This window comes from Candidatus Aeolococcus gillhamiae, assembly GCF_016464765.1.
GTDB lineage: Bacteria > Chloroflexota > Dormibacteria > Aeolococcales > Aeolococcaceae > Aeolococcus > Aeolococcus gillhamiae.
In genome coordinates this window covers 1-83,061 of sequence record NZ_JAEKNS010000037.1, presented here as the reverse complement: position 1 = coordinate 83,061, position 83,061 = coordinate 1, and the positions used below count along the sequence as shown (strand labels likewise).

The 83,061-nt window shown below is 64.0% G+C and carries 86 protein-coding genes, 2 tRNA genes, 3 pseudogenes and 1 riboswitch; of the genes and pseudogenes, 27 read left to right on the top strand and 64 right to left on the bottom strand.

Translation table 11 applies throughout. The features are described 5' to 3' along the window. The first annotated feature begins 270 nt into the window (after positions 1-270). Complete coding sequence (locus tag JF886_RS02970; protein WP_337309442.1) at positions 271-537, top strand: hypothetical protein; 267 nt, start codon at positions 271-273, stop codon at positions 535-537. 138 nt (positions 538-675) lie between these two features. Here JF886_RS02970 and JF886_RS02965 read toward each other — a convergent pair whose 3' ends face one another. From JF886_RS02965 to JF886_RS02875, 19 genes are all read right to left on the bottom strand, one after another. Beyond that, the gene (locus JF886_RS02965) at positions 676-1,833 is read right to left on the bottom strand and encodes an acyl-CoA dehydrogenase family protein (RefSeq protein WP_337309440.1); all 1,158 of its coding nucleotides are present in this window, start codon (positions 1,831-1,833) and stop codon (positions 676-678) included. Between the two features lie 6 nt (positions 1,834-1,839). After that, positions 1,840-2,382: a MaoC family dehydratase gene (locus tag JF886_RS02960; protein ID WP_337309438.1), complete on the bottom strand. Its 543-nt coding sequence runs from the start codon at positions 2,380-2,382 to the stop codon at positions 1,840-1,842. Beyond that, on the bottom strand, positions 2,372-3,073 hold the full coding sequence (locus JF886_RS02955; protein ID WP_337309436.1) for a GntR family transcriptional regulator: 702 nt from the start codon (positions 3,071-3,073) through the stop codon (positions 2,372-2,374). Before JF886_RS02955 ends, JF886_RS02960 begins: the two co-directional genes overlap by 11 nt. After that, complete coding sequence (locus tag JF886_RS02950; protein WP_337309434.1) at positions 3,066-3,950, bottom strand: NAD(P)-dependent oxidoreductase; 885 nt, start codon at positions 3,948-3,950, stop codon at positions 3,066-3,068. The genes JF886_RS02955 and JF886_RS02950 overlap by 8 nt, the downstream gene beginning before the upstream one ends. A gap of 12 nt (positions 3,951-3,962) precedes the next feature. Further along, on the bottom strand, positions 3,963-5,447 hold the full coding sequence (locus tag JF886_RS02945; RefSeq protein ID WP_337309431.1) for an aldehyde dehydrogenase: 1,485 nt from the start codon (positions 5,445-5,447) through the stop codon (positions 3,963-3,965). An 11-nt stretch (positions 5,448-5,458) separates the two neighbouring features. After that, positions 5,459-7,399 carry an oxidoreductase gene (locus JF886_RS02940; protein ID WP_337309429.1) on the bottom strand — a complete coding sequence of 647 codons (1,941 nt, stop codon included), beginning with the start codon at positions 7,397-7,399 and terminating at the stop codon, positions 5,459-5,461. After that, positions 7,396-8,655: an aspartate aminotransferase family protein gene (locus JF886_RS02935; protein WP_337309427.1), complete on the bottom strand. Its 1,260-nt coding sequence runs from the start codon at positions 8,653-8,655 to the stop codon at positions 7,396-7,398. The genes JF886_RS02940 and JF886_RS02935 overlap by 4 nt, the downstream gene beginning before the upstream one ends. Positions 8,656-8,662: 7 nt before the next feature. Beyond that, complete coding sequence (locus JF886_RS02930) at positions 8,663-8,971, bottom strand: carboxymuconolactone decarboxylase family protein (protein ID WP_337309425.1); 309 nt, start codon at positions 8,969-8,971, stop codon at positions 8,663-8,665. 39 nt (positions 8,972-9,010) lie between these two features. After that, entirely contained in the window at positions 9,011-9,988 is a 978-nt protein-coding gene (locus JF886_RS02925) for an asparaginase (protein WP_337309422.1), read from the bottom strand. Beyond that, positions 9,985-10,626 carry a cysteine hydrolase family protein gene (locus tag JF886_RS02920; RefSeq protein WP_337309420.1) on the bottom strand — a complete coding sequence of 214 codons (642 nt, stop codon included), beginning with the start codon at positions 10,624-10,626 and terminating at the stop codon, positions 9,985-9,987. The genes JF886_RS02925 and JF886_RS02920 overlap by 4 nt, the downstream gene beginning before the upstream one ends. Positions 10,627-10,686: 60 nt before the next feature. Further along, positions 10,687-12,150, bottom strand: coding sequence for a dihydroorotase (locus JF886_RS02915; RefSeq protein WP_337309418.1), 1,464 nt, complete (start codon positions 12,148-12,150; stop codon positions 10,687-10,689). After that, positions 12,147-13,652: an APC family permease gene (locus JF886_RS02910; protein WP_337309416.1), complete on the bottom strand. Its 1,506-nt coding sequence runs from the start codon at positions 13,650-13,652 to the stop codon at positions 12,147-12,149. Before JF886_RS02910 ends, JF886_RS02915 begins: the two co-directional genes overlap by 4 nt. Positions 13,653-13,710: 58 nt before the next feature. Further along, positions 13,711-14,916 (bottom strand): CaiB/BaiF CoA transferase family protein, encoded by a 1,206-nt coding sequence (locus JF886_RS02905; protein ID WP_337309413.1) that lies wholly within the window; start codon positions 14,914-14,916, stop codon positions 13,711-13,713. Between the two features lie 4 nt (positions 14,917-14,920). Further along, positions 14,921-15,496, bottom strand: coding sequence for an amino acid synthesis family protein (locus JF886_RS02900; RefSeq protein ID WP_337309411.1), 576 nt, complete (start codon positions 15,494-15,496; stop codon positions 14,921-14,923). 26 nt (positions 15,497-15,522) lie between these two features. Beyond that, positions 15,523-16,665 (bottom strand): thiolase family protein, encoded by a 1,143-nt coding sequence (locus JF886_RS02895; RefSeq protein ID WP_337309409.1) that lies wholly within the window; start codon positions 16,663-16,665, stop codon positions 15,523-15,525. Beyond that, the gene (locus JF886_RS02890; protein ID WP_337309407.1) at positions 16,658-17,116 is read right to left on the bottom strand and encodes a Zn-ribbon domain-containing OB-fold protein; all 459 of its coding nucleotides are present in this window, start codon (positions 17,114-17,116) and stop codon (positions 16,658-16,660) included. Before JF886_RS02890 ends, JF886_RS02895 begins: the two co-directional genes overlap by 8 nt. After that, positions 17,113-18,513: an MmgE/PrpD family protein gene (locus JF886_RS02885; protein WP_337309405.1), complete on the bottom strand. Its 1,401-nt coding sequence runs from the start codon at positions 18,511-18,513 to the stop codon at positions 17,113-17,115. Before JF886_RS02885 ends, JF886_RS02890 begins: the two co-directional genes overlap by 4 nt. After that, positions 18,510-19,427, bottom strand: a complete 918-nt coding sequence (locus tag JF886_RS02880; protein WP_337309403.1) for an aminotransferase class IV — start codon at positions 19,425-19,427, stop codon at positions 18,510-18,512. Before JF886_RS02880 ends, JF886_RS02885 begins: the two co-directional genes overlap by 4 nt. 647 nt (positions 19,428-20,074) lie before the next feature. Next, on the bottom strand, positions 20,075-20,299 hold the full coding sequence (locus JF886_RS02875) for a calcium:cation antiporter family protein (RefSeq protein WP_337309401.1): 225 nt from the start codon (positions 20,297-20,299) through the stop codon (positions 20,075-20,077). A gap of 37 nt (positions 20,300-20,336) precedes the next feature. On the opposite strand from JF886_RS02875, the gene JF886_RS02870 reads away from it, so the two are divergent. Then, entirely contained in the window at positions 20,337-20,492 is a 156-nt protein-coding gene (locus JF886_RS02870; RefSeq protein ID WP_337309399.1) for a hypothetical protein, read from the top strand. Between the two features lie 15 nt (positions 20,493-20,507). Here JF886_RS02870 and JF886_RS02865 read toward each other — a convergent pair whose 3' ends face one another. Then, positions 20,508-20,780 (bottom strand): hypothetical protein, encoded by a 273-nt coding sequence (locus JF886_RS02865; RefSeq protein ID WP_337309397.1) that lies wholly within the window; start codon positions 20,778-20,780, stop codon positions 20,508-20,510. Positions 20,781-21,285: 505 nt separating this feature from the next. Between JF886_RS02865 and JF886_RS02860 the strand changes: the two genes are divergently transcribed. Further along, a tRNA-Gly gene (locus JF886_RS02860) sits at positions 21,286-21,390 on the top strand. Positions 21,391-21,870: 480 nt separating this feature from the next. Here JF886_RS02860 and JF886_RS02855 read toward each other — a convergent pair. The 15 genes from JF886_RS02855 to JF886_RS02790 all read right to left on the bottom strand — a co-directional run bounded on the left by JF886_RS02855 (position 21,871) and on the right by JF886_RS02790 (position 35,753). Further along, positions 21,871-22,209: a hypothetical protein gene (locus tag JF886_RS02855; RefSeq protein ID WP_337309395.1), complete on the bottom strand. Its 339-nt coding sequence runs from the start codon at positions 22,207-22,209 to the stop codon at positions 21,871-21,873. Positions 22,210-22,676: 467 nt separating this feature from the next. Then, positions 22,677-23,072 (bottom strand): putative toxin-antitoxin system toxin component, PIN family, encoded by a 396-nt coding sequence (locus JF886_RS02850; RefSeq protein ID WP_337309393.1) that lies wholly within the window; start codon positions 23,070-23,072, stop codon positions 22,677-22,679. 6 nt (positions 23,073-23,078) lie between these two features. Continuing rightward, positions 23,079-23,336, bottom strand: coding sequence for a CopG family ribbon-helix-helix protein (locus JF886_RS02845; protein WP_337309391.1), 258 nt, complete (start codon positions 23,334-23,336; stop codon positions 23,079-23,081). A gap of 505 nt (positions 23,337-23,841) precedes the next feature. Continuing rightward, positions 23,842-25,029 (bottom strand): pyridoxal phosphate-dependent aminotransferase, encoded by a 1,188-nt coding sequence (locus JF886_RS02840; protein ID WP_337309390.1) that lies wholly within the window; start codon positions 25,027-25,029, stop codon positions 23,842-23,844. 175 nt (positions 25,030-25,204) lie between these two features. Then, a complete protein-coding gene (locus JF886_RS02835; protein WP_502711383.1) occupies positions 25,205-25,852 on the bottom strand; it encodes an ABC transporter ATP-binding protein in 648 nt (215 codons plus the stop codon). Between the two features lie 82 nt (positions 25,853-25,934). After that, positions 25,935-26,723, bottom strand: a complete 789-nt coding sequence (locus tag JF886_RS02830) for an ABC transporter ATP-binding protein (protein ID WP_337309388.1) — start codon at positions 26,721-26,723, stop codon at positions 25,935-25,937. After that, the gene (locus JF886_RS02825) at positions 26,720-27,862 is read right to left on the bottom strand and encodes a branched-chain amino acid ABC transporter permease (protein WP_337309386.1); all 1,143 of its coding nucleotides are present in this window, start codon (positions 27,860-27,862) and stop codon (positions 26,720-26,722) included. The genes JF886_RS02830 and JF886_RS02825 overlap by 4 nt, the downstream gene beginning before the upstream one ends. Before the next feature lie 98 nt (positions 27,863-27,960). Then, a complete protein-coding gene (locus tag JF886_RS02820) occupies positions 27,961-28,884 on the bottom strand; it encodes a branched-chain amino acid ABC transporter permease (RefSeq protein ID WP_337309384.1) in 924 nt (307 codons plus the stop codon). Positions 28,885-28,929: 45 nt separating this feature from the next. After that, positions 28,930-30,144, bottom strand: a complete 1,215-nt coding sequence (locus JF886_RS02815; RefSeq protein WP_337309382.1) for a branched-chain amino acid ABC transporter substrate-binding protein — start codon at positions 30,142-30,144, stop codon at positions 28,930-28,932. A 47-nt stretch (positions 30,145-30,191) separates the two neighbouring features. Beyond that, positions 30,192-30,599, bottom strand: a complete 408-nt coding sequence (locus tag JF886_RS02810) for a cobalamin B12-binding domain-containing protein (protein WP_337309380.1) — start codon at positions 30,597-30,599, stop codon at positions 30,192-30,194. Positions 30,600-30,609: 10 nt separating this feature from the next. After that, complete coding sequence (locus tag JF886_RS02805) at positions 30,610-32,316, bottom strand: acyl-CoA mutase large subunit family protein (RefSeq protein ID WP_337309378.1); 1,707 nt, start codon at positions 32,314-32,316, stop codon at positions 30,610-30,612. After that, positions 32,304-33,194, bottom strand: coding sequence for an ArgK/MeaB family GTPase (locus JF886_RS02800; protein ID WP_337309447.1), 891 nt, complete (start codon positions 33,192-33,194; stop codon positions 32,304-32,306). The genes JF886_RS02805 and JF886_RS02800 overlap by 13 nt, the downstream gene beginning before the upstream one ends. 1 nt (position 33,195) lies before the next feature. Further along, complete coding sequence (locus JF886_RS02795; protein WP_337309376.1) at positions 33,196-34,698, bottom strand: class I adenylate-forming enzyme family protein; 1,503 nt, start codon at positions 34,696-34,698, stop codon at positions 33,196-33,198. Then, entirely contained in the window at positions 34,699-34,983 is a 285-nt protein-coding gene (locus JF886_RS16745; protein WP_350340566.1) for a hotdog domain-containing protein, read from the bottom strand. It abuts the gene before it with no gap. A 134-nt stretch (positions 34,984-35,117) separates the two neighbouring features. After that, positions 35,118-35,753, bottom strand: coding sequence for a TetR/AcrR family transcriptional regulator (locus tag JF886_RS02790; RefSeq protein WP_337309374.1), 636 nt, complete (start codon positions 35,751-35,753; stop codon positions 35,118-35,120). Positions 35,754-36,037: 284 nt separating this feature from the next. Here JF886_RS02790 and JF886_RS02785 point away from each other — a divergent pair, with 284 nt between their 5' ends. Further along, on the top strand, positions 36,038-36,955 hold the full coding sequence (locus tag JF886_RS02785; protein ID WP_337309372.1) for a DMT family transporter: 918 nt from the start codon (positions 36,038-36,040) through the stop codon (positions 36,953-36,955). 7 nt (positions 36,956-36,962) lie between these two features. On the opposite strand, the gene JF886_RS02780 is transcribed toward JF886_RS02785, so the two are convergent. After that, positions 36,963-37,109 (bottom strand): hypothetical protein, encoded by a 147-nt coding sequence (locus JF886_RS02780; protein WP_337309370.1) that lies wholly within the window; start codon positions 37,107-37,109, stop codon positions 36,963-36,965. Between the two features lie 122 nt (positions 37,110-37,231). On the opposite strand from JF886_RS02780, the gene JF886_RS16740 reads away from it, so the two are divergent. From JF886_RS16740 to JF886_RS02770, 3 genes and pseudogenes are all read left to right on the top strand, one after another. Next, on the top strand, positions 37,232-37,852 hold the full coding sequence (locus JF886_RS16740; RefSeq protein ID WP_350340565.1) for a helix-turn-helix domain-containing protein: 621 nt from the start codon (positions 37,232-37,234) through the stop codon (positions 37,850-37,852). A 125-nt stretch (positions 37,853-37,977) separates the two neighbouring features. Continuing rightward, positions 37,978-38,104: riboswitch (cobalamin riboswitch) on the top strand. A gap of 256 nt (positions 38,105-38,360) precedes the next feature. After that, on the top strand, positions 38,361-38,546 hold the full coding sequence (locus tag JF886_RS02775) for a hypothetical protein (protein ID WP_337309368.1): 186 nt from the start codon (positions 38,361-38,363) through the stop codon (positions 38,544-38,546). Continuing rightward, positions 38,503-38,709, top strand: a pseudogene (locus JF886_RS02770) (hypothetical protein); the annotation flags it as partial. The gene JF886_RS02775 and the pseudogene JF886_RS02770, both read left to right, overlap by 44 nt. 72 nt (positions 38,710-38,781) lie before the next feature. Here JF886_RS02770 and JF886_RS02765 read toward each other — a convergent pair. Then, positions 38,782-39,726, bottom strand: a complete 945-nt coding sequence (locus JF886_RS02765; RefSeq protein WP_337309366.1) for a cobalamin-binding protein — start codon at positions 39,724-39,726, stop codon at positions 38,782-38,784. Between the two features lie 130 nt (positions 39,727-39,856). Here JF886_RS02765 and JF886_RS02760 point away from each other — a divergent pair, with 130 nt between their 5' ends. After that, complete coding sequence (locus JF886_RS02760) at positions 39,857-40,483, top strand: alpha/beta fold hydrolase (RefSeq protein ID WP_337309364.1); 627 nt, start codon at positions 39,857-39,859, stop codon at positions 40,481-40,483. A gap of 123 nt (positions 40,484-40,606) precedes the next feature. On the opposite strand, the gene JF886_RS02755 is transcribed toward JF886_RS02760, so the two are convergent. Continuing rightward, positions 40,607-40,843: a hypothetical protein gene (locus tag JF886_RS02755; protein ID WP_337309363.1), complete on the bottom strand. Its 237-nt coding sequence runs from the start codon at positions 40,841-40,843 to the stop codon at positions 40,607-40,609. 202 nt (positions 40,844-41,045) lie between these two features. Here JF886_RS02755 and JF886_RS02750 point away from each other — a divergent pair, with 202 nt between their 5' ends. Then, positions 41,046-41,552, top strand: a complete 507-nt coding sequence (locus JF886_RS02750; protein ID WP_337309361.1) for a hypothetical protein — start codon at positions 41,046-41,048, stop codon at positions 41,550-41,552. Between the two features lie 123 nt (positions 41,553-41,675). Here the strand turns inward: JF886_RS02750 and JF886_RS02745 are convergent, their stop codons facing one another. Beyond that, positions 41,676-42,110, bottom strand: a complete 435-nt coding sequence (locus JF886_RS02745; protein ID WP_337309359.1) for a hypothetical protein — start codon at positions 42,108-42,110, stop codon at positions 41,676-41,678. Between the two features lie 1,540 nt (positions 42,111-43,650). Next, positions 43,651-45,174, bottom strand: a complete 1,524-nt coding sequence (locus JF886_RS02740) for a GntR family transcriptional regulator (RefSeq protein WP_350340564.1) — start codon at positions 45,172-45,174, stop codon at positions 43,651-43,653. A gap of 356 nt (positions 45,175-45,530) precedes the next feature. On the opposite strand from JF886_RS02740, the gene JF886_RS02735 reads away from it, so the two are divergent. From JF886_RS02735 to JF886_RS02690, 10 genes are all read left to right on the top strand, one after another. Next, positions 45,531-46,832, top strand: a complete 1,302-nt coding sequence (locus JF886_RS02735; RefSeq protein WP_337309357.1) for a (Fe-S)-binding protein — start codon at positions 45,531-45,533, stop codon at positions 46,830-46,832. 2 nt (positions 46,833-46,834) lie between these two features. Next, positions 46,835-48,364, top strand: coding sequence for an FAD-binding oxidoreductase (locus tag JF886_RS02730; protein ID WP_337309356.1), 1,530 nt, complete (start codon positions 46,835-46,837; stop codon positions 48,362-48,364). Between the two features lie 133 nt (positions 48,365-48,497). Further along, complete coding sequence (locus tag JF886_RS02725; protein ID WP_337309353.1) at positions 48,498-48,659, top strand: hypothetical protein; 162 nt, start codon at positions 48,498-48,500, stop codon at positions 48,657-48,659. A 102-nt stretch (positions 48,660-48,761) separates the two neighbouring features. Then, positions 48,762-50,429, top strand: coding sequence for an ABC transporter substrate-binding protein (locus JF886_RS02720; protein ID WP_337309351.1), 1,668 nt, complete (start codon positions 48,762-48,764; stop codon positions 50,427-50,429). Between the two features lie 61 nt (positions 50,430-50,490). After that, entirely contained in the window at positions 50,491-51,441 is a 951-nt protein-coding gene (locus tag JF886_RS02715; protein WP_337309444.1) for an ABC transporter permease, read from the top strand. Next, positions 51,438-52,289, top strand: a complete 852-nt coding sequence (locus JF886_RS02710; RefSeq protein WP_337309349.1) for an ABC transporter permease — start codon at positions 51,438-51,440, stop codon at positions 52,287-52,289. The genes JF886_RS02715 and JF886_RS02710 overlap by 4 nt, the downstream gene beginning before the upstream one ends. A gap of 2 nt (positions 52,290-52,291) precedes the next feature. Further along, positions 52,292-53,356, top strand: a complete 1,065-nt coding sequence (locus tag JF886_RS02705; protein WP_337309347.1) for an ABC transporter ATP-binding protein — start codon at positions 52,292-52,294, stop codon at positions 53,354-53,356. A 16-nt stretch (positions 53,357-53,372) separates the two neighbouring features. Continuing rightward, positions 53,373-54,338, top strand: coding sequence for an ABC transporter ATP-binding protein (locus JF886_RS02700; RefSeq protein WP_337309344.1), 966 nt, complete (start codon positions 53,373-53,375; stop codon positions 54,336-54,338). Further along, positions 54,335-55,225 (top strand): proline iminopeptidase-family hydrolase, encoded by an 891-nt coding sequence (locus JF886_RS02695; protein WP_337309343.1) that lies wholly within the window; start codon positions 54,335-54,337, stop codon positions 55,223-55,225. Before JF886_RS02700 ends, JF886_RS02695 begins: the two co-directional genes overlap by 4 nt. A gap of 261 nt (positions 55,226-55,486) precedes the next feature. Continuing rightward, positions 55,487-56,350 (top strand): proline iminopeptidase-family hydrolase, encoded by an 864-nt coding sequence (locus JF886_RS02690; RefSeq protein WP_337309341.1) that lies wholly within the window; start codon positions 55,487-55,489, stop codon positions 56,348-56,350. Positions 56,351-56,427: 77 nt separating this feature from the next. On the opposite strand, the gene JF886_RS02685 is transcribed toward JF886_RS02690, so the two are convergent. The 4 genes from JF886_RS02685 to JF886_RS02670 all read right to left on the bottom strand — a co-directional run bounded on the left by JF886_RS02685 (position 56,428) and on the right by JF886_RS02670 (position 60,777). After that, positions 56,428-57,882, bottom strand: coding sequence for an APC family permease (locus JF886_RS02685; protein WP_337309339.1), 1,455 nt, complete (start codon positions 57,880-57,882; stop codon positions 56,428-56,430). Continuing rightward, positions 57,882-58,688, bottom strand: a complete 807-nt coding sequence (locus tag JF886_RS02680) for an alpha/beta fold hydrolase (RefSeq protein ID WP_337309337.1) — start codon at positions 58,686-58,688, stop codon at positions 57,882-57,884. The genes JF886_RS02685 and JF886_RS02680 overlap by 1 nt, the downstream gene beginning before the upstream one ends. A 2-nt stretch (positions 58,689-58,690) precedes the next feature. Next, on the bottom strand, positions 58,691-59,404 hold the full coding sequence (locus JF886_RS02675) for a FadR/GntR family transcriptional regulator (protein WP_337309334.1): 714 nt from the start codon (positions 59,402-59,404) through the stop codon (positions 58,691-58,693). 77 nt (positions 59,405-59,481) lie between these two features. Then, positions 59,482-60,777: a M20/M25/M40 family metallo-hydrolase gene (locus tag JF886_RS02670; protein WP_337309332.1), complete on the bottom strand. Its 1,296-nt coding sequence runs from the start codon at positions 60,775-60,777 to the stop codon at positions 59,482-59,484. Between the two features lie 951 nt (positions 60,778-61,728). On the opposite strand from JF886_RS02670, the pseudogene JF886_RS02660 reads away from it, so the two are divergent. Together JF886_RS02660 and JF886_RS02655 are read left to right on the top strand one after the other, a co-directional pair. Continuing rightward, positions 61,729-62,019, top strand: a pseudogene (locus tag JF886_RS02660) (helix-turn-helix domain-containing protein); the annotation flags it as partial. Between the two features lie 88 nt (positions 62,020-62,107). After that, positions 62,108-63,025 carry an EamA family transporter gene (locus JF886_RS02655; RefSeq protein WP_337309330.1) on the top strand — a complete coding sequence of 306 codons (918 nt, stop codon included), beginning with the start codon at positions 62,108-62,110 and terminating at the stop codon, positions 63,023-63,025. Positions 63,026-63,162: 137 nt separating this feature from the next. On the opposite strand, the gene JF886_RS02650 is transcribed toward JF886_RS02655, so the two are convergent. The 3 genes from JF886_RS02650 to JF886_RS02640 all read right to left on the bottom strand — a co-directional run bounded on the left by JF886_RS02650 (position 63,163) and on the right by JF886_RS02640 (position 66,825). Next, positions 63,163-64,002 carry a hypothetical protein gene (locus JF886_RS02650; RefSeq protein WP_337309328.1) on the bottom strand — a complete coding sequence of 280 codons (840 nt, stop codon included), beginning with the start codon at positions 64,000-64,002 and terminating at the stop codon, positions 63,163-63,165. 811 nt (positions 64,003-64,813) lie between these two features. Beyond that, positions 64,814-65,818 carry a GGDEF domain-containing protein gene (locus JF886_RS02645; RefSeq protein WP_337309326.1) on the bottom strand — a complete coding sequence of 335 codons (1,005 nt, stop codon included), beginning with the start codon at positions 65,816-65,818 and terminating at the stop codon, positions 64,814-64,816. A gap of 776 nt (positions 65,819-66,594) precedes the next feature. Beyond that, a complete protein-coding gene (locus tag JF886_RS02640) occupies positions 66,595-66,825 on the bottom strand; it encodes a hypothetical protein (protein ID WP_337309324.1) in 231 nt (76 codons plus the stop codon). A 57-nt stretch (positions 66,826-66,882) separates the two neighbouring features. Between JF886_RS02640 and JF886_RS02635 the strand changes: the two genes are divergently transcribed. Continuing rightward, entirely contained in the window at positions 66,883-67,206 is a 324-nt protein-coding gene (locus JF886_RS02635) for a hypothetical protein (RefSeq protein WP_337309322.1), read from the top strand. Positions 67,207-67,432: 226 nt separating this feature from the next. Then, on the top strand, positions 67,433-67,825 hold the full coding sequence (locus tag JF886_RS02630; protein ID WP_337309320.1) for a LapA family protein: 393 nt from the start codon (positions 67,433-67,435) through the stop codon (positions 67,823-67,825). A gap of 681 nt (positions 67,826-68,506) precedes the next feature. Here JF886_RS02630 and JF886_RS02625 read toward each other — a convergent pair. The 3 genes from JF886_RS02625 to JF886_RS02615 form a co-directional block, all read right to left on the bottom strand. Next, a complete protein-coding gene (locus JF886_RS02625) occupies positions 68,507-68,713 on the bottom strand; it encodes a hypothetical protein (RefSeq protein ID WP_337309318.1) in 207 nt (68 codons plus the stop codon). 181 nt (positions 68,714-68,894) lie between these two features. Then, positions 68,895-69,491: a class I SAM-dependent methyltransferase gene (locus tag JF886_RS02620; RefSeq protein ID WP_337309316.1), complete on the bottom strand. Its 597-nt coding sequence runs from the start codon at positions 69,489-69,491 to the stop codon at positions 68,895-68,897. Between the two features lie 19 nt (positions 69,492-69,510). Continuing rightward, a complete protein-coding gene (locus JF886_RS02615) occupies positions 69,511-69,798 on the bottom strand; it encodes a hypothetical protein (RefSeq protein WP_337309314.1) in 288 nt (95 codons plus the stop codon). A 65-nt stretch (positions 69,799-69,863) separates the two neighbouring features. On the opposite strand from JF886_RS02615, the gene JF886_RS02610 reads away from it, so the two are divergent. After that, the gene (locus JF886_RS02610) at positions 69,864-70,508 is read left to right on the top strand and encodes a TetR/AcrR family transcriptional regulator (protein WP_337309312.1); all 645 of its coding nucleotides are present in this window, start codon (positions 69,864-69,866) and stop codon (positions 70,506-70,508) included. Between the two features lie 923 nt (positions 70,509-71,431). Here JF886_RS02610 and JF886_RS02605 read toward each other — a convergent pair. Together JF886_RS02605 and JF886_RS02600 are read right to left on the bottom strand one after the other, a co-directional pair. Then, complete coding sequence (locus JF886_RS02605) at positions 71,432-71,848, bottom strand: VOC family protein (RefSeq protein WP_337309310.1); 417 nt, start codon at positions 71,846-71,848, stop codon at positions 71,432-71,434. A gap of 84 nt (positions 71,849-71,932) precedes the next feature. Continuing rightward, the gene (locus JF886_RS02600) at positions 71,933-72,178 is read right to left on the bottom strand and encodes a hypothetical protein (RefSeq protein WP_337309308.1); all 246 of its coding nucleotides are present in this window, start codon (positions 72,176-72,178) and stop codon (positions 71,933-71,935) included. A 375-nt stretch (positions 72,179-72,553) separates the two neighbouring features. Here JF886_RS02600 and JF886_RS02595 point away from each other — a divergent pair, with 375 nt between their 5' ends. Continuing rightward, on the top strand, positions 72,554-74,707 hold the full coding sequence (locus JF886_RS02595; RefSeq protein ID WP_337309307.1) for a sensor histidine kinase: 2,154 nt from the start codon (positions 72,554-72,556) through the stop codon (positions 74,705-74,707). Between the two features lie 144 nt (positions 74,708-74,851). Further along, positions 74,852-74,966: transfer RNA gene (locus tag JF886_RS02590), tRNA-Gly, on the top strand. Positions 74,967-75,075: 109 nt separating this feature from the next. Here the strand turns inward: JF886_RS02590 and JF886_RS02585 are convergent. From JF886_RS02585 to JF886_RS02545, 9 genes and pseudogenes are all read right to left on the bottom strand, one after another. Further along, positions 75,076-75,207, bottom strand: a complete 132-nt coding sequence (locus JF886_RS02585) for a hypothetical protein (protein WP_337309306.1) — start codon at positions 75,205-75,207, stop codon at positions 75,076-75,078. 93 nt (positions 75,208-75,300) lie between these two features. Further along, positions 75,301-75,660, bottom strand: coding sequence for a GNAT family N-acetyltransferase (locus JF886_RS16735; protein WP_350340563.1), 360 nt, complete (start codon positions 75,658-75,660; stop codon positions 75,301-75,303). A gap of 127 nt (positions 75,661-75,787) precedes the next feature. Next, positions 75,788-76,060: a type II toxin-antitoxin system TacA family antitoxin gene (locus JF886_RS02575; RefSeq protein WP_337309303.1), complete on the bottom strand. Its 273-nt coding sequence runs from the start codon at positions 76,058-76,060 to the stop codon at positions 75,788-75,790. A 33-nt stretch (positions 76,061-76,093) separates the two neighbouring features. After that, entirely contained in the window at positions 76,094-76,327 is a 234-nt protein-coding gene (locus JF886_RS02570; RefSeq protein ID WP_337309301.1) for a hypothetical protein, read from the bottom strand. Between the two features lie 838 nt (positions 76,328-77,165). After that, positions 77,166-78,161, bottom strand: coding sequence for an alpha/beta fold hydrolase (locus tag JF886_RS02565; RefSeq protein ID WP_337309299.1), 996 nt, complete (start codon positions 78,159-78,161; stop codon positions 77,166-77,168). A 267-nt stretch (positions 78,162-78,428) separates the two neighbouring features. Further along, the gene (locus JF886_RS02560) at positions 78,429-78,719 is read right to left on the bottom strand and encodes a metal-sensitive transcriptional regulator (RefSeq protein WP_337309297.1); all 291 of its coding nucleotides are present in this window, start codon (positions 78,717-78,719) and stop codon (positions 78,429-78,431) included. 43 nt (positions 78,720-78,762) lie between these two features. Further along, a complete protein-coding gene (locus JF886_RS02555; RefSeq protein ID WP_337309295.1) occupies positions 78,763-79,536 on the bottom strand; it encodes a YHS domain-containing protein in 774 nt (257 codons plus the stop codon). An 88-nt stretch (positions 79,537-79,624) separates the two neighbouring features. Beyond that, positions 79,625-80,209 (bottom strand): annotated as a pseudogene (locus JF886_RS16730) (permease); the annotation flags it as partial. A gap of 256 nt (positions 80,210-80,465) precedes the next feature. Next, a complete protein-coding gene (locus JF886_RS02545) occupies positions 80,466-80,705 on the bottom strand; it encodes an SHOCT domain-containing protein (protein WP_337309291.1) in 240 nt (79 codons plus the stop codon). Positions 80,706-81,043: 338 nt separating this feature from the next. On the opposite strand from JF886_RS02545, the gene JF886_RS02540 reads away from it, so the two are divergent. Further along, the gene (locus JF886_RS02540; RefSeq protein WP_337309289.1) at positions 81,044-81,646 is read left to right on the top strand and encodes a hypothetical protein; all 603 of its coding nucleotides are present in this window, start codon (positions 81,044-81,046) and stop codon (positions 81,644-81,646) included. A 30-nt stretch (positions 81,647-81,676) separates the two neighbouring features. Here JF886_RS02540 and JF886_RS02535 read toward each other — a convergent pair whose 3' ends face one another. The 3 genes from JF886_RS02535 to JF886_RS02525 form a co-directional block, all read right to left on the bottom strand. Continuing rightward, the gene (locus JF886_RS02535; protein ID WP_337309287.1) at positions 81,677-81,997 is read right to left on the bottom strand and encodes a hypothetical protein; all 321 of its coding nucleotides are present in this window, start codon (positions 81,995-81,997) and stop codon (positions 81,677-81,679) included. An 8-nt stretch (positions 81,998-82,005) separates the two neighbouring features. Next, positions 82,006-82,812: an ABC transporter permease subunit gene (locus tag JF886_RS02530; protein ID WP_337309286.1), complete on the bottom strand. Its 807-nt coding sequence runs from the start codon at positions 82,810-82,812 to the stop codon at positions 82,006-82,008. Then, the coding region (locus JF886_RS02525) for a DUF8746 domain-containing protein (RefSeq protein WP_502711382.1) at positions 82,809-83,061 on the bottom strand (253 nt) is incomplete at its 5' end. The genes JF886_RS02530 and JF886_RS02525, both read right to left, overlap by 4 nt.

Sequence of the window (83,061 nt, the reverse complement as noted above, 5' to 3'; positions counted from 1 at the left end):
TGTCATCCTGTCCTGGGCCATCGTGGGTCTCCTGGTTTGGGTAGAAGCTTCCAAGAGAACTCCGCGGTGGCCTTCTTTGTCTACCTCGTCGGCAGGCTCAGTCGGCGCACCCGGATTTACACCACGTTACGGGACGCAACTTGGTACAGAGCGGTCGGGAGCCCCGTACCCTGTCGAGGGGCTCGATAGCGCGGAGTATCTGTCCATGACCATCGCGCCCGGGGATGTGTACGCGTTCAACGGACTCACGTGCATGCGGTTGAGCCAAACGTGGGGCAACGCATGACGATTGCCTGCCTACTGGGCTTTCGTGATTGTGACATGGTCATGATCTTGATGGTTGTCCGCCGCCGGTCGAACGGCGATCGTTTGAGGCAGGGCACCGAGGTCGCGCTGGGCACCGCCTTCGGCGAGGCGATCTTTTTGGTGTGCTTTACCGTCGGCCTTGGAGCACCGATAGCGCCCCTCCGATTCTCACTGCCGCGCGAGATTCCCTGCCATATGGCCTCGATGCCGTTGTGGTCGGTGTCAGCCTGATAGGGACGGTCACACACCCCGGCTCGCCGCTGGATGGCTTATACAGAGTCACCTTTTGCGACCGCGGGAAGCCTCTGAGTGCCGAATCATTTCTCAGCCAGACACGATCATCGCATCTACGAGCGTGATGAATCGCGGCTAATACGATCGCGGCATCCCAAGCACGTGGTGTCCCAGGAACGCAAGGACGAGATTATTCGAGATAGGTGCTACTGAATACAGCCTGGTCTCGCGAAACTTGCGCTCTATGTGAAAGTCGCGTGTGAAACCCCAGCCCCCGTGCGTATCAAGACACGCATTGGCTGCTTGCCAGGACGCTTCGGACGCCAATAGCTTGGCCATGTTGGCCTGGGCGCCGCACGGTGATCCAGCATCAAACAATCCTGCAGCAAAACGCCGCATCAGTTCCGCAGCCTCGACTGCCGCGTAAGCGCGGGCGATTGGGAACTGGACACCCTGATTGACGCCTATCGGGCGGCCGAACACGGCCCGGTCACTTGCATACCTAGACGCGCGCTCGGTGAACCAGCGGCCGTCCCCAATGCACTCAGCGGCGATGAGAATGCGTTCAGCGTTCATTGTCTCTAATACGTACTTGAAACCGCGCCCCTCGACGCCAATGAGCGCGTCCGCCGGCAACTCCATGCCATCAAAGAACACTTCAGTGGTCGCGTGGTTCATCATTGTCTCGAGCGGCCGGATCGTCAGGGCTTCTCCCGCCGCTCTCATATCCACGATGAACAACGAGAGGCCGTCGCCGGGCTTCCCTGAGTCACCGACAGGAGAGGTCCTCGCCAAGAGCAACATCAGATCAGAGAACAGGGCGCGCGAGGTGAAGACTTTCTGGCCACGCACGACAAAGCCTGTGTTGGTGCGTACCGCAGTCGTTTGAATGCGGGTGGTATCCGATCCCACGGTCGGCTCAGTGATTCCAAAGGCCTGCAGACGCAGGTCGCCGGCGGCGATAGCCGGGAGATATCGCTGCTTCTGTTCGTCGCTCCCATTTCTCAGGATAGCGGCCATCGTGTACATCTGAGCGTGACAAGCGGCGGCGTTGCCACCGCTGTGGTTGATCTCTTGAAGGACTGCGCATGCCGCATCGAGAGATAACCCTGCGCCACCGTACTGTGTGGGGACCAAGACCGACAGCCAGCCGTGCTGGGTCAGGGCTGTGACGAAGTCCTCGGGATAGCTATTCGGCTCTAGCCCCTTCCAGTAATCGTCGGGGAACCGGGCGCATAACTCTCGAACCGCCTCCCGGATAGCTGCGTGTTCATCGACTGTGGTGAGCTGCAACAATGCTCATAAACTCCATGGCGTGTCAGTTCCCGGGAACGACGCACGAGCCTCTGGCACGGTGCGCTTGTAGATCATGAACGTTCTTTCAAACTCGATCACGACCTCACGGCGTTGATTGATACCGCGCGAGCGGATCCGCACGATGCCGACGTCGGGGTTGGTCCGCGATTCGCGCTTGCTCAAGACTTCGCTCTCCGCCCAGAGGGTATCTCCGACGAACACGGGACCGGGGAGTGTGACCCTGTCCCACCCAAGATTCGCCGTGGCGTTCTCACTCGTGTCTGGCACGGAGAGCCCGGTAACTAACGCCAACGTCAGCGTGCTATTGACGAGGCACTGTCCGGACCATGTGCGCGCCGCATGTTCTTGGTTGAAATGCATCTGGTTGGTGTTCATGGTCAGACAGGTGAACCACACGTTATCCGCGTCGATCACGGTGCGCCCAAGGCGGCTCTTGAACACCCCACCGATGGTCAGGTCTTCATAGAACCGACCACGCCATTCGGACGGCGCCGGGCCGCTACCCGGCTGGTCATCAAGTGCCACGCTGTGCTCTCCGGGACACCTTCTTGCGCTGCTCGGTGCCAGGTGTCTCTGTCTGCGCTAACCTGAACGCACTCAAGGCAGTCGCTCCGCTCTCAATGTGCCGGCGCATCGCGTGGCCAGCACCCTCGGTGTCATTCCTCCCGATGGCCTTGAGGATGGCGCGGTGCTCGCGCGCCGAGCTTTCTGCCCGCCCGGGGACCGCCCACATCGAGTCCCACGGAAAGAGGGGCCACAGTGAGTCGATCAATCGGGTCAGCCGCGGCAGCTGGCTGGCACGGTAAATCCCGGTGTGGAAGTCGAAGTTCAGCTTTCGCAGGGCCTTCAGGCTGCCTGAGACGCGGAGATCGTCAGTCCGCTCTTGGATGGCCGTGAGCACGGCTAGCTTCTTCTCGCCGATGTAGGGCACCGCGTGCTCCACTGCCAGCCCCTCCAGCACAGCTCGTACCAGGTACAGCTCGGCGGTTTCCTCCACGTCCACCTCGGCCACCCTGACACCCCGGTGTGGATCCCGTACCAGAAGACCCTGTGCCTCAAGCCGAAGAAGAGCTTCCCGGATGGGGGTTGCACTCACACCAAAACGGACGGCTAGGTCGTTCTGGCGCAAGCGCTCGCCCGGTGCCACTTCGCCGGAAGCAATGACGCGCAGCAGCAACTGCTCGGCCAGATCCAGCTTCGTGATGAACTCAGGCACGGGGTCCTCCAATGAGATCGGCCACGATGGCGATGTCCAACTCCCCACATCCACTGTCGACCGCGCGCTGGTAGGTGTCACGTGCCGCAAGCAGCGTAGGTGTCTGCACGCCCAGATGCCTAGCCAGCTCCTCGGCCAACGCAATATCCTTCAGCATCAGTTCCACCCTGAAGCCTGGCTCAAAACTGCGGGCGGCAGGTCCGTCCGGTAGGACATCGGGGTCCGGAACCCTGGTTCGAAGTGCCCGGGAGTCACCCGAACACATGGTGAGCACCTCGTGGGCAGTCTCTCTGTCCATCCCGCTCGCTCTGACAAGCGACCAAGCTTCGCCCACCGCCACGACGTTGACTGCAAGCAGGAGGTTGTTCGCCAATTTGAGGGTCTGACCACAGCCGGCCGCGCCGACGAAGAACACGCGGTTCCCGAGAACCTCTAGCACAGGACGCACGCGGTCGAAGAGCAGGCGCTCGCCTGCTGCGATGATCGTCAGAGTGGCCGCCTGCGCGCCAGCGGTGCCACCACTGACTGGCGCCTCCAGATACTCCCCGCCGCGGACGGTTACCTCATTCGCAATGGTTTCGGCAATCGTCGGACTGGTCGTTCCCATGTCGACAAGGGCGAAACCACCGTCCGAGCCGGTCAAGAGTCCGTGCGCACCCGTCAGCGTCTTTCCCAGTGCCGCTCCCGAGGGCAGCATCGTGATGATGACATCAGCCCAGTTGAGCAGATCGCGAGGAGAGCCAACCGCCCGAGCGCCGATGGCCTGCTTTGCGTGTAGGTGATCAACGTCGTAGCCGCGTAGGTCATGTCCGGCGTCGATGAGATGCTGGCACATCGGTGCACCCATCCTGCCCAGTCCAATGAATCCTATCCGCATTCCGAGGCGCCTTCAATCAGAGAACGGGTCGGCAGTTTCGACGGCGTGATCGGTGAGCACGGTCTTGACCTGCGTGTACTCACGCAGCGCCTCCCATCCGTTCTCCCGGCCGTACCCGGACTGCTTGTAGCCGCCAAACGGCGCCTGCCAATGGATCGTCCGGTAGTTATTGACCCAGACAGTTCCCGTCTGCAGTGCGGCCGCGACCCGATGAGCCTGCCGAATATCGTTGGTCCACGTGCCGCCGGCCAGGCCGTATGGGGTTCCATTGGCAGTGGCGATTGCCTCGTCCTCGTCCTGAAATGGCAAGCAGGCCACCACGGGGCCAAAGATCTCTTCCTGACAAACGCGCATCTCATTCTTGGCGGCTGCGAGAACGGTGGGACGATAGAAGTAGCCGCCGGCCAGGTACTCATCCTCTGGGGATTGACCGCCTGCAACCACCTGTGCTCCCTCGGCAAGCCCCAATGCCACATACCCGGCGACCTTATCGAGCTGCCGCTGTGAGGTGAGCGACCCGATGTGTGTCCGTTGGCTGGTGGGATCGCCGACACGCAGGCTGTCCGCCTTCGCGGCCAGCCGTTCAACGAATTGGTCGTAGATCTTCGCTTCAATCAGAAGGCGCGAGCCTGCGACGCACGTCTGCCCGGCAGAGATGAAGACGCCGGCGGCCGCCCCAATCAAAGCCTGTTCGAGATTGGAATTGGCGAACACGATGTGCGGTGACTTGCCCCCGCCCTCACATGAGACATGCTTCATCGTGGTCGCCGCGGCCTTGGCGATTTCGACCGCTGTGCGGCTGTCACCGGTGAAGGCGACCTTACTGACCCCGGGGTGCGCGACAAGAGCCTTGCCCGTCTCGTCTCCACCGCAGAGTACGTTCACGACGCCGGGCGGAATGCCGGCCTCGACCACGAGTTCCGCAAGGCGCACGGCGGTTGCCGGGGTGTCCGGCGCTGGTTTGATGACTACAGTGTTTCCGGCGGCCAGCGCCGGTGCAAGCTTCCACGCAGAGAGGAGGAGCGGCGAGTTGAAGGGAACGATCGCCGCCACAACCCCGAGCGGCTCCAGATGCGTTTGCGCAGTGAGAGTCCCGCTGATAGGTATGGTGGTTCCAGCGAGCTTGTCGGCGGCCCCCGCGAAGTACCAGTACCAGTTGGGCAGTATCGCCATCTCTCCGCGGGTCTGACGGATGGCCTTGCCGTTGTCCCTGGTTTCGAGCTGCGCCAGCTCCTCCGCGTGGTCGCGCAGCAGATCGCCCAGCCGGTGTATCAATAACCCCCGCTGGGTTGGGGTGAGGTCGGGCCATGCGCCACGATCGAAGGCAACCCGGGCTGCCCCCACTGCCGAATCGACATCTTCCAGACCGGCTTCGGCAACCTCGGCCCAGGCCTGCCCCGTTGCAGGGTTTAGCGAGACGAATGTGGTCTTCCGTGCAGAAGGGACCTTGTGTCCGTTGATGAAGAGTTGTACTTGCTCCAGTTGGGTGGTAATCATCGTCCTCTCTTCTAGATGGTGCTGCCGACCGCGAATCCTTGCTGCACTGCGTGGAATATGAGACCTGTGCGGTTGGCCTCGCCAATCACGCGGACGTCGTATCCCGCATCAATCAACGTGTCTGCCAGTAGGCGTTGAGGAGCAAATCCGCGGGCGAGAACCACAAGATCAGCGACAAGGCCCTCTTCCCTAGATGTCCCGTTTGAACCGTCCGCCCTTAGTACACTCACCTTCCCAGGGCCAATCGACTGCACGATCGCATGGTCCACGATGGTGACATCCGCCCGGCCCATCTCCCGGAGCAGTGCGAGCTTCATGGTGTAGTTCAAGTCTGACGCGACCTGATCGCGTCCCCTCCGTGTCACCAGGGCCACGCGGTTATCATTCTGCGCCAGGTGCAGAGCTGTTTCGCATCCGACGAAGCCAGCCCCGACCACCGCGATGTCCAATCCGCGCGGCGGAGGGCTCTCCAACAGCTCGGTGGCCTGCACGACGGAGTTCGTATCCACACCGCCGACCTGTGGAAGAAGAGGATCGGCGCCGATCGCGTAGACAATCACATCGGGATCCCGTTCTCGTATGGCCTCGAGGCTCGCCTCGATGTTCAGCACAACCTTGACGCCCGCCTTCTCTAGCTGGCGTTCGTACCATACCGGGAGTCGATTGAGCTCACGTTTGAACGGCGGATTTGCCTCAGGGACCGACGCTCCGCCGAGCCTGTGGCGCTCAAGGAGCGTGACGCGATGGCCTCGAAGTGCGGCCGTCCGCGCGGCCTCGCAGCCAGCTGGCCCTCCTCCCAAAACCAGCACTGACAGCGGTTCGCGGGTCGGCATCAAGGGCTTCCCGTCGTGTCCCACATGGGGATTGACTGCGCAGCGCAACTCTCTGTTCTCGTCGACGAGGGCAACGCACTCGTTACACCGGATACAGGGGCGAATGTCGTCAACCGCCCCGCGCTTGGCCTTGGTCGGCCAGTCGGGATCTGCGATGAGCCCGCGGCCGATAGCGACTAGGTCCGCGTCGCCACGTTCGATGATGGCATCGGCGTCGCCGGGATCGAGAATCGCTCCCATCGCAATCACCGGGATGCTGACGGCGTCACGGATGGCCCGGGCGGCGCTCACGTTTTGGTGCCGTTCGTAGTACAGAGGGGCAATCATGTGGTCCGAGGATTCGGCAATCCCGCGGGACACTCCCAGGTAGTCGACGCCCACGGTCGCGAGCATCTGTGCAAACGCGAGACTGTCTTCGACAGTAAAGCCGCCGGCAACGAGGTCCGAGCTATTGAACTTGGCACCGATGATGAAGGCGCTTCCCACCACTGCACGTGCGCGCTCGATGATTTCGCGAATGATCCGGGCTCGGTTCTCCAATGAACCACCGTACTGGTCGGTCCTGAGATTGACCTGCGGAGATAGGAAACTCGACAATAGGTACCCATGACCGCAATGGAGCTCCACCCCGTCAAAGCCCGCTGATTCCGCTCGGCGCGCGGCCGCGACGAAACTCTCGACGATGGCTCCAATCTCCACCAAGGAGAGAGCACGAGCCGTGCTTGCGTGCTCCCCGGCGCTGGGCGCCACCATTTGTCTGAATCCAATGGTCTCTGGGAGAGTCTGTGGGCCAGCATGAGCCAGCTGAATGATGAGCACCGTGCCATGCGCGTGGACAGACTCCACGAGGCGGGCCAGTGCCGAAACCAGCCGGTCATCCTGGCAGCCGAGCTGGTTCGCCGAGATCTTCGAGGCCTGCTCGTCGATGTAGGCATTTCCCGTGATCATCAGGCCGACACCGCCGGCAGCGCGCGCGGTGTAGTAGTCGATCTGCTGTTCAGTGGGGTAGCCGTCCGGGAAGGCGAGGTTGTCATTCATCGCGCACATCACGATCCGGTTCGGAATCCGGTGGGTGCGGATTATCAGTGGCTCGAACAGGTAAGAGTACCGATGGTTCAATCGGACTGACTCCGAATTGCAACCGCGAACGCCTGGATGGTCCGATCGAGGTCGTCGTCGGTATGCGCCAGAGAAAGGTAACCCTTGTCGCCCGACAGGAAGAATCCTTGTTGAAAAACTGCCGCAGCGATCTTCTTCAACCGTACGGAGTCCGCGCGCTGCATCCCCCAGTAGTCACGAACGGTCTCATCGGTGATGAGCACCTGAAACATCGGCCCTATGCCGAGGACGCGCACGGCGATATCGTGCCTCGCGAAGGCGTCCTGAAGGCCGCCACGGAGGCGCTCCCCGGCTGCGAAGAGTCGCTTGTACGCGGCGTCGTCGAGGAGTTCCATGGTGGCGAGACCCGCGACCGCCGCGATGGGGTTCCCATTCAGCGTGCCCGAGAAGTACACATAGTCGCCCTTCCCTCTCCGACCAGGATCGGCAAGTTCCATCAGTGTGGATTGGCCGGCGACAGCTGCCAGAGGATATCCGCCACCGATGATCTTGCCGTAGGTGGCGAGGTCCGGCTTCACGCCGTAGTAGCCTTGAGCTCCCGCCTCCCCGAGACGGAACCCAGTGACGATCTCATCGAATATGAGCACGATGCCATACCTCGTCGCCAGGTCACGGAGGCCCTGAAGGAAGCCCGGTACAGGCTCGATGACGCGCTGGACTGGCTCAACGATGATGGCCGACAGTCGATTGCGGTTCTCCTCGACGACTGCGCGGACCTGCCCCAGATCATTGAAGGGCACCACGAGCACATCCTCGACGAGCGCGTGCGGAATGCCACCCGAACTGGGCTGGGAGGATGGATATGTCGCGGCGACGCTGGGGAATAAACTCATCTGAGCGTAGTCGTTGGCACCATGAAAGCCGCCTTCAAACTTGAGGACGGCGTCGCGGCCGGTGGCTGCGCGAGCTATGCGCAGTGCATACGCAGTCGCCTCGGATCCCGAGGTACAGAATTGCACCATCTCCGCACAGGGCACCGAATCGACGATCCGCTGCGCCAAGCGGAGGATGGGCTCGGTCACCGCGTAGAACGTCGAGCCGAGCGCCGCCTGGCGTTGCACGGCGTCGACGACTGCGGGGTGGGCGTGTCCGGCGATCAGCGGCCCCGAACCCAGAAGGTAGTCCACGTACTCGTCGCCGGCGACGTCCCAAATTCGCGAGCCCTTTCCGCGCGCAATGACCTTCCGCACGCCTCCAGGCAGACTCAGTGACGTGACGCCGCCCCCGGGCAGCAGTTGCTCGGCGTTTGCCAGCATTGGAGTGTCATTCACTACGCTGCGGGCCACCCGTTGGCGTCTGCACAAGTTCCTCGACGATGAGAACGCTCTCGCGGTACGACGGCACGCCGCCGATGAGCTGAGAGAGCGCACAGGTTTCGAACAACTCCTGTGCCGTCGCACCCTGCTCGAGCGCGCGCTCGGCGTGGATGCGAAGGCCGGGCAGGAACCGCGCGACCGCGCACATCGCGACCATCATCAATTCCTTCTGCTTGAGGGGAATGACACCCTGCTCCAGCACGTGAAGGCGCCATGGTTCGACCTTGGCCAACAGTTCCGGATCGAACCGATTCATTATTTCCCAGTGGGGTAGTCGGGCCATGAGAACACACTCCTAAAAGTACTGTCCAACGTCGGCGGGGTCGGCGGCCCCCAACGCCAGCATGAGCTTGATCCGAGTCTTGGGGCCGGTAAGTGAGTCCGAGAAGTGGACGCCGTGATCGCGTAACCACTTGCCCTCACCGATTTCGGCGTACAGGTCCAACGGACGGCCGCGGAGCGCGCGGGAACACACCGCCACTTCGACCCCTGCCCGTCGAGCTCGGTCGATCCCGTCGGCCATGAAGGGGGTGACCTCTCCGCCACCGAAGGCTTCGATGACCATGCCGCGTGCCCCAGCCGTCACCGCAGCATCAATCATCAGGGAATCAGTGCCCATCACTGTTTTCACATAGGCGACGGCCGGCTCGATGCGGTCAGTTGTGATGTGCTCCCGGCAGCGCGGCGCACGATACAATCGGATGTGGTCTTCACCCCATCCGCGCGAGATGCGTCCCAGGGGACCCAGATTCGGCGACTGGAACGCATCCAAGGCCTCCGCGTGCGTTTTGGTCACGTCACGAGCGGCGTGTATCTCCTCGTTCAAGACCACCAGAACACCGAGGCCAGCGGCCTCCGGGTCGGCAGCAACCCGGACCGACGTCAGGATGTTGCGCGGACCATCGCTGATGAGCTCAGACGATGTGCGCATTGCGCCCGTGAACACAATGGGCTTGTGTGTATCCAAAACCAGGTCGAACAGATACGCTGACTCCTCGAGCGTGTCGGTGCCGTGCGTGACCACGACACCACACACCTCGGGATCCGCGAGTCGCTTACCCACCGTCCGACACCACTCGAACACGAGAGTGGGTGTTAGGAAAGTGCTCGAGACATTCGCGAGCTCGACGACCTCGACCTCGGCAGCAACTTGAACCCCCGGCACGGCCGCTACAAGGTCATCACCGCTAACTACGGGCACAAACCCGTCGACGTCAGCGTCGTACCGAGACGCGATGGTGCCGCCAGTGGTGAAGACAACGACACGCGTCATTGTCGCATCGAGCCATCCCCGCCGAGGGACGGCCACGTCGCCACGATCTCGGCTGAGGGAAACATGTCGAAGCGATTGCGCATCAGTGTCAAGGATGCTTCGTGCTGTTCACGGGTGTCGGACTCGATGCAGTCCGGCACAACAACGACGTAGTAGTCGAGGAACATGCCATCGCGGGCGGTGGACTCCACACAACCCTCGGTGGTGCAACCGCAGATCACGATGGTGTCGATACCGTTGGAGCGCAGGAGCAGATCGAGCGGTGTGCCGACAAAGGCGCTTGAACGATACTTCTTAAGTACCGGCTCTCCAGGCTCCGGGGTGAGGGCGGCGACGAACTGGTGTCCCCAGCTCTCGTCCTCGGTGTATCTGAGACTCGGCGCATCGGGATCGTGAGCGAGGCGGACGCGGAACCGCACCTGAGCCGGGCTGTCGCTCAAATGGTTTGCGAGGGTCGTATTCTGGATGAAGATACGAAGGACACCAGCCTGTCGGGCGGCTTTCAGGAGACACTGGACACCGGGAATCATCGCAGCGTACATGGAGACGTCGTACCCGCTTGTCGCGAAGGTACCCCCCGCGGAGCAGAAGTCGTTCTGCATGTCAATCAACAGCAGGGCGGTGTGGTCGTGCTCCACTAGCTCAGCGAGAGTATCGTAAATCTGACGCCCATCGACTGTTCGCACTGGGTTGCTCTCCTAGGCCAGGGCGCCTTCTAGCGCCTTGATGACTCCACTGGCGACGTACGTTCCGTGGCCTTCGGGCGCGACGACCTCGCCATGATCCGCGACGACCAGGCCGCGTACCACGGTGGTCACTGGTCGGCCTCGTACGCGCATCCCCTCATAGATCGAGAAGTCGGTTGTGTAATTGAACGCCTCAGCGGCGATGGTCCAGTCCTCGGTCGGGTCGATGATGACCACATCGGCATCCGAGCCAACTTGGAGGGTGCCCTTGCGCGGGTACATACCGTAATAGCGCGCCGGGTTTTCGGCGATTACCCGGGCGAGCTGCTGCCAGCTGAGGCGATTCTTGTTGACACCCTCGCTGACCAGCAGTGTGAGCGAGGCCGCCATGTCCGAGAAGCCGGGAATGGCATCCCAGAAGTCCTTCCCTAGCTTCTCCTGCCGAGTGTAGGTACCGCAGTCATCTGAGCCGACAACCTCATGGGTGCCGTCGACCAGTGCCTCCCAGAGCCGGTTCTGATGCTCCGTGCCTCGGATCGGGGGATTCACCTTTGCCCAGCGCTCGAGTTGAGCCTGGTCAGTGAGCACCAGGTAGTGCGTGCACGTCTCGCCAACAATGTCGACGCCAAGTTTCTTGAGATACGCGATCGTGTCGGTTCCATCGCGGGACGAGGTGTGAACGATGTAGGCGCGACAGCCCGTGTCCTTAGCGATCATGCCGACGTCAAATATTTGCATCGCCTCGGCGATGGCTGGGCGCGACTCGGCCCACGCGGCGAGCCCCGCCGGCCGGCCCTCTGCGCGTAGCCGCCGTTTCAACATCGCGCAGATGTAGGGCTCCTCGCAATGAACCATTCCGATGGGCGCTAACTCTGGCGTTCGCGCGGCCGCCAGCCGTTCGAAGCCCTCGTAGATGAAGCCCCAGTCCAGGCGTTCGATGCCAAAGTCCGCTGCCTCCTCGTCATCGTACGAAGGGTAGAATTTGAAGCTCGACACGCCTTCTTTGACCAGACGCGGAATCTCATCGAGATGGGCGCGGGACTGCGGAAGCGCCGTGAATCGGAAATCGATGACAGACCTGGCCTCTCCGATGGCCTTCATCTTATCCAGTAGGGTCAACTCTCTACCATCATATGTGCCCGTTTGCGTGGTGGTTACGTAGGACGGGCCGGTGGCGTTTTCATGGTTGGTCACGAAGCACGTTATCCCACCGGTCGCAGCCGCGCGTGGCTCGGTCCGGAAGTCCGCGGTGAGCTTCGCCTCGTCAGCAGTGCCGCCTACGCCGAGGTGAACGTGAGGGTCGATCGCTCCGGGAAATATCACGCATCCCTTGGCGTCGACCGTGGTCTCGGCTGCCGGGAGAATGCTGTCGGCGCCCATCGCGACGATCACGCCGTTCTCAGCGGAGAGTCCGCCGCGGAAAGCGCCGGCCGCTGACACCACAATCCCGTTCTTGATCGTGAGGTCGACGCTCATGATGCGTGTCCGGCCAATCCGTCAAGGGCAGAGGTGGCGCTCAGGTCAGCGTCAGCCGCGAGACCCTCAACTCGAGGTGGTCTCGCGCGGTTCCTAACAATGAACGCATAGACCAAGCCCACTGCTGCCCATCCAAACGCGAAGACCACGATGCCCCGACCGATCGTAACCCAGCCGGCGTTCCACAGAGCCTGCACGAAACTGACCCACAATACCCATATCGACAATACGATGCCGGCCAGCGGAACCAGCGCGTTCCACACGATATTGAAGTCTGGTTTGCGAAAGTAGAGCAAAAAGTTGCCGATGTTCACGAAGGTGTATGTGACGAGAGCGAAGAATGCGGTTGCCGTACCCGCCCAGAAATATGCGTTGAGAGCGCCGATCCATTGGCCTACGGCGAGGTCATACACGAGTCCGACCACTATGAGCGCAATCATCGCCGTCCATGGGGTCTGGAATCTCGGGTGGAGTCGGCCCGCGGCGGCAAACAACGCACGGTCTCGTCCCATGGCGAACATCACCCGACTGGTGCCGATCAGAACAGCGAGAAGCGCACCGGTGCCGGCTGTCAGGCCGGTGATCGATATGAGCACCCCACCACCACCCCAGTACTGTTGGGCAATAGGGGTGACTGGCGTGATTCCAGAGGTGACCAGATTGGCAATCTGATCGACTGGAACCGCAAAGGTGAACGAATACACCGTATAGATCATGAACAGGGTGAAGATACCGACCGCGGCCAATGTCGCCAGCGGAATTGACCGCCGCGCCAACTTTGTCTCCTCGGCGGCCGTGGCCACAACGTCGAAGCCAGTGAAGCTGTAGAAGGCAATCGGCAGCACGACCCAGAAGGACGATGTAATGGCATTACCGGTGGGATTGAACGGCTGCAGTGAAAGGCTGCCCGTGTGTTTGACCAGGATGGTGGTTGCAAGTGCGACGATAACCAAGATCTCAAAGCCCACGATCAGTGTCGCGGCTCGGGTTGACGATCTGATTCCCGGGAATGCGAACAGGGAGGCAACTCCGAAAACAATGACTACCCCGAGGGAATAGGTCCATGGATTGGTAGGATCGACGTGGATGCCAATGTCATTGAGGAAGGCGTTGAAGAAGAGACCGAACAGCGCCGGCACGGCTACGAGGACCAGACCGTAGAAGGTCAACAGTATCCAACCCAACCAATTGCCAATGTGGCGGTTTGTCAACCGCCCAATCCACGCATACGCACTTCCTGCCGAGGTGAGTTTGCGCGCCACAAACGCGTAGGAAAGCGCGGTAGGCAGTATCACCAGAGCAGCGATCCAGAACACCGCTACCGTTTGAATGCCCACGGTTCCGGCGACGGGACCCCAGTTCCCGTAGAAGGCATATGCAGGGGACATGAAAACGATGCCAAGCGTCGCGGCCGCGACGAGTCCGATGGCGTTGTGTTTCAGTTGCCGGTCTGGTGTACTGGAGTCAGGGACCGTTCCCGGTGCTCCTCGCACGGTAGCCATGTAACCAACCTCCATAGCCGTTGTGTATCCAACTTCACCTCTGCCCGTTCTTCGCCTATCAGATCACGCCATCGCGTCTCCACAGCTGTATCTCTTCGCTCCTAGCGCCCGCAAGCTCTCGGAGTACGAGCTCGGTGTCAGCCCCAAGTTGTGGCGGTGCATCGTGCGGAGGCAGCTCGAAGTCGGAGAACAACAAGGGCGTTCTCGGCATCCTCTTTGCGCCGCTGACACCATCGTCAATGTCGAGGAACATCTGACGCTGCGCCAACTGAGGACAGGCGTAGACCTCATCGACTTTCTGCACTTCGCCAGCTGGGAGGCCGTGCTTAGTCAGCTCGGCGACCACCTCAGCTCGAGTGCGCTGCGAACTCCAGAGCTCAGCCTCAGGGCGAATGACTGAGCGGAAGTTCTCTGAGCGCTGCCGCACGGTCGCCAGCTCTGGTCGGGCGAGTAGATCTCCTCGACCGATCGCCGTGCAAAAGCGAACCCACATATCGTCGGTTGGAATGATGACAGCAGCGTGGCCGTCGAGGGTCTTCAGCGCGCCCACGGGTGCGAAGCGGTCGACCCCAGGTGTGGGAACCTCGCCTGTGTACTCATACAGCATGAGCGATCTCTCCATCAACGAGGCCACGGTGTCGTACATCGCCTGGTCGATGAAGGTGCCCCTACCGGTCTTTTCGCGAGCAAAGAGAGCGAGCGAAACTCCAAGCGCGCCGAACACAGCCGTGTAGATATCGGCGAAGCCGGTGACGGACAGTGTCGGTTCATCATCACCGCTGCCTATCACGGACATAATGCCGCTCATGGCTTGCACCGCAGCGTCGAATGCGGGCCGATCCGCGTACGGACCCCGATAGCCGTCCAAGCGACCAAACCCGGTGATGGCGCAGTAGATTAGTCGCGGGTTGATCTCGACGAGCCTGTCGTATCCTAGACCTGCGCGGTCCAACGCGCCCGGTCGGAGATTCTCGACCACAACGTCGGACGACTCGACGAGCTTGAGAAAGAGCCGACGCCCTTCACTGTGCTGCAGATTGAGGGTGATGGCACGCTTGTTGCGGTTGTACGACAGGAAGCCGCCGCTCATGGAGCGGCCGTCCTGCTCGATGAGCGGGTCGTACCAGCGGCGGGGATCGCCTGTGTCAGGGCGCTCCACCTTGATCACCTCAGCACCCTGGTCCGCAAGAAGCATGGCGCAGTACGGACCCGCGATGTACTGGCCGATCTCCAGTACGCGAACGCCGTCAAGTGTTCTGGTCATCAACCTACCCGGCGGTCTGAGGGTCAGCGCCGAACGGACTCAACCGCGCATGCGGTCGTCCCGAGATTGACATGACCGCGACAATGACCATTTCGTCGGCCCGCGGCGCATCCGGGATTCGCACCTCAAATGTTTGGTGGTGCGAACGCGTCGTGACATCATGGATGTGCTTGAGGGCGATATCTAGCGTTGATCCCGCTGCACCCCGCTTCTCCGCGGCGGGGAGGAGCGAAGTGGCATGCCCGGCCGCCTCGCGTATGGGGTCACCGAAGGTGAGTGTGTGAATGATCGCCGATCCATGCTCGATCTCACCGTCTAAGCCGACGAGCGCACCCTTGCCAAAGGCCTCGGCAGGACCACCGAGCAGTGACGCGACGGTCGATCCGAGCAGACGACCAAGGGGATCGCTGAATTGGTCGATCAGGGTCGTGAGGTCGCGTTGCCAGTCCTGACCAGCGAGGGGATTGTGAATGACCGCTAGCGCGGCGGCAATGCGAGTCGGAGGATCCACCTGCTTCCCCCCCTCACGATAGATATCCTCGACGATCGTGACGACCTTGCGCAGCGGCAGCTTGCTCATGTGTCTCCCTCCGTAAGTGGGTGGCGCTACACGCTCACAATGGCGACTGTGCATGAGCCACCATCGGTGCCATACACGGTGCCCCCACGACAATGTGCGAGTCCCACTCGAGCGCCCTCTACCTGACGTATCCCGGCGTCTCCCCGGAGTTGCCAAACAAGCTCAGCCACCTGAGCGACGCCGGTAGCACCCATCGGGTGTCCCTTAGACAACAGTCCACCGCTGGGGTTGACGGGAAGCACACCGCCGATGTTCCAATGGCCTCGATCTATGAGGGGGCCGTACTCACCGGGTTTGCAGAGGCCGAGCCCCTCGACTCGCATGACCTCAGCCATGCTGAAGCAGTCGTGGACCTCCGCAACGTCGATGTCCTCGGGGCCTACTCCAGATGCTTCGTAGGCCAGCTTCCCTGCTTCGGCAGTGATGGATTCAAACGTCAAGTCAGCCAGTTCAGTCTGGTACTGGCCGCTGTTGAGCGCCACAGTCCGCAGCGTTACGGGCCGTCCACCATACTGCCGCGCCCGCTCGGCGCTGGCAACGATTACCGCTGCGGCACCATCACCGATGGGGCAGCAGTCGAGAAGGTTCACAGCCGGCTCGACAATGGCGGTCGAGGCCAGAACCTCATCCAGGGTGACCTCCCGACGGTATTGGGAGTTGGCGTTGTGCACCGAGTTCCTGTGGTTTTTGACGGATACCTTGGCGACCTGTGCGCGCGTCGTGCCGAACTTCTCGCTGTGCAGTTTGAACCGCATCGCATACTGAGCTGCCATCACCAGCCCAAGCGCGCCCTCTAGGTCCTCGTCATCGGGAAGAATCCCTCCGGACACTCTGCCGTACAGCTTCTCGACGCCAACGACAAGTACGACGTCATAGAGGCCAGCTCCCACAGCAATGGCGGCCTCCCGCAGCGCGGTAGATCCGCTGGAGCAATAGTTCTCAACATTTGTGACTGGAATGCCTGCGATGCCGAGGCGCGCCATGATCCGCTGGCCGGCAACCGGCCCGGCAAAGACATGGCCACACCATGCTGCTTGAACATCTTTGAGCGGAACACCAGCGTCGCGTATTGCGGTAAGGGCTGCCTCCGTGCCGAGATCGTCAACCTGACGAGTCAGCAGCTTTCCAAACTTCGTCATGCCGGCGCCGATGATCTGTACGTCAGTCACCCTGAATGGAGCCTCCACGGGTTGGTCGAAACTTGTAGGTAGTAAGCGGTGGAATTGATGCGCCGTTGAGCTCGGCAAGGATGAGTTCGACCCGCATTCCAAGCTCCAAGCTCGAGGAGTCGTCGGTCAGGATCTGGGTGAAGACACGCACGCCCTCGTCGAGATCCACGTAACCGATGACGTACGGCGTTGGGAACGCTTCGGGCGCACGTTGGACGACGGCGAACGTATACAGGCGCCCAAACGGACCGAGGAGGATCTCACTCTGGTCGTCGATGTCGCCACAGCGAGCACACGTAACCCGCCTGGGAAAAGCGAGTGCCCCGCATGAGGCGCAACGCGACCCGATCAACCTCGGCGTGCCGCGTGTCTCTTCAGCGGTCGTGAACAGACCCTCCCGAAAGGGAGCACTCGCGGCTGGTGCGGAAACGTCAGCTGCGTCTGTGCTCATCTGGCTCCAGCCAGTGCGACACGATCAGGGTGACTGCGGAAGAGCTCCGTGAGCTGTGCGATGTCGTCGAGCGCGGCCAAGCCGGCGACACGCTCCAGAATCTGGTCCATCGCGACTGAACCCATGGCCGCCGCGGCGAGACGTCTGAATTTGTCCTCCAGCGCGCGTCTCAGAATTGGTTTGCCCGGATCCCCACGGCAGTCCATGACTCGCAACCTGTGGTGCTCCCCATTGTCCATCGAGATCGTGACATCCGCCGGCCACTTCGCCGGATAGAAGGCATCGAGCGCAGCATCGGGGTGGACGTGGACCAGAGGCATGAGTCGACGCACCGCTGGGTCCCACACCGCTTGGTCGCTGAACTCTTCGACAAACGCGCCGCCCCGCTGGAGGGCAACGGCCACCGCATACGGGAGGCTGAACTGCGCATCAACGCTGTTCTGCGGCGACAGCTTTTGCTCGCGTGGCTCGGCGACGATGGGGATGCCCGCGTTCACGAGACCGACATCCACTCGGGTGACGCGCTCCGCGGCGATGGTATGATGCTCGATGAGCTCGAGTACCGCGTCGACCGGGGTTTGCGAATACCGGCAGCAGGCGAAGGGCTTGATGCTGACATCGAGAATGGCGAACGGGTCGGCCAGTCCGTCAGTGAGCATTGCAGGGTCTGGTGTGTCGGCGTGCGCCTGCAAGAACCCGTGCTTGCCCTCGAGGATCGTGGTCGGCCCGGTGAACCCTCGTGCGGACATGAGCGCGGCCAGAGTCCCCGACTGCGCAGCACCGCCCACCTGCAGTCGCTTCGTCCAGGCACCGTTGGCCATGTACTCGAGGTTGCCCGCCGAGAAACTGCCAGCGATCCCCAACGCGTGGGCGAGGCGGTCGCCATCGAGTTGGAGTAGACGGCCCGCCGTGATCGCGGCTCCGAACACGCCACAGGTTGCGGTGGGATGGAAACCCTTCGAGTACTGCTGGACGGCCCCGGCTGCACGGCCAATGCGGATCATCGCGTCGTAGCCTGCGACGATCGCCGCCACCACATCAGAACCGGAGGCCGAGGTCGCTTCGCCGAGAGCTAGCGCTGTCGGGATCACGACAGTCCCGGGATGCAACGAGGAGGCGTTGTCCACATCGTCGAGCTCGAGTCCGTGAGCGATCGTGGCGTTGGCGAGAACCGCCAAGCATGCGGGAACACGCCCACCTCCAACGACGGTGCTCTCCGGCTTCCCACCCATGTCCGCTACCAACTCCGAAGTCAGTGTGCTCGACTCCAAGAACTGGCCGCCGATGGCCACCCCGAGCGTGTCGATCGCCAACTCGATCGCACGGTTGACAACGGGAGCTGGTAAGTCTGCGAACTCCAGCCGCGAATAGCGCTCAGCAAGCGCGACAGTGGTCATCGCGAGGCGACCGAAGCGAGATCGCTGTCGTGTGTCTCGTAGCGGACCTGATATCCCTCCTCCGCGATGGCGGTGCGCAGACGCACAAGTAGCTGACGCGTGATGGGGCCCGCAGTGCCGGATCCTATCGTCCGACCATCGATGGAGGTGATCGCCGCGACCTCCACCAGGGTGGCTGTGATGAACACCTCGTCGGCGGCGTACATGTCGTGCAGACTGATCTGGTCTTCCCGAGCATCGCCAGCGTATAACTCAAGGATCGTATTGCGGGTGATGCCCTCGAGTACGCGGTGGCGCGGAGGAGTGCGGAGGACTCCCTGGGCCACGATGAAGAGGTTCTCGCCAGCGCACTCCGCCACGAGACCGTCCGTGCCCATCATGATTGCCACGTCGGCGCCCGCGTCCCACTGTGCCAGCTTCGCTAGGATTTGGTTCGCGTAACTCGTCGATTTAACCTGCGGGTCGACGCACTCGGGGGGTGTCCGGCGGACGCCCACCACTGTCGCTCGCAAGCCCTTGTCGAGGCGCTCTTCATCAGTCAGTCGTGACCGGACCTGGGGAACGATGACCAGGTTTCCTTCCCGGATTCCTCGAGTGGCTCCCAATCCCATTGGACCTGTCCCGCGCGTCACGATGGGCCGGACGTAGCCGTCGTGCAGGTGGTTCACGGCGACGACCCTGACGATCTGCGCGCGCACCTCGACGGGGGAGAGCGGCGGCACGATCCGCATATGGGCTGCGGATCGAAAGAGACGATCGACGTGCTCATCGAGCTTGAAGATTCGCCCGGCGTCAATGGAGATCCCTTCAAAGACTCCGTCGCCGTACAGGAAACCATGGTCGAGAACGGAGATGGTGGCTGTGTTCAGGGGTACGAGGTCGCCCTGCACGTAAACAAGAGGGTCGACCACCATGTTCCCTCCGCGATCTGGCTCGGGCTGTCACAGAATATAGAATGTACAGAGCGGCGTCAAGCTGCGGCGGCGCTGCGTCGTGAAACCGGCCACTCGTCGAACTCTGGCGCCGTGGGGACAGCCTCCCGCTCGCACGCGACCACCAGCCAGCGCAATGCGTTGCTCCCTACTCAGCTCCATCACCCGCCTCGGCCGGTCAAGCCCAACGAACGCTCCGTCTACGAGGGTGGAGCGGTAATTTGCGTTGGGCGCATTTCCTGGGGCAACTCGCCCCAAATTGGTAGTGTCGCACTGATGGATCCGGGAGACGACGCACTCAGACACGAGCTTTTACAACCTCATAGAGGGCGACCGTCGCGCGAGCGGATATTCGCGCAGCTCGAGGCAGGGGTAACGGAGTTGCGGTCGAAGATGGGCGGCCTCCCCTCTCCCGATGAGGCGGACGGCATCTGGGGAGACATCTGGCGCCAGGAGGCGCATAACTCCACCGCCCTCGAAGGAAACACACTGGCTCTCAGGGAAGTCGACGTTCTCTTGGAACTCGGGTGAGCTGGGGCATCAGGCTCGTGGTTGTTGGGCGATCATCCGCAAGCGACTTCGGCACGGGGGACGGTGACGTCGCTCATGAAGCCACGCGGCTCGTGGCATCAGGACGACGACGCGGCGACGATCGGATTCGTCAGCCGCCCCAGGCCCTCGATCTCGACACTACACGTCCGTGGCAGCGAGGCACGGAGCGGAGCGATCAACGCGCCGAGGCCGAGCGCGAAGCAGACGAGGAAGATCGCCCCGCCGAATGCTGTTCCGAGCGCAATTTCGGCATCGCCGCGACTGCCCGCGGCGAGACCGACCGCAATATTCTTCGGCCTCAAGTCCGGAGAGAAGAGCGCTGGCCACGAAGGGGGCGACATGGAGCAGACGGGCGGCTCCGACCAAGCCGTCGAGCAGGCGCTCGGTGGCCACCACGACAAGAACGACGCCGCCCAGGAAGGCAAGGACCGACAGCGGTGCAGACATGGCCGCGATGGTACGGGGCGCTTCGACCTCAGGCCGGCGCGTGTGTGAGGCCCGATGCCGCAGTCAGGGCAGGCGACCTGCGGCCAGTGCCGCCGCGAGGGTGAGCGGGACCAGGACGATCCCGACCGCGGAGTAGCGGCGGCCCCAGGGCTGAGCGCCGACCGATCGAGCTGCCTGCCACCACAGGAGCGCCGGCAATGGGCCGGTGACCGCGAGGTTGGGCCCGATGTTGAGACCCAGTAGGAGGCTGCGGGCGTGCGCTGGCATCCGCGAGCCGAGCAGCACCGCGGCTCGCAGCGCCGAGTAGCGGGGAAGTGACGCTCGACACTTCCTCAATCATCGCATCCGTGACGGGTGCACTCGAGAACTCACGGAAGACGCGTCGTCGCTCCCGCGGAGACCTGCCAGAGAGCCGCCGGAGTATTCCCGTCCGTGCTCTGCAGGAGGTCGCCTTCGCGGCGGCCAACGCCGGTCGCGCTGCGACGCGGATCTGCCCAGTTACCGCCAACCATGGCTGCTACGGTGGCCATTTGGGCCCCAAATGCGGTGGCCTTGCCCGACACTGGGCAGCCCAGGGCGTCACGACTCCTCCCCGATCCGTATTCAGGACGGCCCTTTACAACCCCTCGCGGCACCCCGTGTCACCACGATCGCCGCTCTCGAAAAGCGGTGCGGTTGATTGCCACCGTGCGTTCGTCTCCGCGACGCACCAACAACCCAGCCACCCCCGTGCCGCGCCTACCGCCCTCCCCCACCGTTTTCCCCGTTTTGTGGCCAGCGTGGAACGCCGTGTGGTCAGCGTGGCTTCCCGTGTGGTCAGCGTGGACCCCCGTGGAAATTGGCGGTAAGTATTCGTTTAGAGGCCATTTTTGACCTCTCCCGAATACAGAATTAGAACCGTACCTTGCCAAGGTAAGGGTCGCCGGTTCGAGCCCGGTCTCCCGCTGTCGCGTTTCGCGTGGTCGCCGTGGAGCCGCGTGTGGCTCCGGCGTGCCCCCCGTTGATCGCCGTGGGTTTTCGGGAGAGTAATGACTCGCGAATACGGATTGCGACACGTACTTGGGCAGGTAGGTGTTTACTGTCGAGGTCCTCGGGACCGTCGACGGGCACCGGCAGCGTGGCCGTCAAGGCGCCGACGCTCCGGCGCCGCCGGCCCGGAGAGTAGTGACTCAGGAATTTGTAAGTCACTACTCTCGGCAAAGTGGTCTTACCGGAGCAGGTCCTTCCCGAGTCGGGCAGTGCGCTACGAAAAGAGGTGTCCGTTGAAGCGGGTCAGGCCCAGGCGTGAATTCTGTGACCGTCCGACCCGCCCTTCAATTCGGGGGTACTGCACCCTCGCGTACTTGCTCGGGCGCGGACGGTCCAGTTCCACGCACAGGCCATCGCCCGCCGTAGGCGGCGGACTCCACTATGCCAGCGAACCGCCTCAAGAAGTGCCCACGAGCCAGACAAAAGTCGCGAGGTTCGCCAGACCCGTAATGGCGGGCCCATACGTCTTCATCGCATTGCGGGTTCTGTAGCCCACGCCGGCGTCCGCCACCTGCACGAGAGTCATCGTGAGGGCTACAGCCTCCAACCACGGACTAGAACGGTGGACGAGTGCGACGACGCTCACCAACGCCAGCGCAGAACTTCGGGCCCAGGCATATAAAGCGTTTGTTTTGGCCTCGTCGTTGGATGCAACGACCGCTGCGATGGAGAAGCCCAGACTTACGAGCGCGCTCGCCACGGTGACCAGAGCACACGACCAGTAGGCGAGGGACATCACCGGTCGAAGAGTAACAACGACCCCAGCGTGCGTGCCCGCGCGCCGCGGATGGCGTTCAGATGTTGCGGCACCAGGGAGGCCGTGGCGCCGAGGGACACAGGGACAAGCGTGAACACGAGGATAAGTGACCTGCGTCTCGTGCAGATCACCACGACTGAACTGAGCGACGCGATGGTTGAATACGGGGCGAGGTCCGTTGCTGCGGAGGCGATTCGCAGCCCGGTACGCGGATCAGGCGATTGAAGGTGGGGAGTGAGAGCTTTCGCGGTCAGCCCGGTTGATCAGCCGCCGCAGCCGGGTGGGTGGCCTTACATACGCCTTTTTAGGTTTCCCAACCTCGGCAAGTGAACCGCCGCGGGTAAGTTGGAGACTCCGGGGTGGCGCTGCCGTCTGCCATCAACCCGGCGGCGGACGCTGGATTCCCCCACACGGCTGCAGTGCGGGAGCACAGTTGGTGCGCCAGTTCATTCGCCCGGGGGCACGTCGTCGAACTTGGCGACGGTCATGATCGCCACTCCTTCAAAGGTGCCGAGAGCAAGCAGGTCGGCGTCGCCAGTGACGATCACATCGGCTCGCCCGACCACGGCAATGGCGAGCACCTGGTTGTCATCGGGATCTCGGCACACGTCTGGTACCTCGGGCGGGGACACGGTGTCGGCAAGTGCCTCGAGCTCACCGCGCACGGCGGCGGCACGCGCCGCATCCCACGCGAAGGTCTCGCCCAGCACCGATTCAAGCTCACTGAGGATCGCCGGCCCGATCACGAGCCGATGGCGGCCGCGGAGAACTGACTCAAAGACGCGTCGGGGCCGGCCCCCGAAGTGGAGCGTCGACACCAGGACGTTGGTGTCGAGGACCACTCGCACTCAGTGGACAGCCCGACCACGAGCGCGTCGGCGCTTCTTGACCGCCTCCATCACCGACCCTTCGGTGAGTGACGTCGCGCCCACGTGGGCCTCGCCGTATGCAAATGCTTGATCCCAGCGGCGCCGGCGCTCCGCGTACTGTCGGAATGCCTGCCGGAGGAGCTCGCTGCGGGTCATCCCTTCCGCGTCGGCAAGACGATCCACCTCGGAGGCCAGGTCGGGGGGCAGGGAGATCGTCACCGTTCCAGTGGTTCGCATAGATCAAGGATAACACCAAGTCTTACTGACCAACCTGCCCACCATTACCGCCAGTCAGGTCGCTGCGGTCTCGGCACCCACGTCGCCGGCTGGGCCATCTCCGGCAAGGGCACCGAAGTACCGGTAGAACCGGCGAAGATGATCGGCACCGTGGACCCCGGTGGAAGTTGGGGGTAAGTAGTCGTCGTGAGGCCCTTTTCAGCGCCTCCCGAATACAGAATGGAGCCACTACCTTGCCAAGGTGAGTCGCCGGTTCGATCCCGGTCTCCCGCTGTCCACTCCCTTCTGGGAGCCCATCTCGAAGACGAATGGAGCCCGTGGGGTTCCGGTGGGGTCGGCGTGGATCTCCGTGGATTTACGGGAAAGTAGGGTCATCCCGCCAACGCGGCCGTCATGCCCCACGGCGGGTCCCCAGCCCGAACGCCCGTTGCGCGCCGCCGACCCGCGCCCAGCGTCGCCGGGCTGCTCCCTGCCCGCCGAGCAGTCCGTCGAGCTAGGGAACTTGTTACTTCTTTACCAGGCTACCAACAAATGCCACGATGCGCTTGCATGCCTCACTGATACGATCGGGTGGTTCGTCAGTAAAGATAATGCGGACGTGGTCATAACCAAAATCGTCGCTGCCCCAAGCGACCATTGGGCTGACAGCCACCCCGGTGGCATCGAGCAGTCGGCGTGCGAACTCGGGAGACCGAATGCCCACCGCGCCGATGTTGACGAGTAGGAAGTAGCCGCCCTCTGCCGGCACGACCCGAAGCGCCGGCGATTGCCTCAACGCATCGACCACGAGGTCACGGTTGGTAGCGTACGCTGATACCAATTCGTCCTGCCAGCGCTGTTCACCGGTCAACGCGGCCACCGCCCCCGCCTGGGCGAAGCCGTTCGGCATGATCGCACTGAAGATGTGTACGTCCTCCATAGGCCGAACCAGTTCTTTAGGCCCCGCAACCCATCCGATGCGCCATCCCATCATGTTGTAGTTCTTGCTTACGGACCCAATGGTGACGGTCCGCTCCGCCATACCGGGAAGCGTTGCGGGATTGACTATCTTCCTGCCATCAAACCGGATCTTGTCAAGGGACGCGTTGAAAATGATGACCGCGTCGTTCGTACGCGCGACATCGGCAAGCAGTTCGGTTTCTCGCGGCGTAAAAATGGTGCCCGATGGCATACAGGGGGATGCATAAAAGATCGCGTCAGCGCCCTGGCCAGCAACGCGCACAGCGTCGTCGTCGGGGAGATGCCAGTCCGAAGCTTCGTCAAGATCCACAAACCGTTGAGTCGCACCCGCCAACCGAACGCGCTGGGCCATCCCAGAGTAGGTTGGATTGGTCAACAAGACTTGGTCGCCAGGATCGGTTACCGTGAGGAGCGCGTTCAGCATGGCCTCGCCAGCGCCTGAAGTGATAACGACCTCCGAGTCGGGGTCGTAGGCCAACCCGTACGCCTTGTGAAGGTCTTCGGCCACTGCCTCGCGCAGCTCGAGTAATCCCCGAAGCGGAAGATAGCTGTTATGTCTGTCGTCGCCAACGGCAGTCCGCGTCGCTTCGAGGATGTGCGTTGCCGGGGGGATGTAAGCATCCGCGTTTTCTAAGCGGAACGCGCCGGGACGCTGATCCGCGAGTTCAGCCATATCCGCCATGGTCATGCGCACCATGTCTCGCACCCGCTTCGATATGCGGTTCTCGGTCATGAGCGATCCTCCATCGTGCGTAGATCCGCTAGACAAACCGCAGTCGCCGCTCACGTAATCCCGACCGCGACGTATCAGCGACGTGGCCAACGTTGAACGATAGCATCACGAACCGCCGACCTGGCCACCCCCCAAGGAGCGCGGGCTTGCCCGTTGCGGTCCGAGCGCTAGGCACTCATGTGCCCAGGTAGGCGCGCTGCATCTGCGGATTCTGCAGGAGCGAGTCGGCGGTGCCTTCCAATACCAACTGTCCGCTCTGCAGCACGTATCCGCGGTTGGCGATCGCCAGCGCCATGGTCGCGTTCTGCTCGACAAGGAAGATGGTGATGCCGGTCGCGTTTAGGCGCTGGATCGTTTCAAACTGCTGCTCCACCAACACGGGAGCGAGCCCCATCGACGGCTCGTCCATACATAGAAAGCGCGGACGAGACATCAGCGCCCGGCCCATAGCCAGCATCTGCTGCTCGCCTCCTGACATGGTGCCCCCACGCTGTGCGGAGCGCTCCTTAAGCCGCGGGAACATCTCGAAAACACCATCAAGGTCCGCTTGGACGTCGGCCCTATCCCTGCGGAGGAAGGCGCCCATCATCAGGTTCTCGAGAACGGTCAGTCGAGGGAAGATCCGTCGAGCCTCGGGCACGATGGCGATGCCGCTTGCCACACGTCGGGAGGTGTTCCAGTCGGTGATGTCTCTGCCGTCGTACCGGACGGACCCTTTGCTCGGTCGAACGGAGCCGATAATCGTCTTCATCGTGGTCGACTTTCCAGATGCATTACCGCCGAGCAGGCAGACAATCTCACCGCGCCGGATCTCCATGCTCACCTGCCGAAGAGCGGGCACAGCACCGTAGCGCACCTCGACGTTCTGTAGTCGCAGGACCACGTCGTCGCTGGGGCGCTCGTCGCTACGCGGACGTTGCTCGTCGTCCAAGATAGGCCTCGATGACCCTGGGATTGCGATTAACTTCATCTGGTAAGCCTTCTGCGATCTTCACGCCGTGGTCCATCACGATGACCCGATCCGAGATCTCCATTACCAATGGCATATGGTGCTCAATAAGGAGAATCGTGAGACCGCGATCGCACATCGATCGAATTAGGCCAGCGATCTCTATGCGTTCATACGGGTTCATGCCAGCCGCAGGCTCGTCGAGCAGGAGTAGCTTAGGTCGCGCGGCGAGTGCCCGGGCTATCTCTGTGCGCCGTCGGTTGGCGTAGGAAAGGGTGAAGGCGGGATCCTCGAGTCGCGGCTCGAGACGCTCGCGGAAGAGTTCGATTGCGATCTGTACTTCCGCCTGAGCGGCCCTCTCGGCTCGCATGGTTGGGGGCCAGAAGAACACGGAGCCAAGCGCGCCACTGCGCGTCCATTGATGCGTACCCAGAAGGATGTTTTCCCGAACGGTCAGTTGAGGGAAGACGCGGATGTTCTGGAAGGTGCGCGCGATCCCGAGGTGCGTGATCTTATGAGCGGCTTGGCCGACCAATTCGCGACCGAGGAGCCGGATGGAGCCCGCGCTCGGCTTGAGCACACCGGAGATCAAGTTGAACAAGGTGGTCTTACCGGCTCCGTTAGGCCCCACCACGCTCACGATCTCACCTTGGCTGACGACAGCATCGAAGCCGTCAACGGCCGTCAATCCACCGAAACTACGCGTCAGTTCGCGGATTTCCAGAACGGGCGTCGGGTCTTTCACGGCCCGTCACCCGACGCGACGATCGCCCCGGACGCTGTCTCGACGTCGGCATCCGGCGCGTCCATCGCTCGTGACAAATCTGCGTCATCGTCCGCTGACTCAGCGGTCAGCAGTTCGGTCGTCCCGCCGAACGCCTTACGTGGCCGAACTGACACCGTACCCAGTAACCCCTCCGGTCGAAGCACCATCACGGCGATCAACACTACGGCGATGATGAGGTACTTGTAACTGACGAAGTCTTGGAGCAGATAGGGAGGCACGGTGAACCCGACCGCGCCGAGTACGGCGCCAGGGAGGCTTCCGAGTCCACCGAGGATCATCATGATGAAGACGGTCACGGTCTGCTGCACTGCGAAGTTGCCGGGGAAGGCATTGTTGATGAACGCCGCGTCGATCATCCCCACGATCCCAGCCATCACCGCGCTCAGGGAGAAGGCGAGCAGGCGGTACTTGAACGTGTTCACGCCCATCGCTCGCGCCGCCAACTCGTCCTCGCGTACGGCTAGCCAAGCCCGTCCCGTGCGGGTGTGGCGCCAACGCAGCATGCAGAATATGCTGAGAGCGAGGAAGCCGATGAAGATCCAGTAGTACATGCGCGAGTGTGGGATGTCCCCGATCAACGGTACGCTGGTGGGTAGGTTGAATGACGCCACCCCGTGGATGCCGTTGCTGCCGCCCGTGAGATTGAGATTGTCGGGTCCGAACTGGTGGCCAGCCAGCACCGGTGGGCGATCTAGGTCGACGATTATGTCGTTCATGATGAGCCCGAAACCGAGGGTGAAGATCGCAAGGTAGTCGCCTCGAAGCCTCAGCCCTGGTATGCCGACTAGGAGTGCAAAGGCGAGACTGACGAGAACTACCACCACGAGTGCTGCCCACAGCGGAAGATGCTGGTGAATCTGGTCACTAGCGACGAGAGAGTAGGTGTAGGAACCGATGCCGAAGAATGCGATGAATCCGAGGTTGAGCAGCCCGGCGTAACCGACCGCCAGGTTGAGGGCCACGGCCAGACAGGCAAACATGGCGCAGTTGGCGAGGATGAGCGTCCAGAATTCGGTGCCAATCCAACTCGAATTGTCCTCGACGTACTGGAGCGCGAGCGGGGCAACCACCGCCACGATGAAAAACGGGACGAGCACTCTCGGCCGGGTGAGCCTACGGTCCCACTCAGCCGAACCAGCTGTCCAGAACTGCCTCGGCGAGCGGGCCGGTTCATCTCTGCGCGCGGGTGGGGCACTCATGCGCGGTCTGTGAGTGGCTGTCCGAACAGCCCTTGTGGACGCACCATGAGCACAGTGATTAGGCCCAGAAACACCAGCGTGTTCTGGAACTGGGTGCTGATGAATCCTCCGGCGAGGCTCTCGAGAACGCCGAGGAGCAGTCCACCAACCATCGCGCCGCGGACATTCCCGATACCACCGACGACGGCGGCCGTGAAGGCCTTAAAGCCCAGTACATAGCCCATGTAGAAGTCGATGGTCGCGAAGCGCAGGCCGAACAGCACGCCGCCGAGGCCTGCCAGCGCGGATGCGACAAAGAAGGTCACCATGATCACCCGGTTGATGTCAATGCCCATAAAGGCAGCGGCTTCCCGGTCCTGCGCCGTCGCGCGCATCGCGCTGCCGAAGCGAGTGCGATAGACAAACACATCCAGGCCTACCATGAGCGCGACCGATACCACCAACAGCATCAATCCCATAAGCGGCGTCTCCACACCGCTGACCTGCAGCACGGTCTGCGGTACGAGTGCGTTGCTCGGCACCAACACGGGGGCAGGGCTGACCCACACCTGCACAGCACTCTCGAGGAGCAGCGAGACGCCAATCGCGGTGATCAGTGGTGCCAGGCGATTCGCGTTTCGCAAGGGTCGGTACGCAACGCGTTCAATCCCTACGCCGAGCACGCCGGCACCGAGGGTCGCCGCGAGGACCATGAGGCCCACCACCAGGACCGCCGGGACGGCGCTCACCTGGTTGTGCACCAAGAGCGTCGCCACGCCTCCCGCCAAGAACGCCCCGACCATGTAAACGTCGCCGTGAGCGAAGTTAAGCAGTTCAAGAATGCCATAGATCAGCGTGTAGCCAAGTGCTACCAGCGCGTAGACACCGCCGGTCTCAAGCCCGTTGACAATCTGCTGAACAAAATAAGCCACTGCAGGCACAAAGGGAGGGGGCGGGCGACCGCCCCCTCCGCTCCCTCTTGCGACCTAACCGGTGACTTGCTTGAGGACGGTCATCTGATCGCCCTTTGCCTGAAAGACGAAAATGCCGCCGCCCTCAATATCCCCCTTGGAATTGAACTTGACCGCACCGAAAATGGTACTGAATGTGCCACTGGCGAGCCTGCTGTTGACGTCGGCCCGGGAGATCTTGCCATTCTTCACCGGAGAATCCTTGATTGCCTGGAGCATCACTTGTGCCGCCTCGTACCCGGACCCGTAATATGGTCCAGCCTTCGCGAGAGAATCGGCACCATACGCAGTCTTGAACTCGGTGACGTAGTTCGTCGCGGCCGCCGAGGAAACGCCCGCGGGATCAGCGGTGATGTTGGTGGCGTACGCTCCGTCGAAAGCCCCTTGGGACTTGGTGATTATCGACGGATCTTCCTCGCCATCGGTTCCCATGAACTGGATGTTCTGGCCGATAATCAAACTCTGTTGCTTCATTTCCGTGACGAGGGGAGCAGCTTCAGGCCCTTCGTCGGCGAAGTACACCCAGTCGGCGCCAGATCGCTTGATGTTGGAGATGATCGTCCCGAAGTCTGTTTGGCCAGGCGTCACGCTATCGCGCGTCGTCGGAATGTTGTGGACTTTCAGATACTGCTCAGTCTCGTCCGCCAATGCGATTGAGTAGTCGGATTTCGCGTCCATCAGGTACACCCCCTTCGCGCCCTGGTCGATCATGAATCTTGCGTCTGCCGGCCCTTGTTGATCGTCTCGCGCGCAGACGCGGTGAGCGACGGCCCAGCTCGAGTCCGTGACCTTGACATTGGAGGCCGACTCACTGATGAAGGGCAAGGGTGGATTCGCGCTCTGCAGGCTCGGCGCTGTGCCAAGCACCACACCGGAATTCACCGGACCGACGATGCCGAGTACGGTTGGGTCTGCGGTGCCCTGCGCCTGCAGGGTCTGCGCAACTTGAGCTGAGTGCTGGTCGTCCCAGGTGAGCAGTTGCACCTGCGTTCCGTTCACTCCCCCTGCCTTATTGAAGTCCTTGACAGCAAGCTGGATCGCCTGCAGTGCCCCGGCCCCTAGCGATGCTTGATCGCCGGTGAAGGGCCCCTCGGCCGCGATCTTCACCGTGGTGGGTGCGTTGGCTGAGCTCCCGCCGCCGCTGCTGCTGCTGCCCCCGCTGCCACACGCTGCCAATCCTAAACCGGCCGCGGTGACGAGGAAACAAGTAGTTGACCGTGCAAGATTCACCTTTCAACCTCCTGATTCGCATGGGCGTTCACGAAATGCCTCCAGCTCTATACATGCTCTACGTGCTCCTGAATAAACGAGACAATCTCCGTCGTCGGCGTTCCCGGTCCGAAGACTGCAGCAACGCCGAGTTCCCGCAGGCGGGCGGCATCTTCTTCTGGAATAGTCCCTCCGACCAGGAACAGCACGTCGCTCAGGTTGTTCTCCCTGAGTAACCGGCACAGTTCCTCGGCGTACTCCATGTGTGCGCCAGACAAGCTCGATAGTCCGAGGACACGCGCATCTTCCTGAACAAGCGCTCGCATGATTGATTCAGGCGTCTGAAAGATGCCCGTATACACCACCTCCATGCCGGCGTCCCGAAGTGCACGCGCAACTACCTTCGCGCCGCGATCGTGGCCGTCTAAACCCGGTTTTGCTACAACCACTTTGATACGGACGGCGATCGTCTCCATCGGCCCCCTCCTAGAAAACGGTTGATGGTTGATGTTGGCCCCAAACGCCTCGGAGCACGTCGTAAATTTCACCAACCGTCGCCATTGCCCGCACGGCCTCCTCGATGCTTGGCATCAGGTTCTGGGCCAGGTCCGGGGCCGTCTGTTCCACGTTCCGCAGCGCGTCGGCAACGCGCCGCTGCTCGCGCTCCCGCTTCACGCGCTCAAGCCGCTGGAGTTGGCGTTCAAGCACCTCGGGAGGCAACCGAAAAACATCAATGCCACCGGTGGACGAGTCACCGTCGGCGAAGGCGTTTACACCGACCACGATGCGCTCCCCATCTTGAATCTTCATCTGCTGCTCCCAGGCCGAGTCAGCAATCAGTTGACTTACGAAGCCATTAATGATCGCCGCGATCATTCCTCCCTGTTCATCGATGCGCCCGATTAGCGATCGAGCCTCCTCTTCGATTCGCGACGTAAGCGCTTCGACGTAGTAGGAACCGCCAAGTGGATCAACAACATCTGCGACGCCCGTCTCATGAAGCACGATTTGTTGTGTGCGCACTGCGACCTTGATCGCATCCTCGGACGGGATCGTCATCGCTTCATCGAGCGAATTCGTGTGTAACGACTGAGTGCCGCCCATAACGGCAGCGAGCGCTTGGAGCGCCGTCCTCGCCACGTTGTTGAGCGGTTGCTGAGCCGTCAACGACACCCCAGCGGTCTGGCAATGCGAGCGCATCATCCATGACCGCGGGTCTTGGCAACCTAGTCGCTCGCGCAGGAGGCGTGCCCAAAGCCGCCGTGCGGCACGTAGTTTGGCCACCTCCTCGAGGAAGTCATTGTGCACGTCCCAGAAGAACGAGATGCGGGGTGCGACTGCATCCGCATTGATGCCACGAGCCACCGCGGCCTCTAAATAGCAAATCCCAGCCGCAAGGGCGAAGGCGACCTCCTCTACTGCGGTGGCGCCTGCTTCGCGGATGTGATATCCACACACGTTGACAGGGTTGAACTGAGGCATTCGCTCGGCGCACCATTCCATGGTGTCTACGACGAGCTTGACGGAAGGGGTCGGCGGAAAGATGAATTCGTTCTGTGACGTGTACTCCTTCAGGATGTCATTTTGAATGGTCCCTGTGAGGGCGGTGCTCGAAAAGCCGCGCTGCTCACCGACAACCTTGTACATCGCCAGAATGGCGGCAGCGGAGCCGTTAACTGTCAAAGACGTCGAAATCTCGCCCAGCGGAATCCCATCGAAGAGGGCGTGGGCGTCTGTCAGGCTGTCGATAGCGACACCAACCTTTCCCACCTCACGTCGGTAGATGGGATGGTCGGAATCGTAGCCGAGGAGAGTCGGAAGGTCGAAATCGGTGGAGAGGCCCGTCTCGCCATGTTCTAGCAAGTACTTGTATCGCGCGTTTGTGTCCTCAGCTTGACCGTAGCCTGAAACTTGACGAATCGTCCAAGGCCGTCCTCGATACATGCTGGCATGTGGCCCACGCGTGTACGGGTACTCGCCCGGGAGGCCGATATCGCGCATGTAATCGAGGTCAGTAGTGTCACGAGGGGTGTACACATCAGCGATGGGCCGACCGGAAAGCGTGGTGAACTCCTCGCGGCGGGGAGGGAACCGTTTGTGGCCCTCGAGCAGGCGGTCCCCACGCCATTGCTCAACTGCCTTGCCGATCTCAGCCTGTGCGTCCGAATCGTTGGGGTGAGCTACGCTTTCCATTGTGCCGAAGCCTCCTTGAGGACTTCCTTAACCATGCTCCGCAAGCTTCCGGTACGGCGACCCACGCCACCGACGGCGCAGCGCCTCACCCATTGCTCAGCCACGGCAGCAACCTCGTCCAACCGCTTGTCTTCGCGCACCACCAGTAGTTCACCGGTTGCGCGAAGGGTCCGCCAGCGTCGATTGAGCTCATCCGTGAGTTCGGGTACGCCGGCCCCGCGAAGTGCCACGGTCTGCATCACGGTCAGCTTCCGCTGCATCGCGAAACGCAGATGTCGCACGGTCTCGGGGGCTCCTGGCCGATCTGCCATGTTCACGACGACCAAGTCAGCGACCTCCATCAGGCCGGCCTTTATTGCTTGGACCGCATCTCCCAAGCCGGGTACCGTGACGAGGACGACCGTATCCGCGAGACCGGCCACAGCGATCTCCGTTTGGCCCGCGCCCGCAGTCTCAATGATGATGGTGTCGAATGAACCGGATCCTTCAAGGATTCGCACCGCGTTCCGCACAGCCATCGACACGGCACCGTGAGCCCCGCGCGTGGCCAGGCTGCGCACAAACACGTCGTCGCGGCCATTCATCGACGCCTCCATCCGGATTCGGTCGCCCAGGACTGCCCCTCCGCTGGTCGCACTCGAAGGGTCGACAGCAAGCACGGCCACCCTACGTCCGGAGTCGCTGTAACTCTCGATCAAGCGAGCCACAAGCGTGCTCTTGCCGGCACCAGGAGGCCCGGTGACGCCAATCACGTGGACCGGCTCGGGAGCATCTCTAATGCACAGTTGCCATGGCGGTGTGTTCTCAACCAAAGTGATCGCGCGAGCGAGTGGGCTCCAGCCAACGCCAGTGCGGTGTCGGTCTATCAGAGCAGTCAATTCAGCTTGCGCGGACAATCTGAAGCTCCCCGGATAGAACTCTCTGCTTAATCTCGTCCTTGGCTACCTTGCCGATGCCGATCTGCGGTAGCGATTCAACGACGGCGGCGCCCGATGGACGTTTGAAGCCTCCCAATTCGCGGCGGCAAAACGCTAGAACATCCGCGGCGGCCAGTGAACTCCCGACAGCGCGAACCGCAACGACCACCGGAGTCTCGCCCCATCGTAGATCTGGGATTCCAACAACGACAGCCGCGATGACTTGTGGATGTCGAAGAGCGACAGACTCGATTTCGCCTGGCGCAACCTTGAGTCCACCGCTGTTGATCTGGTCCTTCAGGCGTCCCGTTAGCCGCAACCTACCGCTCTCATCGAACTCGCCGAGATCGCCCGTGCGCATCCAGCCTGCCCGGTCCAGCACCGCGGCCGTTGCCGCTGGGGCATCAAGGTAGCCAAGCATGCGTGCCGGACTTCGGCAAATGACTTCTCCCGAAGAACCAATCGGCACCGGCTGACCTGCGCTGTCTACGACCGCGACGGCGGAGGTAGGGAATGGACGGCCGACTGACTGTGGCGCCTCCCTCAAGAGCGCCGGAGGTGCATAGGTCATGGTGAGCAACTCGGTCATTCCATAGATCTCGTGTGTCGCGACACCAGGAAGTTCGGCCCACCACTGCTCGAGCAGCGGTGGCGGCATCGCCTCCGAAGCGAACATTAGCCAGCGCAGCTTCCGCAGATCGTCCATCACGCCACCGTGCAGTAGCCGCGCCATGAGCGTTGGTATCGCATCCAAACATGTCGCTCGCTGACATGCGCGGGCGATCAGTTCCACGTCGAACCGCCTGACGATGTCCAGTGCACCACCACTCACCAAGGTTGGAAGGACTAGCTCCGGTATTGATGCGAAAAAGGGCAAGAAAGCAACAGCGCGATCATCCGGAGAGAACGGGAGGGCTGCCGCGATTTGGAGCGCAGCGTGGAGCAGCGTGCCCTGACTGTGGACGACTCCCTTCGGTTCGCCGGTGCTGCCGCTCGTCAGCAATATGCACGCGGATGATTGGGGTCCAAGTGTGGGCAAGGCCCCCGAGCGTCCGCCTCGCAGCTCTGGTAGTCGCCAAACGGGCGCCGCCAACCCGAGGGCGTCGCTTGTCTCGGTGTCTACGTCGCCGACTATCGTTCCTATCGCCCCGACAAAACGAACCTGATTTGCGATCTCAGCATTGGCAAGTCGTGGGTTGAGTGGAACGACCACGCCGCCCGCCCGGAGGACTCCGAAGTACGCGGCTAGGTACTGCGGGTCATTCGCCCCGATAAGCGCGACCCGCGTTCCGGACGCGAAGGTCGGGAGCGCTGACACGGCGCGCGCAACCTGCTCAGAGCGGCTCCATAGATCGGTGTAGCTCCAGCTCAGAGTGCCCTCGATTACCGCTGGATGCTGTCGCCTGGCCGCAACGACTGCGGCGATCCACGAGACGAGGGTCTGAGGTGCTCGAACCGTACCCATTCAGTCCGGGACTCCGACTCTAATCGTCGCTGTGGCGCGCACGGCGAGAATCGGCTCGGGGAGCGGGCCACCAAACCCGTCGAGCCCAACGCTAATTACCTTATGTAGTTCCGCTTGCACTCGACGGCTAGTGCGTCCGCGGTCCACTACCCACGCCGTCGCCTCTACGAAGTCGCCAACGTATAGGGGCGCTAAGAACTCGACGCTGTGGTAGGCCACGCACAGGCCCTCTGTTCCGCCTTCGCGAAGACTAAGCTCGGTCTCCAGATCGGCGAATATTTCCATCGCTTTAGATCCCGCGACCAGTCCGCCTGCGTATCTGGCATCTGCCGGGGCGATCCGGACCCGGATCCGAGCCGTTATCTCATTGCCATGCATGTGGGGTTCCGTCGCGCGCAGCGGCCCCTTCGTCTCACCCGTCATCGCTCAGGGCCGATAACGACCGGTTGCATTTCCACGCCGTTGAGGAACAGGTCCGCGTAGGTGCTCGCGATTTGGTCCAATGTGAGACGGCCAGACGGGCGATACCAAGCCGCAACTTCGTTGCACATGCCGAGTAGCGCGTTCAGTGCCAATCGCTGATCGATGCGGCGAAAGCGGCCACTCTCGAATCCCTGTTGGAGGATCGCGCTGAATGCTGCCTCGTATCGATCACGCCACCCGGCTACGAGAGTTCGCTGCTCTGGCTGGAGCGATCTCAATTCCGTGTCGGCCAAGAACGCTTCCTTGCGTCTCTCCGCGTGAAAAGTCACGTGGGCGTGAACAGCGGCAGTCAACCTTGCGACCGGATCCGCTCCGGCTGCGGCTACCTCGGCCTCGGTTCGCCGTGTCAAGTCGCGGGTTGTCCGCGACATCACTTCCATGAGCATCGCTTCCTTGCTGGGAAAGTGGTAGTAGACAGACGCGACCTGGATGCCGACCTTGCGAGCTACCTCGCGCAATGAGGTGTCGTGGTAGCCGCGTTCGTACATCAGCGTGACGATGGCCTCGTAGATCAACTCGCTGGTGGCGGTGCCGGTACCGGCCACTCGTGGTTTGCGCTGAGCGGCATGCACCCGGGAGCGAGCGGATACGCTCAACGGCTCGAACCGGGATCTGTGTCCGTGAAATGCAGCCAGCCCTGAGGCATCCTTCGCATCGCAGTGCCGCCCCTCATGCATAACCTATCGAACACTCGTTAGGCTCGGTCCGCCGCACCCTAGCAGCCAAGGAGGGGTCTGTCAATGTCGTCGCCTCGACCCGGTCACGGAGGACCACCGGTCGCCGACGGGGTGGTCTGCCTCCCGGTGCTTGACGCCGCTCGGGCGAGTGCGGGGAAGCGCGGGGTCGGGAGGCTGTCGTGAGCGGGGAAGCATCGGCGGGAAGTTACGTCGACCGCACCGGGGTGGCGCTCACCGCGCTCTCGGCGGCGTTTTTCGGCAGCCTCGCCATCTACGGGAAGTTCGCCGACCGCATCGGCATCCCTCTCGTGGAACTGCTCGCGATTCGGTTCGTCGTCGCCGCCGTGCTGCTCTGGACCCTCGCCGTCGCACGTCGCGAAAGGCTGTGGTGGGGCTGGCGCAGTGCCGGACTCGCGCTCATGGGGATGCTCTACGTGGGCCAGGCGGCGACCTACTTCACCAGCCTCCGCACGGTGCCTGCCGCGGTGACCAGCATCCTCCTCTACCTGTACCCAGTCATCGTCGTCCTGCTCGCGGCCGCGTTCCTCGGCGAGCGACTCACCCGTATGCGTGTCCTGGCCCTCGTGCTCGCAGTTGCCGGCGTCTTCGCCGTCGTGAACCCCATCAGCGCAAACGGCTCGCTCGACACTGCGGGGCTGCTCTTCGGCCTCGCCGCCGCAGCAATCTACGCGGGCTATATCCTCACCGGCCGCGTGCTGCTGCGCGACGTCCCCGCCGTGGTTGCCACCGCGGGGATTGCGACCACCGCCGGTGTTACGCTGACCATCGCCGGCCTTATTGGCGGGCAGTTCACCACGCTAAGCGGCGCAGGGTGGGGCCTCACCACCTCGATGGCAGTGGTGGCCACGGCCATCCCGGCAACCATGTTCCTTGCCGGTCTGGCGCGGGTTGGCGCCGCCCGCGCCGCCATCATCAGCACGCTGGAGCCCGCGACGACCGTCGTCCTCGCGGCGCTCCTGCTCGGCGAGGACCTCGGCGTGGTGCGCCTGCTAGGGGGCGCGGTCATCCTCGTCGCCGCCGTGATCGTCGCGCGCCGCGTCCCCACCGACCTCGCCGAGGTGCGGGTACACAGGTGACCTGAGTTCAGGCTGCCGCGGGAGGCCGTCCCTGGGCTCGGCCGCTGCCGTCCATCCTCACCGGGGTCGTCTCGTTCTCGGCGAGGCGGTGAGCATCGCGCGCCTCGGACGGCACCGCAATGCCCTCCTCGAACGGCGCCGCCAGCGCGTTCACCTCACTGCCAAGTCGAGCACTCTCCTCGGCGACCACCTCGTCGCCGCTGCCTCGGTGGCGTCGAGGGGTTCGCGAAGGCTGTGGCAGTCCTCGACGGACGATGCGGTATCACTCCCAGGCTGATGCTACGTCTGGCGGTTGATCTGAGTGGAAGCCTCGTGCGGCCCCGTCCCTTGACCCCCGAGCATCGCGCTCATATTCTCGCGGGCATGAGCACTCGCGAGGCCAGCACCCTGGATGACTGGTTGACCTTCAGTGATGCATCGGCCAGACATGGCATCAGCCCGCAGACGCTGGGGTACCTCTGCGAGAGCGGTCGACTACGGGCCGAACGGCAGGGGGCAAACTGGAGACTACAAGGGAGGTATATCGATAAGTACCTGCGGGGAAGGCGCCAGAGAAGTCCGCGTGTCAGGTTGTCCCTTCAGGGCACTGCTCCCCTCGGCTTCCGCCGGTACGGGGTCGGATGGCTGTTTCACGCGAAGTTCCCTTACGAAGTGAATATTCCAATCCAGGTTTGGTTCAGCGATGAATTGGTCAGTCTCCTCCGACGAGAGCAACGCAACGTCGACGATGTTGTGGTACGTGCTGTCGAACACTTTGTCGCCGATTCACTCCTGTATCGGGATCAACTGACAACGGGTCAGGAGCTTCAGTACCAGGCTCCGGACCTGACTTTCGTTCTGCATGCAGCTGGACACGGCCACTCCGAGGCGTTGGGCTCATCCCCACGGGGCGGGTAACGGGCCGATCGCGCGCTTCATGACTTGAGGCTGGTCCACGGTGCCCATCGGCCGGCTGCGAGCGCGGATCCGAGAGACTTCGCCGTGGCGCCCGTGACATACTCGGATGACCGCGCTCCGGCGACAGGGACTCCGGTGGGAATCCGGAGCTGTCGCGCAAATGTCAACGGGGAGCAGCCGGCCACCGGTCACTGGGACGCACCGTCCTGGGAAGAACGGTCGAGCTGCCCTGATCCGTGAGCCAGGAGACCTCCGTCGGAGCGGAACCACTGTATGCCCGCGCGAAACGGGAAGGTGGGTCCTCATGCGGCGAGGGTCTCGTCGTTGCGGGACGGCACGCGCCGTGAGAGATCTCGATGCGGTACGCGCGGCGGAACGTGTTGCTCGTTGTCGGGCGGCCTATTCGTGGCTGTCATCGCATGTCCCAGGCCGGCCTCATCGCCACGACCCCGGCTCGGCGCCGACTCCTCTGGTCCGGTCTCGTCTGGGGTGGGAAGGTGGCCGCGTTGTGAGGAGGCTGCGCGCGCTCGCGGTGCTGCCGCTGCTACTGACGGCCGACAGCGTGCTCGGTTCCGGCACCAGGCTGGGGCTCGGCGCCGCACCTCTCGGATGCGCCGCTGCTGTGCTCGACGACCAGTGCCGCGTGATGCGCGGTCGTCGCGGCGCTGCCGCCCGGTTGCGATCCCTGCGGTGAGCGTGGCGAATTCCACACCTTCGCATGGGATGGTCCGGCCTTCTCGCATCCGGTTGGCGTCACCGTCGGCGACATCGTCGAGCGCGACGGCTTCGTATTCGCGGATATCCTGCCCGCGGCGTCCAGCGGAACCGACCGGAGAACCGCGACGGTCGGAGATTGACGCGGCCCGATCGCCCCGCCAATCGGGGAAGGAAATGCCCGGCCGGCTCGGCCTTCCGGCGAGCCGGCTATGTCAGAGCGATACCCATGCAGCGCCGGGAGGCAGGCCGCCCCCCGGGCGCGCGCGGACGATCGCGGCGAGTAGCTCGAGCCCCTCAACGATGCGCGGTCCCGGACGGTTGAAATACGCCGACCCATCGACGGCCACGACCCGGCCGGCACGAGCACAGGGCAGCGCGGCGAAGCCGGGGCGGCTGACGACGTCGGCGGCGCATCGCAGAGTTGCATCGAGTCCGAACCCGCACGGCATGAGCACCATGAGTTCGGGCTGACACGCGAGAACGTCATCCCATTGGATCCATCGCGAGGGCTCGGCCGCCACGCCCAACGCGTCGACTGCCCCGGCGCGCTGAACCATCTCGGGCACCCAGTGCCCGCCGACCATCAGCGGATCGGTCCACTCGATGCACACCGTGCGCGGCGAACGTCCCGGCAGCGGCATGGCGGTTACCGCGTCGATTCGCCTTCGCAGCTGCCGAACCACCTCCGCGGCTGTGACTTCACGGTGGCTGGCCCGACCCACCAATTCCACGGTGGTCAGGATGTCATTCAAACCGCGCGGCTCCAGCGAGAGGATGGGCACTGTCCCGGGCAGCTCCCGGACCGCCTCCGCAACCTGTCGGTACGCGACGGCGCAGACGTCACACAACTCCTGGGTGACCACGAGCGTCGGTGCTAAGGACGCCAGGAGTGTTTCCTCGAGGCGGTAGATGCCGGAACCGGCATGGAGCGCCCCCTTGATGTGCCGGTCGATGGCAGCACAGCTGCTGCCGTCGTGGTTGATGGCGCTGCTGGTGATGACGGGACGAGAGCCGGCCGCCGACGGGTAGTCGCACTCATGAGTGACGGCCACCACCTCATCGCCGGCGCCGACCGCAAAGAGGATCTCGGTGGCGCTGGGAAGCAACGAAACGATTCGCGCGGGCGCGCCCTGGGGTGGTTGGGATGTGAGGAGCATCGCCGCAGAGGATGCCCGATTCCCTGGAGCGGCCGCCGGTCTAGCACGCCGGAATCGCTCGGCGCGCCAGTGGTCGAGAACCGGCGCGGTGGCCCTGGTGGCGGAGCGACCACTACCTCATACTCGCCCGATGGCACGGTTCGTCCTCGTGCACGGCGGCTGGCACGGAGGCTGGTGCTTCCGCTGGCTTGCCGAGGAGCTCGAGAATCGCGGTCATCACGTCGCGAGCCCCGACCTGCCCTGCGAGGAGGTCGGGCTAACGCCGCTCGACTATGCCCGCGAGGTCGGGCCACAGCCGGACGCGATCGTCGTCGGCCATTCGCTCGGCGGATTCACGATTCCGCACATCGAGGCCGGCGCTCGCGTCTATCTTGCCGCGCTTCCGCCGCTGGAGCGCGGCGAGATAAAAGACTGCTTCGTCGAGGGCTTCGGCGGAGCGGTGCGAGACATCCGCGACCGCTCCTACTGGCCGGATGCGGACACGGCTGCGGCGCGAATGTACCCCGACTGCTCGCGCCCACAGTCCGACTGGGCCTTCGCGCAGCTCCGCCGCCAAGCGCGGCTTGACCCGATCCCCGCACCGTTCGGGCCCCGTGACGTCGTCATTGCGACCCTGCAGGATGCCGCGGTCGACCCTGACTGGCAGATTCGCACGGCCCGCACCCACGGCGCGCGTGTGATTGAACTCGACTCGGGCCATTCGCCGTTCCTCACGCAGCCAGACGAGCTCGCAAACATTCTCAGCTCGCTCGACTGAGCGGACGACCCGCCCGGCGACCTACTCGGCGCTTCCCGTTCACCGAGACCGGACGCTCTGGCGTCACATGCGAACACTCACCCAGGCCAGGGTTCGCGAATCACTGGGACGATGTGTCCGTCGTCAACGGCGCAATCGGCGAGGCCTCTCCATTCTCAGGCTGCTGCCCCTGACCTCGCGCAGAGCCGCAACCAATTCCGCGTTGGTGACGCGGCCACACGTGTTCAGCAGAATGAGTTCGCCACCGGTACCCTCAGGGTCGAAATTGTCCGTGCCATAGGAGATCACGATCTGCCGGAGCATCTCCGCCCGAGTCAGCTCGCCGGTCTCGGCGCGTTCAACGATGTTGGTGATGGTCATTGGTTCGGCCCAGAGTCCCGTTCAACGAAACACTATCAGGAGCGTCGCTGCTCGCCCGGGCCAGTGTTCGCCAATCACTTGACGCCTGTCGATTGGGACCGATCGGTTGGAACGAGTCCGGCGTTGCTCTGCGGTAACGTGCGTCCCCGTGATTGATATCCAGAGCGTTCAAGGGGCCAGCGAAACTAACTGGCGGGCCCAGATGGCTGACGTCGAGGCCGCCTGGCGAGACGCCGGCCTAGTGGTCGTGGACAGGGAAGGCGATCTTCCCGGGGTCCTGCGGGGGGTTCCAGCAGCTGCAATCTGGCGCAGGCGGGGAGGTGGAGCTGGCGGCGGGGTGGAACAGCAGGCGCTTCAGATCTTCCTAAATCTCTGGCCGCTGGCAGTTGCTGGGTACGTAGGCGCCGTGTCCGCAGACGCGTGGACCCTAACGAAGAGAGGCGTGTCCGGTGCCCTCAAGAAGCTGCTTGGAAGTACCGCGAGCAAGGTCACGGTCAAGGTAGCGGACGACGGCGATGGTCTAACGGACGACATGTATGAGTTCAAGGCGTCAGACCTTCTCGACGTCGACCGTGCGCTAGATGCGATGGTGGAAAAGGTCATGTTCCGGGCAAGCGTCGCAGAGCGAAAGTGGATGCAGTACATCTGGGACGGCGCTCGGGGTAAGTGGGTCCCCGACCCACGGTTCGGGCGGGAAGATCAACACTAAGTCGGGCCACGCCGCGGGCAGCGGATGTTGCCGATCTCTCGCACGGCGGTGTGTAGCTGCTCTGGCACACGCGAGGATTCATGAATCTACCCTGACGGAGCGGCGCGAGTTGAGTACGCGAGGCTACGCATAGTCGAGCTCGAGCACCACGTGATGTCCCGTCCAGTCCAAGGCGACCTGCCAACATCCTGCAGATGGAACGTCAAAGATGTCCGGATAGATCTCACCCGGGCGTGAGTTGTCGGGAAGTGTCTCCGTCAGAGCCGGACTTGACGCGCCGAGCGGGTGTGCGTTGATCACGAGCGTCGAGCCGTTACGTGGCAGAGCCATGGCCCAGAGGATCTTGTTGGTGGGATTGTCCGGATGCCCAGCCCGAAGCGGAAACCCGAACAGATAACCACCAGCGAAAGGCGGCCGCGCGATCACGTAGGGAAGGTCAGTGAGGCCCGACGCTCCGCCCGCGGTGATCAGCCAGGCGGGCACACCGCCGCGGTACACCGGGGTCGCGCCGCACCCCGGCGCCGCGACCGTGCTTGCGGGCGGGGGCGTTACGACCATGGTCGACATCGGAGTGGCTGGCGCGCGTGAAGGGCCTGGTGAGGGGGTCGGTGCGCAGGCAGCGACCATCCATGCCACGCCGACCATTACCAGGAGGCGACGTCGACGCATGGTGCAAGTGTGGCACGCATCTCCAGGCACCTCTCGGGCTGCGGGCAGGCCGGACACTGTTGGGCAGACGTTGCTCGTGCAAGCGAGGGTGCTGTCTCTTGACGGCCTTGGCGACCTCAGCCTCGGCCACTTTGACGAAGGCCGGCGCCGCAAATCGCACTTCCGACAGGCACTGCGGCCAAATTGTGCTGACTTGCTTCCCGTGGGAACACCGCAGGGCCAGCGTGGGAACTCCGTGTGGTCAGCGTGGAACGCCGTGGAAATTGGGGGTAAGTAGTCGTCTTGACGCCATTTTCACCCCCTCCTGAATACAGAATTGAACACCTACCTTGCCAAGGTAAGGGTCGAGGGTTCGAACCCCTTCTCCCGCTGTCGCGTTTCGTGTGGTCGCCGTTGATCCGAGTGTGGCTCCGGCGTGCCCCCCGTTGATCGCCGTGGGTTTTCGGGAGAGTAGTGACTCGCGAATACGGATTGCGACACGTACCTGGGCAGGTAGGTGTTTACTGTCGGGGCGCTCGGGCCCGTCGACGGGGACCGCAGCGTCGCCATCAAGAAGCCGCCGCTGCAGCGCCGACGGCCCGGAGAGTAGTGACTCAGGAATCCGTAAATCACTACTCTCGGCAAAGTGGTCTTACCGGACCACGCCTTCCCGAGTCGGGCAGTGCACGCCAAGCAAGTGTCCGTCAAATCGGGTCAGGCCCACCCTGCGCTCCGGCTGCGAAGTCGCTAGTGGCCACTCAGCCGCCAGACGAAACGCGTCAAGCTAGTTCCGGTCCACCATGACCATTTCTGTACGTATTCGGAATTGCCGTCCGGCGGACCAAATACCGCAGCGAGCAGCTCGCCAAGAGCGGTGTGGCGGCCGTACGGTCGCCGCGGCTCCCGAGCTCACGCCGCGGTGGTCCGGTATCGGTTGCCTTCAACGGTACACGCATCCTACGCTGGACTTAGCCAGTTCGCGCCTCGTCGCGGCTGTGCGGACACAGGCCACTGACCCGACCGGGAAACACCCTCGGGTCAATCAGGTCTCCCCGGGAACGAAGACTCCCCAAAGTGGCTGGGTTCCGCGCCATGCAGCGCCAAAGCTCTGACCAGAGGGGGTGCACGGACAGTCGGCGTCCGGCGAGCCTGGGCCCACGCGCGTGGCTGCTGCCGCCGCATGCCTCGTGGTCATCCTAGTCGGCCAGTCGGTTCGCTCCTCCCCATCCAGCAGCGCCTGGTCGCGGCCAGCCTGGGACTTCCGGCGTCCGAGCTCGAGCGCACGCGCACGTAATGGATGCGCGGGCACCTGGTCCGCACCGGCATCGGGGTCGCGCGTACGCGCTGGCAATCGCGGGGGTGAACTGGTGACGATGACGGCGCGGCGCCGTTGGTCGGCCAATGCCTTCGTGCCGTGACCACCGGTGCCGCGTCGAGCCTTCGCGGGACCTCAGACCGAAGAGCGCCCGCTGACATCCACAACGGCAAACCAATCGTTCTGACAGACCGTCCGCTCACTGCCCCTGAATTCGCCGTGATCGCCCATGGCAGTGGGTTCGAGCAATGTCGCGGGCAACACTCGTGAGACGTTTGAGACCACCACGCGACGCATCCGGTTGACTACTACCACGTCGCCATCAATCAGGCTCAAGTGCGGGAGTGAAACCCGTTCGAACTGGTCGATTCCCATGTCGGCGCCGACCACGCCGAGGAATCGATCGCCCTCACTGATAGGCATGGTCAGAGTGAGAATGTGCTGATCCGTCCCGCTGTGGTCGACAAAGGGCCCGGCGATCGAAGGTAGCCCAGAATCCCTCGGGCGCGTATACCACTCTGCTGCTTCGTAGTCGTAGTAGTCTGGGTTGTCTGGATCGAAGCTCACCTCGAGAAAGCGGCGTGAGTCTGCCGCTGTGTACCACCACTCGAGCCATCTTCTAGAGTCGGCGAGCATTCCCGGCGCGCAGACCACCCCAGCTCCGCAGACCAGGTCGCGGTGCCTCTCCAATCCTGCCAGGAGCAGGGGTCGGAGCCTGGCGAGCTCCGAACGGCGGTACGAGTGTTCTCGATGGCGGCGCGCGCCCTGGGACAGCAGGGCGTCGCGAATGGTACTGAGGAAATCAAAGATCTGTGCGGTAGCCGCCGAAAGCGAATCAAGCAAGGCTTGCGCCGCCAGTGTCGTGTCCCGACCAGTGCGCTCGGTGACCTTCTGCGCTCGCCGCGGCCGCCGCGCTCGCACCGCGAGCTCCATGTGGCGCTCGATGAGACGTTCGATCTGACCTTCGGCATGCCTTGACGCGAGACTGAGAGCTGCGTCCGCATCGCGAGCGCCGATCGCCGCCAGTATCGCCCCGTGGTCGTGGAGGGCCAGGCGCGGAGGAGCAGATCGCCCGCCGGAGCTCCAGATCAGGGGAGCCAGCAGCCTCTGCAGCGCCATCTCCTCACGCGTCAGACGAATGGAGTGGCTGCTGGCGGCGATTTCCACGTGTAGACGGATGTCGGCGAGTTGACCCTCCATGGCAGTCGTGGCGTGGCGAAGGCTTTCGACGTGGTCGGTCATGCGCGTCACATCCTCTGCGGATGCCCGAGAGGCCGCGAGCGCTGCGGAGCGTCCCGCCACGGCGCCGTGGTGGTCTCGAAGATCACGCAGCTCGTCGACCGCCATGTCGCGGAGACGGCCCTGCAGATGCTTCTGCGGACTCTCAGCAAGAGTACGAACGAAAGTTCCTCCGGTGCGGCCGCGGTGGGTCTCCACAAGGCCGAGGCGCCGTAGTCCCGCGAGAGCCTCCCTAATGGTGGCGGTCGACACATTGAATTGCGCCGCAAGAAGCGGCTCCGCCGGTAGTGGCTCGCCCGCCGCCACCAGCCCCAGTTCGATGGCCGCTTGGAGCCGACGCTCGACCGCTTGCGCACGGCTCCCTCCGCCGAGTGGCGCAAACGCGTCGCAACGGGCAGAAGTATGTAGCCGGCTGGGCATGGTGGCGATTGTGCCGCACGAGAGGTCATGTAGCAGGTTGACCGCTTAACTCTGGTGTCATAGGATTACGGCTCCCACCCGCCAAGCGTGGGATCCCCCAGCGATGCGAGAACGGCGAGGAATGGAGCGTCCCGTCAAACACATCAAAGGTGCCTCACATGGCCGCGGGTCTACTGTCCATGGCGATGCTCTCCGTATGTCGCCGTCCCAGTCCTCGCCACGCCTAGAGGGAGAGGGTGTCAGAGTTCCCGGCTGATCTGGCATCGCCAGCAGACGTCTCGAGCAATCCGCCTGCTCCGGGGACGGAGACGCGCGCGGCCAACGCGGATGCGTCCCCAGCCGGCGTGGCGCCGCCGGTGCCAATCGCACTTGCCGACCCGAAATCACGCGAATTCGTTGAGGAGTGGCGCAACGCTTCGTACAACTGCTTCTCCTCGGGTCACAAGTTCTGCCGTGAAGTGTGCCCGGTCACCCAGGTGGCGCATAACGATTCCTGGACGCCAACGGCCTTCCATGCCAACGTCGTCGCGATGGAGCGGGGAGAGCTGAGCATCGGCGACATCGCCGCCGATTACGTCAACTGCACGCAATGCGGCGCCTGCGAACTGCGCTGTCCGAACACGCTGTTCGCCGGGGACTTCTACCGCTTTCGCACCCGTACGGTCGACGTCGTCAAGGCCGCTCGTGCCCTCGCGGTCAGCAGCGGAATCCACCAGCCGCGTTGGCGATCATGGACTGAGCGTACCGATGAGTTCACTCACGAGCCGGTGCTCGGCGAAACCGCCGTGTGCCCGGAGAGCGTGCGCGAGTGGGCCAACGACCTTGACCTTCCGATCGGCGGGGAGACGGTCCTCTTCGTAGACTGCGAGGCGGCGTTCTTCCGGACGTCAGTTCCCAGAGCCGCGGCGCAGCTGCTCCAGATGGCGCGGTACGAATTCGGCCTGATGGAAGAGCAGTGGTGTTGCGGCGGTCCCGCAGCCGAGATGGGGTATGTCGAGCAGGCTGAACGATTTGCGTGTCACAACCTGGACAACTGGCGGCGCTCCGGAACCAAGCGCGTGCTCGTCCTGGACCCTCACGACTACATCACCTTCACGGAGGATTATCCGAAGTACTTCGGCGCCGAGTTCGACATCGAAATAGTGCTCGTCATCGAGGTGCTCGCCGAGCTGATTCGACACGGCAAGCTCACGCCGTCGGTGCCATTGGACCGGGCGGTCACCTACCACGACCCATGTCGGCTCAACAAGCGCAAGGGGATTTGGAAGGAGCCTCGGGAGATCCTGCGTGCGATCCCCGGCCTCGCATTCGCTGATGTCGACCATGTCACGCAATGGTCTTACTGCTCGGGAGGGGGAGGCGGACTGCCCGTCGAAAAGCCGGAGCTCGCCGCGGCGATCAGCGAGATGCGGCTGGAGAGAGCGGTAGAGCTCGAGATTGACACTCTGGTGACCGCCTGTCCTTGGGCCGAGCGGCCGCTCACCGCCGCGGGGGCCGCGCGCGGCGTTGACGTCGTCGATGTCCTCGAGCTGCTCGCCGAGTCGCTCGGGATAAGGGTGGGCGGCCGCCGGGGAGACCACGATGACGAGACTCGCCCCAACGGCAGGCGTGGCTCCCGGCACCATCTGGGACGCGAAGCCGCCACGAAGGACGTGTGACCGTGGCTCTTTCCACGCAACAGATCGACACGATCGCGCAGGCGTTGCGAAGCGTGCTCAACCCCGACCAGATCCTCCTATCCAAGACGGACCGTTACAACCGCACCCGCGTTCCGGCGCCGTTCCCGGTCCACCGCTGGGCCGACTTCCTCCCCGACCTGGCGGTTCTCCCGACCTCCACCGAGCAGGTCGCTGGGATCATCAAGATCGCCCAGGATCTCCGCGTGCCCGTGGTCCCTCGTGACGGAGGCACCGGCTTGACTGACGGCGCGGTGGCGTTGCGGGGCGGCATCGTCGTCGACCTCAAGGCGATGAACCAAATCCACGAGTTGGACCTGGAGAACCGGACGGTCACCGTGGGCACCGGAATCAACATGATGAAGTTGAACGAGGTGCTCGCCGAACACGGGCTCATCTACCCAGACGACCCGGCGTCCTACCCGTGCTCCCTGGTCGGCGGACGGATTGGCACGAGCGGCTGGTCACTGATCGGCTCTCGCTTTGGTCACACTCGCGATCTGGTGCTGAGCTTCGACCACGTCCTCCCCTCGGGAGACATCATCCACGTCGGCGACGGGATCGGCCGGAAGGTCAGCAAATCCTCGAGCGGGTTCCAGCTCAAACACCTCTTCATGGGACACCAGGGAACGCTGGGGATCGCCACCTCGGCGACCCTCAAGCTCTTCCCCAAACCTGAGGCTGAGCTCTCTCCATTCTGGGCATTCGATAACTACGAGGATGCCTACGCCTGCACCGGTGCTCTCGCCCGTGCCGGCGTGGCCACATTCGCCGGCGCCGTCCTCTTCGATGAGCTGAAGGTCGCCTTTCTGCGTCGCGACGATGAAGCGTACATCCCGCAACCCGCCAACGTACGGGCGTTGGTATGTGCGGCGCTGTACGGATATGAGGACGAAGTTCGAGCGGGCGGCAAGAGGCTCTTTCGACTCGCGCGCAGCCATGGTGGCCGCTATCTGGGCGACCAGGTGTCCGAGGGCGACTGGGCGGCGCGTCACGATCGCTACGCCGTGCCGCTGCACGGTCGCACCAGGGAAGGCCAGGTCATTCCGATGAGCTGGCATTGCGAGGATGCCGCCATCAACTTCACACGCATTCCAGCGGTCTCCCGGGAATGGCACGGAATCATTGCCGACCTGCGCCGGCAGAGCGACGTGTTCGACGACTGGGGGATGTTCTGTTACACGTCCGGCAGCACCGGGGTCGACTACCTCACCGAGCTCGATGTGGGCATCTGGGAACAGCGTTTGGATGAGGCATCCTGGAGGACTTGGGTCGGAGCCAAGCGCGACCTGGCGTCGGTGAGTCTTGCCAACGGTGGGTCGATGAGTGCCTGCCACGGCTCCTGTCGGGAGGGCGAGGTGGATCTCCTGCCGCAAGAGCTCGGCAAAGGCTTCGAGGTGATGCTCGACCTGAAACGCACGCTCGATCCACACAACATAATGAATCCCGGCAAGTACCTCTTGGACCGAGCCTATGAATCAGCGCCCTCCGCCGCGGGTGCCGCACGTGAGTGAACGGACTCCCCCACAGCCGCCAGCTGCATCGCCGTTTGGCAGCCCCGAACAATTCGGCGTCGCCACATTCTCGAGCAGCGCAGGTGATGCGGCTCCACAACATCCAGGTGTCTTCGAGGTCGACCCTGGGCTGATGCAACGCTTCGTCAGGCAGCAGGCATTCCCCAACTGGGACACCTCGAGGATCGTGACGAGCCGGCACGATCATCTCGCCTGGATGCACCAGCACTGGTGCAGGACCGTGGTATCCGGCGAATCGCTGCTCGCTGAGCTCGAGTCCGAGGACGGCGAGTGATTCCACCGCCGCTGAGCCGAGGCGATCTCTACCAGGCGGCCCCTTGGCGCGCCCCTGCATCCCTCTGTGGTCACCCCTATCCACGTCGGATCTCTCTCAATCATGGAGGCTGACATGCGGCTATCACATCCGGGAGCCACGCGCCGTCAGGGAGTCCTTGGCGCGGTCACCTGCATCTCCATCCTGGCCGTATCGCAATTGCTCGTCGCGTGCGGGGCGGGTCAGACGTCCTCGTCGGGGGTGGGCTCAGGACCCGTCGCGTCCGCCTCCTACCCCACGGGGGCGGGCAAGCCGGTGGACAAGATCACCTGGGCGTTGTTCGCAGACCCCGTGTCAATGGACTACGCCTTTGCGTACGACTTCAATACCAATCCGGTGGTCACCAACATTGTCGAGTCGCTGCTGCGCATGTCGCCGACCGGCGAGCTGCAGCCGAACCTGGCTTCTTCATGGCGAAAGGCGGATGACCTCACCTACGTCTATACGCTTCGGCAGGGGGTGAAGTTCCACGACGGTACGGAGATGACGGCCGCGGATGCCGAGGCCTCCATGAAGCGCATCATCGACCCCGCCGTGGGCAGTTACCTGGCCTCGTTCGTGTCGAACGTGAAGAGCGTGACCGCCACCGGGAAGTATGAGTTGACGGTCAAGCTGGCGGCGCCGGATGCGCTCTGGCAGTACGTGCCGGCAACTACGGTTGGCGCGGTGTCCTCCAAAGCCTTCTTGGACAGCAAGGGCAAGAGTGTGGGCAAGCCCGACGTCGGCATCATGGGCACCGGGCCATACAAGTTCGTGTCCTGGCAGCAGGGACAGCAAGTCGTCATCACCAAGAACGATCAGTACTGGAACGCGCAGCGGATGCCCAAGGTGGGCCAGATCACCTTCAAGGTCATCGCCAGCGAGACAACGGTGATCGAGGGCATGGTCAGCGGTGACATTGACGGTGCGTTCAACGTGTCGGGCAAGAACCTCAAAGCGCTGAGCCATGCTTCGAACATACAGATCGCCACGGCCCCTTCCTACTTCGTCCACTTCATGGGCGTCAATGTCACTCGCAAGCCTTTCACCGACGTCCGCGTGCGCCAGGCTTTGTCGTACGCCATCGACAAGAAGGGCGTGCTTGACGCGACCTGGGGTGGCGCGGGATCACTGTCCAAGTCACCCTCCACACCATCGATGTGGAGCTTTGAGCCGAAGGCCTTCCAGACCGCTTACGACGGCTTGCCTGCCTTCAGCCTCAACCTGGAAAAGGCCAAGGCGCTGGTCAGTGAAGCGGGCGCAACCGGCGCCTCGGCGACGATTCTTGTGGGCACCCCTCACGAGCAGGAGGAAGGGGTCATCATCCAGGCGGCGGCCAAGTCGATTGGGCTCGACATCAAGCTGCAAAGCATCCCCTACGACCAGTTGCTGGCTAAGATCGCCGATCCGGCGCATGACTACGACGGCTTCATCCTGGAATGGTCGTCGGACTACCCTGATCCCGGAGGCACTCTGTTTCAGTGCTTCATTGCCAGCAAGCTCACCGACTACACGGCGTACGACAATCCCACGGTCACAACCGCCCTTCAGCAGTCGGCGGTTGAGAGCAACCCCACCAAGCGGGCGAGCCTGTTCAACGCAGCGCAACAGCAGATCGTCCAGGATCAGTCGTGGATCGTGCTGTTCTCACCCTCGACCACCATGCCGATCTCCAAGCGCCTTGGTGGATACGCACTGCGACCCCTGTGGTACTGGGACAGCGGCTGGGCCGCGGACCTCAGCGGTACCTAGTGGAGCAAGTGTGTGAGGGCCGTGCGGTGCGCTGGACGACACATCACCCACCGGTAGCGTGATGCTGCGATATGTCGTCAAGCGCGCAGCGGCTGCGGTGGGGCTTCTGCTCGCTGCCTCACTGGTTCTGTTCCTGCTCGAACATCTCGCCCCAGGAAACGTCGAATCAGTGCTCCTCGGTGGGCGGCCGTCCACGCCCGGTCTGCTGGCAACAATTCGCGAGCAGTACCACTTGAACTCGCCGCTTTACGAGCAGTACGGGTACTGGTTGGGCGGGGTGCTGCACGCGGACCTCGGCGAATCGATCACCTACAAGACATCGGTCTCGTCTGTCGTTGGTTCACGCATCACGGTGACGCTGGAACTCGCCCTCTACGGGGCGGTCATCACCATCGTTGCCGGAGTGGCTCTCGGGGCGATCGCGGCCATCCGGCAGGGGCATCTGGCCGACTCGGTCATCTCCGGAGTTGTCCTGGTGCTCGCATCGATTTCCAGCTACGTGTCCGGAATCGTTCTGCTCGTCGTCTTCGGCGTCACCCTGGGCTGGTTCCCGATACTGGGCACTGGATCTGGCGGCGGTGACCGCCTGTACCATCTCACCCTGCCCGCCCTCGCGCTCTCCCTCAGTTTGATCGCCCTAATCGCCCGCACGACGCGGGCTTCTGTCGCCAGAGTTCTGGCGATGGAGTTTGTGGAGACCGTGCGGGCTCGCGGTTTCTCCGAGCGCCGCGTGATCATCAAGCACGTCCTGCGAAGCGCGCTCGTCCCGATTCTGACCGTCTCGGGTCTGGCGGTTGGCTACTTGATCAGCGGCGCGGTGCTGGTTGAGTACACGTTCGGATTGAACGGGCTGGGATCGCTGCTCGTGCAAGCGGTCGAGGCCAAGGACTACGCGGTGGTCCAGGCGGTAACCTTGCTCTTCACGGCTGCGTTCATTGGCCTCAACCTTCTCGTCGACCTGCTCTACGGGGTCATCGATCCTCGCATCCGCATCTCGGGGCAGAGCCAGTGACCGCAGTTGACGTGCCGGTCACAGCCCGCCGATGGTCACCGGGACTCCCCGGATCCTGGGGCCTCGCTGTTGGCGGCACGGTCATCGGCCTTCTGGTCCTCGTGGCGATTGCGGCGCCGCTGCTGTCTCCCCACGAACCCACCACGATTGACCTGAGCCAGACCCTCGCCGGCTTCAGCGGAGATCACCTGCTGGGCACCGACGCTGCCGGTCGGGACGTGCTCTCCCGGCTCATTTATGGAACCAGGCTGAGTCTGCTCGGGCCGCTGGCGGTGGTGCTCGTCTCGGTCGTGGTCGGCGTCCCGGCCGGACTCGTCGCCGGCTACCGGGGGGGCTGGGTGGACTCGGTCCTCTCGCGCGTCTCGGACATGCTCTTCGGGTTCCCCCCACTGCTGCTGGCCATCGTCATCGTCGCGACATTCGGCGCAGGCTTCCTGACGGCGACGATCGCCATTGCCATCACCTACATCCCGCTGCTCACCCGAGTGGTTCGCGGAGTGGTCATGGTCGAATGCCGCAGCGCCTACGTCGACGCCTACCGCATCCAGGGCTTCAGTGGCACCCGGGTTTGCCTGTTCCACATCCTGCCGAATGTCGCCGGCACCATCGTCGCGCAGTCCACCCTGAATTTCGGCTATGCACTCCTCGATCTCGCCGGATTGACATTTCTCGGTTTGGGCGTGCAGCCGCCGACGCCGGACTGGGGGCAGCTGCTCTCTGACGGGCGGCAGAACATCCTCTTCTCCGTCACCGAGGTCACCGTGGCATCGATCGCCATCGCCATCGCCGTCGTCGCCTTCAACGTGCTCGGCGATGCCCTCGCCAAGCGACTCGTCAGAGGCTCATGACGGTGCCTGAAAGAGACCGTGGGACGTCGCGCGCCGTCAACGCCAACGGCGCCATGTCGGGAAGCCCGCCAGTGCTGGAGATCGAGGATCTCACCACCTCCTTGGTGGTGGAGGGTGTGCTGCGGCCAATCGTCCGCGAAATGAGCCTGACCATCCACGCCGGCGAGGTGGTCGCGCTGGTTGGGGAATCCGGGAGCGGTAAGTCGATCACCGCTCGATCCATCATCGGTCTGCTGCCCCCGGGCGCGCGAAGCACTGGCCGAATCGGAGTTCTTGGAACCGATGTGCTGAGCCTGAGCCGCCGTGAACTCCGCAGGGTCCGAAGCCATCAAATCGGCATGATCTTTCAGGACCCCCGCGCCCACATCGACCCGCTGTGGCCGATCGAGGACTACGTGGGTGAGGGGCTCCGGATACACAAGGGTCTGAACAAGTCCCAGGCCCGAGAGCGATCATTGGCTCTGCTGAGCAGCCTCGGCATCACCGACGAGCAGCGCGTGCTGGCGTCCTTTCCTGGCCAGCTATCCGGGGGGATGCTGCAACGGGTGATGATCGCCGGCGCTCTGTCCTGCGAGCCGAGGTTGCTCATCGCCGACGAAGCCACGACCGCCCTCGATGTGACGGTGCAGTCGGACATCCTGGCCATTCTTCATGATCTGCAGCTATCGCATGGGCTGTCGATCCTGTTCATCACCCACGATCTGACGCTGGCATCGGTCATCTGCGACCGGGTCATCGTGATGTACGCGGGCCGGCCAATGGCGGTGCAATCGGCGCAGGACTTGTTCGAGGCACCGGCACATCCCTACGCCGCAGCTCTGGTGGCGGCACGGCCGCGCGTTGACCGCAAGATGGAGCGTCTTCAGGTGGTTCCCGGCCGCCCCGCCTCCGCATTGGAGGTCACCGCGGGATGCCCCTTCCGGCAGCGCTGCACCTACGCGATCAGTGAATGCGCCGAGATGAAACCGTCACTGTTCCCGCTCGGGCCGGATGTGTTGACGGAGTGCATCCGGGCGGCCGACCTACGCGAGCAGATGAGAGAAGGTGTAGCCGCCCACCATGACTGAAGTAAAGGACTACGCGGTGCGTGTCGAGGGGCTCTCAAAGACATTTCGGCATGCGCGCAGAAGGTCCGGTTCGCGGCGCGACGTCCATGCGGTGCGGGACGTGTCGCTGGCGGTTGAACAGGCGGAATGCCTGGGGATCGCCGGCGAGTCCGGTTCTGGGAAGTCCACGCTTGCCCGCATGTTGGTCGGGCTGGAGCCGCCCAGTGCCGGCAGCATCTGGGTCAAAGGCGAGCGCCTGCCGGAGCGGCCCAAGTCATCGGATCGAAGGCTGCATGCTCGACGGATTCAGATGGTCTTTCAAGACCCGTACTCGTCCCTGGACCCGAGGCAATCCGTGGGACGGGTCCTCGATGAGGTGCAGCGCGTCCACTTTGATCGCGACCGTCCGAGCCGCGCGGCTCGCAGCGCTAAGCTCCTCGACGCGGTGGGACTTAACGCCGAGTATGCTTCGGCGGTACCGCGGTCCCTGTCAGGTGGTCAGCGGCAACGGCTCGCGATTGCCCGCGTCTTGGCGGCCGAGCCCTCGGTGATCGTCCTCGACGAAGCGGTCTCGGCGCTGGACGTGTCCATCCAGGCCCAAATCCTCAACCTGCTGAGCGATCTACGCACGGAATTCTCGCTCACCTACATCTTCATCTCGCATGATCTTGCGGTGATCCGACAGGTGTCCGACCGGGTCATGGTTCTCTATCGCGGCCGACTGATGGAGCAAGCCGGCGCTGAGGAGATCTTCGACTCACCGCATCATCCCTACAGTCAATTGCTGTTGGACTCCGCGCCGCGCGCGAGGATGTCCCTGCAGCAGCGTCCCGAGCGCGGCTTCCTTGCCGACGACGGATGCCTGTTCCGCGGTCGCTGCATCCACGCCTACGCCCGATGTCAGACCGAGCCACCACTGCTGCCGGTGTCACCCTCTGCCCAAGCTCGATGCTGGTTGGCCGAGGAGGACCCGGTCACCGGCCAACCGAAGGAGAAACCATGACGACCACCACGCCGCGAGTCGAAGAAGGCAACATCGAGGTCCCCGGAGGGAAGGTTTGGTACAAGTCCGTCGGCGAAGGCGACCTGCCGCCATTGCTGGTGACGCATGGAGGGCCAGGCTTCACGCACAACTACCTGACTCCGCTCGAGGATCTGGCCGATCGCCGGCGGGTGATCTTCTGGGATCAGCTGGGATGCGGAAAGTCGGAAACGCCGCATGACGCCTCGCTGTGGACCATGGACCGGTCACTGCGTGAGGTGGATGCCGTGCGTGAGCACCTCGGGCTCACCCGTCACCATCTGTTCGGCAACTCCTGGGGCGGCATGCTGGTCCAGCAGTACGTCCTTGATCGTCAGCCGGATCTGGTCAGCCTCACGGTGTCGAACAGCCTCGCCAGCATGCCCAGACTGGGTGACGACACAGCACGCCTGAAGAGGTTGTTGCCTCAGAGCGTACAAGACACCATCGATTACCACGAGGACAACGAGCTTTACGCCTGTCCCGAATACCAGGGCGCCATCGCTATCTGGTATCAGACCTACATCTGTCGCATGCAGCCCTGGCCCATGGGACTCGAGGAGTCGTTCGCGGGCGTCGGCATGGAGATCTACATGGCCATGATTGGGCCCAGCGACTTCAAGGTCACCGGCAACCTGAAGGAATGGGACATCATGGATCGCCTCCATGAGATCACCATCCCCACCCTGTTTGTCGCTGGGCGGTACGACGAGTGCACGCCTGAGCACATGGAGTTGATGCACGACCGAGTGCCTGGCTCGGAATACGCCCTCTTCGAGAACAGTGCCCACATGCCCTTTTACGAGGAGCGCGAAGCCTGCATGAACACCATCAATAACTTCATGAGCCGGGCTGAGGCCGAAACCTGAGGCGGGGCGGCCTGCAGTGGCGGTCCGATGGAGCGTCGCGGACGGTGTGGAGCGCGCAGGGGTTGGGGACGAGCTCGCCATGAGGCTCCTCCGGGCGGCTTCGTCGATGCGATCGACCCACGCGGAATATGGGGGTAAGGGGACCTGAGCGCGCCTGCGAACGGCAACATTACAAGGGCCTCAGCTTGAAGTAGCGTAACCCAATTGGTCACGCAGAGGCCAAGGACGGTTCGCTCTCAGCACAGAGCAGGAGGTTCTTCGATGGCTCGTAAAGGATTCATCCACGTACCTGGCGGCGATGTGTATTTCCAGTCGGTGGGCGAGGGTGGTGTCCCCCTCCTTTGTCTTCACGGCGGCCCCGGTTTCACCTCCCACTACCTGGAGCCACTTACCGACCTCGGGGAGCGTCGCGAGGTCATCTTCTACGACCAACTCGGCTGTGGACGCTCTCAGCGACCCGGAGACGTGGCGCTCTGGACGGTCGCGCGGTTCGTGGAGGAGCTGGTGACCGTTCGCGAGGCGCTGGACCTGCCCCGGGTGCATCTGCTGGGCAGCTCGTGGGGGGGAATGCTGGCGATGCAGTACGTTCTCGACCGTCGTCCTGAGCTCGAGAGCCTCACCCTGGCGGGCAGCCCGGCGAGTATGCCCCGTTGGAGTGCCGAATGCGCCCAGTTGTTGAGCCTGCAGTCCGCCGACGACCAGGAGACGATCAGACGCCACGAGGCCAGCGGGACCACCGACTGCCCGGAATATGCCGCCGCGATTCTCGGCTTCTACCGTGAGCACCTCTGCCGCCTCACCCCGTGGCCCGACGGTCTGGAGCGGTCCTTCGCGGACGCGGGTCTCGACGTGTACCACCACATGAACGGTCCCAGCGAGTTCTCCGTCACCGGCACCCTCGCTCGCTGGGACGTCACCGAGCGACTCGGCGAGATCGATGTGCCAACCCTCCTCATCGGCGGCGAGCACGATGAGTGCCGCCCCGAGCATCTGCGCGACATGCAGCGTCGCATCCCCCGGTCGAGGCTGGAGATCGTTCCGGACGCCTCACACCTCTGTTTCGCCGAGAAACGCGAGCACTTCATGGCGGTTGTCAACGAGTTCCTGGCCGGCGCTGATGAGTAACGGCGCCGAGCATCGCGCCAGCGTCGGGATGGGCTCGCGCGCGGGGAGCTTCGATCTCTGCACCTCACACCATGCCGTCAGGTTGCCACCAGTGGGTTGGTCGCAAGGCTGTCGGCGCCCTCCAGCAGCGCCGGAGCACGTTCGAGCGCCCGTGGGCGAACCGCGTTGAGAACGAGCGTGTAGATCACGCCGACCGCTACCAGTCCGACGGTCAGTAATGGAAGCAGGCTGAATGGGCTGGGTTGTCCGGGGCGGAGGTCACCCCAAATCGGTATTGCCAGCACCAGGATGCCGATGACCGGTGTCACCACCCATAAGAGCGGGTTCTTGCGAACGCCGCGACGGCGGAACCTGACCCACTCAACGATGAGAGCTACGTTGGCCACAAGGTACATGATCACCAGTCCGAGAATGCCGTAGGTGCCGAGGAACCCGGACGCGGTGCCGGGATCGGTGATTGCCGTCGAGAGGACACCGATGAGAATGCTCGGCGCCACAAAGGCCATTGCTGCCGCGGCCGGAGTGCGAAAACGAGGATTGACGCCGGCGAGGGCATGACTCCAGAGACCGCCGCGAGCGCCGGCGAAGATCACACGCGATGTCTGTGTGTTGGCTGCCACGAACGAGCTGGTCACACTGGAAAGGAAGATCCACGTGATCAGCGGAGCCAGCGCCGGAAGGAATGACTGCGCCGCAGTGTGGAAAGGATTGGCGTCACCGGCCAGCTGCCCGGCATTGCCCACACCGAACGCGGTCACCAGGGCATATGAGCCCAGCACGTAGATGAAGCCGCTGATCACGACCGCGCCGACGACCGCGATGGGCACGTTGCGTCGTGGGTTTCTAGTCTCCTCCGCAAGCGGGGCTGCCGCCTCGAATCCACCGAAGGCAAGCACGGCGAGACTGAAGGCGACGAGCACGTCACTTGAGCCGCCCGGCCAGTGGAACGGGACCGCTGACAGGCCGGAAGCTCCGCCTCTGACCAGGATCGTCACGCTCAGCGCAAGCAGCAGCACGACCTCGAAGAGGTACAGCACCACCGTGAGTCGCACACCCAGCTTCAAACCGACGATCACCGGTAGGGTCACTAGCGCGCCGTAGAGGATGGTCACGATCTGCGTGAGCCCCCAGATGCTTGAGTTGCCAAAAACGTTCTGGACGATGTAGCTGCCCACGAAGATATACACGCCGGCGAACGCGATGATGTATCCCAGCAAGGTGATGACCCCGACGGCCACGGCCACCTTGATGCCGATCGCTCGGGTGATGTATGTGATGAAGGATCCGGCACTTGGATACACACCGGCGAACTGGGCGAGGCTGCTGGCGGTCGCGACCATGCCCACCATGCTGATCAAGAAGATCAGCGGAACGGAGGACCCGGCGAGCCCCACCATGATCGCCGTGGTAAAGAACAGGTTGAACGCCGGGGCGACCTGAGCGAGACCGGGCATCATCACCCCCAGCAGACCGAGCTGACCTCGCTGCAGGGTTTGGCTGGTATCAGCGGCCTCAACGCGAGTGACGGCCATCAGTTGTTCCTCCCATGGCGCTCGACGAACTGAAGAAATGAGGTGTTGAACTCGTGGGCGTGCTCCCACATGCACCCGTGTCCACCTTTTGTGGTTGACCACTCCGCACCGGGAACTCCTTCGTGGAGCCGCTTCGACAGCGCCACGGGAATCAGAATGTCTTCCTCGCCGGCCACAACCAGCGTCGGAGTTGTTATCTGGTCGAGCCGGTCTCTTGTGTCGTGGTTCTGAATCGCAGCAAGCTGGGCGAGGTAGGCGTGAGTGGGCTGGTTCATGTAGGCCATCGCGGTCTCGAACTCGGCGAGCTCTGCACCGCGCTCTTCAAAGAACCGCACGGTGAATGCCCAGAGCGTCACGTCTCGCATGACGAACGGGACCCCGAGCACGGGAGCCGCGTCCGCCCACAGCTTGAACATGCGCGAGCAGAAGGGCCCGGGCGCGGCGTAGGTACACGCGAATGTCACCGTTCGAAGGTCGTTGGCGTAGGCGAGGGCATACTCCTGGACGATCATCCCTCCCATCGATACCCCCATTAGATGGAAGTCGGTGAGGGCAAGCGAATCAACGAGCCCCTTGGCGTCGTCGGCCAACATCCGACTGGAGTACGGCCCTACCGGCTTGGAGCTCTCTCCTATGCCGCGATTGTCAAAACGCAGCACGCGGTAGCCCGCTGCAACGAACGCATCGATTTGGTATACCCAGGTCTCAAGATCGTCGGCGAGCCCGTTGACCAGCACGATGGTCTCAGGTCCATCGCCTTCGAGGCGGTAGTTGATGTCGATGCCGTTGACGTGTGCTGTCGTCATGACTATCTCTTTGTCCCCTTCTTCTGTATCCGCTCATGGAGTCCGCGTAGTCGCTCCGCAGTGAGTGAGAAATGCTCCGCCGCCAATCTCGCCGCGTCGTCGCCGCGGCCTTCCAGCACGGCCTCCGCCAGCAAGGGATGCTGACGAAGCGCGCGCTCGCGGAGCGCAGTGGAATATGCCTCGGCGCCGAAGCCCAGGCTCACCTCTCGCCGCAACTTCAGGCTGAGCTCAGGGAGATGTGGGTTTTGCGTGGCGCACGCGATGGCCTGGTGCAAAGCAAGGTCCGCGACCCGTGACAGGTCGCGGTCAGTGCCAGCAACGTCGTAGTCGCGCAGTGCGCGCTTGATGCTGCGCGCGTCCGCTCGGGTGCGTCGGTCCGCAGCTGTACGCGCGACCTGCTGCTCGACAAGGGAGCGAAAGTCCAGGAGGCTTTCGATAGCATCCCACTGGGACAGCAGCGTGCGGCGGATCATCTCCTCGGACTCGGGTCCCCAGTCCGCTACGACAAAGGCGCCGCCGGTGCTGCCGCGTTGGATGCGAATGTAACCTCCTGCAGCAAGCCGGCTCAGCGCTTCTCTCACGGTGCTGCGGCTGACCTCGAGCGCCATCGCTAACTCTCGTTCCGAGGGCAAGCGCTGAGCCAGCACGAATTCGCCCAGAGCGATGGCCGTGACGAACCGTTCGAAGATGCGCTCCCCCGCGTTGCGGATCGGCAACGGTTGCAGCGCGCGGTATAGAGGCTGCTCCGTGCGGCGTAGCCCGCGAGCGACGGCTGCCTCGAGGGCAACTCCGTTCATGCGATCTGCGGCTGCCCGCGCCAACCGCCGTCGACAAAGTGACCGGCCAGGAATCGCGCGAGGGTCCGCGCCGCCTGCACGATGCTGGCCAACTCGACGGCCTCGTCGGTGCCGTGGATGTTGCGACTTCTTGCCCCATAGGCGAGCGCAGGGACTCCAAATTGATTGAGATAGAAGCGGGCGTCCGTGGTACTGCCCATCGCCACCCGCGCTGGTTCCAACCCATGTGCAGCCCGATGCGCTGCCGCGAACGCCATGACTAGGTCGTGGTCGGCGTCGAGCGCGTATCCCTGCGCGCGAAATCCGCTCATCCGCATCGAGGGCGGGTGTGCGGCTAGCCACGGGTCGCCTTCGACGGCATCGTCAACGACTGCTCGAAGGCGATCGAACGCCTCGACCGCAGTCCACTCTCGGGGGAAGCCGACGCGCACGCCGAGCTTTGCTTGGGCAGGCACACTCGACGGCCAGTCGCCAGAGTGAAATGTGCCGATGTTGAGGTTGTATGGATGTGCTAACTCGGCGAAAGGCCCGTCGCTGCGCTCTCGAGTATTGAGCTGACCTTCGAAATCGCGCAGGGCGGCGATGATCGGCAAGGCGGCTATGATCGGGTTTACCGCCGAGTCCGCTGATTCCGCATGGGCGGACGAGCCCCTGATGTCGATGTCCACCCAGACGATGCCGACGCCGGCCAAAAGCAGGCGCAGATCGGTCGGTTCCAGGAGGACCGCGGCATCCGCAAGGACACCTGCCAGCCCCGCCGCCAGCGTCCCATTGCCAGTCGCCTCCTCCTCGATCGCGGAAAGGAAGACAAGCTCACCCCGCAGCCAGTCGGGTCGGCGCGCGTCAAGCGCCGCCAAAGCTAGGGCGGCTATCGCGAAGCCGGACTTCATGTCGCCCGCGCCGCGGCCAACCAGCCAGCCATCCTCTCGCGTTGGGATCCACGGATCAACACTCCACGTGAGCTCGTCAGCGGGAACAACGTCGATGTGGCCATGGAGCAAGAGCGACGTCCCGTTGCCGCCGCGTCGACGCCCGACGACGTTGTACCGGCCCTCATAAGACGCGGGAGGCACGCCCGCTGCCACGTGGTCTCGGATGTCGTCGGGAATGGGCTGCCTCTCGATGGCGAACCCAAGCCGCTCGAGCTCACCCGCTACGAGCTCCTGTGCTGCGGCCTCGTACCCGAGTGTGCTCGGGGCCCGAACCAGATCGGCGAGGAACCCGAACGAGGTCTCCGATTGATCCTCGATGTGAGCGTCAACGAGTGCCCAGCTGTCGGCGGCTTCCAGCATCGCGGCAGTATGACGTAAAGGATCGACCTTTGTACCAATGCCAGCCGGCCAGGAGAGGGACGGCGGCGCTGTACAGCTGCTCCTCCGTTGAGATGATTGCGACGGGCGGGCCGGGGGTGCGGGCTGTCGCGCTCACAGGACTTGGAGAGGAATGCCTGAGTGCGCTCGTTCTGAGGCGCCGAGAACAGGCGCGTCGGCGTTCCTTCCTCGATGATCTGACCGTCGTCCATCATCAACACGTCAGTGAGCAAGGCCGGATGGCCTCCGCCCGATGCGAGAACTCGCTGCGTCGTAGAACCTGCGCTGCCTGGTCTTCCCGCGGCTCCCGGTCCGCCACGGCCGAGGCTAGTTATCGCCAACCATGGCCGCTACGGTGGCCAATTGGGCCCCAAACGCGGCGGCTTTGTTCGACACTGAGCACCCCACGACAGCACGACGGCTCCCCGATCCGTACTCAGAACGGCCTCCAGTATCCCCTGGCGACACCCCGCATCGCGCCGGTCGTCGCTCTCGAAAAGCGGTGAGGTTAATAGCCTCCGTGGGTTCGAATCCCACCCTCTCCGCCAAATTTGAATTCAACCTTGACATCGCGACACTCAGTAAAACTAATGGGTGAACCCCGTCCTCGTGGCCACTCGGGCCCCCGCCGAAACGCGTCAAACTAGTTCCGGTCCACCATGGCCGTTACTGCCCGGTTTCGGAATCAGCTCGCCGGAGCACATGCGGAGGCGAGAGCCGCCCGCCAAGAGCGGTGGGGCGGCCGAGACATCGCCAAGACCGAGCGTTGCCCGCGACACAAGCACGTCTTTTCCAACGTCGGTCGCGGCCTCGGTACCTAAAAACGCCGCCGTGCGGCGCCCCCCGGCGGGGACAGATCAACTAACCGAAATCCGGCACGCGCTCCCGTCGGCCTTGGTCCGAAGTTGTCAATGCTGATACCGTGACTGACTGATGAAGACGACGAATCGAAGGCCCATCGGGCAGGACGCAACCACCGCCGCGCAGGGCCGCGCGCGGCGGAGCCAGCCCTACCGCGAAGCACGCGACGAGTACGCCCGCATCCGCGCCCTGCGCAAGATCAGCCCCGTGGCGGCTCTCCTGCGCGAGCGGCGGTTCGAAGTGGGAATGACCCAGGAACAGGTCGCCATCGCCGTGGGGACGTCCCATACGAACATCTCGCGTCTCGGGCGGGGGACTGTTACTCCCAGGCTAGCCACGTTGCAGCGCGTCGCCGCCGTCCTCGATGAGGAACTCGTTCTCTGCTTCCAGCGAACCGTGGACGGCGCGGGTCGGCGCGTCGCTGCCCGCGGTCGCGCGATACTGGCGACGGATGAGCCGCCGTCACTTCGCCCTGGCAATCGCGGTGATGGTGGTGTGGGGTCTGAACTTCGTCATCATCGACGAGGGCCTCAAGGTGTTCCCGCCCCTGTTCTTCGTGGCCATGCGCTTCGTGGTGGTGCTGTTCCCGGCCATCCTCCTGGTGAAGCGCCCGCGCGTCCCGGCGCGGTATGTCATCGGCGTCGGAGCGTTCTCGGGCGCGCTGCAGTTCGGCCTGTTGTTCGTGGGGCTGTCGCTGGGTATGCCCCCGGGGCTCGCCTCGCTGGTGGTGCAGCTGCAGGTCGTGTTCACGATCGTTATCGCCGCAGCGGCGCTGGGGGAGCGGCCGCATCAGCGCCAGCTGGTCGGCGCGCTCATCGCGCTCGCCGGGGTGGCGGTGATCGCCGCCACGCGCACCGGCGCCGTCGTACCGCTCGGAGCGCTCGCGCTCGTAGTGGCGGGGTCGGCGGCGTGGGGAATCGGCAACGTGATCACACGCGTGGCGCGGCCTTCGGATGCCGTTGCGTTCTTGGTGTGGACCAGCGTGGTGCCGCCAATTCCTCTGCTGTTGCTCTCGCTGGCCGCCGAGGGACCGGCGCGGATCGCGACGGCCGGGCGTTCGTTGACATGGTCGGCCGTGCTGGCGCTGTTCTACGTCGCGTACCTGTCGACGGGATTCGGTTACGCGGCGTGGGCGTACCTGTTGCGCCGATACCCGGCGTCTACGGTGTCACCGTTCGCGCTTTTCGTGCCGGTGGTGGGGCTGGCGGCGGCGGCGATCTTCGTGCACGAGAATCCGTCGGTGTTGGAGATCATCGGCGCCGGTGTGGTGATCGCCGGCCTAGCGATGGTGACGCGCGGCGCTCGGCCTGCCGTGGTGGTGACCGGTGAGCCGGTTGCGCTTGCCGCCGTACCAGACGAGGACACATAACGTGCGGTGCCAACGCATTGCTGTACAAGGGTTTGTGGCGATCTGGGATGGCGTTGAGCACCCCTCCGAGAGTACAAGAGCAGGTCCCGGCCATAGGGGATGGTGGAACAATCGGTCTAACCACTTGGAACACGGTGCTACGGACCGGAGAGGCTGACCGGAAGCTCGTCGGTGTCCTCGAGGTCGATCCGCAGCGTGAGGTACCGCTCGGCCGGGCCGAACACCCCCAACACCGCGAGCAACCCCCTCCACGAATCGTCACCGGGCAACTGCCAGGTGCTCCAGCTGACCCCTGCCTGATCCGCGCCGCCAACGCGCGTCCAATGCTCGCGGAGCAGTTGGGCGGCAAAGTGAGCCTCGAGCTCGGCGACGGTTTGGTCGGTGCGGACTGTCGCGGCCGCCGACCACACGCGGTCGCTGCCGCTGACGTTCTGATCGAGCAGGCTGACCCCCGCAGGTGGGTGCAGCGGGGGCAGCTTGTCCATGCCGGGAGGACCGCCCGGAGCGCCCGCGGGCATGCGGCGCGCGAGCTGCCAGTCGAGCCGGAGGCGGACATCGGTCGGGCCTGTTGGCGTGCTCACCGCGGAAATCATGAGCACTGGTCCATCGCCATCGGGCCGCCGGAACGAGCCGCCGCTCCCCCACTCGCTGGAGACGAAACCACCCCGCATGGGGCCGCCGGCTTCGAAGTCCCGCCAGCCAAGCGACTTCACCTCGGCCGTATAGCTGACCATGACGTCGTCTGGTGAGCGATCATCGTCGAACACAGCCTCCATCGCGATTGGCCGCGGTCCCCGCGAGTGCAGGACGCTCCCCAGCAGGCGCGCCGCCCCGGGAAGCGGAATGTCCGCGACGCCACGCGGCAGGCTCTCAACGCCGACCTCAACATGGGTCGGGCCCTGCGGATACGGGTGATGCAGTAGCCGCTCCGCTAGCCGCGTCAGGGCTTCGAAGCGTGGTTCGGGTCGCTGAGCCATCGTGCTCCTGGATGCGGTTGGGCGACGCGTCCATTGTGGTCCGCCGCACATCGGGTGCGCGCACGCAGGACACGGCGCTGGTGTCCTTACTGCGCTCATACCCGCAGGCGATCAAGAGCGGCCTCGGCAAGGTCGCGGGCACGGCCGAGCCGTGTCTTTCCCTCGGGGGTTCGCGATCCTTGATACCCGGGTGCCGCGGTGGTAAACAGTACTCGTGGACAGAGAAGAAGGCGCAGCAGCCCTCCATCCATGGCGATGGGCACTCCCGGTGGGGAGGGTTGCGTTTCAGCCGGCGCGGACCTGGCGGCAAGCCGCCGTAAGGGCAATGGTGATCACGTTGATCATTGGAATCGTGGTCGTCTGCCTCACGCTGATTCCCGCTCTACACTCTCCGGCATTTAGCTACAAGCTGCTGTAGGTACCGCCTCGGCCTGCCGAGGAGGCGTAGCTGGTGCGCATTGGCGCTTGCGCCTATCGATGCCAGCAACCTCAGAGCGCACTGGTAGACCGTACTCGTCGCGGCTGCTCCGGCTGCTGGACACTCAGCGGGAGTCTGCCGAGGCGTTGACGGCGTTGTGGCCAGCGCACGGCGGCCATGGACACTCCTGAGCGCCAACCGACCTGGAGGCCTGGCCCGCACGCCGGATTACAAACGAGAGAATGGCCCCGGACGTCCCGAGCGCAGCTCGACGCGCGGACGGCAACCCGTCCAACATGCCGCCAGGTCCCAAACGACAACGGTGGCCACATCCAATGCCGACAACCATCACCGGTGGAGCATGAACGCGCTCTGCGCGAGAACCGCCGAACGTTAGCCTCGGGTCGGCCGGGGCGGTCCGCGACCACGGCGCCTCTTGGCACCGTACATTGCGGCGTCAGCGCGCCCAAGCGTCGAAACCAAAGTCTCGCCTTCCCTCGCCGTAGCGGCGCCAAGAGATAACCTGAGTTCTGCGTCGTCCGTCAGCCGGATGCGACGCATGGCTGCTCGCACGCGAGCAAGGTACCGGCTGGCGCCATCTGTGTCCGTTTCAGGCATGAGGATCAAAAACTCATCACCCCCGACGCGCGCGATGCGATCAGCGGCGCGCGCCTGTTGGCGCAGAAGGTCCGCCGCAGCGCAAATCAAACGATCCCCGGCCTCGTGCCCGAAGCGATCGTTGACAGCTTTGAGGTTGTCGAGGTCCGCGCTGACAACCGTCACCGGACGCGGGTACCGGTGACGCCGCGCTTCTTCGCTGGCCACTTGGCTCTCCCAGCCGGCCCGGTTATCAAGTCCGGTCAGTGGATCGATCCGCGCCTCGCGCGCGTAGCGATCGCGGTCCGCGGCCAACTCCTCGCGCGAGATTGCCTGCACCAGGAGTGACTCGGCGACGTCTGCCAACGAGTGTCCCATGCGTTGACAGAGGTTCGTGAACCCTCGTGCTTGGGTGGCCGCGTGCGCCACCACGAGCACTCCGAAGCGTACCGGCCGCCCAATCGGCAAAGCAAGACGCGCGACCAGCCCTTGCTCTCGTCCGAGGGCGTCGCCGGCGGCGGCTTCGATTTCGATCTCCAGGACGGTACCCTGCGCTGTTCTGTCGAAGAGGTCGAGGAGCGTCTGCCGGATCGCGTCAGGGTCCAGGCGTGCCGGCCAGTCGCGCGTCACGACTTCTGCGACGACCTCGGCGCCATACCGGACGAGCACCGCCCCGACCTCACACGACAGCGGTTCGGCCGCCTTGCCCGCGATATGCCGCGCGGTGTCAGCGACTCGTTCGGGACGGTACTGCATGAGATCGCGGATGGCGTGCACGACCTCCAACTCGTCGGCGAGCAACTTCGCAGGAGAGAGTTGGTGGAGGTCGGCGACGAGGTGAGCGGCGGCCGGGACCAGGGTCGCGTCAGGGTCAGGCAGCGGCTCGTCAGCGCCAAACACCACGAGGTGTTCACCTCCCACGGGAACCAGCACCGCGTGCTTCGCCCAGTAGGGTCCGATGACGCGGACTGGCTCACTGCCGCCGCCAACTCTGGCGGGCCGACTGGAACCCTGGACGCTCACGGCAAGCGGCTCGCCATCAAGCGACAGGTCAACGATGCCGCTCCATCCAGCACGCCGACCCCTACCGCCGACCAGGCTCAAGCCAGTCGGAGACATACGAAAGATCAAAACGTCGGATGCTGCAAAGCTCGATCCTGTGCCAAGGTCCGATGTAATCGTCATGGTCGATCGACACCTGTCCACGAGTAACGGCTCCGCGCACCGTCAACGCGGGCCAATGCCGTCCTTCCAGGAGCATCCGGGCTCACTCCCAACATCATAGCCCGGCACGGTGAGACGATCCTACCGATCGGACATTGTTGTCAGCAGGCCCGCAGCACGCCACGGGCGCAGGCAAGGCCGTCCGCCACAAGGTGGACGGCGAACAGTGCGAGGAGAGCCAAAGCAACCACGAGCACCACCGTTTCTACGGTCGTCAAGCGCAGGGTCGCGGCTATATGCCAGGACCCGTCGTTCCGCCCTACGCTGCCCCTCAGACGGGTCGCAAGAACGATAAGGAGGGGCAGTCCCGAAGCGCGGCGAGCCGCCGTTCCGGAGGTCGCCTACGCCCTTCGCTAGTCCTCGACCGACCTATGCGGACGACGTCGCCCGACACGAGCGTCGTAGCCCAGGCCAGGGTCCGACGATCCCTTGAACCGCTCCCGGCGGCGCCACCATAGATTGAGCGTGTCCAATTTCCAGCTGGGGTCCCCGACCATCCGCAGCAACCCCATGTTCTTAGGCAAGTCGAGGCGCTCGAGCAGGTCCTCCGAGATGAGTACCCCGTGCCGAATCGCTGCGCGCACCAAGCGGCCATCCTGCTGCCGGCGACGGTACCCGGGTTCGAGGACAACGCCGGTGTAATGCTCACGACTGTCAACAGGATGACCTTCGGCACGCCGACGGTTCAGGCCGCTATTGAGCTCTCGGAGCAGCCTTCGGAACTCCCGCTCGTTGTCGAAGGCAGCAACGACCTGGTGGCAACGCTCGCGACGCCGGACATCGTGGGCATAGCGGCGCACGACATACCGCTCGATACCATCGTCATCGGGGTCGACGGTAGCCACGACGCCAAGTGTGCATCGCGGATGCTCGGGCGTCGCCGGCCTGGCGCAGGCCAGCATCTCCCAACCACCCTTAAGCAGCGCCCACGACCGCGGCACAGGCCGGCGAGACAGTTCGGGTAGCTGTGTCCCGACGTTGGCGCCAGGTTGTCGAGCAAACCATGGCAAAGGTGACCACCTCGGACTCCCTGTGGGTGAGGAAGTTCTGGCAGAGTTCGCATCGTGCCCTGAGCGCTCTCGACGGTTCTGCGCGCGACGGAGCCGTGCGGCAGGGTAACCGCCGGCGACTTCGGAAGGAGTCCTCGCCGGGACTAGAATGACAGGACACCGACGCATGCTGGAGGAGCAGATGGCGACGCCTTCCCCGGTCAGCGGCGCTCGGCGTGAGTTCCGCGGCACAGGCCTCTACTGGAGCCTCTTCGTCGCCCTCATCCTCGCTGTTGCCATCCTCATCGGCATCATCCAGAACGGGCAGTCCGTCGAGTTGAAATACCTCGGCTGGGACCTCCGCACGCCGCTGATCGTGGTCCTGCTGGTGACCGTCCTCGCCAGCCTGGTTTCAGCGCCCTGGCAGGCGTCGCCTGGCGACACCGCCGCCTCCAGCAGCTGTCTGAGCACGAGGAGCTGCGTCGCCTGCGTGAGCCTGTCGCGCAACCGCCTCCCACGACGGCGGCGGTGGGCACGGTTCCAGCGGCCGCCCCGCCGACAGCAGATCGCTAATCGAGTGATCGCGGAGTCTTAGCGGCTCGCTTGATCCGCGCCCAGAGCAGCGGGGCGACGGCACCGCCGGCGATGGAGCAGGACCCGCCGGCCGTTTTTTCGAGAAGTGTCGAACCGATTGCACTGATTTGCTCCCCGTAGGAACGCGGTGTGATCAGATTGGACCGCCACCGGGCCAGCGTGGAGCCCCGTGGAAATTGGGGGTAAGTAGTCGTCTAAGGGCCACTTTCCCCGTCTCCCGAATACGAAATTGAGCCGCTACCTTGCCAAGGTAAGGGTCGCCGGTTCGAGCCCGGTCTCCCGCTCCATTCCGCGATTTGAATACGGAATGGCCCGGCTTCGGTCGAACATCGACCGCGCAAAACTTGCCGAAGGTATGTGCCTAGGGATTCCTAAACGCACTACCTGCAGAAAGTGGTGTCAGGGCCCGCGAGCCGAGGCACGCAGCGCGAGGCGCCGGGCGGTGGCATCACCCGCCATGAGGATGGTCATCACGTACTACAACACCCGCATTTGACCCGGCCGATCGGACGCATCCAGCTGAACTCAGTTGGTGAACAGTCAGGCCCTCAGCCGCCGCCCGCGGACGGGCATCAGGCTCCGGGCTTCTGTCGTGCCCAGGGTCCAGCCCTGCAGAGGGCGACGACGCCCAGTGCCGAGCCCCGTCGCCCCAGTGCCAAGCCTCGTGAATCAGACTTGCTGCCTACGGCCTGGCGAATCCCCACATCGTCGAGACGCTCGGATCCTCCGCCGCGAGACCGGCTTCTGCGAGTCTAGGCAGCACGACCGCGTCGTAGAACGAACGCATGTCGTCTTCGGTCCGCCACACATTGCACAGCATGAAGCCGTCGCCGTCGGCACGAGCGAAGTGGACCATCAGTCCGGCGGGCGGTCCACCCATCTGCATCATGGCATTCTCGATGCCAGCGTCGAACAGATCGGCTTCCGCCTGCGACGCACGCGGGACACGGATCTCGCCAACTACGGGTCGCCGGTTCGAGCCCGGTCTCCCGCTCCACCCTCAGCTTGTGGTTCTGTGGGACTCGTTTGTGATCAGTCTGCATCGCGGTCGCCCGCACCGCCGCGCTTCCTCACGCAGCCTGCTTTCGCAACGTGTACCAGGTCGGTTTGGCGTTGCGCAGGGGCCCGGGGAGTTTCATCCCCTCGTCCACCGTTGCTGATTGGAGCGTCCAGGCGGACCCGAAGTGATTAGCAAGCTCCTGCTCGCTGATGCCCCGCGGCAGCGGACCGCGCCGGCCGGGTTGGAACGCCATCATCAATAGGAGTGCGCCGGGCGCCGCCACCGAGGTGATCCCGTTCGCGCAGAGCACCCGCCCATGATCGCTGAGTCCGTGGAAACAGCCCAGGTCCAGCACCAGATCATGGCCATCGCCGATGTCGAGCTGCTGCATGTGCGTGACGTCGCCAGCCACCCAACGCACCTCCACGTTGGCAGCCTGACTACGCCGACGTGCGGTGTCCAGTGCCCGCGGTACCGCATCGACTCCTGTCACCGTCCAGCCATTCTCGGCAAGGAACACTGCGTCGCGGCCGGTCCCGCAACCAACGTCGAGGGCGCGGCCCGGCGACGCCGCTGCGCTGACGGCCGCTTCCTTCACCTGGGTCGGTGTCTCATGTTCCCACGGGGTGATGCCGAGCCGGTACAGGAGGCGGAAACCAACAGGCACGGTTTTCCCTCAACCCTTCCTAGCGGCCACGCCACACGTCGACGACATCAACGTCGCAACGAGGCGGCTCCGGTGGCAGCTGACCGCTCTCGGGCGCCAAGGCCCGCTCGAGAAGTGGATGAACGCGCTCCTCGAGAAAGCGATCGCAGAGTTCTCGCGATTCCCACACGTCCGTATAGCGAAGGCCATCGTCGCGCCTGGTCACGACATGGACGATCAGGCCCTCAGGTGTCTCAGCTCCCAACCCCTCCCGTATCCGCGCATAGATCTCCGGGCTGATGGGAAGGTCCTGGGTGAAACCGTACATTTCGCGCTCCTAGCTATATCAGCTTAGTGTTACTGGATTGAATGGTGCGATAGTAGGATATATTCATGCCCTCAGTCAAGCCACGCCGGTCGTACAAGTCCACGTTGCGCCAAGAGCAGGCTCGGCAGACACGACTGCGCATCCTGGAAGCCGCCGAACGCTGCTTCGCGCAGCAGGGGTATGCCGGGGCAACCGTGGAGAACATCGCCGCAGAGGCCCAGGTGGCAGCCGATACGGTGTTCGCCGCTTTCGGAAAGAAGCGCGGCATCCTCCAGGCGCTGATGGACCTTCGCGCAGGCGGAGACGACGAACCGGTCGACATGCTCTCGCGCCCCGGTCCCCAGGCCGTCCGGCAAGAGCGTGATCAACACCGGCAGCTCGACCTCTTTGCTGCGGGGATCAGCGCCAACATCGAGCGTACCCGACCCGCCGCCGACATCATGAGCAGCGCCGCGGCAGTCGATGCCGACATTGCTGCACTCCGGCAAGGCTTCGGGGAACAGCGCTACCGAAACCAGCAGGTCGTCGCGAGCTGGGTTGCTGCCAACGGTCCCCTTCGAAACGGTGTCACCACCGACGACGCGGCGGCCATCATCTGGACGCTGACCAGCCCCGAGGTCCATCGCCTTTTCCGAGTGAACCGCGAATGGTCAGCCGAGCACTATGCACAGTGGCTCAGCGAGACCCTTACTCGCACCCTCCTCCCGTGAGCATGGCGACCAACCACCCGCTGACGGCGGCTGGGGCGCGCCGGTGTGGTCAGCGTGGATCTCCGCGTGGCCAGCGTCGAGCTCCGTAGAAGTTGGGGGTAAGTACTCGTTTAGAAGCCAACTTTGGCCGCTCCCGAATGCAGAATAAGAACAGTACCTTGCCAAGGTAAGGGTCGAGGGTTCGAACCCCTTCTCCCGCTGTCGCGTTTCGTGTGGTCGCCGTTGAGCCGCGTGTGGCTCCGGCGTGCCTCCCGTTGATCGCCGTCGGTTTTCGGGAGAGTAATGACTCGCGAATACGGATTGCGACACGTACCTGGGCAGGTAGGTGTTTACTGTCGAGGCGCTCGGTCTGTCGAAGGGACCGCAGCGTTGCCATCAAGAAGCCGCCGCTCCGGCGCCGTTGGCCCGGAAAATAGTGACTCAGGAATTCGTAAGTCACTACTCTCGGCAAAGTGGTCTTACCGGAGCACGCCTTCCCGGCCGGGGCGGTGCGTGCTACGAATCTTGTCCGTCAAATCGGGTCATGCCCACCCCGCGGCAACCGCCGTGTCGCGGCCGGATGTTCGCCACCCTGCCGGACGACGCGCACTAACGTCCTCGTCGACGAGAACTGCATGCGGAGGCCACCCACTGTGATCCCGCCTGGTGTGCGGAGATCTTGTGGGCGCGCGCATCCGCGGCGTCCGGGTCACCCTGGTGCAGGCAGATCCCACGGCGGTCGCCGAACCGCTTGGCGACGCCTGGCTGGACGAGCGCTCCGTGCGCTGCACGAGGAGTTGTGAGAGGTGTGCGTCAAGCACCATTCGATGCTGTCGTCGTTGGCGCGGGGTCATTGGCCTGACCACGGGAGTGTGCCTCGCCGAGCAGGGGGGCGGTCGGTTGGGCGGCGGATCCCAGGAGGTACAAGCGTGCTCACCGGCTCGTCATTCCTTGGTCCAAATGTCGCCGCTCTCGCCGCGTCGGCCCTGGGCGATCTCCACCGAATAGCCGTCGGGATCGGATCCGGTCATAACCCGCTCCCACGGCTCGTCATGCGGCGGGGCGTGAAACGTCATGTCCCGCTCCAACAACTCTTGGTAGGCGGCATCAAGGTCGTCGACGCTCAGCTCGACGTGAATAGCCCGCCGCTGGGCCGGCGTCATGTCCTCGGCGCCCTCCTTGCGTGCCTCGTCGATCGAAAGCAGCCCGATAGAGCCGCCCCCGTCGACCTTGATCAGGGCGAAGGCAGCGTCAGAACGGTAGACCACCGTCAGGCCGAGGACTCCCTCGTAGAACTCAACGGACTTCGCCACGCTTTCGACGGTGAGGGTGAGACCCTCAAACCGCAGCTTCTGTACCACTTGTGTTGCCTTTCATCAGGGCGACGCTCTGGAGGTTGCAATCCGTTGCCTACCCGGCAGACGGTGCAACTGTATCCACGAGGCTTATTCTGAGCGCAAACGCTTGTCCCGGCAAGGACACACGGCTTCGATATTGGCATCTTCGAGTTCTCTCACGAGCAACCCGGAGCGCGACACCCCAAGATCAAGTCCCCAGCTGCGATGGCTGGGACTCAATAAACCGAGTCTCCATGAAACCCGGGGCGGTTCAGGTAGCACCTTGTCGGAATTGCGGTTGAGCAGGTCGTAGTGGAAGACCGTCTTGCCGGTCGAATCGCTGATCGTCAGCATGTTGCCGTCAGCGTCATAGTCATGTCCAAATCGAAGTGCCGTCCGAGTAGGCGATGTTGACGTGCCCTCAAAAGCCGGTCATATAGTACGCGGATTCACATGTTCCAGGGCATCCACCGCGCAGTTCGACCCGACCGCAGTCCCCGGGGTGACGGACATCGGACAGCACGAGTCCACGTCGGTTCGCCACTCGCGAGAGGTGCGCTGCAGGCGAGCGGCGAGCGGTTGCATGACCCCTGCCAACGTCCCGTGCTTGACCCGGTCCACCGCCGCGATCGGCGTGCCGGTGGTTACGCGGCCGGAGGTGCCTGCCCCGTTCCGAAGAGGTGCCTGCACCCTTGTCGTCCGCTTCGCCGCCACCGCAGAATGGCCCCGATGGGGACAACCAGCACCCGCGCGCCGCTGCGGCGGGTCAGCGCACTTGCGGTCGCGACCCTGGTGCTCGGCATCGCGTCGGTCGCTGTGCCCGCCGGCGACGAGGCGATCGGCAACGGTTACGCGGGATCGGCGCCCGCGCTGGTGGCCGCGCTTTTCACCGCGGCAGCGCTCGCTGTGGCAGGCCTGGGTTGCTTCGTGGCCCTTCGCCGTCCCCACAACCCGATCGGCTGGCTGCTGGCGGTCGGCGGCGCGTCGTACCTGCTCGACGACCTGATGCTGCGCTACGCCGGATTTGCTCGACTCCACGCGCTGCCGGGGGGCAACCTGACGCTCGCGATCGAGCAAGACTTCTGGATTGCGTCGATTGGCCTCACCGTCATCTTTGTCGGGCTCCTCTTCCCGTCAGGCAAGCTGCTCTCACGGCGATGGCGGTGGGTGGCGCGCGTTGCTGGCGCCGGCATGCTGCTCGCGTACGTGTCCAACACCTTGGTCGCTGACCCCGCGGCGTACAACGCGCCGGGCGCGGTTAACCCGCTGCGGCCCGCAGGCCTCGCTCTCGACATCGTGAGTGGCCTCTCCGCCTCGTTCTTCCTCTTCCCCCTCTCCGCCATCGCTGCGGTGGTCGCGCTGGTCCTGCGATACCGACGTGGCAGCAACGAGGAGCGTCACCAGATCCGCATGGTCATGTATGCCGCCGCGGTGTACGCCGCAACCATCGGGAGCGACATTGCGATGTTCCTGGTCACCGGCCATGGGCTCACCTGGCTCGAAGACATGTCGCTGCTCGGCATCTTCGGAATCCCCGCGGGAGCCGGCGTCGCAGTCCTCAAGCACCGTCTCTACGACATCGACGTCGTCATCAGCCGCACCCTCGTCTATGGCTCGCTGGCGGTGTTCATCACCGCGGTGTACGTCGGCATCGCGGTGGGCATCGGTGCCCTGATCGGTGGCGGGGGCAAACCAAACCTCGGACTCTCGATCGTGGCCACCGCGATCGTGGCGGTGGGCTTTCAGCCCGTCCGCGAGCGCGTCCAGAGGGTCGCCAACAGGCTCGTGTACGGCAGGCGGGCTACCCCGTACGAGGTGCTCTCGCAGTTCTCCGAGCGGGTTGCCGAGTCGTACGCGACCCACGACGTCATGCCCCGGATGGCGCGCGTCCTCGCCGAGGGCACGGGTGCGCAGCGCGCCGACGTCTGGCTGCGCAGCGAGGCGGCCTGGCGCAACGCGGCAGCGTGGCCGGTGGACACAGAGCCCGCAGCCACGCTGCTCGCAACCAACGGCAACCTTCCGCCAATCAACGGGACTGGGCGCGTCGTGGAGGTCCGTCATCAGGGCGACCTGCTCGGTGCGCTCAGCGTCACCAAGCGCGCGGGGGAATCGTTGACGCCGGTCGAGGCGAACCTGCTGACCCACCTCGCCGGCCAGGCGGGGTTGGTGTTGAAGAACGTCGGTCTCACTGACGACCTCCAGGCGCGCCTTGAGGAGTTGCGTGCCTCCCGCCAGCGCCTGGTGACCGCCCAGGACGAGGAACGCCGCCGCCTCGAGCGCAACCTCCACGACGGCGCTCAGCAGCACCTCGTGGCGCTCAAGGTGAAGCTCGGCCTAGTGGAGATGCTCGCCTCCCGCGACCCCGAGAAGGCCAAGGCCACCATCACCCAGCTCAAGGCCGACGCCGACGAGGCCCTGGAGACCCTGCGCGACCTGGCCCGTGGCATCTACCCGCCCCTGCTCGCGGACAAGGGTTTGGTGGTGGCGCTCGAGTCCCAGGCCCGCAAGGCCACTGTCCTCGTCACCGTGGAGGCGGAGGGGGTGGAACGATATCCTCAGGACATCGAGGCCGCCGTCTACTTCTGCTGCCTCGAGGCCATCCAGAACGTGCAGAAGTACGCACAGGCCAGCAGCGCCGTGATCAGCCTCCATGGTGACGGCGAGCGGCTCCGAATCAGCGTCACCGACGACGGCAGCGGCTTCGACATGGCCACCAGGAAGCGGGGCGCCGGCATCACCAACATGGCCGATCGCCTCGACGCCCTCGGCGGCGCGGTCGAACTGCAGTCCGCTCCCGGACAGGGCACGACGCTCCGCGGCTGGCTGCCCGTCGCATTGGGCACGCCTCCGGGCGCGGATGCGGTCCTCGCAGTACCCGGCTGATCCGCCTGCTATTCGCAGGCCTGACGGGCCGGAGGCCGCCGCGTCGGACTATCGACAGTCGCTCTGCCTATTGCGGCCGATGTGACGCCTGTGGGGACGCCGCATGGTTAGCCAGGGAACTCCGCGGGGCTAGCGTGGATCCCCGTGGAAGTTGGGGGTAAGTAGTCGTTTCGAGGCGATTTTCGACCGCTCCCGAATACAGAATTGAGCCACTACCTTGCCAAGGTAAGGGTCGAGGGTTCGAACCCCTTCTCCCGCTGTCGCGTTTCTTGTGCTTCCAACAGGGCCAGCGTGGATGCTCGTGGGACGCGCATGGATCGCCGTCGGTTTTCGGGAGAGTAGCGACTCTCGAATACGAATTGCGACACCTACCTGCCCAGGTATGTGTTCAAGGCGACGAGGCGAAGCTCGTCGGCGCCGACGATGCGGCGACGGGCACCGTCGCCACCGCGCAGATCGAAAGAGGTGGGAAAGTAGTGACTCAGGAATTCGTAGGTCACTACTCTCGGCAAAGTGGTCTTACCGGAGCATGCCTGAGGTTTCCGAGAGTCCAAATGGAGCAGCTCGCACGTCTAGGCCACGCCGACTGGAGTTCAAGACGACAGGGCGTCAGCGATGGTGCTCATCTTCAGGACCATTCGCCGCGCGACCGGCGTGCGCTGGAACCCGAAATGGGCGTAGAAGCGCTCGGCGTTGTCGTTCAAGGCGTCGACGACGACAAGCCGCGCCGCGACTTGCGCGCCCGCAGCGACGGCCCTGCCGAGAGCGTCACCAAGGAGTGCAGCGCCGCGACCTGACCCGTGCAGGCTCGTGTCCAATGCAAGCCGTGCGAGGAGGATCGCAGGGATCGGTTGCCGACTGCCCCTCCCAATCGACCTGGGTACGTCGGTCGGCGCCACGGCATGTGCCGCGAGCGTGTAGTAGGCAACGACTCGGTCCCCGCGAACCCACACGAAGGTGCGGCCGGTGTTGCGAGCTGAGGCATCTCGCGCATGTTGCGTAAGCCAGATGTCCAGCTCCGGCTCGCCGCAGCTGAATCCGTCCAGGTCCTGCCGAGCGGCGAGCTGCTCGGAGGTGAACTCAGCGGCGATCGACGATGTCCGCTGCTGATCGCATCGCTCGGCGCAACGCCGCGTTGCTCGGTGCCGGCTGGTCGAGGGCTCTCAGCAGTTGATCAAAATATGCGACCGGAACGAAGGTGGTCGTGTGTTCGGCGATGACCTGGCCCGCTCGCTCGAGAGCGCTGTCTCGCACCAGGTCAGCCACGGTCACATGCATGATGCCCGCCGCAGCGGTCAGCGTTGCCTTCTGATCGGGCGCCAAGCGCACCTCGAGACGATCCGTAGCTTCCATGTACGGGCATTGTACGTACGTAGAGCGTCCAAGTCAAACGCCGGTGACCGCGAGCGCCGCCGGCTTCCCCTCCCCCGCCGCGCCACGCGGACTCGAAACGTTGTGGAGGGGCGACCAGGTGCTCCGCGCCGATGCCGATAAGGGGGAGGCGGCTCCGCGGACGAGGTCTGCGCGGGCGAGTGGGCGGGTCGGCGCGGCCAGCAGGGAGGCGAGCACGCTGCCGAGCGTCTCCGAGCCGAACAGCGTCGCGGTCGAGGTTCGGGTCATCCAATCCGCGATATGACGACCACAGTTAGTAGTCAATCCGGGACAAGGGCGTCTTCTTGGAGCGGCTTGGCCCAGACTGCCATCGCTCCCCAGGCGACGGCGGTGTTCGTTGGTGGCTGCCCGCGCGTCACCCCGCGCGACGTGACGGAGGCTTGCGCGAGGCGGATCATCGAGTTGTCCTGCCGATTGCGCCAACTTGCCCCCACTGGGAACGCGGTGCGGTCAGATTGGAACGCCGCCGGGCCGGAGTGGACCCCCGTGGAAATTGGGGGCAAGTAGTCGTTTAGAAGCCAATTTCAGCCCCTCCCGAATACAGAATTAGAACGGTACCTTGCCAAGGTAAGGGTCGCGAGTTCGAGCCTCGTCTCCCGCTCCAGTCCGTGATTTGAATACGGAATGGCCCGGCTTCGGTCGACGGCCGACCGCGTGAAACTTGCCCGAGAGTATGTATCTAGGGATTCCCAGACGCACTACCTGCAGGAAGTTGTGTTAGGGGCCGCGAGCCGAGGCGCGCGGCACGAGGCGCCGGGCAGCGGCTTCTCCCGCCATGAACGTGGTCATCACGTACTACAACACCTGCATTTGACCCGGCGGATCAGACGCAAGGGCCCAATTCGAAGGACCCACGCGCGGCAGTCAAGTGCGCGCGCACCGGAAAGGTCCGGAAGGCTAGACGCGACGACCTTTGACCCGCCCGGAGAGGTCCGCGGCGGCGCGGCCTGCCGGCGCGGCGTCTGCGGATCCGTCCGTTGCCAGAAGGATGACGGAGGGGAAACTGCTCATCGCGGCACGTCCTGAAAGCTGCTGCGGTCTCCGGCCTGACGCGGCGCGGAGCGCATCATCGTGCACCCAGTGGTTGGAGAGCCGGCCCATCGTGTGCCGTGTGTTCACCGTGATGCGGGGGCCACAACGTCAGCGGCACCCTCGCCGCGCCCGGCGGGACGGCGAGGCGCTCGTCGACGCGTTGCTGGATGAGCTCAAGGCACAGTTGGGTGCGACGCAACGGCAGGTCATGCCCACCCTCGGCGAGGAGTGTGAGCGACACCAGCGGGTTCGCCTCACGAAGCTCGTTGAGAAGCACCACGTCCGGGACAGCGTCGTCGAGAGCCGCCACCAGGTCCACCGGCCTGACTGCGTCGCGGGCCCATTGCGGCGACTCCGCTGCCAGGATGAGGCCCTCCATGCTCTTCACATACGACCACCACCGGTGGTCGACGGCGTCGCGGGCAATCGTGGCGGGGACGTCGGGACGCAGCATCGGTGCAAACCACCTGGCCAGCTTGCGGTGGGCGCACATCACGCTGCAAAAGAACTGCGCCGGCGGGTCGAAGGCCATGACACGAATCAAGGTGCTCATCGCGCTGACGTGACGTTTGGCATCGGCCCGGGACTTGTAGACAGGTGGAGCGATGGCGATGACGCGGTCCACCAGGCGAGGATGCCGATCGAGCAGGGCAAGCGCCACCAGGGTGCCCATCGAATGCCCGACCACGATGGCAGGTTCGTCGATTCCCGACTCGCGCAGGCACGTGGCGACTGCATCCGCATGATCGTCTGCGCTGTAGCCGTTGAGCGGTTTGGGCGACTGTCCGAAGCCCAGCAGGTCCGGCGCGATCAGCCGGCAGCGTTGGGCGAGGACGTCGAAGCCTGCTCCCCAATAGCGGTTGGAACCGCACATGCCGTGCAACAGGACAACAGGCGGACCGCTGGCTCCAAGCCGGCGGACGTTGAGTGTTCCCAAGGTAGTCACCCCCGACGGCGGCTGCCAGTGCTGTTCGGCTCGCGTCTTCAGCACCCCGACGGCGGCGCGTGCCGACAACGCGAGCGTCGCCAACCCCGTGAGGCGAACCGCTCCTCCGCCCAGTCGCCACGGCGATGGACTGCGCTCGGGCGGCCGTGCGGTGCGGTTACCGGTATTCATCGGTTTGATCTCCCTCTATCTCGGCGCTCGCCACAGCGTGGCCGCTCGGGGGCGCACCGTCTGCCTGCTGCAAGGCATGACGCTGCGAGTGGCTCATCCAATGGACGTCTCGATGACGGACGAAGGGACCCGAGGGTGCCCGGCGCGACTGCCTGTCACCAGGTAGTGGCCTTCAATTCATCATCGACCCGCAAAGCGCTGGATGGTAGCGATGAGCTCGTCCAGGTAGGCCTCCCCCTCCCCCGCCGCGATCCCGTCGGCAACGCAGTGCTGCACGTGCTCGCGGAGCAGGATGAAGCCGATCTTCTCGAGGCCGGCGATGGCAGCGCTGAGCTGGGTGAGCACCTCCGGGCAATACCGCTCCTCCTCCACCATCTGGGCGATGCCATTGACCTGACCGGCGAGCCGTCGGAAGCGCTTCAGCAGATCCTGCTTGCTCGCCTGGTACGCGCCACGATCTCGCAGTGGCACGGTCTGGCTGGGTCGGCTCCGACGTGCTCCCGCCGGAGCGCGTCTAGCTGGCGATGTGGCCACGTGCGCGTCCTGCTGGTTCGCGGTCAAAGTGCTCGGCGCATCCGGCGCTGCAGAAGTAGAAATCGTGGCCGTCGCGGGTTCTCCGTGCCGCAGCGTCGGCCATCTTGACGGACATGCCGCACACCGGGTCGAGAGCCACCGCTGTCGTATCCGTGACTACCTCGGTCATGCCCTCTGGTCCTCTGAATGTAGGTCCGGCAAAGCGCTCCGGCTGCCTGCCGAACCGGTCGTGGCAGCCGTCGGAGCAGAAGAAGTACGCGGTCCCGTCGTGGACGACGCGGGCGGGAGCGCTGCTCGTCTCCACCTGCATGCCGCACACCGGGTCGATCGCGTAGCCCGTGCCGCCGCCGAACCGGGCACGGTTGCGATGGAGGTAGTACAGCCCGCCGAACGCGATCAGGAAAATGACGTTGAGGACGCTCGTGTAGTCCAGCGCAAATCGCTCGGGCGCAATCTGCGTCGGGCGGGCGGTCGGGGCGGCGTTGATGGCCTGAAAGAGGAGATCAACCAGCAGGCCCCCCGCTGACATGACCAGCCAGAAGGACCCGAGGATTCGCAGCATCATCCTGGTTCCGTAGTACTTGCGATAGATGACCAGCAGCGGCAGTGTGATGAGGTCGGCAAAGATGAAGGCCACGACGCCGCCGAAGCTGATGCCGCCCTTCCACAAGGCGGCGGCAAGCGGGACGTTGCCGATCGAGCAGACAAAGCTGATGATCGCGATGAACGGGCCGACAATTGCGTTCTCGAGCACCGTCCAGAATCCGTGGCCGGTGATGAAGACGTGACCCCCACACAGCGTCCGGGACCAGCACGGCGAGGAATCCGGCCACACCGAAGCCGATCACCATCTCGCGACGCAGCATGGTGATGTCGGCCATGGTGTAGCTGGCCGCGTCCGACCACCCCGCCAGGGTCCGCACCCGCACCGCAAATGGCACCCGATCCGCCGCGTGATCGTCCGGCGCGCTGACATCTCTGAGGTGCTCGACGTGAGCGCTCCGCGCCGAATCGCCCGACCGCAGTCGCTCTCGCGCGGCCTCAACGAGCGCTTTGGGGAAGAAGAACCGTGAGACGAGCGCTAAGAGGCCGATCATCAGCACGCCGCCGACGAACTCGCTGGCGGTGAACTGCCAGCCGATCAGCAGCGCGAGGATGATGCCGAGCTCGATGACCAGGTTGGTCGAGGCGATCATGAAGACCATCGCCGCAGTGAAGTTGGCACCCTTCTGGAACAGCGACTTGGCCATCGCCGTTGCCGCATACGAGCAGGACGACGAGACCATGCCCAAGAAGGTGGCCCTGCCGAGGGTGCGAACCCCTGGGCTTCCCAGGACGCGCTCCATCTGGCCGCGGGAGACAAATGCCTGCACGACGCCAGAGAGACCAAATCCCAGGATGAGGGCCCAGAGCGTCTCCCAGAACATGAAGAACGCTTCCTCAAGGCTGCCGCCGATGGCACCCAACACGCTCATGGTCGTCCTCTTCGTACCATACCCACCCAGGGTATCGTATCAGCTTCGACGCTCACGCGGCGCCGCGCTGACCGCGAGGAGCCGCCCCGCGATCCCGCGGTTCGCCGAAGAGGACTGCGCAGACCCGCCCGGAGATGCAACCACCCGTTGATCGCTGCCGAGCGTCATCTGTGCCCGACGGTTCGCCGCTGGCCCATCCGGGATGGCGCTACGGCTTCATCAGCAAGCTCGACCGCCGCTGGAACTCCTGCTCATCGATCTCGCCGCGCGCCAGGCGTCCCTCGAGGATCGTGCAAGGGCTGCCGGGGCCGGCCGACGCCACTGGGTCCGTGCGCCGCGCGAGGGCGATCACGGCGAAAGCGACGCCGGCGATGACCACGGCAGCGATCAGCACCTGGACCACGATCATCCACCACATCGAACCGTATCCACCATAACCCCACATCACGTCCTGACCTCCTGAGCTTCCATTGGACGTTTGATCGTCTGCCGTTCATCGTGGCCTCCACGGCCGGCCCTGCACAGAGCCGGAAGCCACGAGACATCCGGGCCATCCGACCCGCCCCACGACTTTCGGTCCAGCGCGACTACGCGCGCTGCCGCCTTCGTGCGTGCGACGTCATCCAGGACTGCGAGGTACGCGGCGAGGCTGCCCGCAAAGACCACAAACAGGGTGAGGTTGGCGCCGGGAACGAAGCGGATGGTGATATGGCCTGCGAGTCAGTAAACGAGGTCGCCAGAGTGTCTACTCTGTTGATACCAGCGCGGGCAAAAGAGGGAAATCCAATGCGGGTGGCGCCACTCCCCTCGTCAACCATCAGCAGGCACGCGCCGTCATGGCTGCTGGCAACGCTGGGGCCCTTGGTTGCGCTGGCGGCGGTGCTGCTCGTTCCCGTCATCGCCGATGCTTCGTGTGCCAGCAGCGGGGGCTCAGAACAAGAGGCGATCAGATCGGCACCGACGGTGTTCGTCGGCACCGTCACCGAGCTGAGCAATGGCGACCGCGTGGCCACGGTCCGGGTGGACGACGTCTGGAGGGGCAGCGCGATACCGTGGTCCGTCGAGGTTGTTGGCACCCCGGATCTCAACGCCGCCGCCACCTCCGTGGACCGCACCTATGCTGCTGGTGCCCAGTACCTCTTTGTGCCTGACGGAGGCGGTCCGGCTCACTTCACCGACAACAGCTGCACCGCGACTCAGCCCTACTCGGCGAACCTCAGCGGCTTGCGGCCTGCCGATGCCCCGGGGACGCCTGCCCACCCGACCGGCGCACCCACCCAGACCGGTTCGACCTTCCCGCTGGTCCTGGTCGTCGCCGGGGTGGTGGTCGTGCTGGTGATGACGGTCGCTGCCGTCGCTGTAGGGCTCCGCGTCAAACCCTCGCACTGACCATCACGTTGGTCCCGGCTCGGTGCGTGTTCAGGTGTGAGATCTCGGGTGCAGCTTGCTCAGATGGGTCCGAAGGGACCGTGGGTGCTCCCCTTTTCCGAGGCGCTCGAGGTAGGCGTCCGCTTCCTCCTGTGTCATCTGGCCACCTTCGACCGCCGCGTCCAGCCTCGCCCCCGCGTGTCTGACGCGGATGCTCCGGACCGCATCGTCGAACTGATCCATATCGGCTGCGGCGCGTAGCCGGGCGGCCTCCGTCTCGGTCACACGTCCCAACGTCACCATCTTGTCGAGGCGCTCGAGGATGCGCGCCCGGCCCTTCGGCCCCGTCTGGTTCTCGAAATCGTCATTCATCTCGACTCCTATGCATCGCGGCGACTGATCACGAAAAACCCGGCGACAAGGGCGACGACGGCGTAGACGCAGAACACGCCGAACCCGGCCCAGGCCCCCAGGTTGCCCGCCTCCTGATGGGCGGAGAAGATCTGGTTGGCCGCCTCCATGGGAACGTAGGGTCCGATCGCCGACTGCCAGGACTGGGGCAGCAGCTGGACGAGGATCTGCGGCACGAAGAGGACCCCAAACAGCACCGCGATCGCGCCCGCGCTGACTCGGATGATCGCGCCGAGACCGAGTCCGAAGAGCCCGAGCACCGTCATATAGAGGCCGCCTCCAATGACCGCGCGCAGGACACCGGGCTCGCCGATCGAGGACCGCAGGCTGTCGCCGGAGAGGAACGCCTGAAACGTGAAGTAGGCGCCGAAGCTCGCGACGATCCCGATGACAAGGCCGACGACCGTGAACACCAGCGCCTTGGCGGCCAGCACCAGGCGACGCTGCGGCACCGCGCTGAGGGTGGCGCGGATCATGCCGGTGCCGTACTCACCGGTGATGACCAGCACACCCAGCACCCCGAAGGCGATCTGCGACAGGTGGATGCCGCCGAGGCTGACCCTGGTCGCGTCGAGTGTCGCCTTGTCATGGGCGCTGAGATGCCCGGGAAGGATGATCGCTTCGAGCCCCGCCAGTCCGACGTTGAACGCCACCGCGGCGAAGAGCGTCCAGTACGTGGAGCGGACCGAGCGGAGCTTGCAGAACTCCGAGCGGAGAATATTGGCGAAGCCCGACAGCGGCCTGTACGACGCGCGCGGAGTCGCGATGGCATTCATGACGGGCCTCCCTTCGCGGCCGCGACGTACGCGTCCTCGGCTTGGCGGTAGTCGACGGAGTCCTTGGTGAGCTCCATGTAAGCCTGCTCCAGCGATACCTGCTGCGCCGACAGCTCCTGCACCGTGAAGCCGTGCGCGCGTGCAAGGTCGCCGACCGCATCAGTGGTGACACCGGTGACACGGAGCGTGTCCGTCTCGACCCGAATGACCTCAGCCCCCCGCGCGGTCAGCAGCGTCGCGAGCGCATCG

Coding starts and splice junctions, on each gene's coding strand:
- JF886_RS02670 (WP_337309332.1), bottom strand. CDS start 60,777: ATGCTGGAAGCCGCCGACAGCTGGGCACTCGTTGACGCTCACATCGAG.
- JF886_RS02680 (WP_337309337.1), bottom strand. CDS start 58,688: ATGACGACAGCACACGTCAACGGCATCGACATCAACTACCGCCTCGAA.
- JF886_RS02945 (WP_337309431.1), bottom strand. CDS start 5,447: ATGATTACCACCCAACTGGAGCAAGTACAACTCTTCATCAACGGACAC.
- JF886_RS02655 (WP_337309330.1), top strand. CDS start 62,108: ATGAGCCGCCGTCACTTCGCCCTGGCAATCGCGGTGATGGTGGTGTGG.
- JF886_RS02750 (WP_337309361.1), top strand. CDS start 41,046: ATGGCTGACGTCGAGGCCGCCTGGCGAGACGCCGGCCTAGTGGTCGTG.
- JF886_RS02650 (WP_337309328.1), bottom strand. CDS start 64,002: ATGGCTCAGCGACCCGAACCACGCTTCGAAGCCCTGACGCGGCTAGCG.
- JF886_RS02885 (WP_337309405.1), bottom strand. CDS start 18,513: ATGACCACTGTCGCGCTTGCTGAGCGCTATTCGCGGCTGGAGTTCGCA.
- JF886_RS02595 (WP_337309307.1), top strand. CDS start 72,554: ATGGGGACAACCAGCACCCGCGCGCCGCTGCGGCGGGTCAGCGCACTT.
- JF886_RS02890 (WP_337309407.1), bottom strand. CDS start 17,116: ATGAGCACAGACGCAGCTGACGTTTCCGCACCAGCCGCGAGTGCTCCC.
- JF886_RS02905 (WP_337309413.1), bottom strand. CDS start 14,916: ATGACCAGAACACTTGACGGCGTTCGCGTACTGGAGATCGGCCAGTAC.
- JF886_RS02690 (WP_337309341.1), top strand. CDS start 55,487: ATGGCTCGTAAAGGATTCATCCACGTACCTGGCGGCGATGTGTATTTC.
- JF886_RS02540 (WP_337309289.1), top strand. CDS start 81,044: ATGCGGGTGGCGCCACTCCCCTCGTCAACCATCAGCAGGCACGCGCCG.
- JF886_RS02880 (WP_337309403.1), bottom strand. CDS start 19,427: ATGGTGGTCGACCCTCTTGTTTACGTGCAGGGCGACCTCGTACCCCTG.
- JF886_RS02925 (WP_337309422.1), bottom strand. CDS start 9,988: ATGACGCGTGTCGTTGTCTTCACCACTGGCGGCACCATCGCGTCTCGG.
- JF886_RS02635 (WP_337309322.1), top strand. CDS start 66,883: ATGCTCACGACTGTCAACAGGATGACCTTCGGCACGCCGACGGTTCAG.
- JF886_RS02930 (WP_337309425.1), bottom strand. CDS start 8,971: ATGAATCGGTTCGATCCGGAACTGTTGGCCAAGGTCGAACCATGGCGC.
- JF886_RS02810 (WP_337309380.1), bottom strand. CDS start 30,599: ATGGAGACGATCGCCGTCCGTATCAAAGTGGTTGTAGCAAAACCGGGT.
- JF886_RS02845 (WP_337309391.1), bottom strand. CDS start 23,336: ATGCGAACCACTGGAACGGTGACGATCTCCCTGCCCCCCGACCTGGCC.
- JF886_RS02805 (WP_337309378.1), bottom strand. CDS start 32,316: ATGGAAAGCGTAGCTCACCCCAACGATTCGGACGCACAGGCTGAGATC.
- JF886_RS02615 (WP_337309314.1), bottom strand. CDS start 69,798: ATGTACGGTTTCACCCAGGACCTTCCCATCAGCCCGGAGATCTATGCG.
- JF886_RS02915 (WP_337309418.1), bottom strand. CDS start 12,150: ATGAGCGTCGACCTCACGATCAAGAACGGGATTGTGGTGTCAGCGGCC.
- JF886_RS02765 (WP_337309366.1), bottom strand. CDS start 39,726: ATGCTCCTCACATCCCAACCACCCCAGGGCGCGCCCGCGCGAATCGTT.
- JF886_RS02910 (WP_337309416.1), bottom strand. CDS start 13,652: ATGGCTACCGTGCGAGGAGCACCGGGAACGGTCCCTGACTCCAGTACA.
- JF886_RS02530 (WP_337309286.1), bottom strand. CDS start 82,812: ATGAATGCCATCGCGACTCCGCGCGCGTCGTACAGGCCGCTGTCGGGC.
- JF886_RS02570 (WP_337309301.1), bottom strand. CDS start 76,327: ATGACCCGAACCTCGACCGCGACGCTGTTCGGCTCGGAGACGCTCGGC.
- JF886_RS02760 (WP_337309364.1), top strand. CDS start 39,857: ATGGCACGGTTCGTCCTCGTGCACGGCGGCTGGCACGGAGGCTGGTGC.
- JF886_RS02740 (WP_350340564.1), bottom strand. CDS start 45,174: ATGCCCAGCCGGCTACATACTTCTGCCCGTTGCGACGCGTTTGCGCCA.
- JF886_RS02935 (WP_337309427.1), bottom strand. CDS start 8,655: ATGCTGGCAAACGCCGAGCAACTGCTGCCCGGGGGCGGCGTCACGTCA.
- JF886_RS02695 (WP_337309343.1), top strand. CDS start 54,335: ATGACGACCACCACGCCGCGAGTCGAAGAAGGCAACATCGAGGTCCCC.
- JF886_RS02610 (WP_337309312.1), top strand. CDS start 69,864: ATGCCCTCAGTCAAGCCACGCCGGTCGTACAAGTCCACGTTGCGCCAA.
- JF886_RS02745 (WP_337309359.1), bottom strand. CDS start 42,110: ATGGTCGTAACGCCCCCGCCCGCAAGCACGGTCGCGGCGCCGGGGTGC.
- JF886_RS02630 (WP_337309320.1), top strand. CDS start 67,433: ATGGCGACGCCTTCCCCGGTCAGCGGCGCTCGGCGTGAGTTCCGCGGC.
- JF886_RS02795 (WP_337309376.1), bottom strand. CDS start 34,698: ATGGGTACGGTTCGAGCACCTCAGACCCTCGTCTCGTGGATCGCCGCA.
- JF886_RS02720 (WP_337309351.1), top strand. CDS start 48,762: ATGGAGGCTGACATGCGGCTATCACATCCGGGAGCCACGCGCCGTCAG.
- JF886_RS02625 (WP_337309318.1), bottom strand. CDS start 68,713: ATGATGCAGATGGGTGGACCGCCCGCCGGACTGATGGTCCACTTCGCT.
- JF886_RS02725 (WP_337309353.1), top strand. CDS start 48,498: ATGCAACGCTTCGTCAGGCAGCAGGCATTCCCCAACTGGGACACCTCG.
- JF886_RS02685 (WP_337309339.1), bottom strand. CDS start 57,882: ATGGCCGTCACTCGCGTTGAGGCCGCTGATACCAGCCAAACCCTGCAG.
- JF886_RS02715 (WP_337309444.1), top strand. CDS start 50,491: ATGCTGCGATATGTCGTCAAGCGCGCAGCGGCTGCGGTGGGGCTTCTG.
- JF886_RS02600 (WP_337309308.1), bottom strand. CDS start 72,178: ATGCTGACGATCAGCGATTCGACCGGCAAGACGGTCTTCCACTACGAC.
- JF886_RS02535 (WP_337309287.1), bottom strand. CDS start 81,997: ATGAATGACGATTTCGAGAACCAGACGGGGCCGAAGGGCCGGGCGCGC.
- JF886_RS16740 (WP_350340565.1), top strand. CDS start 37,232: ATGCTACGTCTGGCGGTTGATCTGAGTGGAAGCCTCGTGCGGCCCCGT.
- JF886_RS02900 (WP_337309411.1), bottom strand. CDS start 15,496: ATGAGCAAGCTGCCGCTGCGCAAGGTCGTCACGATCGTCGAGGATATC.
- JF886_RS02870 (WP_337309399.1), top strand. CDS start 20,337: ATGGAGCAGACGGGCGGCTCCGACCAAGCCGTCGAGCAGGCGCTCGGT.
- JF886_RS02840 (WP_337309390.1), bottom strand. CDS start 25,029: ATGACCGAGAACCGCATATCGAAGCGGGTGCGAGACATGGTGCGCATG.
- JF886_RS16745 (WP_350340566.1), bottom strand. CDS start 34,983: ATGGAAATATTCGCCGATCTGGAGACCGAGCTTAGTCTTCGCGAAGGC.
- JF886_RS02755 (WP_337309363.1), bottom strand. CDS start 40,843: ATGACCATCACCAACATCGTTGAACGCGCCGAGACCGGCGAGCTGACT.
- JF886_RS02950 (WP_337309434.1), bottom strand. CDS start 3,950: ATGCGGATAGGATTCATTGGACTGGGCAGGATGGGTGCACCGATGTGC.
- JF886_RS02575 (WP_337309303.1), bottom strand. CDS start 76,060: ATGGAAGCTACGGATCGTCTCGAGGTGCGCTTGGCGCCCGATCAGAAG.
- JF886_RS02855 (WP_337309395.1), bottom strand. CDS start 22,209: ATGTCCCTCGCCTACTGGTCGTGTGCTCTGGTCACCGTGGCGAGCGCG.